Origin of the sequence: Pseudomonas sp. WS 5010, assembly GCF_012985565.1 — a bacterium.
Classification (GTDB): Bacteria; Pseudomonadota; Gammaproteobacteria; order Pseudomonadales; family Pseudomonadaceae; genus Aquipseudomonas.
In genome coordinates this window covers 56,210-169,694 of record NZ_JAAQWQ010000004.1, presented here as the reverse complement: position 1 = coordinate 169,694, position 113,485 = coordinate 56,210, and the positions used below count along the sequence as shown (strand labels likewise).

At 60.1% G+C, this 113,485-nt stretch carries 112 protein-coding genes (1 of these 112 only partly in view); 53 read left to right on the top strand and 59 right to left on the bottom strand.

Features of this window, described 5'->3' with window-relative positions; genetic code table 11:
- Nucleotides 1–34: 34 nt before the first annotated feature.
- From HBO11_RS13910 to dksA, 3 genes are read right to left on the bottom strand one after another with little or no spacing between them, the layout of a single operon-like run.
- The gene (locus tag HBO11_RS13910) at nt 35–679 is read right to left on the bottom strand and encodes a DUF1826 domain-containing protein (protein ID WP_169954032.1); all 645 of its coding nucleotides are present in this window, start codon (nt 677–679) and stop codon (nt 35–37) included.
- Nucleotides 679–1,887, bottom strand: coding sequence for a zinc metallochaperone GTPase ZigA (zigA, locus tag HBO11_RS13905; protein WP_169954033.1), 1,209 nt, complete (start codon nt 1,885–1,887; stop codon nt 679–681). Before zigA ends, HBO11_RS13910 begins: the two co-directional genes overlap by 1 nt.
- A 26-nt stretch (nt 1,888–1,913) precedes the next feature.
- On the bottom strand, nt 1,914–2,318 hold the full coding sequence (gene dksA / locus HBO11_RS13900; RefSeq protein WP_169954034.1) for an RNA polymerase-binding protein DksA: 405 nt from the start codon (nt 2,316–2,318) through the stop codon (nt 1,914–1,916).
- 126 nt (nt 2,319–2,444) lie between these two features.
- On the opposite strand from dksA, the gene HBO11_RS13895 reads away from it, so the two are divergent.
- The 5 genes from HBO11_RS13895 (at nt 2,445) to HBO11_RS13875 (ending at nt 6,116) form a co-directional block, all read left to right on the top strand.
- Entirely contained in the window at nt 2,445–2,813 is a 369-nt protein-coding gene (locus HBO11_RS13895; protein ID WP_169954035.1) for a glutamine synthetase, read from the top strand.
- Nucleotides 2,814–2,891: 78 nt separating this feature from the next.
- Entirely contained in the window at nt 2,892–3,797 is a 906-nt protein-coding gene (gene folE2, locus HBO11_RS13890) for a GTP cyclohydrolase FolE2 (RefSeq protein ID WP_169954036.1), read from the top strand.
- Nucleotides 3,794–4,219 (top strand): phosphoribosyl-AMP cyclohydrolase, encoded by a 426-nt coding sequence (hisI, locus tag HBO11_RS13885; protein ID WP_169954037.1) that lies wholly within the window; start codon nt 3,794–3,796, stop codon nt 4,217–4,219. The genes folE2 and hisI overlap by 4 nt, the downstream gene beginning before the upstream one ends.
- Nucleotides 4,216–4,776, top strand: a complete 561-nt coding sequence (locus HBO11_RS13880; RefSeq protein ID WP_169954038.1) for a DapH/DapD/GlmU-related protein — start codon at nt 4,216–4,218, stop codon at nt 4,774–4,776. Before hisI ends, HBO11_RS13880 begins: the two co-directional genes overlap by 4 nt.
- 2 nt (nt 4,777–4,778) lie before the next feature.
- Nucleotides 4,779–6,116: a dihydroorotase gene (locus HBO11_RS13875; RefSeq protein ID WP_169954039.1), complete on the top strand. Its 1,338-nt coding sequence runs from the start codon at nt 4,779–4,781 to the stop codon at nt 6,114–6,116.
- 39 nt (nt 6,117–6,155) lie between these two features.
- On the opposite strand, the gene HBO11_RS13870 is transcribed toward HBO11_RS13875, so the two are convergent.
- Entirely contained in the window at nt 6,156–6,677 is a 522-nt protein-coding gene (locus HBO11_RS13870; protein WP_169954040.1) for a DUF3617 domain-containing protein, read from the bottom strand.
- A 130-nt stretch (nt 6,678–6,807) separates the two neighbouring features.
- Here HBO11_RS13870 and cls point away from each other — a divergent pair, with 130 nt between their 5' ends.
- Nucleotides 6,808–8,247, top strand: a complete 1,440-nt coding sequence (gene cls / locus HBO11_RS13865; RefSeq protein WP_169954041.1) for a cardiolipin synthase — start codon at nt 6,808–6,810, stop codon at nt 8,245–8,247.
- A 147-nt stretch (nt 8,248–8,394) separates the two neighbouring features.
- Here the strand turns inward: cls and cfaB are convergent, their stop codons facing one another.
- The 4 genes from cfaB to HBO11_RS13845 form a co-directional block, all read right to left on the bottom strand.
- Complete coding sequence (cfaB, locus tag HBO11_RS13860) at nt 8,395–9,579, bottom strand: C17 cyclopropane fatty acid synthase CfaB (protein ID WP_169954042.1); 1,185 nt, start codon at nt 9,577–9,579, stop codon at nt 8,395–8,397.
- 85 nt (nt 9,580–9,664) lie between these two features.
- Nucleotides 9,665–10,447: a DNA-binding domain-containing protein gene (locus HBO11_RS13855; protein ID WP_169954043.1), complete on the bottom strand. Its 783-nt coding sequence runs from the start codon at nt 10,445–10,447 to the stop codon at nt 9,665–9,667.
- Nucleotides 10,438–11,283 carry a DUF692 domain-containing protein gene (locus HBO11_RS13850; RefSeq protein WP_169954044.1) on the bottom strand — a complete coding sequence of 282 codons (846 nt, stop codon included), beginning with the start codon at nt 11,281–11,283 and terminating at the stop codon, nt 10,438–10,440. The genes HBO11_RS13855 and HBO11_RS13850 overlap by 10 nt, the downstream gene beginning before the upstream one ends.
- A gap of 62 nt (nt 11,284–11,345) precedes the next feature.
- Entirely contained in the window at nt 11,346–11,600 is a 255-nt protein-coding gene (locus HBO11_RS13845) for a hypothetical protein (RefSeq protein WP_169954045.1), read from the bottom strand.
- 214 nt (nt 11,601–11,814) lie between these two features.
- Here HBO11_RS13845 and HBO11_RS13840 point away from each other — a divergent pair, with 214 nt between their 5' ends.
- Genes HBO11_RS13840 through HBO11_RS13815 form a run of 6 tightly spaced genes read left to right on the top strand, consistent with a single transcriptional unit; the run spans nt 11,815 to nt 17,501 of the window.
- Nucleotides 11,815–12,438, top strand: coding sequence for a CDP-alcohol phosphatidyltransferase family protein (locus tag HBO11_RS13840; protein WP_169954046.1), 624 nt, complete (start codon nt 11,815–11,817; stop codon nt 12,436–12,438).
- A 10-nt stretch (nt 12,439–12,448) separates the two neighbouring features.
- Nucleotides 12,449–14,203 (top strand): bifunctional alpha/beta hydrolase/class I SAM-dependent methyltransferase, encoded by a 1,755-nt coding sequence (locus HBO11_RS13835; protein ID WP_169954047.1) that lies wholly within the window; start codon nt 12,449–12,451, stop codon nt 14,201–14,203.
- A gap of 2 nt (nt 14,204–14,205) precedes the next feature.
- A complete protein-coding gene (locus HBO11_RS13830) occupies nt 14,206–15,504 on the top strand; it encodes a phosphatase PAP2/dual specificity phosphatase family protein (RefSeq protein ID WP_169954048.1) in 1,299 nt (432 codons plus the stop codon).
- Complete coding sequence (locus HBO11_RS13825) at nt 15,494–15,937, top strand: hypothetical protein (RefSeq protein ID WP_169954049.1); 444 nt, start codon at nt 15,494–15,496, stop codon at nt 15,935–15,937. Before HBO11_RS13830 ends, HBO11_RS13825 begins: the two co-directional genes overlap by 11 nt.
- 9 nt (nt 15,938–15,946) lie before the next feature.
- Nucleotides 15,947–16,567, top strand: coding sequence for a lysophospholipid acyltransferase family protein (locus tag HBO11_RS13820; protein ID WP_169954050.1), 621 nt, complete (start codon nt 15,947–15,949; stop codon nt 16,565–16,567).
- Nucleotide 16,568: 1 nt separating this feature from the next.
- Nucleotides 16,569–17,501 (top strand): phosphatidate cytidylyltransferase, encoded by a 933-nt coding sequence (locus HBO11_RS13815; RefSeq protein ID WP_169954051.1) that lies wholly within the window; start codon nt 16,569–16,571, stop codon nt 17,499–17,501.
- Between the two features lie 78 nt (nt 17,502–17,579).
- Here the strand turns inward: HBO11_RS13815 and HBO11_RS13810 are convergent, their stop codons facing one another.
- Genes HBO11_RS13810 through HBO11_RS13780 form a run of 7 tightly spaced genes read right to left on the bottom strand, consistent with a single transcriptional unit; the run spans nt 17,580 to nt 25,760 of the window.
- Nucleotides 17,580–20,753 (bottom strand): hypothetical protein, encoded by a 3,174-nt coding sequence (locus HBO11_RS13810; protein WP_169954052.1) that lies wholly within the window; start codon nt 20,751–20,753, stop codon nt 17,580–17,582.
- Nucleotides 20,754–20,768: 15 nt separating this feature from the next.
- Complete coding sequence (locus HBO11_RS13805; protein ID WP_169954053.1) at nt 20,769–21,575, bottom strand: glycosyltransferase family 2 protein; 807 nt, start codon at nt 21,573–21,575, stop codon at nt 20,769–20,771.
- A gap of 11 nt (nt 21,576–21,586) precedes the next feature.
- Nucleotides 21,587–21,943, bottom strand: a complete 357-nt coding sequence (locus HBO11_RS13800) for an SMR family transporter (protein ID WP_057440644.1) — start codon at nt 21,941–21,943, stop codon at nt 21,587–21,589.
- A 2-nt stretch (nt 21,944–21,945) separates the two neighbouring features.
- Nucleotides 21,946–22,779, bottom strand: a complete 834-nt coding sequence (locus HBO11_RS13795; RefSeq protein ID WP_169954054.1) for a TIM barrel protein — start codon at nt 22,777–22,779, stop codon at nt 21,946–21,948.
- Nucleotides 22,776–23,561 carry an NAD(P)-dependent oxidoreductase gene (locus HBO11_RS13790; RefSeq protein WP_169954055.1) on the bottom strand — a complete coding sequence of 262 codons (786 nt, stop codon included), beginning with the start codon at nt 23,559–23,561 and terminating at the stop codon, nt 22,776–22,778. Before HBO11_RS13790 ends, HBO11_RS13795 begins: the two co-directional genes overlap by 4 nt.
- Nucleotides 23,562–23,586: 25 nt before the next feature.
- A complete protein-coding gene (locus HBO11_RS13785) occupies nt 23,587–24,735 on the bottom strand; it encodes an FAD-dependent oxidoreductase (protein ID WP_169954056.1) in 1,149 nt (382 codons plus the stop codon).
- Nucleotides 24,735–25,760 (bottom strand): glycosyltransferase, encoded by a 1,026-nt coding sequence (locus HBO11_RS13780; protein ID WP_169954057.1) that lies wholly within the window; start codon nt 25,758–25,760, stop codon nt 24,735–24,737. The genes HBO11_RS13785 and HBO11_RS13780 overlap by 1 nt, the downstream gene beginning before the upstream one ends.
- Nucleotides 25,761–26,256: 496 nt before the next feature.
- Between HBO11_RS13780 and HBO11_RS13775 the strand changes: the two genes are divergently transcribed.
- Nucleotides 26,257–26,454 carry a hypothetical protein gene (locus tag HBO11_RS13775; RefSeq protein ID WP_170058891.1) on the top strand — a complete coding sequence of 66 codons (198 nt, stop codon included), beginning with the start codon at nt 26,257–26,259 and terminating at the stop codon, nt 26,452–26,454.
- Nucleotides 26,455–26,480: 26 nt separating this feature from the next.
- The gene (locus HBO11_RS13770; RefSeq protein ID WP_169954058.1) at nt 26,481–27,443 is read left to right on the top strand and encodes a bifunctional GNAT family N-acetyltransferase/nucleoside diphosphate kinase regulator; all 963 of its coding nucleotides are present in this window, start codon (nt 26,481–26,483) and stop codon (nt 27,441–27,443) included.
- A gap of 281 nt (nt 27,444–27,724) precedes the next feature.
- On the opposite strand, the gene HBO11_RS13765 is transcribed toward HBO11_RS13770, so the two are convergent.
- Nucleotides 27,725–28,627 carry a LysR family transcriptional regulator gene (locus HBO11_RS13765; RefSeq protein WP_169954059.1) on the bottom strand — a complete coding sequence of 301 codons (903 nt, stop codon included), beginning with the start codon at nt 28,625–28,627 and terminating at the stop codon, nt 27,725–27,727.
- Between the two features lie 119 nt (nt 28,628–28,746).
- On the opposite strand from HBO11_RS13765, the gene HBO11_RS13760 reads away from it, so the two are divergent.
- Both HBO11_RS13760 and HBO11_RS13755 read left to right on the top strand, forming a co-directional pair.
- Entirely contained in the window at nt 28,747–29,955 is a 1,209-nt protein-coding gene (locus HBO11_RS13760) for a tetratricopeptide repeat protein (RefSeq protein ID WP_169954060.1), read from the top strand.
- The gene (locus tag HBO11_RS13755) at nt 29,952–30,917 is read left to right on the top strand and encodes a DMT family transporter (protein ID WP_262376956.1); all 966 of its coding nucleotides are present in this window, start codon (nt 29,952–29,954) and stop codon (nt 30,915–30,917) included. Before HBO11_RS13760 ends, HBO11_RS13755 begins: the two co-directional genes overlap by 4 nt.
- A 383-nt stretch (nt 30,918–31,300) precedes the next feature.
- On the opposite strand, the gene glmS is transcribed toward HBO11_RS13755, so the two are convergent.
- From glmS to rpmH, 21 genes are all read right to left on the bottom strand, one after another.
- Nucleotides 31,301–33,133, bottom strand: coding sequence for a glutamine--fructose-6-phosphate transaminase (isomerizing) (glmS, locus tag HBO11_RS13750; protein WP_057439302.1), 1,833 nt, complete (start codon nt 33,131–33,133; stop codon nt 31,301–31,303).
- A 10-nt stretch (nt 33,134–33,143) separates the two neighbouring features.
- Nucleotides 33,144–33,911 carry a DeoR family transcriptional regulator gene (locus HBO11_RS13745; protein WP_029290123.1) on the bottom strand — a complete coding sequence of 256 codons (768 nt, stop codon included), beginning with the start codon at nt 33,909–33,911 and terminating at the stop codon, nt 33,144–33,146.
- Nucleotides 33,912–34,137: 226 nt separating this feature from the next.
- On the bottom strand, nt 34,138–35,505 hold the full coding sequence (gene glmU, locus HBO11_RS13740) for a bifunctional UDP-N-acetylglucosamine diphosphorylase/glucosamine-1-phosphate N-acetyltransferase GlmU (protein WP_169954061.1): 1,368 nt from the start codon (nt 35,503–35,505) through the stop codon (nt 34,138–34,140).
- Nucleotides 35,506–35,628: 123 nt separating this feature from the next.
- Complete coding sequence (locus HBO11_RS13735; RefSeq protein ID WP_057439300.1) at nt 35,629–36,045, bottom strand: F0F1 ATP synthase subunit epsilon; 417 nt, start codon at nt 36,043–36,045, stop codon at nt 35,629–35,631.
- 44 nt (nt 36,046–36,089) lie between these two features.
- Nucleotides 36,090–37,466 carry a F0F1 ATP synthase subunit beta gene (gene atpD / locus HBO11_RS13730; protein WP_015886645.1) on the bottom strand — a complete coding sequence of 459 codons (1,377 nt, stop codon included), beginning with the start codon at nt 37,464–37,466 and terminating at the stop codon, nt 36,090–36,092.
- A gap of 27 nt (nt 37,467–37,493) precedes the next feature.
- Nucleotides 37,494–38,354, bottom strand: a complete 861-nt coding sequence (atpG, locus tag HBO11_RS13725; RefSeq protein ID WP_057439299.1) for a F0F1 ATP synthase subunit gamma — start codon at nt 38,352–38,354, stop codon at nt 37,494–37,496.
- 50 nt (nt 38,355–38,404) lie between these two features.
- Nucleotides 38,405–39,949 carry a F0F1 ATP synthase subunit alpha gene (atpA, locus tag HBO11_RS13720; protein WP_029290137.1) on the bottom strand — a complete coding sequence of 515 codons (1,545 nt, stop codon included), beginning with the start codon at nt 39,947–39,949 and terminating at the stop codon, nt 38,405–38,407.
- A gap of 21 nt (nt 39,950–39,970) precedes the next feature.
- Nucleotides 39,971–40,507, bottom strand: a complete 537-nt coding sequence (locus HBO11_RS13715; protein WP_057439298.1) for a F0F1 ATP synthase subunit delta — start codon at nt 40,505–40,507, stop codon at nt 39,971–39,973.
- A gap of 12 nt (nt 40,508–40,519) precedes the next feature.
- Nucleotides 40,520–40,990 carry a F0F1 ATP synthase subunit B gene (locus HBO11_RS13710; RefSeq protein ID WP_008439543.1) on the bottom strand — a complete coding sequence of 157 codons (471 nt, stop codon included), beginning with the start codon at nt 40,988–40,990 and terminating at the stop codon, nt 40,520–40,522.
- A gap of 56 nt (nt 40,991–41,046) precedes the next feature.
- Nucleotides 41,047–41,304 (bottom strand): F0F1 ATP synthase subunit C, encoded by a 258-nt coding sequence (atpE, locus tag HBO11_RS13705; protein ID WP_002555987.1) that lies wholly within the window; start codon nt 41,302–41,304, stop codon nt 41,047–41,049.
- Between the two features lie 133 nt (nt 41,305–41,437).
- Nucleotides 41,438–42,307, bottom strand: a complete 870-nt coding sequence (atpB, locus tag HBO11_RS13700) for a F0F1 ATP synthase subunit A (RefSeq protein ID WP_029290172.1) — start codon at nt 42,305–42,307, stop codon at nt 41,438–41,440.
- A gap of 16 nt (nt 42,308–42,323) precedes the next feature.
- Nucleotides 42,324–42,731, bottom strand: a complete 408-nt coding sequence (locus HBO11_RS13695) for a F0F1 ATP synthase subunit I (RefSeq protein WP_010565865.1) — start codon at nt 42,729–42,731, stop codon at nt 42,324–42,326.
- Nucleotides 42,732–42,879: 148 nt separating this feature from the next.
- Nucleotides 42,880–43,752: a ParB/RepB/Spo0J family partition protein gene (locus tag HBO11_RS13690; RefSeq protein WP_032857179.1), complete on the bottom strand. Its 873-nt coding sequence runs from the start codon at nt 43,750–43,752 to the stop codon at nt 42,880–42,882.
- Between the two features lie 9 nt (nt 43,753–43,761).
- Nucleotides 43,762–44,559 (bottom strand): ParA family protein, encoded by a 798-nt coding sequence (locus tag HBO11_RS13685; RefSeq protein WP_005792605.1) that lies wholly within the window; start codon nt 44,557–44,559, stop codon nt 43,762–43,764.
- An 18-nt stretch (nt 44,560–44,577) separates the two neighbouring features.
- A complete protein-coding gene (gene rsmG / locus HBO11_RS13680) occupies nt 44,578–45,222 on the bottom strand; it encodes a 16S rRNA (guanine(527)-N(7))-methyltransferase RsmG (protein WP_169902059.1) in 645 nt (214 codons plus the stop codon).
- Entirely contained in the window at nt 45,219–47,111 is a 1,893-nt protein-coding gene (gene mnmG, locus HBO11_RS13675) for a tRNA uridine-5-carboxymethylaminomethyl(34) synthesis enzyme MnmG (RefSeq protein WP_169954062.1), read from the bottom strand. Before mnmG ends, rsmG begins: the two co-directional genes overlap by 4 nt.
- Nucleotides 47,112–47,662: 551 nt before the next feature.
- The gene (gene mnmE, locus HBO11_RS13670) at nt 47,663–49,033 is read right to left on the bottom strand and encodes a tRNA uridine-5-carboxymethylaminomethyl(34) synthesis GTPase MnmE (RefSeq protein ID WP_169954063.1); all 1,371 of its coding nucleotides are present in this window, start codon (nt 49,031–49,033) and stop codon (nt 47,663–47,665) included.
- 79 nt (nt 49,034–49,112) lie between these two features.
- On the bottom strand, nt 49,113–50,795 hold the full coding sequence (gene yidC / locus HBO11_RS13665; RefSeq protein ID WP_032857171.1) for a membrane protein insertase YidC: 1,683 nt from the start codon (nt 50,793–50,795) through the stop codon (nt 49,113–49,115).
- A gap of 2 nt (nt 50,796–50,797) precedes the next feature.
- Entirely contained in the window at nt 50,798–51,043 is a 246-nt protein-coding gene (gene yidD, locus HBO11_RS13660; RefSeq protein WP_010465488.1) for a membrane protein insertion efficiency factor YidD, read from the bottom strand.
- A complete protein-coding gene (rnpA, locus tag HBO11_RS13655) occupies nt 51,036–51,440 on the bottom strand; it encodes a ribonuclease P protein component (RefSeq protein WP_308936377.1) in 405 nt (134 codons plus the stop codon). Before rnpA ends, yidD begins: the two co-directional genes overlap by 8 nt.
- Nucleotides 51,441–51,456: 16 nt before the next feature.
- A complete protein-coding gene (gene rpmH, locus HBO11_RS13650) occupies nt 51,457–51,591 on the bottom strand; it encodes a 50S ribosomal protein L34 (RefSeq protein ID WP_003213577.1) in 135 nt (44 codons plus the stop codon).
- A gap of 585 nt (nt 51,592–52,176) precedes the next feature.
- Between rpmH and dnaA the strand changes: the two genes are divergently transcribed.
- The 4 genes from dnaA to gyrB are packed head-to-tail and all read left to right on the top strand — an operon-like array spanning nt 52,177 to nt 58,386.
- Nucleotides 52,177–53,697, top strand: coding sequence for a chromosomal replication initiator protein DnaA (gene dnaA / locus HBO11_RS13645; protein ID WP_169954065.1), 1,521 nt, complete (start codon nt 52,177–52,179; stop codon nt 53,695–53,697).
- A 39-nt stretch (nt 53,698–53,736) separates the two neighbouring features.
- Nucleotides 53,737–54,840 carry a DNA polymerase III subunit beta gene (gene dnaN, locus HBO11_RS13640; RefSeq protein WP_057439291.1) on the top strand — a complete coding sequence of 368 codons (1,104 nt, stop codon included), beginning with the start codon at nt 53,737–53,739 and terminating at the stop codon, nt 54,838–54,840.
- A gap of 20 nt (nt 54,841–54,860) precedes the next feature.
- Nucleotides 54,861–55,964, top strand: coding sequence for a DNA replication/repair protein RecF (gene recF / locus HBO11_RS13635; protein ID WP_169954066.1), 1,104 nt, complete (start codon nt 54,861–54,863; stop codon nt 55,962–55,964).
- Nucleotides 55,965–55,968: 4 nt separating this feature from the next.
- On the top strand, nt 55,969–58,386 hold the full coding sequence (gene gyrB / locus HBO11_RS13630) for a DNA topoisomerase (ATP-hydrolyzing) subunit B (RefSeq protein ID WP_032857164.1): 2,418 nt from the start codon (nt 55,969–55,971) through the stop codon (nt 58,384–58,386).
- Between the two features lie 100 nt (nt 58,387–58,486).
- Here the strand turns inward: gyrB and HBO11_RS13625 are convergent, their stop codons facing one another.
- Entirely contained in the window at nt 58,487–59,206 is a 720-nt protein-coding gene (locus tag HBO11_RS13625) for a response regulator transcription factor (protein ID WP_032857163.1), read from the bottom strand.
- A gap of 199 nt (nt 59,207–59,405) precedes the next feature.
- Between HBO11_RS13625 and HBO11_RS13620 the strand changes: the two genes are divergently transcribed.
- The 3 genes from HBO11_RS13620 (at nt 59,406) to HBO11_RS13610 (ending at nt 63,359) form a co-directional block, all read left to right on the top strand.
- The gene (locus tag HBO11_RS13620) at nt 59,406–59,678 is read left to right on the top strand and encodes a hypothetical protein (protein ID WP_169954067.1); all 273 of its coding nucleotides are present in this window, start codon (nt 59,406–59,408) and stop codon (nt 59,676–59,678) included.
- 369 nt (nt 59,679–60,047) lie between these two features.
- On the top strand, nt 60,048–61,037 hold the full coding sequence (locus tag HBO11_RS13615; RefSeq protein WP_169954068.1) for a FecR domain-containing protein: 990 nt from the start codon (nt 60,048–60,050) through the stop codon (nt 61,035–61,037).
- A gap of 18 nt (nt 61,038–61,055) precedes the next feature.
- Nucleotides 61,056–63,359 (top strand): CHASE2 domain-containing protein, encoded by a 2,304-nt coding sequence (locus HBO11_RS13610; protein ID WP_169954069.1) that lies wholly within the window; start codon nt 61,056–61,058, stop codon nt 63,357–63,359.
- Nucleotides 63,360–63,528: 169 nt separating this feature from the next.
- Here the strand turns inward: HBO11_RS13610 and HBO11_RS13605 are convergent, their stop codons facing one another.
- From HBO11_RS13605 to glyQ, 4 genes are all read right to left on the bottom strand, one after another.
- Nucleotides 63,529–64,299 (bottom strand): lysophospholipid acyltransferase family protein, encoded by a 771-nt coding sequence (locus HBO11_RS13605; protein ID WP_169954070.1) that lies wholly within the window; start codon nt 64,297–64,299, stop codon nt 63,529–63,531.
- Between the two features lie 82 nt (nt 64,300–64,381).
- Nucleotides 64,382–64,921 carry a D-glycero-beta-D-manno-heptose 1,7-bisphosphate 7-phosphatase gene (gene gmhB / locus HBO11_RS13600; RefSeq protein WP_169954151.1) on the bottom strand — a complete coding sequence of 180 codons (540 nt, stop codon included), beginning with the start codon at nt 64,919–64,921 and terminating at the stop codon, nt 64,382–64,384.
- Complete coding sequence (gene glyS, locus HBO11_RS13595; RefSeq protein WP_169954071.1) at nt 64,921–66,975, bottom strand: glycine--tRNA ligase subunit beta; 2,055 nt, start codon at nt 66,973–66,975, stop codon at nt 64,921–64,923. Before glyS ends, gmhB begins: the two co-directional genes overlap by 1 nt.
- Entirely contained in the window at nt 66,972–67,925 is a 954-nt protein-coding gene (gene glyQ / locus HBO11_RS13590; protein ID WP_003213601.1) for a glycine--tRNA ligase subunit alpha, read from the bottom strand. Before glyQ ends, glyS begins: the two co-directional genes overlap by 4 nt.
- An 81-nt stretch (nt 67,926–68,006) precedes the next feature.
- On the opposite strand from glyQ, the gene tag reads away from it, so the two are divergent.
- Nucleotides 68,007–68,564 carry a DNA-3-methyladenine glycosylase I gene (gene tag / locus HBO11_RS13585; protein ID WP_169954072.1) on the top strand — a complete coding sequence of 186 codons (558 nt, stop codon included), beginning with the start codon at nt 68,007–68,009 and terminating at the stop codon, nt 68,562–68,564.
- Between the two features lie 40 nt (nt 68,565–68,604).
- Nucleotides 68,605–69,492 carry a lysophospholipid acyltransferase gene (locus HBO11_RS13580; protein WP_169954073.1) on the top strand — a complete coding sequence of 296 codons (888 nt, stop codon included), beginning with the start codon at nt 68,605–68,607 and terminating at the stop codon, nt 69,490–69,492.
- Nucleotides 69,493–69,620: 128 nt separating this feature from the next.
- On the opposite strand, the gene HBO11_RS13575 is transcribed toward HBO11_RS13580, so the two are convergent.
- The 5 genes from HBO11_RS13575 to def are packed head-to-tail and all read right to left on the bottom strand — an operon-like array spanning nt 69,621 to nt 74,172.
- The gene (locus tag HBO11_RS13575) at nt 69,621–69,932 is read right to left on the bottom strand and encodes a tetratricopeptide repeat protein (protein WP_169954074.1); all 312 of its coding nucleotides are present in this window, start codon (nt 69,930–69,932) and stop codon (nt 69,621–69,623) included.
- An 18-nt stretch (nt 69,933–69,950) separates the two neighbouring features.
- Nucleotides 69,951–71,324: a Trk system potassium transporter TrkA gene (gene trkA, locus HBO11_RS13570; protein WP_057957876.1), complete on the bottom strand. Its 1,374-nt coding sequence runs from the start codon at nt 71,322–71,324 to the stop codon at nt 69,951–69,953.
- Between the two features lie 23 nt (nt 71,325–71,347).
- Nucleotides 71,348–72,658 (bottom strand): 16S rRNA (cytosine(967)-C(5))-methyltransferase RsmB, encoded by a 1,311-nt coding sequence (gene rsmB, locus HBO11_RS13565; RefSeq protein WP_169954075.1) that lies wholly within the window; start codon nt 72,656–72,658, stop codon nt 71,348–71,350.
- The gene (gene fmt, locus HBO11_RS13560) at nt 72,658–73,608 is read right to left on the bottom strand and encodes a methionyl-tRNA formyltransferase (RefSeq protein ID WP_169954076.1); all 951 of its coding nucleotides are present in this window, start codon (nt 73,606–73,608) and stop codon (nt 72,658–72,660) included. Before fmt ends, rsmB begins: the two co-directional genes overlap by 1 nt.
- A gap of 57 nt (nt 73,609–73,665) precedes the next feature.
- Complete coding sequence (def, locus tag HBO11_RS13555; protein WP_029290229.1) at nt 73,666–74,172, bottom strand: peptide deformylase; 507 nt, start codon at nt 74,170–74,172, stop codon at nt 73,666–73,668.
- Nucleotides 74,173–74,437: 265 nt separating this feature from the next.
- Between def and dprA the strand changes: the two genes are divergently transcribed.
- Entirely contained in the window at nt 74,438–75,532 is a 1,095-nt protein-coding gene (dprA, locus tag HBO11_RS13550) for a DNA-processing protein DprA (protein ID WP_169954077.1), read from the top strand.
- Nucleotides 75,533–75,586: 54 nt separating this feature from the next.
- The gene (locus tag HBO11_RS13545) at nt 75,587–76,144 is read left to right on the top strand and encodes an L-threonylcarbamoyladenylate synthase (RefSeq protein ID WP_169954078.1); all 558 of its coding nucleotides are present in this window, start codon (nt 75,587–75,589) and stop codon (nt 76,142–76,144) included.
- Between the two features lie 122 nt (nt 76,145–76,266).
- Here HBO11_RS13545 and HBO11_RS13540 read toward each other — a convergent pair whose 3' ends face one another.
- Nucleotides 76,267–77,244 (bottom strand): NADPH:quinone reductase, encoded by a 978-nt coding sequence (locus tag HBO11_RS13540; protein ID WP_169954079.1) that lies wholly within the window; start codon nt 77,242–77,244, stop codon nt 76,267–76,269.
- Between the two features lie 160 nt (nt 77,245–77,404).
- Here HBO11_RS13540 and hemF point away from each other — a divergent pair, with 160 nt between their 5' ends.
- Nucleotides 77,405–78,337: an oxygen-dependent coproporphyrinogen oxidase gene (gene hemF, locus HBO11_RS13535; RefSeq protein WP_169954080.1), complete on the top strand. Its 933-nt coding sequence runs from the start codon at nt 77,405–77,407 to the stop codon at nt 78,335–78,337.
- Nucleotides 78,337–79,161, top strand: coding sequence for a shikimate dehydrogenase (gene aroE, locus HBO11_RS13530; protein WP_169954081.1), 825 nt, complete (start codon nt 78,337–78,339; stop codon nt 79,159–79,161). Before hemF ends, aroE begins: the two co-directional genes overlap by 1 nt.
- 109 nt (nt 79,162–79,270) lie before the next feature.
- Here the strand turns inward: aroE and HBO11_RS13525 are convergent, their stop codons facing one another.
- The 3 genes from HBO11_RS13525 to betC all read right to left on the bottom strand — a co-directional run bounded on the left by HBO11_RS13525 (nt 79,271) and on the right by betC (nt 83,436).
- Nucleotides 79,271–80,833: a SulP family inorganic anion transporter gene (locus HBO11_RS13525; RefSeq protein ID WP_169954082.1), complete on the bottom strand. Its 1,563-nt coding sequence runs from the start codon at nt 80,831–80,833 to the stop codon at nt 79,271–79,273.
- Between the two features lie 152 nt (nt 80,834–80,985).
- On the bottom strand, nt 80,986–81,903 hold the full coding sequence (choX, locus tag HBO11_RS13520; protein ID WP_169954083.1) for a choline ABC transporter substrate-binding protein: 918 nt from the start codon (nt 81,901–81,903) through the stop codon (nt 80,986–80,988).
- Nucleotides 81,904–81,921: 18 nt separating this feature from the next.
- Nucleotides 81,922–83,436 (bottom strand): choline-sulfatase, encoded by a 1,515-nt coding sequence (gene betC, locus HBO11_RS13515; protein ID WP_169954084.1) that lies wholly within the window; start codon nt 83,434–83,436, stop codon nt 81,922–81,924.
- A 103-nt stretch (nt 83,437–83,539) separates the two neighbouring features.
- Here betC and HBO11_RS13510 point away from each other — a divergent pair, with 103 nt between their 5' ends.
- From HBO11_RS13510 to HBO11_RS13485, 6 genes are all read left to right on the top strand, one after another.
- Entirely contained in the window at nt 83,540–84,487 is a 948-nt protein-coding gene (locus HBO11_RS13510; protein WP_169954085.1) for a LysR family transcriptional regulator, read from the top strand.
- A gap of 31 nt (nt 84,488–84,518) precedes the next feature.
- On the top strand, nt 84,519–84,845 hold the full coding sequence (locus HBO11_RS13505) for a DOPA 4,5-dioxygenase family protein (protein ID WP_169954086.1): 327 nt from the start codon (nt 84,519–84,521) through the stop codon (nt 84,843–84,845).
- Between the two features lie 163 nt (nt 84,846–85,008).
- A complete protein-coding gene (locus tag HBO11_RS13500; protein ID WP_169954087.1) occupies nt 85,009–85,974 on the top strand; it encodes a 2-dehydro-3-deoxygalactonokinase in 966 nt (321 codons plus the stop codon).
- A 1-nt stretch (nt 85,975) separates the two neighbouring features.
- On the top strand, nt 85,976–86,596 hold the full coding sequence (locus HBO11_RS13495; RefSeq protein WP_169954088.1) for a 2-dehydro-3-deoxy-6-phosphogalactonate aldolase: 621 nt from the start codon (nt 85,976–85,978) through the stop codon (nt 86,594–86,596).
- A 47-nt stretch (nt 86,597–86,643) separates the two neighbouring features.
- Nucleotides 86,644–87,792, top strand: coding sequence for a galactonate dehydratase (gene dgoD / locus HBO11_RS13490; protein WP_032857121.1), 1,149 nt, complete (start codon nt 86,644–86,646; stop codon nt 87,790–87,792).
- 151 nt (nt 87,793–87,943) lie between these two features.
- Entirely contained in the window at nt 87,944–89,260 is a 1,317-nt protein-coding gene (locus HBO11_RS13485; RefSeq protein ID WP_029290257.1) for an MFS transporter, read from the top strand.
- A 45-nt stretch (nt 89,261–89,305) separates the two neighbouring features.
- Here the strand turns inward: HBO11_RS13485 and trpA are convergent, their stop codons facing one another.
- Nucleotides 89,306–90,115 (bottom strand): tryptophan synthase subunit alpha, encoded by an 810-nt coding sequence (trpA, locus tag HBO11_RS13480; RefSeq protein ID WP_169954089.1) that lies wholly within the window; start codon nt 90,113–90,115, stop codon nt 89,306–89,308.
- Nucleotides 90,116–91,342, bottom strand: coding sequence for a tryptophan synthase subunit beta (gene trpB / locus HBO11_RS13475; RefSeq protein ID WP_169954090.1), 1,227 nt, complete (start codon nt 91,340–91,342; stop codon nt 90,116–90,118).
- A gap of 108 nt (nt 91,343–91,450) precedes the next feature.
- Between trpB and HBO11_RS13470 the strand changes: the two genes are divergently transcribed.
- Nucleotides 91,451–92,347 carry a LysR family transcriptional regulator gene (locus tag HBO11_RS13470; protein ID WP_169954091.1) on the top strand — a complete coding sequence of 299 codons (897 nt, stop codon included), beginning with the start codon at nt 91,451–91,453 and terminating at the stop codon, nt 92,345–92,347.
- Here HBO11_RS13470 and HBO11_RS13465 read toward each other — a convergent pair.
- The gene (locus HBO11_RS13465) at nt 92,344–92,670 is read right to left on the bottom strand and encodes a DUF883 family protein (RefSeq protein WP_016969656.1); all 327 of its coding nucleotides are present in this window, start codon (nt 92,668–92,670) and stop codon (nt 92,344–92,346) included. The two genes, HBO11_RS13470 and HBO11_RS13465, sit on opposite strands and share 4 nt — an antisense overlap.
- Nucleotides 92,671–92,825: 155 nt before the next feature.
- On the opposite strand from HBO11_RS13465, the gene HBO11_RS13460 reads away from it, so the two are divergent.
- Nucleotides 92,826–93,041 (top strand): dodecin, encoded by a 216-nt coding sequence (locus HBO11_RS13460; RefSeq protein ID WP_029290270.1) that lies wholly within the window; start codon nt 92,826–92,828, stop codon nt 93,039–93,041.
- A gap of 115 nt (nt 93,042–93,156) precedes the next feature.
- The gene (locus tag HBO11_RS13455) at nt 93,157–93,381 is read left to right on the top strand and encodes a DUF1161 domain-containing protein (protein WP_169954092.1); all 225 of its coding nucleotides are present in this window, start codon (nt 93,157–93,159) and stop codon (nt 93,379–93,381) included.
- Nucleotides 93,382–93,439: 58 nt separating this feature from the next.
- Here the strand turns inward: HBO11_RS13455 and HBO11_RS13450 are convergent, their stop codons facing one another.
- Nucleotides 93,440–94,441, bottom strand: a complete 1,002-nt coding sequence (locus HBO11_RS13450; RefSeq protein ID WP_029290274.1) for an LLM class flavin-dependent oxidoreductase — start codon at nt 94,439–94,441, stop codon at nt 93,440–93,442.
- A gap of 212 nt (nt 94,442–94,653) precedes the next feature.
- Between HBO11_RS13450 and HBO11_RS13445 the strand changes: the two genes are divergently transcribed.
- Nucleotides 94,654–95,085 (top strand): OsmC family protein, encoded by a 432-nt coding sequence (locus tag HBO11_RS13445; protein WP_169954093.1) that lies wholly within the window; start codon nt 94,654–94,656, stop codon nt 95,083–95,085.
- A gap of 147 nt (nt 95,086–95,232) precedes the next feature.
- Nucleotides 95,233–95,472, top strand: coding sequence for a DUF1161 domain-containing protein (locus HBO11_RS13440; RefSeq protein WP_057439267.1), 240 nt, complete (start codon nt 95,233–95,235; stop codon nt 95,470–95,472).
- Here the strand turns inward: HBO11_RS13440 and HBO11_RS13435 are convergent, their stop codons facing one another.
- The gene (locus HBO11_RS13435; RefSeq protein WP_169954094.1) at nt 95,473–95,901 is read right to left on the bottom strand and encodes a hypothetical protein; all 429 of its coding nucleotides are present in this window, start codon (nt 95,899–95,901) and stop codon (nt 95,473–95,475) included.
- Nucleotides 95,902–95,988: 87 nt separating this feature from the next.
- Between HBO11_RS13435 and HBO11_RS13430 the strand changes: the two genes are divergently transcribed.
- Nucleotides 95,989–97,032 (top strand): aminopeptidase, encoded by a 1,044-nt coding sequence (locus tag HBO11_RS13430; protein WP_169954095.1) that lies wholly within the window; start codon nt 95,989–95,991, stop codon nt 97,030–97,032.
- 85 nt (nt 97,033–97,117) lie between these two features.
- On the opposite strand, the gene HBO11_RS13425 is transcribed toward HBO11_RS13430, so the two are convergent.
- Together HBO11_RS13425 and HBO11_RS13420 are read right to left on the bottom strand one after the other, a co-directional pair.
- Nucleotides 97,118–97,777 (bottom strand): HAD family hydrolase, encoded by a 660-nt coding sequence (locus HBO11_RS13425; protein ID WP_169954096.1) that lies wholly within the window; start codon nt 97,775–97,777, stop codon nt 97,118–97,120.
- Entirely contained in the window at nt 97,774–98,316 is a 543-nt protein-coding gene (locus HBO11_RS13420; RefSeq protein WP_169954097.1) for a gamma carbonic anhydrase family protein, read from the bottom strand. The genes HBO11_RS13425 and HBO11_RS13420 overlap by 4 nt, the downstream gene beginning before the upstream one ends.
- Nucleotides 98,317–98,417: 101 nt before the next feature.
- Here HBO11_RS13420 and prlC point away from each other — a divergent pair, with 101 nt between their 5' ends.
- The 8 genes from prlC (at nt 98,418) to HBO11_RS13380 (ending at nt 108,616) form a co-directional block, all read left to right on the top strand.
- Nucleotides 98,418–100,469, top strand: coding sequence for an oligopeptidase A (gene prlC / locus HBO11_RS13415; protein WP_169954098.1), 2,052 nt, complete (start codon nt 98,418–98,420; stop codon nt 100,467–100,469).
- On the top strand, nt 100,466–100,741 hold the full coding sequence (locus HBO11_RS13410) for a YheV family putative zinc ribbon protein (protein ID WP_029290288.1): 276 nt from the start codon (nt 100,466–100,468) through the stop codon (nt 100,739–100,741). The genes prlC and HBO11_RS13410 overlap by 4 nt, the downstream gene beginning before the upstream one ends.
- Before the next feature lie 291 nt (nt 100,742–101,032).
- Nucleotides 101,033–101,785 (top strand): gluconate 2-dehydrogenase subunit 3 family protein, encoded by a 753-nt coding sequence (locus tag HBO11_RS13405; protein ID WP_169954099.1) that lies wholly within the window; start codon nt 101,033–101,035, stop codon nt 101,783–101,785.
- Nucleotides 101,786–101,787: 2 nt separating this feature from the next.
- Nucleotides 101,788–103,572, top strand: coding sequence for a GMC family oxidoreductase (locus HBO11_RS13400; protein WP_169954100.1), 1,785 nt, complete (start codon nt 101,788–101,790; stop codon nt 103,570–103,572).
- A gap of 12 nt (nt 103,573–103,584) precedes the next feature.
- Nucleotides 103,585–104,880, top strand: coding sequence for a cytochrome c (locus tag HBO11_RS13395; RefSeq protein ID WP_169954101.1), 1,296 nt, complete (start codon nt 103,585–103,587; stop codon nt 104,878–104,880).
- Between the two features lie 81 nt (nt 104,881–104,961).
- Complete coding sequence (locus tag HBO11_RS13390) at nt 104,962–106,020, top strand: PA0069 family radical SAM protein (RefSeq protein ID WP_169954102.1); 1,059 nt, start codon at nt 104,962–104,964, stop codon at nt 106,018–106,020.
- 231 nt (nt 106,021–106,251) lie between these two features.
- The gene (locus tag HBO11_RS13385) at nt 106,252–106,983 is read left to right on the top strand and encodes a carbonic anhydrase (RefSeq protein WP_057957895.1); all 732 of its coding nucleotides are present in this window, start codon (nt 106,252–106,254) and stop codon (nt 106,981–106,983) included.
- Nucleotides 106,984–107,068: 85 nt separating this feature from the next.
- On the top strand, nt 107,069–108,616 hold the full coding sequence (locus tag HBO11_RS13380; protein WP_169954103.1) for a SulP family inorganic anion transporter: 1,548 nt from the start codon (nt 107,069–107,071) through the stop codon (nt 108,614–108,616).
- 86 nt (nt 108,617–108,702) lie between these two features.
- Here HBO11_RS13380 and HBO11_RS13375 read toward each other — a convergent pair whose 3' ends face one another.
- Nucleotides 108,703–109,350 carry a hypothetical protein gene (locus HBO11_RS13375; protein WP_169954104.1) on the bottom strand — a complete coding sequence of 216 codons (648 nt, stop codon included), beginning with the start codon at nt 109,348–109,350 and terminating at the stop codon, nt 108,703–108,705.
- A gap of 367 nt (nt 109,351–109,717) precedes the next feature.
- Between HBO11_RS13375 and coxB the strand changes: the two genes are divergently transcribed.
- The 4 genes from coxB to HBO11_RS13355 form a co-directional block, all read left to right on the top strand.
- The gene (gene coxB / locus HBO11_RS13370; RefSeq protein WP_169954105.1) at nt 109,718–110,845 is read left to right on the top strand and encodes a cytochrome c oxidase subunit II; all 1,128 of its coding nucleotides are present in this window, start codon (nt 109,718–109,720) and stop codon (nt 110,843–110,845) included.
- 58 nt (nt 110,846–110,903) lie between these two features.
- Nucleotides 110,904–112,493: a cytochrome c oxidase subunit I gene (gene ctaD, locus HBO11_RS13365; protein ID WP_038444815.1), complete on the top strand. Its 1,590-nt coding sequence runs from the start codon at nt 110,904–110,906 to the stop codon at nt 112,491–112,493.
- Between the two features lie 120 nt (nt 112,494–112,613).
- Nucleotides 112,614–113,165 carry a cytochrome c oxidase assembly protein gene (locus tag HBO11_RS13360; protein ID WP_057439257.1) on the top strand — a complete coding sequence of 184 codons (552 nt, stop codon included), beginning with the start codon at nt 112,614–112,616 and terminating at the stop codon, nt 113,163–113,165.
- A 34-nt stretch (nt 113,166–113,199) separates the two neighbouring features.
- A protein-coding gene (locus HBO11_RS13355; protein ID WP_169954106.1) for a cytochrome c oxidase subunit 3 crosses the window boundary here: on the top strand, nt 113,200–113,485 show its 5' portion. Its footprint extends 602 nt past the window's final position; only the first 286 of its 888 coding nucleotides appear in the window; the start codon lies at nt 113,200–113,202; the stop codon falls past the right edge of the window.

The following is a 113,485-nucleotide window of genomic DNA, read 5'->3' as shown; positions in this document are numbered from 1 at the left end:
ATTCAGGCCGTGTAGAGACGCTGATCCTACCCGGTTATGCCAGCCAATCCAGCGTCAGAATCAGCCGCCGTTCATTGGCGGCCAGGGCCGGCGAGCGGTGAATCAGGCCATGGCCCTCGTTGCCGCGCCACTTTTCGCCCTTGAGTAGGGCGACTTCGCCACAGTGGATCTGTTCGATGCGCTCGGTGGGTTCCGCGTCCGCCTGACTCAATTGACGTCGGTCCATCACCCCTTCGCGCAGCCATTGGCTGCCGATGCCGGCATAGGTGGTAATCAAACGCACAGGCACGTGATCGACGTGAAAGCGCGGGCACATGGCCTTGTCCAGTAGCCTCAGCCGCACGCCAATGCGCTTGGCGCCCAACAGGCAGGCAAAAGCGCTGATCAGCCAGGCAACATCGGCGATAAAGCCTTCGTAGCCCTCAAGGTCACGACAGCCTGCGGCCAGCCCCTGCAAGTCGGGTTCGGCGTCTTCGCTGTCCAGCTCCACCACCAGCGACTCCGCCAGCGGCTCGCCCAGCGAGACCAGCAACGCGCCAAACTCGGCGATGTGCAGCGGCAACTGGCGCTGCCACAGCGCCAGGTTGACGCCGTTATCCAGGATGTCGGCGAGGGCCAACGGGGTTTCCCCACGGGTCTGGCGAATCACCGGGCGCAGTTGAATCACAGGTGCCAGCATCAGGCGGCTGCCTCCTCGTACCAAGGGCCAAAAGGATCGACCAGCAGGTGCCAACCTTCAGCGCCCAAGGCCATTTCATCGTCGGTCAGCAGGCATGCGTCCAACTCGGCGCGCAGGCGCACGAAGTCGATGTTCTGCCCGATAAACACCAGTTCCTGGCGGCAATCCCCGGTGCTCGGCTGCCAGTTGCCCATGATCGCCGCGACACTTTCCTGATCCTCGGGCCATTGACTCTTGGGCACAAAGCGCCACCAGCGGCCGGCAAAACCATGGCGCATCAGGCCGCCGGCCTGGGACCAACTACCGGCATCGCGGTGCTTGCTGGCCAGCCAGAAAAACCCCTTGGAGCGCAGTAGCTTGCCGTTGCTCCACGGGCGGTCGATAAAGTCGAAAAAGCGTTGGGGATGGAATGGCCGGCGCGCCCGGTAGGCCGTGGAGGCGATGCCATATTCCTCAGTCTCCGGCACATGCTCGCCGCGTAGTTCCTGCAACCAGCCCGGTGCCTGGGCCGCGCGCTCAAAGTCAAAACGCCCGGTGTTGAGGATCTCGGCCAGCGGCACCTCGCCCATGACCATGGGAATGATGCGCGCCTGGGCATTCAGGCGCTCCAGGATCGCCACCAGCTCTTCACGTTCGTGGCGACTGATCAGGTCGATCTTGCTGACCAGGATGACGTCGGCGAACTCGATCTGTTCGATCAACAGGTCAGTGATGGAGCGCTCATCGTCCTCGCCCAGGGTTTCGCCGCGGGACGCGAGGCTTTCGGCGGCCTGGTAGTCGAGCAGGAAGTTCATGCCATCGACCACGGTGACCATGGTGTCCAAACGCGCAATGTCGGCCAGGCTCTGGCCGTTTTCATCGCGGAAGGTGAACGTTTCCGCCACCGGCAGCGGCTCGGAAATGCCGGTGGATTCGATCAGCAGGTAATCGAACCGGCCCTCCCTGGCGAGCTTTCCTACCTCGACCAGCAAGTCTTCACGCAGGGTGCAGCAGATACAGCCGTTGCTCATCTCCACCAGTTTTTCTTCGGCGCGATTGAGGCTGACGTCGCGCTGGACTGCGGCGCCATCAATGTTGATTTCGCTCATGTCGTTGACGATCACCGCCACCCGCAGGTTTTCGCGGTTGCGCAGGACGTAATTGAGCAGCGTGCTTTTACCGGCGCCGAGAAATCCGGACAGCACGGTAACGGGTAGACGGTCGGTCATCGGGTGTTCCTCATCAGGGTGGCCGGTCAAATCGCCCGTTGATGGCGTTCGCGCAGCTCTTCACGTTCTTTGGCTTCAATACACAGGGTGGCCGTGGGCCGCAGCAACAGGCGCTTGAGGCCAATCGGCTCGCCCGTCTCGCGGCACCAGCCGTATTCACCACGGGCGAGGTGCTCCAAGGCTTCGTCGATCTTGTCCAGCAGCTTCTTTTCTCGCTCCAGCAGGCGCAGTTGCCACTGGCGCTGTTCTTCGGCGCTGCCCACATCGGCGGGGTCGCTGTTGGGCTCCTGCTCGCGCAGCACGATGAATTCGGCTTCGATGCGCGCTTGCAGGTCATAGCGCTGGGCCAACAACAGCTCGCGGAAAAAGGCTTGCTGGGCCTCATTCATGTAATCAGCGGGCGGCTGGGCAAGCAGGTCTTGTTCAGTCATCGGGACGATTCACGGGTCAGGCTGTGCATTGATGTTATATTATAACAATACAAATAAGCCAACGCCCTCTTGCTCGACACGACGAAGGGCGTAATCCTTGATTCTCTCCAGGCCCCGAGAAGCGCGATGAAATACCTGATATGCAGCGTGTTGCTACTGGTGGCGACCCAGGCCAGCGCCCAAATGCCCGGCACGCTGGCCACCTGCACCCGCAGCGCCACCCTGCTGGCCTGCGTCGATGCCCAAGGCAATGCCTACAGTGTCGCGACCGCAGGCAACACCACGTATCTGCGCGGGTTCGAGGTGATCGGCAAGCGCTATTGGGCGCAGACCAACAGCCGCTATGGCCAATTGACGTTCTTTACCGGCCTGGCTTCCGACGGCGAGGCGTGGGTGGGCTACACCCGGCGTGTGGGCTGGACCACGATCAACCGGTTCTCCAGTTCCGGAGGCTCCAGCGCCAAGTTCACCTGCAGCCGTATCAGCGGGTGCTAGGGCGGTCGTAGAAAAATCATCGTAGATCTAATTGTTATACTATAACATGTCAGATTATTTCCAACGATGGACCTGCTCATGAATGCGCTGACTCTGCCGGATATCGCCGCGCAGGCTTCTCGCCAAGCCTTGCCTCTCGACTGGGTGGGCATGTGCGGTATTGCCCTTCCTATCCTGATCGACGGCCAGCGCTTGAGTGCCAAGGCCGATGCCGGCGTGAGCCTGGATGACGGCGAGGCGCGAGGCATTCACATGTCGCGCCTGTACCTGGCGCTGGAGATGCTCGAGCAACAAGACCTGCAACCCGTGTTGCTGCGCCAGGTTTTACAGAGATTCCTTGATAGCCATGAAGGGTTATCGAGCAGCGCCTACCTGCGGATTCACACCGACTTGCTGCTTAAACGCCCGGCATTGGTCAGCCCGCTATCGGGCTGGAAGACTTATCCGGTGACCATCGAAGCGCGTCTGGAAAAGCAGATGTTCCACGTGGAACTAAAAATTGACGTGACCTACTCGTCCACCTGCCCTTGCTCTGCGGCCCTCGCCAGGCAGTTGATTCAACAGCAATTTGTCGATGACTTCGGCAATAAGTCGTTGCAGCACGAAGATGTACTGGCCTGGCTCGGCAGTGCCAATGGCATCGTCGCCACGCCCCACAGCCAACGCAGCAGTGCGCTGTTGCAGGTCCAACTGCAACCCGGCGTACAAGCCTTGCCCCTGACCGACTTGATCGACCAGGCCGAAGCCGCCCTCGGCACCGCCGTCCAAACCGCCGTAAAGCGCGCCGATGAACAGGCGTTCGCCCTGGCCAACGGCCAGAACCTGATGTTCTGCGAAGACGCCGCGCGCCGTCTGAACCTGGCGCTAAAACGCTCGGATGCAGTGCAAGCCATTCACCTCAAAGTCATCCACGCCGAAAGCCTGCACGCCCATGACGCCGTAGCCGAAAGCCATTGGATGAGAACCGTCTCGGGCACCCCATGACGCTGACAATGCTCGACCTCGAAGCCGCCAGCGTGGGCAGTCGCTTTGCCCTGGCCCCGGTACTGAATGCCTTGCCGTGGAACCGCGACGGCCTGATCGCCGCCATCGCCCAGCAACACGGCAGCGGCGAGGTATTGATGCTGGCCTGGATGAATCGCCAGGCCCTCGAAGAAACCCTCGCCAGCGGCCAGGTCTGCTACTGGTCACGTTCACGCCAGCAGTTGTGGCGCAAAGGTGAAAGCTCCGGCCACCGCCAGCAGTTGGTCGAAGCACGCCTGGATTGCGACGGCGATGCTGTATTGCTGATCGTCGACCAACAGGGCCCGGCCTGTCACACCGGCCGCCCGAACTGTTTTTACAACGCTATCGAAGACGACCACGTGCATATCCTCACCGCGCCCCTCAAGGAACCTGCAGCATGATCCGCAAGAACCCTTCCGGCGATCTGCCGGTCATTGCCGAATCGGCCTACGTCGATAAAACCGCGATCATCTGCGGCAAGGTGATCATCGGCGAGAACGTCTTTGTCGGCCCCTATGCGGTGATCCGCGCTGATGAAGTGGACGCCACCGGCGACATGGACCCGATCACCATCGGCGCCAATTCCAATATCCAGGACGGCGTGGTGATCCACTCCAAATCCGGTGCGGCGGTGACTATCGGCGAGTTCAGTTCCATCGCCCATCGCTCGATTGTCCACGGCCCCTGCACCGTCGGCGACCGGGTGTTCATCGGTTTCAACAGCGTGCTGTTCAACTGCGCGGTTGGCGACGGCTGCGTGGTGCGGCACAACTCGGTGGTGGATGGCCGCGACTTGCCCGCCGCCTTCTATGTGCCGTCCACCACGCGCATCGGTCCCAACACCGACCTGTCGCAGTTCCCGCCGGTGAGCGTCAGCGCCTCGGAGTTTTCTGAAGATGTGGCGCGTACCAATGTCGATCTGGTGCTTGGCTACAAAGCCCTGCAAAACGAGTTCTGAGCATGAGCCGCCTGCTGATCCGCAACGCCCGCCTGGTGAATGAGGGCCAGGAATTCGACGCCGACTTGCTGGTCGCCAACGGCCGTATCGAGAAAATCGCCAGCAGCATCCACGGGCAAACAGCCGCTATCGAGATTGACGCCCAAGGCCAATGGTTGCTGCCAGGCATGATCGACGACCAGGTGCACTTTCGCGAACCCGGCGCGCCGGACAAAGGCAGCTTCTACAGCGAGTCCCGCGCGGCGGTGGCCGGTGGCATCACCAGCTTCATGGACATGCCCAACACCCAACCGGCGACCCTGACCCTGGAAGCACTGGCCGACAAGAAACGCCGCGCGGCGCTGCACTCGGTGGCCAACTATGGCTTTCACTTTGGCGTCAGCAACGACAACCTCGACACCGTGGCGGCCCTTGATCCGCGGCAGGTCGCCGGGGTCAAAGTGTTTATGGGCGCCTCCACCGGCAATATGCTGGTGGATGATCCACGCGTCCTGGAGCGTTTATTTGCTGAGGTGCCGACCATTCTCCTCGCCCATTGCGAGCACACGCCGAGCATCCACGCCAATGAACAACGCTTGCGAAACCGGTTTGGCGAGGCGATCCCCGCTGTAGCCCACCCGCTGATTCGCGACGCCGAAGCCTGCTATCGCTCGTCATCCCTGGCGGTGGAGCTGGCGCGCCGCCATGGCACGCGCCTGCATGTGCTGCACCTGACCAGCGCGCGGGAATTGCCGCTGTTCGAAGACAAACCGCTGGCAGAAAAACGCATCACGGCAGAAGTGTGCGTGCATCACTTGCTGTTCGATGACCGCGACTATGCCCGCCTCGGCCACCAGATCAAATGCAACCCGGCGATCAAGACCCGGGCCGACCGCAATGCCCTGCGCCTGGCACTGCTGAGCAACCGGTTGGATGTGATTGGCACCGACCACGCCCCGCATACCTGGGCGCAAAAACAGCAGGCGTACCGTGAGGCACCGGCAGGATTGCCCCTGGTGCAACACGCGTTGCCTGCATTGCTGGAATTGGTGGCCGACGGCTTGTTGCCACTGACTACGCTGGTGGCAAAAACCAGTCATCGCGTCGCCGACCTGTTCGCCATTCCCCAACGGGGTTATCTGCGCGAGGGTTACTGGGCCGACCTGGTGCTGATCAAACCCGAGCCCGAAGGCAAGCCCGTGAGCAGCCAACCGATCCTCGCCCGCTGCGGCTGGACGCCGTTTGCCGAACGCAGCTTTCGCCATAGCGTCAGCACTACCCTGGTGTCAGGCCATGTGGCCTGGCACCAGGGGCACGTGATCGACAGTTGCCAGGGGCTGCCCCTGCATTTTCTGCGCTAAACGCAGGGGCCGGCTTGCCGGCTCCTGCAGGGCGTGTGATCAGGCGCGGGGCTTGACCGTGCCGCAGTCGTTGCCCAGCCACTGCGCCTGGGTGTCGAGGCTGCCGTTCTGCTGCACGCCGGTGGCATTGAAGGTGCCGTTGACCGTGGTGGTAAATGCCTTCTGGCTCTGGAACGTGGCCACGCCAGTGCCCTGGGCTTTCGGGCAGCTGAAGCGGAATTTCCACTGGTTGCCGGTCTTGTCTGTCACCTCTTGCTTGCAACCCGATTGCGGGTCGGTCAGCGGGATGGAGTCGGAGGCCACCTGGGCCGGTGTCAGGCACACCTGCACGCCCTTGCCGGCCATGGTAATGCCTTGTTTTTCCAGCATGGCGCGCTGTTCCGGGGTCATCTGTTGTTTCAGCTGACCGAGGATCAACGACAAGTCCGGCAGGTTCTGGTTATCGACTTTCATGTTGCTGGTGGTCAATTCCCACAAGCCCGGCGCCAACATCTGCGCCTGCGCTGCCACCGGCAGCGTCAAACCAACAACCATGGCCAAACCAAGCAGACGAGCATTCATCGGGTAACTCCTGGGTAATTGTCGGCGTTAGACGTCGTAAAGTGGTCGGCGTTGCATGCTCAATAAAATAGCGACAATCGCCGCCGGACATGGTCTGTTACGCATTGGATTGTCAGGAGTAATGTTGTCCATGGATTTCTTCGGCCCGCACTTGCTTGGTTACTTCATCGCCACCCTGCATTTTCTCGGCTCGCTGGCCGCCCTGCACGCGGTGCTGACCGTGCGTACCGCCCAAGGCTCGATTGCCTGGGCGCTGTCGCTGATGTTCATGCCGTACCTGACCCTGATCCCCTACCTGATCTTTGGCCGCAGCAGCTTCGATGCCTATATCCAGGCGCGCCGCCAGGCCAACCAGGAAATGCACAAGGCCATCACCGAATTGAACTGGCGCCCCTGGGTCGAAGAAGCCCTGGCCGCGCGCAACTCCCACGCCTACGCCTCCCTGCGCGCCATGCCCAAGCTGGGGCGCATGCCGTGCCTGGCCAATAACCAGGTGCGTTTGCTGGTCAATGGCGACGCCACCTTCAGCGCCATCTTCGACGCCATCCGCGCCGCCAAGACGGCTGTGCTGGTGCAGTTTTTCATCATTCATGACGACGAACTCGGCCGCCAGTTGCACAACCTGCTCAAGGCCAAGGCCGCCGAGGGCGTGGCCATCTACGTGCTGTATGACCGCATCGGCAGCCACTCCCTGCCCCACCGCTATGTGCATTCGCTGCGCGACGCCGGGGTGCAGATCAAGGCGTTTGCCACCCGCAGCGGCTGGCTCAATCGTTTCCAGGTAAATTTCCGCAACCACCGCAAGATCGTCGTGGTCGATGGCCTGAGCGGGTTTGTCGGTGGGCATAACGTCGGCGACGAATACATGGGCAAGAAACCGCCGCTGGCGCCCTGGCGCGATACCCATGTGCAAGTCAGCGGCCCGGTGGTGGCCTGCCTGCAGGAGTCGTTTGCCGAAGACTGGTTCTGGGCCGCGCGCGAACTGCCGCCGCTGATCCTGCCCGACACCTACGCCGACGACGGTGTGCTCTGCCAATTGCTGGCCAGCGGTCCGGCGGACCCCTATGAGACCTGCTCGCTGTTTTTCGTCGAAGCCATTCATGCGGCAATTGAGCGAGTGTGGATCACCAGCCCTTACTTCATCCCCGATGAGGCAGTATTCGCCGCGTTGCGCCTGGCGGTGTTGCGTGGCGTGGACGTACGCCTGCTGCTGCCGTCACGCCCCGACCATCGCATTGTCTACGCCGCATCCAGCCTGTACGCGATTGAAGCGGTGCGCGCCGGGGTTCGGGTATTCCGCTACAAGCCGGGTTTCCTGCATCAGAAAGTGGTGTTGGTAGACCGCGAAATCAGCGCCATCGGCAGTGCGAACCTGGACAACCGTTCGTTCCGCCTCAACTTTGAAGTGATGTTGCTGACGGTCGATAAAACCTTCGCCAGCGAAGTGGAACACATGCTGCTGGACGACTTCGCCCAGGCCCACGAAACCAGCCAGGAAGAAAGCCAACAGACCCGCCGCCTGCAGCAACTGGGCATGCGGGTGGCGCGGTTGATTTCCCCGATCCTATAAATTGCACCGGACAAAATGTGGGAGCTGGCTTGCCTGCGATGCAGACTCCGCGTTCTTGCAGTTACAGCGCGGTGATGCAATCGCAGGCAAGCCAGCTCCCACACAAGCTCAGCTCCCACATTTAGTATTGCAGCGTAGCCAAAGATCTCAGCGGTAGAGATCTTCCCGCGTCCACGGCAACTCATGGCTCCCATCGGCATGGGGCTTGACCGCCAGGATCTGATGCAGGTTGATCCACCCGCGGGCAAACGCATACGCACATCCTGCCAGGTACAGGCGCCAGATACGCAGTGCCTGGGGCGGGACCATTTTCGCCGCCGCTTCCAGGTTGTCTTCCAGGCGTTCGCTCCAATGGTCCAGGGTGCGTGCGTAATGCAGGCGCAGGCTTTCCACGTCGACCACTTCCAGACCGACTTCGCTGATCTCGGCGCTGATCATCACCAGGTGCGGCAGCTCGCCATTGGGGAATACGTAGCGCTCGATAAAGTCCCCCGCGCCACGTCCCACCGGGCGGCCATCGGTATGTTTGGCGGTGATGCCATGGTTGAGCACCAGGCCTCCTTCGCGCACGGCGCCGAACAGGGTCTGGCAGTACTGCGCCAGGTTGGCGTGGCCAACATGTTCGAACATGCCGACGCTGACCACTTTATCGAACCGCCCGTCCTGGGGCAGGTCGCGGTAGTCGAGCAACGCCAGTTCCACTTGGTCTTCCAGGCCCTCGGCGAGCACGCGTTCCCTGGCCAATGCCAGTTGTTCCTTGCTCAGGGTGATGCCGAACACCTTGACCCCGAATTCGCGCGCCGCATAACGCGCCAGCCCGCCCCAGCCGCAACCGACGTCCAACAGATATTCCCCAGGCTGCAGGCGCAACTTGCGGCACAGGTGGCGGAATTTATCTTGCTGGGCCTGGTCGAGGGATTCGCTGCCGGTCTCGAAGTAACCGCAGGAGTAGGCCATGTCACGGTCCAGCCAGAGCTGGTAGAACTCGTTCGACAGGTCGTAGTGGTAGGAAATCGCGGCGGCATCCGTAGCCTTGTCGTGGATCGAGCGCACCGGTCCGGCGTGCTCATCTTCATCCACCAGGGCGTGGCTCAGCTCATCACACACCCGGATCACATCGCTGATGGAGCCTTCCAGCTCCAGTTTGCCTTCGACGAAGGCAGCGCCCAGGGAATCGAGCGTGGGATGGGTCAGTTGCGTCACCATCACCGGGTCCTTGACCACGATCGTGACGCTGGGCTCCGGGCCCAGGTTGAACTCATGGCCATCCCAGAGTCGCAGACGCAGCGGTAGCTGAAGATTCTGTAAGGCCGGTGGAAGTTGCGCGAGCATGAGTAGTCCCCCCTGTTTCAGACGTCTGGAATGAGGGTAGACCATCCACGAAAAAGTAGCTGGCTATCGATTCAATAGCCGCCTTCTATGGTGCCCGACGTTGCAGCAAACCGTCCTCAACCCACTGTTTCAACCACGTGACAGCTTGTAGCGGCGCGCCCTCTTGATAAGTGACTGCCAATTCGGCGCACAGTTCTGAAAAACTCCAACCGCCGTCGGCCATCCCGGCCAGGGCATAAGCCTCGGCGGGCTCCAGGCTACGGAAGCGGCACACCTGCTGGTCCCGCCAGATCAGGCACACCTGGGCCAACGACAACGGCTGGCTGCCGGGAAACGTCGCCTGTGCCTTGACCCCGCGCCAGATCTCCAGGCTGTTGAAGCGACACAACACTTGCTGCACCGCCGGCACCCACTCGACCTGCAACACCGGCCAATCTTCAGGCGCCAGTTGCGCCATGTCGTGCAGGCTCAGGGGTTGGCCGGGGGACGCATCAAACGCCAGGGTAAAGGCCCATTCCAGGCACGCCAGCTCTGCCAGCGGCGCGCTTTGTTCGGCGACCAGATGCTCGCCGATAAAGCCTGCAAACCGTTGCCCCAACCAGCGCAAGCTGAAATGCGCCGATGGATATCGCTGCACATAGGCCGCTACCAGCCCGGCAAACTCCTCATCCCCCAGCCAGTGCCACACAGCCGGGAAATCCCCCTGCATCACTTCCAGTAAACGGGCCCGATAGGCGTGGTGATAGATCGCCAGGCCCGTGTCGACATCCAGGGTCGGGCCACCGATCAAGGTGCTGGCAAAGCCGCTGGCGTCGGTGTCTGCCAATAGATGCCGTTCAAATGCCAGTTGCCAATCGATCAAGCGCATAGCGACCTCCGGGCCAGGGCGCCAGCCCCCAACTCACGGGCCTTGCCCAGTTCGTCGAGCAACTCGGCAAACGGCGGGAAATGGTCATCGCGCTCCAGCAACGTCGCCACCGGCCCCAGGTGCTCCAGGGTCTGTTGAAACAGCTGCCACACCGGATCGCATACCGGGTGGTCATGGGTATCGACCACGTAGTCGCCGTAGTCCATATGCCCGGCCAAATGCAGTTGGCGGATGCTGTGCGGCGGCAGGTTGCGGATAAAGGTCCAGGCATCGAAGCCATGATTGCGCGAGCTGACATACACGTTATTCACGTCCAACAGCAGCTCGCAACCACTGAGGTGGCTCAAGGCGCTGAGAAACTCCCACTCGGTAAACTCATCGGCCTTTGAGCGCACATAGCTGGAGACATTTTCCAGCACCAGCGGCCGCTGCAGCACCTCCTGCACCTGCCGCACCCGGGTAGCAACGTGGTAGAGGCTTTCTTCGGTGTAGGGCAGCGGCAACAAGTCATGCAACTGATGGGCGTTGCCCCGGCTCCAACACAGGTGATCGGACACCCACGCCGGCTTGACCCGGTCGGCCAATTGCTTGAGTTGCGTGAGGTAGTCCCTATCGAGGGCATGGGGCCCGCCGATGGACAGGGACACGCCATGCAGCACCAGCGGATAGCGCTCGGCGATGGCGTCCAGGTAGTACAGGGCTTTGCCGCCCTGGACCAGATAATTCTCGGAGACGATTTCGAACCAGTCCACCGCCGGCGACTGCTCGAGAATCTGCTGATAGTAAGTGCTGCGTAGTCCCAGGCCGTAGCCCAGGCAAGGAACCGATGCCGACATGACGAACTCCTGGAAAGTGTCCGCAGCGACGTGCACACCGCTGCGGGATCACGTATTCGCGGTTATTCGCCGACTTTGCCGCCAGCTGCATCACAAGCAGCCTTGGTCATGGCCTTGAAACCATGGCCCTTGCAGACAGCCTGGCCTTTACAGGCGTTTTCAGCGGTCTTGCAATCGTTCATGCCTTTGCAGGAGGTCACGCCATAGCAGTGCACATTCGCTTCATCGGCGGCTTGTGCCTGGGTCGCGACACCGGCAAACAGCGTGGCGGCAGCGATGGCCAGGGCAGCACCGGAAACAGCGTTCTTGAAGTTCATTGTGGTATTCCTCATGGGTCTAGGGGGTCGGCTAAACGGTTTGTTCAGTCCCGACACAGCACTAGAGTGAGATGCCGGAGGGGCGTTACAGCGCTGTGAAAATTTTCCTGGTTTCCTGAATCCTTGTAGGAGCCATCACTAGTGCGCACCGCGATTTATCGTCACACTCGCAGCAGCTTTTTCGCGGGATCACGGACAAGGAAGCGTCACTCTCATGATTTCGATCTATCAGCTCAAACCGCGCTTTCAGAACCTGCTGCGGCCCCTGGTGCAGCGCCTGTATGACAACGGCACCACCGCCAACCAGATCACCGTGCTGGCGGGCATCGTGTCGCTGCTGGTGGGCCTGCTGATCGCCGGTTTCGCCCAGCACGCCTGGGTGTTCGTATTGATCCCGCTGTGGATGATCCTGCGCATGGCCCTCAATGCCATCGACGGCATGCTCGCCCGGGAATTCGGCCAACAGTCACGCCTGGGCGCCTACCTCAATGAACTGTGCGATGTGATCGCCGACAGCGCGCTGATCCTGCCGTTTGCGCTGATCCCCGGGGTCGGCCTGGCGCCGGTGTTGCTGGTGACGCTACTGGCGGTGTTCAGCGAGTACGCCGGTGTGCTCGGGCCGATGGTCGGCGCATCGCGACGCTATGACGGGCCCATGGGCAAGAGTGATCGGGCGTTCGTCCTCGGCGTACTGGCCACTGGCGTGGCCCTGGGCTGGCTCGGTGCCGGCTGGGTCGACGGGGTGATGTGGCTGGTGGCGGCCTTGCTCGCCTACACCCTGGTCAACCGTGTACGCCAGGGCCTCAAAGAACAACCCGACACCCCTCCGACGGCATAAGGATCTTGCGATGCGCGAACAGCAACAGCACACCTTCAGCACCCACGACGGCGTAGCGCTTTTTTATCGGCATTGGCCCGCGACCAGTGCCACCGGGCCTGAGCCACGCCAGGCGATCCTGCTGTTCCATCGAGGCCACGAGCATTCGGGGCGCATTGCGCACCTGGTGGATGAACTGGACCTGCCGCATTTCGATTTCTTCGCCTGGGACGCCCGTGGCCACGGCCAGTCCCCCGGCGAGCGTGGCGACAGCCCGAGCTTTGCCACCAGCGCGCGGGATGTGCAGACGTTCTGCGACCATATCGGCGCCACCTATGGCATCGAGGCAGAAAACCTCGCGGTCATCGCCCAGAGCGTCGGCGCGGTGATTGCCGCCACCTGGGTCCACGACTACGCGCCGAACATCCGCGCCCTGGTGCTCGCCTCCCCGGCGTTCAAGGTCAAGCTCTACGTGCCCTTCGCCCGCCCGGGCCTGGGGTTGATGCGGCGCTTTCGCGGCAACTTTTTCGTCAACAGCTACGTCAAGGCCAAGTTCCTCAGCCATGACCCAGAGCGCGTTGCGTCCTACGACACTGACCCACTGATCACCAAGGCGATCTCGGTGAATGTGCTGCTGGGCCTGTACGAAGCGGCCGACCGCGTGGTCGCCGATGCCCAGGCGATCCAGGTGCCGACCCAGCTGTTGATCTCCGGCTCGGACTTCGTGGTGCATCGCAAACCCCAGCAACAGTTCTTCGACCGCCTTGGCAGCCTGAAAAAGGAACTGCACATCCTGCCCGGCTTTTTCCACGACACCCTCGGCGAACGGGATCGCGCCGTGGCGTTGGCCAGCGCCAGGCGTTTTATCCTGCAAAACTTTGCCCACCCGCTGGACCGCGCCAGCCTGCTGGATGCCGACAAGATCGGCGCGACGTGCGCCGAATCCGAATCCCTCGCCGCGCCGCTGCCGCGCAACTCCCTGCGTGACCTGTACTGGCGCATGACCCGCGCCAGCATGGGCCTGGGCCGCAAGTTGTCCGAGGGGGTGAAGCTGGGCTTCGACACCGGTTTCGACTCGGGCAGTACCCTGGACTACGTGTACCGCAACACCCCCACCGGCAAAGGCGCGCTGGGGCGGATGATCGACACCAACTACCTGAACTCCATCGGCTGGCGCGGGATCCGCCAGCGCAAACTGCACGTTGAAGAGTTGCTGCGCCTGGCCATGGCCAAGCTGCGCGACGACGGGCGCGAAGTGCGCATCGTCGACATCGCCGCTGGGCACGGTCGGTACATTCTGGAAGCCTTGCAGGGCGTTTCTCCACTGCCGGAATCGATCCTGTTGCGCGACTACAGCGATATCAACGTGCGCGACGGTGGCGCGCTGATTCGCGAGAAAGGCCTGGGGGATATTGCGCAATTCGTCAAAGGCGATGCCTTCGACCGGGCCGACCTCGCAGCGCTGGCGCCCAAGCCGACGCTGGCGGTGGTGTCCGGGCTGTATGAGCTTTTTGCCGATAACGCCATGGTCGGGGGTTCCCTCGCCGGCCTGGCCGAAGCCGTGGAGCCCGGGGGCTACCTGGTGTACACCGGCCAACCGTGGCACCCGCAACTGGAACTGATCGCCCGTGCCCTGACCAGCCATCGCCAGGGCCAGGCCTGGGTGATGCGCCGTCGCAGCCAGGCAGAGATGGATCAACTGGTGGCAGCGGCAGGCTTTCGCAAGATCATCCAGCGTGTGGATGAATGGGGCATCTTCAGCGTGTCGCTGGCGCAGAAGATCTGACCATGCGCGAACCGGGCCTCTTCAAACCAGCGTTGCTGTGGCTGCTGCTTCTGGCGCCGCTGTTTTTCAGCACCTACGGCTTTGCCACCTGGGTCACCAGCCAGCGCAGCGATGTCGGCACCCTGGTGTTCGGCTGGGAAACCCATATGCCGTTCTGGGCCTGGACCATCGTGCCCTACTGGTCGATCGACCTGCTCTATGGCTTCTCCCTGTTGCTGCCCAACAGTCGCCATGAGCTCAAGCAACATGCCCTGCGCCTGCTCAGTGCCCAAGTGATTGCCGTGAGCTGCTTCCTGCTCTGGCCGTTGCGGTTCACCTTTGAGCGCCCGGAAATGGACGGCGTGTTCGGCTGGCTGTTCGCAGTGCTGGCGGGGTTCGACAAACCGTTCAACCAGGCGCCGTCGCTGCATATCGCTTTGCTGGTGATCCTGTGGGTCATGTACCAGCGGCATAGCCAAGGCCTGTGGCGCTGGCTGGTGCATGGCTGGTTCGCTTTGATTGGTGTTTCGGTGCTGACCACGTACCAACATCACTTTATCGACTTACCCACAGGCGCCCTGGCCGGCTGGCTGTGCGTGTGGCTCTGGCCGGTGGATCATCCAAGCCCGCTGTTGCATGCGCGCCTGGCCAAAGACCCGAAACGCTGGCGCCTGGGTTTACGTTACGCCACGGGCGCCATGGTGCTGGCGATAGCGGCCTTTACCGGGGGCGGCGCCTGGTTATGGCTGCTGTGGCCTGCCGTCGCGGTGTTGCTGGTGGCGCTCAATTACTGGCTGCTGGGCGCCGCAGGCTTTCAGAAACGCGCCGATGGCCGCCTCAGCCCGGCAGCACGCTGGCTGTATGCGCCTTATCTCGCGGCGGCGTGGCTCAACTCGCGGCTGTGGACGCGCAAACATCCACAGCCTGACCGGGTTGTGGATAACGTGTGGTTGGGGCGAATTCCGACGCCAGCGCAGCTGAGTTCATTCAATGCGGTGGTCGATCTGTGTGCCGAGTTGCCTGTTTATCCACAAGGCCGCGCTTACCATGCCCTGCCCGTCCTCGACCTGACCGCACCCACACCGGCACAGTGCCTGGAGGCGGCCCAAGCCATCGAGCGCTTGCGCGAACACGGGCCGTTGCTGGTGTGCTGCGCCCTCGGCTACTCGCGCAGTGCCAGCGCCGTGGCGGCATGGCTGCTGCACAGCGGGCGGGCGAGCACGGTAGACGAGGCACTGGCTATTATTCGTACAGCACGACCGGATGTGGTCCTGCACACCAATCACCGTCAAGCCTTGGGAGCACTGCCTTATGCCCGCTGACATGCACCTTCAGGTAGTCGCCAGCCTGCTGCGCCGCGGCCGTTCGCTGGATCAGTTATCCACAGGCCTGACCTTGCTCGGGGTGCTGTTTGGCCTGGCGCAATTGTTGATGGTCAGTATCACGCCGATCTGCCTGCTGCTCAGCCTGTGGATGATTATCCTCGGGCTGCTGCAAAAGTACTGGGCGCTGCGGGTGGCCTTCGACGCCGACCTGTTTGCGCTGATGGCCAAGGACATAGAACGTACCGCCGAACTGGACCAGACCCTGCAGGCCCTGAGTCTGCAACCTGCCAATCGCCCCAGCCGCCCCTGGACCGAACGTCGGCGTGGTGCCCTCAAATTGCTGCGCAAACAGGCCTACCTGCTGGGCGCGCAAGTGTTACTGACATTGGCCGTCATCCTGGCCAGCCCGTGGCTGCCCTTCGCCGGATAAGGAATCCTCATGTTCGAACCCGTGGTCGCGACCCTGATTACCTCCATGGCCCGCACAGTGACCGGTGCCCGCAGCCTGTGGCTGGGCTGCGCCCCGGAACCGGTGCAGCGCATCTATTTTGCCAACCACAGCAGCCACGGCGACTTCGTGCTGCTGTGGGCGTCGTTGCCGCAGAACCTGCGCAAAGCCACACGCCCGGTGGCCGGCACCGACTACTGGAACAAGAGCGCCTTGCGCCGCTACATCATCAACCGGGTGTTCAACGGCGTGCTGATCGACCGCGAGCGCAAAGACCCTGTGGATAACCCCTTGCAACCGATGCTCGAGGCCCTGGAACAGGGCGATTCGCTGATCATTTTCCCTGAAGGCACACGCAACCTCGAAGATGGCCTGTTGCCCTTCAAGAGCGGCCTGTATCACCTGGCAAAAAGTTATCCACAGGCGCAATTGATCCCAGTGTGGATCGCCAACCTCAACCGTGTGATGCCCAAGGGCCGGGTGCTACCGCTGCCACTGCTGTGCACCACCAGCTTCGGCGCACCGCTGCAATTGCAGGACGGTGAAGACAAGGCCCTGTTTCTCGCCCGCAGCCGCGACGCCCTGCTCGCCCTCGCCCCGGAGCATTCCTGACATGGATAGCCAAACCCTGTTGTTGTTCGGCGGCATCGGCATGATCCTGGTGCTCGCCTCGCTGATCGGCCTGATCCTCAAGCTGCGCACCCGTGGCACAGCCAACGCGGTGATCGACAACCTCAACGCCCGCATCAATGCCTGGTGGGTGATGGTGGTGGTGATCGGCATCGCTTTCTGGCTCGGCACCGGCGCGGTGATCCTGCTGTTCTACGCCGTATCGTTCTACGCCCTGCGCGAATTCCTCACCCTCACGCCCACCCGCCGCAGCGACTACCCGGCACTGGTCGCCGCGTTCTACCTGGCGCTGCCCCTGCAATACCTGCTGATCTACTTTGACTGGTACGGCCTGTTCTCGATCTTTATCCCGGTCTACGTGTTCCTGCTGCTGCCCATCCTGGCGTCGCTGGGCGGCGACAGCACGCACTTCCTGGAGCGCGCATCGAAAGTGCAGTGGGGGCTGATGATCGCGGTGTTCTGCGTGTCCTTCGTGCCTGCGCTGCTGACCCTCGATATCGTCGGCTACGAGGGCCGCAACCTGCTGCTGATCGCCTACCTGGTGATCGTGGTGCAGCTCTCGGATGTATTGCAGTACGTGTGCGGCAAACTGTTCGGCAAACACAAGATCGCGCCCAACCTGTCACCGTCGAAAACCGTCGAAGGCTTTGTCGGCGGGATCCTGCTGTCCTCCCTGATCGGCGCAGCGCTGTGGTGGACCACCCCGTTCAACCCCTGGCAGTCCTTCCTGATTGCACTGCTGATCAACCTGCTGGGCTTTGCCGGCGGGATTGTGATGTCGGCGATCAAGCGCGACCGAGGCGTGAAGGATTGGGGACATATGATCGAAGGACACGGCGGGATGCTGGATCGGTTGGATTCAGTGTGTTTTGCGGCGCCGATTTTCTTTCATCTGGTGCGGTATTGGTGGACCTGAAGCACCCCACAGTACTGAGACGACAAGACCCGATGTCCGCCAGGGACATCGGGTCTTGTGGGTTGCGAGCACCTTACTTCAGTGCTGTCGCTGGTAGAGCCCCAGGTTATCGACCTTGAAACTGCTGCAAGCGCCGGCATTGTCCAGATCAATCCGGATGCCCTTCACATGCTGCAACGTCAACCAGCGCGGTGATGCATCCAGTGGCACGATCAACGTCCCATCCTCTGCATTGAAACGAACGCTGGAGGCCTCGAACGGCCCCTGCTGCCCATCCCCCCACCAGAACACCTGCATACGCGGCTCGGCGGCGCGGCCGGAGCAGCGGAACTCGAACTTGAGCAGGCCAGCGTCGTGACCAGACAGATTCAGCGCCGCAAGATCGAAACTCATCGACGGATCACCGCCATCCACTCGGTAGCTGCTTTCTTGTGCCACCAATTGATTGAGGCTCGGCTTTACGTCATCCAGACTGTTGATCAGTGCCATCTTGTTGTTCAGGGAGACTTGGGAACGGCCCCAGGCAACCGGGATTTTCTTCAGGTCCGGTGATGCAAAAGCGCGCTGCAGCAAGGCTGCCTGGTACTCGGCAATCGCTTCGGGGCGAGGTTCGATCAAGCGTGGGTGGCTGATCGGGTCAGCGTCGGAAACCTGCAACGCCGGGCCCTCCAGCCATATGCTTTGACCCGCGGCACGTATCTCGCGAATCCGGCGAATCTCGCTCTGGTTGACCTGAATCTGATCACCCACCTTCAACGCCGCCAACATACCCGGATCGGACACATAGAGCGCTGCGACAGTGCGATTGATGCCGTGGCTCCAGTTCGCATCGGTGAAGTCCATCAGGGGTATTTCGATACTGGTGACTGGCGCCGAGGCGCTGCCCTTTTTACGCCCGAGAATGAAGCCATCCACATAGGCCGGGTCGTAGTGATCGACAACGAACCGATACAGGTACGGATTACGCAGCGCCAGGCCGCCGCCGTCGTGGATGATGTTCATCCCTTCCAGCAAGGCGATGGTCGGCAGGTCTTGTTTGAGGGTCTCGATAGCCCGCAACTGCTGGGTTGGCGACACCATGTTGTACGCCGCAGTGACCGGCAGCAGGGGCCGATAACCCAGGTAGAAGTACTGGGCGTTGCGGGAAGTAAGGTCCAGATAGGTTTCGCCAGCCGGAACATTGTCCGTCAATACTCGCGACAAACGGGTCAGCCTGTCCCAGTGAAAAGGCTGTACAAAGGAGCGGCCGATATTCGGCAGGCCTGCAGCGGCGCCATCACTGATTCCCAACCCTTGAGTGCTGATAACAGCCGTAGTGGATTTGACCAGGTTATTGATCGATACCGGCGAGAACCCCAGGGATGCGCTCATGCTCGCAGCCAGGACAACCATGACCACTTTATTGCGCGCACTGAGCATGCCCCAACACGCGACAGGCAACAGGATCGCCCAGCCGAAACTCGCCGCCAACCCCGGACGAGACATACCACCTGGGTCGACGCGTCCCATCGAATAAGGGATCAACAACAGCGCAAAGAGGAACACCACCAGCAATGGCAGCAAGGTGTCGAGACGACGCTCGGGTGTCTGGAACCAGCGATGTACCAACATCAGGCACGCCAGAGGAATAGCGATCCAGGACATGCGCAAGGCTTCAAACACAAAGCCTTTGCGCGCGCCCTCCCAGCTCAACGCCCATGGCACGCCGTAGGCAACCTGGTTGATAGGGCCATTTTCCAGGACATAACGGATAGCCCCCAACAGCATGATCCCTGCGGGCGTAACCACCGCCAACACCAGTAGCACTACGCCTGTAATCAGAATGCCCTTCAGCTTGCGGGGGCGTGGAGCTTTCCAGAGGTGCCAGGCGTAATAAGCAGCCATCACCCCAGACGCCGCCGCAAGCAGCAGCCCTTGTGGCGGGATTCCGAGGACTACCAGCGGCGCCGTGATCATCCAGACCAGCAGCCAGCGCTCGGGACGCTGGCGCAACGACGGGCTCAACCACAGGCAGAGAAACGGGATCAGAAACAGCCAGATAATATTGGCCGTCAGGAAGAAGATGGCGGCAAACGCCAACCCGATACTGCGCGAAAAATAGTAGAGCGACAGGAAGGCGGCAAAAGACAACAGCGCGATGCTGAGATTACCGACATGAATAATGCTACCGGCAGAACCGTCATAAAACACAAATGATAAGAACTGGGTCAGGTCATCGCCGATGATGCCGTGGGCAGGAACGTAGTCAATATAGGGAATAGCCCCCTGCATATAGGACCACCAGCCCAACAAGCTTTCACCGAAGTGATAATCGTCGGCGCTGATGTTGGGGAAAATGGTCGTGCCCATTTTCAAGCCCACCAGCAAGCCGAAAAACGCGATAGGCGAAAGCAGCGTGGCAATGTCGCTGGTTGATGTATACCGACGCAAACGCCGCAGTACATCCACCACGCCCCAAACCAGCATTCCGATAACCAGTATCTTCAACCAGACCGTGGTCTCGTATTTGGAAATACTGCCATCTGGCTCTTGTATGCGAGCGGGATACAGCGCCAGGTAAAAGGTCGACAGACCCAATTGACCAGCCATCAACAGCCATGGGGCAATTCGCGCAAAACCCTTGGGGCTCCACACGATGTATGCCATACCCAGGATCCATCCGACGATGGCTATCCCATAGGTGGGCTTGGCGTATCTGGACAACTCAACCCCATCGCTCCAGGCAGCTGGCGCGCGGCCCAGCGCCAACACCACCTCCAGCTGTACCAGCGCCAGCAACAGGATACCGAGCGCCCCCAGGCCGAATATCCGAGGGTCCACATTGATTTTTTTGACCGCGCCAACCGTGGCTGCCAAAGCGATAAACGAGACACCAAACACCGAGCAGTAGAGGACTTTCGGCTCGAAATCCGTGCCAAGCACCATGCATGCAATAGCGGTAATCGCAGGGAGCGACCACCACAACCATTGGTTGGATAAAACCAGTGCGCTGTCGCTACCGAATTGTTTCTTCTGGCGCCCCATCAAGGAGGTAAAAAACAGCAACGCACAGAAAAGAACGGCGATGAATACTGGAGCAACCACCTGGTCCTGAAACTTGGTATCTGCGGTCCAACTGATGTAGCCCACGATGAAGTCGGCATACTTGGGTGCGGTCGAGATACCCAGACATAACAACAGTGCAAACGCCGTGATAACCACGCACGCCAGCACTGAAGAAACCCTTTCATTCATTTCCAGATGCTTGAACATTTCACTACCAGATCTTTAGTTGTACTTGCCAAAACAGGCACGGAACAATACCGCCAGCACCGAAAGATTGCCTTTTACGCTACTGATCTTGGTAGGTACTTCACCTTGGGGGTAGCGGCGCACGGTCGCCAGTTCTACGCAGCGATAGCCCAGTTTCGGCGCGCGATACGACAGGTAGGCAAGCAGCTCGTAGGTATCGAACACATCACGGAAGATCGCCATCTTCGGATCGATCAGCATCTTGCGGCTGTAGGCACGAAAGCCCTGGGTGGTATCTGTCCACTTGAAGCCGGAAAACAGGCTCAGCATCGGCGCATGGATAAAACGGATAGCAAAATCGCGGGACTTGGGGGTGTTCTCGGCAACACCGCCCTGGACAAAACGCGAGGCCTGGACAAAATCCACACCCTGCTGCAGCGCTTCGATAAAGCGCGGGATGGCCTCTGGGTCATCCTTGTCGTTGCCATCGATGGTCACGATACCTTCGTAGCCCTGGTCCAGGGCGAAGGCGTAGGCGCAGCGCAACTGCGCGCTCAACTTGCCCGGGGCAGTCTTGACCAGCAGGCCGCGCACACCCACCTGTTGCAGTGATTGCAACTCGAGCGAGCCATCAGAACTGCCACCATCGACGATGATGATGTCGGCCATGTCTGCGATGTTGAACGCCGCCATACGGGCGAGCAGGTTCTTGATCCGGTCACCTTCGTTGATGACCGGAATGACCACGCACCAGGGGTGCTGGCGACCTAGCCAGAGTGGCGTGTCATAGGACGGTACCTGCCAGCCGGCACGTACATCGGGAGCAATATCAGAAGAAGTCATTTTAATTTCCATCAAACGACGCGAGCTGTGATCAGCCCTACGCCAGCAATAACCAGGGCGATGCCGACTCCCGTGGTCCAGTGGAAGGACTCACGGAAAAACAGCAGGGAAAACAGGGCGACCGTCGCGATAGCCCCGGCCGTAAGGACCGGGTGTGCCACGTTCAGCGGCAAACGGGCCAATGCTGCGGCATAAAGCAGGAACGCAGCACCATACAGGACCAGCCCGACCCAGAACGGCCAGTTGCTGAGTGCCGCCATCGGGTCGCTCAAGGAAGGGAATTTGCGCGGGGGCATCATCGCCATCTTCACCAGGACGCTGGCGGAGGCGTTCGACAAGATACCTAGGATCAAGATGATCCATTTGATGCTCATGCCGTCACCTCGTCGCAGGCGCGGTAATGCTGGCGGGCAACCTGCAGCGCACGCTCGATCGATTGCGCATGGGCTTCGGTCTTGGTCGCCACCATCTCAATGGTGACCACATGCCCGGGCAAGTAGTGGGCTACGGCACGTGCCATTTTTTCATGGTCAGTACCGCCGTCACCCAGCGGGAGCAAGTCTGGTTCACTGGCGTGGATATGCCCGATCAACTCGGCACAGTCCTCAAGCACGGTGAATGGGTCTTCACCGTTGATCGCAAGCGCCCCGGTATCCAGTTGCATGCGGATCGCCGGGTGGTCGATTGCCCGCACCACCACTGCGGTTTGTGCACTGGTGGTCATGAAGTTCGCCCCGTAGCAGGTGGGGTTGGGCTCCAGGCAGATCGTCACACCGCTCGCCTGGGCGATATCGCCCAATTGCCGGAAGAACGCCACAGCGCCATCCTGCGCCTGCTGGTCGGTCAAACCACTGCGATCACGGTTCTTTGGCGAGCCAAATACAATCCGTGTCGCACCCAGGCCTGCGCCAATGCGGCACACGCCCGCCAGGTGTTGCAGCAAGGCCGCCTGGCTTTGTACGGAGCCGAAGACATTCAGGCCCGTCGTGCCAAACAACAGTGCCTGCATGCCGGTCAATGCAATACCACGTTGCGCCCACCAGTCCTTGACCCGCGCAATCTCTGCGTCCGTGGCCTTGGCAGGCTCGGGGAAGTATTTGCCCGGTGCAATATCAATCGCATCCACGGCAAAGCGCGCAAGCAGTTCAGCGATGACTTCGTCCTCGGTGGTTTCCCACGCGATATTGGAAATCGCCAGCCTCATGCCTGTGCTCCCGATGCGGCCTTGAGCGGCTCCGACTGCGCATAGGCCCGTACGGCCTGCACGGTTTCGCGAGCGCTGTACTGATAGCGCCCAGTGCCGCCAAACAGCTGCGCATGCTTGGTCTGCATGTCATAGGTAGCAGCCGCATTGGCCAGGGTATTGGTGAAAGGCTTGCCGAAGCCCTTCTGCGAAATGTCGGCGACACTCACTGCCTGGGCAGTCAGGTGGACCAGCTTGAGCCCCGCCTCGAGTGCGGTCTGGATGTCGTACCACAAGTTGATCATCGGGTAGAACTGGAACACGCCCCGGCTATCGATCGCCTGCAGGTTGTTGTCGTTGAGGAAGTCAAAAATCACGTTTTTACGCAATCCAGGCCCGACGAGCCCCGGCAGGCGAACGATCAAGTGATTCGGAAAATGACTTTCAACGAAGGTTTCCAGCAGCCGACGGTGCAGGCCATAGGCATGCAGGCCGGACTCATCGACCGGGGTGTCTTCATCAACGCCGATAGGGCTTTTGAACACATCCACTGTGCTGATCAGCACGAAGGTCTTGCACTGGATGGTTTTCAGATGGGCGATCAGTGCTTCGATCTTCTGGCGGTCCGCCTCAGGCTCGCGGTTGGCAATCCATTTTTGCGCCGGGGCGCCGGCACAGACCACGAGGTCGAAGGATTTGCCTTCTATCTCACCGATGTTGGTGGACCGGTACAAGTCCTCGAAGCAAGCCTGCTTAAGAAGCGTGCCCCCGACAAACCCGGAGAAACCAATAAGCGAATTCATCTTTTTCCGCTCCAAACCTGAAGTTTTATTGACCTTGATGGGAAAAACTCTCGGTATCCAGTTTTTCAAGCACATCGTAAATGTTGTCTATCTTGCCACCCAGCACGGAAAAGCAACCTGGCAACTCGGCGTGCTTTTCGAAAAGAATCGGGCGTCCATCATCCCCTTCGTTCTTCACCAGGATGGTCTTGACCTCGAACAGCGAATCCTTGTGTTGGGCCTTGAGCACTTCGGGGATATACCGCCCGACGTCCCTGACCATGCGATCGACCCGTGTATCGCGCTCATAAAGCCGTAGCTTTTCGTAGGGGTCGAGGCCTTTTTCATCGTTCCAGTGCAAGTGCGGCGTATAGCGTACATGGGACAAGGTATGCAGCCCACGGGCCGGGAATGGCATCAGTGAAAAGAACGGGCCGTCCATCACCGTGACGCCCAAACCCTCGAGGGATTCGGGCATCTGCATCAAGGCCATTTCCGTGATCTCTTGCTTGAGGCCGGTACTGACCCCCGCGAAATCACCCGCAAACTGATTGAGGCCACTGTACGTACAGTTGAAGACGTAGCGACAAGTCGTCAGCGCTTCCTCGCCCTGGGAGGTTTGGGTGACCACCTGCAAAGGCGCCTCGGCGCCCCTGGAAATTGAAGTGACCCGTGTCTGGTAACGGATCTGCACAGCGCTTTCTGCCAGCTCGCGAGCCGCCCAGGCTGCCAGGCGAGTGGTGTCGAACGCATATTCTTCGACCAGGAATACTTCTTCGATCAAACGTGGTTCGAACAAGTCGCGCAGCGCTGGATCGGCGGGTTTGAGGTCCGCACCGATGTCCCGGCAAAAACGCTCGAACTGCTTGGCCGTGACCTTGGAGTTGCGCCGGGCAATGGCGTACAGCTTGGTAAAGTCCTGCTTGACCACCTGCGGCCAGTCCTGCACAAACTTGGGCAGGTTGACCCGGCTGCGATAGGCCGTGGTGAAGCTGCGCGGATAGTGATAGCCGTTATGCACACGTGCCTGGTTGTTGTAACTGGCGCGCATCATCAGTGCCGGCTCGCGCTCTACCAACAGGATCCGTTTCAAGCCCCGTTGCTTGGCCAGGTAGACCGCAATGGCTGCTCCGTAAAACCCCCCACCGATGATGACGGCATCCTGCTCAGGCTGGCTGGCTTGGGCGCTCGACATCAGGAAACTCGTTCGCTGGGCTGAGCCTTGGGCGCGACCGAAGCTGGTGCTACCTCTTCAATGTTCAGCTTCTCGCGCCGGGTCATGCGCGCGCTGGTGAACTCCTGGCCTACATGGTAAAGCGGCCCTTCATTCGACAGGCTGGCCATGTTGAGGATGTATTCACCCAGCACCAGCAGCACCAGTGAGATCAGGAAAAACATGCCCGACTGCTGGAGCGAGAAACTGATCCAGCCAGGCGCTACATCAGCCTTGAAGATACCCACAGAAATCACATAGGCGCAGTACACCAGGTTGGCAACCGCGCCAAACAGCGAAAGGTAGGTCACCAGGCGCATAGGCGCGCGCGTGGTGGAAACCAGCAAGCGCACGCCACGATCAATACTGTCGCCCAGCCGCTTGGGGCTGGAGGCCTGGGGCACGGCGCTGTACTTGAGGTAGGCCCGGGCAAAACCACCGGTGGCCGGCAGATGCCGATACGTCATCGAAGGCTGGGGGTGTTGCAGGATGAAATTGATCACGCGCTTGCTGAGAATGCGGTACTGAGGCGCTTCCTTGGCAAGATGAACCCCGTTGAAGCGGTTGTACATGCTGTGGAACACCGCGTTGGCCCAACGATAGGCCAGGCTCTGGGTGCTCTTTTGTTCGTTGTGGGCAAAGACCACATCGGCACCGCTGACGGCTTGATCAAGCATCTGGGGGACGAAGTTGATGTCGTCCACCAGCGGATCGATGACCGCGACATAGTCACCCAAGGCGTTTTCCAGGCCGACCCAGGACGCTGTGTCGGTGTCCACTTCCTTGGTCAGCGCATAGACCTGCAAGTTGGCCAGGCCCTTCTCACTTGTCAGGCCCTTCAAGACCATGACACTGTCATCATCGGACGCGTTATCAACAACGATCAGCTCATAGTCGCTGACTGTTTTCGCAATGACTTCGGCAGCTTCGGACAGTATTTTTTCTATTTTATCGCCCTGATTACGAACGACAAAAACGACAGATAAAAAACAGGGAAAATAAGCCATCACCAACTCTCGCAAAAATTAATTAAAAGACTGGATGAGTCGTTTATCCGAGATCGCCATAGATAGCCGGAATACCTCACACCACTGACCGAGAGTTTCAGAGCCGCAGGATCATCACTGCCGGGAAGGGGTAGCCATTGCCAAACGTTCAAATCGCTCTTCCTTGAAGCAGTTGGCTCAAAGCACGCCCGAAACAGCGGCCAAGCCAGGAAAACCTGGGGCGCGGCAAAATAGACAATCGCTATCGAACCTGGTGCCAGCCCAAAGTTGCGCAGGATCATAACACAAAAAAAGGCGCCTCAACGACGCCGAACTGGCGTTATGCCAGCCTTGAAACCGGGATAATGAACATCTTGAGCCGTCCACTAAACCATCGTTTCAAAACAGTTAATTAATTAAAAAGTTTATTCATTTCTATTGTTCAAGTCGGTCGGCGGTATTCCGTCAGGATAGCTGTAAGTAGTTAATCTCAGATCAAGCACCAGGACTTATCGGGATGACCAGCGCAAATAAAACATCCCGCAAAGATATGGCACTCTCAGGGTATGGGGAAGATCAACTCACCGAGACTTCTGGAAGACTTGATGGAGCCGCTTACGGCGAGCCTCAGGGTAGGACCAAGGGACAGGGTTCGGCAAAAGATGATTTGCTCGACCTCTCCAGGCTGTTCGGCATTGCTCGCGTTATGTCTTAACATGGTCGGTTGCCCAAAGAGCCGTCATGGCCAAAGCCATGACGGGCTTCCATCCTTTACAAGTAAGTGTGATGAAGATGAACAAGCCTTTCATTTCGCTGTGCCCTGAAATTACTCGGGCCCACGCGCTGACGCTGATGGATTGGTTGGAGGATGAGCGCGTCACCTGCTATCTGAGCGATTCGCGTCATGTCTCCCGCTCCATCGAGCAAGCCATCGACCGGACTCAATCGCCGATCCTGACCCATCTATTCAACCGGGGCGGGCGATTCTTCATGGCCTATGACCGGCATGACGCCCCGGTGGGCTTTGTGCGTCTGATCAAGACCGGCTCAGATTGCGAGATAGTCCTGGTCATCGGAGACAGCGACAAGTGGGGGCAAAACCTTGGTGCCCGCACGATCCGCGAAGGCATGAAACTGGCCTTCCTCGACATGCGGGCCAAGAAGCTCATCGCCAAGATCCACCCGGACAACGCGCGCTCGCTGAAAGCCTTTCTGCGCAGCGGCTTTGTGCTTGAGAGCGAAGCGCCGGCATTGAAGTCATTTTCCATGACGGCGGGGCGCTATCTCCAGCTCTTGCGCGAAGGTGCCGCTGGCGACTCCACCAGGATCTACATTACTGAAATCGACAAGGCCAGGCTCGAGAGCCTGATCGCGCTCGAGCAAGGCCCGACCGTTGTTGAACTCGAACATGAGCTTGAGCGAGCCATTGTCGTCAAACCGCAGCAGGTGGCGTGCAATGTCGTCACGATGAACTCCAGGGCCTTGCTGCAACTGGACGAAGAAGAGATCGAAGTGGCCCTGGTTTACCCTGAAGACGCGGACAGCACCGCAGGGAAGCATTCCGTGTATTCCGACATCGGCGCCGCCATCCTGGGCTATCAGGAGGGGGACGCCATCGACTGGCGAATTTCTGATCGGACCCGCCGCATTGAGATCAGGAAAGTGCTTTACCAGCCGGAGGCGGCGGGCGATTTCCACCTGTAATTGCGTGTTTTGCTAGGAGGGATAAGCACAGAAGGACGTCGTTTGGAGCCCCGAGGGGCCCCAAACGGGACCGTTTTTAATCCTGAAGACCGTGCCCTTGGTCTGGACGTCGATCAACGAAGATGGTTGGAAGCAAGCCTTCAGCCGGGCGCTCCAGGATGCTGGATACGAAATTGATTGGAATAAGGTAATGCGCAACTAGGCAGGCTGGCCTACAGCACGGCATCGCGCAGCGAATCAACCCGCTCGACAGCATTGAAATGACCGGAGGGGCTCCCTCTTTATAAGCCATTTCCCTTCAAATCACTCTTACGACTCCGGTAAATCTTCTCTGCCAACTCAATGAATGCTTGAGCTGCAGCAGTAGTCTCGCTGCAATCCAGCACCGCGATTCCGACTTGGCGCCTGACTGCCGGATCGAGTGTCCTGACCACATAAAGCTTCTCGCTATCGTCGGGCAACGAAGACTCAGCCACAATCGTTACCCCATCTCCGCGAGCCACCGCGGCCAAGGTACTCATCAACTGAGAGGTCTTGTAGCGAATACGCGGCTTCAATTTGACAGCAGCAAAGAGCTGCGAGACCAGTTCGGCCGAACCAGCCTCGGTTAGTACAAACGGATCAGAACATAAGTCCTCCAATGTCACTCTTTCGTTTGAAGCGAGAGGGTGCGCAATCGGTAGCAAGGCAACCATTTGGTCCTCAAGTAAAGGCCAGGTATCAAACTGAGCTTCAGGTAAGGTGACAAACCCTACGTCCACCTCTCTGTCTAACAACCATTCCGTCACTTGGCGATCAGGCCCCTCACTCACATGAACTTCAATATTGGGGTAAAGGCGGCGGTAGTCTTTAAGAATCCGCGGCAACAAAAGCTGGGATGAGGTTGGGCCAAATGAACCAATTCGCAGGGTGCCAAGTTTCATGCCGCGGGCATCGCTGGCATCCTGCCTAATTGCATCCGCCAGACCAAGCATAGGTTGCACACGTAGAAGGATTCGCGCACCTATGTCTGTCAGTTCAATCTGGCCTTGATGCCGAAGTAGCAGTTCAACACCCCACTCCTGCTCCAGAGCCCTTATTGCATGAGAAACCGCAGATTGGGATATTTTCAGTTGGGCGGCTGCGAGCGTGAAGCCACGCCGCTCTGCGACAGCGACAAAAATTTCCAATTGGGTCAGCGTCATTTTTCATCCATGAGTAATCGCTCATTTTCATATGACCATGATTTTGCGTAAGCATAGATGAAACAGGCATAACGAGATAGGCCAGCCCTTTTCGCCAACTTATATCCAAGGATTGTTTTATGGTCGCCCAATGGAAGACTGATGGGATTTCGGCACTGTGGCCTGAAATCAACGGCCCATTCCTGTCCCTGCGAGGAATACCCGAGCATCTGATGCCGGTCACCCAGACTCAGGAACTATACAAAGACCTTCTATTAGGGTTCGATGCAATCACGAGTTGCGAGATGAAAGAACTTTACAAGTTCAAACTGTTTCTCAATCGGATGCATCAACGATCGAACTTACCCCCGGAGTTGTTACTGATCCATAAGGCATTTATAGCTTGGGTAAACTTTGAATATGAGCGAGCACGTACACTCTTTACGCAACACCTGAAAGCGTACCCCTCCGACATCATCACAATTTTTTTTGTGCACATGCTCGACTTCTGTACTGGTAAGACGCCTAGATTAACGGCAGAATTTTCGTTTTGCGAACCACACATACCGCACACTCATGCCTTGTACTCCTACTACCTGGCAATAAAATCTTTTGTTTTGTGTGAAGACCAGCGCTTCCAAGAAGCCCTTGAACTGGGCCTTGAGGCGGTTAGGCTGATTCCCCATAACATCTACGGCATCCATGCTACTGCCCACGCATTGCATGAGATGGGCCGCTGGCAGGAACTTTCGAGTTTCCTGATCGACTGCAAGCCTGACTGGATCGAAAATAGCGGCATGCGCATGCACGTCTATTGGCACATGGCTATAGCCCACGAGCGATGCAACGAGGTCGATCAGGCACTCCAAGCGTTCGAGGAACTGTATGAATTAAAGGACAGCCCCTTCGCGAAGCAGGATCTGGATGCGGTGGGTTTTCTCTGGCGCCTGCGTTTGAAAGCCACAGACAGCAAGTTCGCCGCTATCTGGGAACGTCTCGCTCTTTTGTGGACCGGCAGCGTCTCTGGATCAACCTCTTACTTTCACAACATCCATGCTGCGCTTGCCTTTTCTGCGACCAATCAGACTCTCCTCATCGAGAAGCAAATCGCCGAAAGCGACGGCTTTGGCATCGAGCCCGAAGCGCACCGAGCAGGCTTAGACGTGCTCAAAGGCATTCTACTGTTCACCTTGAAGCGTTATCACGAAAGCCTGGCGCTCTTGCGTACCAGCCGAGACCAGTGGCCGTTGTTAGGAGGGAGCCGTGCCCAACGCGAAGTCCTTGATCTGACTCTCGAATACATAGAACTCAAGACCCGACCGATCGTTGAGGAGAGGGCACCTGCATGACCAGCCATTCTCATCCACTGGTCCTTACTTCAGACAGCCTTACCTATCTTAAGCTTTCTCTGGTAGCAATGATCTGGGGAGGTACCTTTGTCGCTGGTCGGTATCTATCCGCAGACACACCCGCGCTATTAGCCGCCAGTGTCAGATTTATATTCGCCGGAATCACACTCGGACTGTTCCTAGGTTTCTTTTTAAAAAAGAGCTTTGTCCGGCTTGATCGGTCGCAACTAGTCAAGATCGTAGGATTGGGATTTTGCGGAATTTATACTTATAACCTCTGTTTTTTTTATGGCCTACATTACACAGCAGCCTCCCGCGCGTCATTGATCGTAGCCCTGAATCCCGCCGTCATGGCTCTTTTCTCTTATGTGTTTTTCCGAGAAAAAATGTCTGCAATGAAAACCGCAGGCATTTTTCTTTGCCTGATAGGGGCGGCTGTCGTGATTCTCAATAAGTCGTCAGGCACATTAATCGTGGATAAAAGCGACTGGCGCGGAGACCTTTTGATCTTTGGTTGCGTACTCAGTTGGGTCGCCTTCAGCGTATTCGGTAAGTCGGTAGTCAAAGAAATCGGCGCCCTACATACGGTGACCTACTCCATCTTCGCGGGGGCCGCGATGCTGACGGCGACCGCTATCGTCACTGGTCAATTCAATCAGGCATCACTGCGAGCTCTAACGCTTGCCGACTTTTCCAGCTTGCTGTACTTGGGTGCCATAGGCTCAGCGCTGGCATACATCTGGTATTACAAGGGAATCGAGCAGATCGGCGCAACACGTGCCGGAGTGTTCATCGCGCTCAATCCGCTGACCGCGGTGTTACTGGGTGCTATTTTGTTGGATGAGCAGCTCAGCGCTCCCACATTTATGGGGGGCGCACTGATTATAGTGGGCATCATGATCTGCAATAGACCAGCCCGCCCTCAATATAACTGCGAGATGAAGAACGTGCGTACGCCATAATAAACTGAGTAAGTTATTTACCGTTTTAATTATCGAAACAGCCAGAGGCTCATAAACTAAACAACGTTTTAGATCATCTGTTTTTCGGACCAATCCACCTTTTCTACGCAGGCTATCTAGCAAACCTGCGAAGCTCCCATGCGCAGTTGCTATGACGCCTATAATATCCAGGCTGTACATGAAGATATTCACGATCAACCGCAATTTACGACTTGCCAATCTCCGCGAATTTTTTTGTAAATCTGAATCTGGAAGGTGAGCCGCAACTTGGAGCACTCGGCACAAAAGGAGCGGGAGAGAAGATCGTCGCTTGGAGCCCACGGAGGCTCCAAGCGAGACAGACTTTAATGTTTACGATCACCCTTTCTCGTTACCGCTAAACATTACTCAACCGTCACCGACTTGGCCAAGTTACGCGGCTGGTCAACGTCCGTGCCCTTGAGCACCGCCACGTAGTACGACAGCAATTGCAGCGGGATGGTGTAGAGAATCGGCGACAGGGTGTCGTGGATGTGCGGCATGTTGATCACGTGGGTGCCTTCGCCGTTGGTCATGCCGGCCTTTTCGTCGGCGAACACGATCAGTTGGCCGCCACGGGCGCGAACTTCCTGCAAGTTGGACTTGAGCTTCTCCAGCAGTTCATTGTTTGGCGCCACGGTGACCACCGGCATGTCATCGTCCACCAGGGCCAATGGGCCGTGCTTGAGTTCACCGGCCGGGTAGGCTTCGGCGTGGATATAGGAGATTTCCTTGAGTTTCAGGGAGCCTTCCATCGCCACTGGGTACTGCGCGCCACGGCCGAGGAACAGGGTGTGGTTCTTGTCGGCAAACAGCTCGGCGACTTTCTCTACGGTGCTGTCCATGGCCAGGGCTTCGCCCAGGCGGGTCGGCAGGCGGCGCAGTTCTTCTACCAGGGTGGCTTCCACGCCCGCAGCCAATGTGCCGCGCACCTGGCCCAGGGACAGGGTCAGCAGCAGCAAGCCCACCAACTGGGTGGTGAAGGCCTTGGTGGAGGCTACGCCGATTTCGCGACCGGCCTGGGTCAGCAGGGTCAGGTCCGACTCACGTACCAGGGAGCTGATGCTGACGTTGCAGATCGCCAGGCTCGCCAGGTAGCCCAGCTCTTTGGCATTGCGCAGGGCGGCCAGGGTGTCAGCGGTCTCGCCGGACTGGGAGATGGTCACGAACAGGGTGTCGGGCTGCACCACCACCTTGCGGTAGCGGAACTCGCTGGCCACTTCGACCTGGCACGGGATGCCGGCCAGTTCTTCAAGCCAGTAACGCGCGACCATGCCGGCGTGATAACTGGTGCCACAGGCGACGATCTGCACATTGCGCACTTTGGCGAACAGCTCGGCGGCTTGCGGGCCGAACGCGTTTACCAGTACTTGCTTGTCGCCAAGGCGACCTTCCAGGGTGCGTTGCACCACGGCCGGTTGCTCGTGGATTTCCTTGAGCATGAAGTGGCGGAACTCGCCCTTGTCGGCAGCTTCGGCGCCGTCGCGGTACTGCACCGCTTCGCGCTCGACGGAGTTGCCGTCGACATCCCAGATCGCCACGCTTTCACGGCGGATGTCGGCGATATCGCCTTCTTCCAGGTACATGAAGCGGTCGGTGACCTGACGCAGGGCCAACTGATCGGAAGCGAGGAAGTTCTCCCCCAGGCCCAGGCCAATCACCAGTGGGCTGCCACTGCGGGCGGCAACCACACGGTCCGGTTGGCTGGCGCTGATCACCGCCAGGCCGTAGGCGCCATGCAGTTCCTTGACCGTGGCCTTGAGGGCGGTGGTCAGGTCGCTGTGGTCCTTGAGCTTGTGGTTGAGCAGGTGGGCGATGACTTCGGTGTCGGTGTCCGAGGTAAAGACGTAGCCCAGGCCCTTGAGTTGTTCACGCAGCACTTCGTGGTTTTCGATGATGCCGTTGTGCACCACCGCGATATCACCGGAGAAGTGCGGGTGCGCATTGCGCTCGCACGGTGCCCCGTGGGTCGCCCAGCGGGTGTGGGCGATGCCCAGGCGGCCCGCCAAGGGCTCACCGGCCAGGGCCTGTTCCAATTCGCTGACTTTGCCTGGGCGACGCATGCGCTCGAGCTTGCCCGCGTTGCTGAAGACCGCCACGCCGGCACTGTCATAGCCGCGGTATTCCAGGCGCTTGAGGCCTTCGAGCAAAATGGCGGTAACGTTTCGTTCAGCGACTGCGCCTACAATTCCACACATGGTTTCTCTCCTAGATGACTGCCGCGCAAATCAGCGTAATGCCGCGGGCTTGAATCTGGTCGCGGGCCTCAAGCGGCAGGCGATCATCGGTAATAAGGGTATGGACGCTGCTCCAGGGCAGTTCCAGGTTGGGAATCTTGCGGCCGATCTTGTCGGATTCGACCATCACCACCACTTCGCGGGCGACTTCGGCCATCACTCGGCTCAAGCCCAACAATTCATTGAAGGTGGTGGTGCCACGCTGCAGGTCGATGCCGTCAGCGCCTATAAACAGTTGGTCGAAGTCATAGGAACGCAGCACCTGTTCGGCGACCTGTCCCTGGAACGAGTCCGAGTGCGGGTCCCAGGTACCGCCGGTCATCAGCAGCACCGGTTCATGCTCAAGCTCACTCAGGGCACTGGCCACATGCAGGGAGTTGGTCATCACCACAAGGCCTGGCTGATGGCCCAGTTCGGGGATCATCGCGGCGGTGGTGCTGCCGCTGTCGATGATGATCCGCGCATGTTCACGCAGGCGCTTGACCGCCGCCCGGGCGATGGCGCGCTTATGCACAGAAATCGGTTGGGCAGGATCGCCCACCAGTTCCTGGGGCATGGTGATGGCGCCACCGTAGCGACGCAGCAGCAAGCCGTTGCTTTCCAGCGCGGCGAGGTCCTTGCGGATGGTCACTTCGGAGGTTTCGAAACGCTTGGCCAATTCATCCACGCTCACTTCGCCCTGCTCGTTGAGCAAGGTGAGGATGTTGTGGCGTCGTTGTGGTGTATTTCGTTTCGACATGGTGATGATAAGTTTCGTTTCGAAAGAAAACGAAGGCAATCAAAACCTATTGACGAAGGATCGTCAAGCAGAAGAATGAAATTTTATTGAAGCCCAGATCAAAAATGTAGGAGCTGGCTTGCCTGCGATAGCGGTGTATCAGTCGATGAAAACGTGACTGAAATATCGCTATCGCAGGCAAGCCAGCTCCCACATTGATGGGTGGTGCCTGAAGGTTGTGGATAACTCAGGTCTTTTTGATTTTGACCGGGCGTTTCCAGCCGTCGATGTTGCGTTGGCGGGCGCGGGCCACAGCCAATTGCGACTTATCCACATCCTGGTTGATGGTTGAGCCTGCCGCTGTGTTTGAACCATCGCCAATGGTGACGGGCGCAATCAGTGAATTGTTGGAGCCAATAAAGACGTCTTCACCGATCGTCGTCTGATACTTGTTGGCACCATCGTAATTGCAAGTAATGGCGCCGGCGCCAATGTTGCTGCGGGCCCCAATCACTGCATCGCCGAGGTAGGCCAGGTGCCCCGCCTTCGCATCGTCGCCCATCCGTGCGTTTTTCAGCTCAACGAAGTTACCCACATGGGCCCTGGCGCCCAGCACGCTGCCCGGGCGCAACCGCGCAAACGGCCCCGCATCGCTGCCCTCACCCATCACGGCACCGTCGATGTGGCTGTTGGCCTTGACCACCACGCCTTTGCGCAGGGTGCTGTCCTTGATCACGCAATTGGGGCCAATTACCACATCGTCTTCGATGATCACGCGGCCTTCGAGGATCACATTGATATCGATCAGCACGTCGCGGCCCACGGTCACCTCACCGCGTACATCGAAACGCGCCGGGTCACGCAGTGTCACGCCCTGCGCCATCAGGCGGCGGCCTTCGCGCAGTTGGTAGTGACGCTCCAGTTCCGCCAGTTGCTTGCGGTCGTTGGCGCCCTGCACTTCCATTGGGTCGTGGGGCTGCTCGGTGGCGACCAGCAGGCCGTCGCTGACGGCCATCTCGATGACGTCGGTGAGGTAGTACTCGCCCTGGACATTGTTATTCGACAAACGACTCATCCAGTCTGCCAGGTGAGCCGCCGGCACCGCGAGAATCCCGGTATTGCCTTCGGTTATCGCCCGTTGTGCCTCGCTGGCATCTTTATGCTCGACGATGGCGGCGACGTTGCCGTCTGCATCACGCACGATGCGGCCATAACCGGTAGGGTCGTCCAGTTCGACGGTGAGCAGGCCCATCTGGCCCGGCACTACGTGCTTGAGCAGGCGCTGCAGGGTTTCCACTTCGATCAGCGGCACATCACCGTAGAGGATCAGCACGGTGTCGGCCTTGATGAACGGTACGGCTTGCGCGGTGGCATGACCGGTACCCAGTTGCTTGTCCTGCAATACGAAATTCAAGTCATCGGCTGCCAGACGCTCACGTACCGCATCGGCACCGTGGCCAATCACTACGTGGATACGTTGTGGGTCCAGTTGCCGGGCGCTGTGGATAACATGGCCAAGCATGGAGTTACCCGCAACCGGGTGCAGTACCTTGGGCAGGGCTGAACGCATGCGGGTGCCCTGGCCAGCGGCGAGAATGACGATTTCAAGAGACATGAATGGCTACCAATCCTGGGCGGTCCGGCTTCAGACCAAAGAAGTGTTTTGCAAAAAAAGAAAAAGGGTAGCCGAGGCTACCCTTTTTAATCAATCGCGCATGAAGCATGACGGCTTGGCCGCTTACTTCTTGCGGATCTGCTGGAGCGTGCGCAGCTGGGCTGCAGCCTCGGCCAGACGTACAGCAGCAGCGCTGTAGTCGAAGTCTGCACCTTTTTCGTGCAGAGCCTTCTCGGCAGCCTTGACGGCTTCCTGAGCGGAGGCTTCATCCAGGTCGCCAGCACGTTGCACGGTGTCGGCAAGAACCTTGACCATGTTCGGCTGAACTTCGAGGAAACCGCCAGAGATGTAGAACACCTCCTTTTCCCCGCCCTGCTTGGTCAGAGTAATCGGACCGGGCTTCAAGCTGGTGATCAGCGGTGCGTGGCCCAAGGCAATACCCAGGTCACCCAACTCGCCGTGTGCAATTACCATCTCTACCAGACCGGAGAAGATTTCCCCTTCCGCGCTGACGATATCGCAATGGACTGTCATAGCCATCTGATTGCCTCAACCTGATGAGCGCCCGTTGCCGGGCGCCTGGATTACAGTTTCTTGGCTTTCTCGATCGCTTCTTCGATGCCGCCGACCATGTAGAACGCTTGTTCTGGCAGGTGGTCGTAGTCACCGTTGAGGATGCCTTTGAAGCCAGCAATGGTGTCTTTCAGGGAAACATATTTACCCGAGGCACCGGTGAAGACTTCAGCCACGAAGAACGGCTGCGACAAGAAGCGCTGGATCTTACGAGCGCGGGATACCAACTGCTTGTCGGTTTCCGACAGCTCGTCCATACCCAGGATCGCAATGATGTCCTTCAGCTCTTTGTAGCGCTGCAGCACGTACTGAACGCCGCGAGCGGTGTCGTAGTGCTCCTGGCCGATCACGTTCGGGTCCAGCTGGCGCGAAGTCGAGTCCAGTGGATCGACCGCTGGGTAGATACCCAGGGAAGCGATGTCACGGGACAGTACGACGGTGGCGTCCAAGTGGGCGAAGGTGGTCGCAGGCGACGGGTCGGTCAAGTCATCCGCAGGTACGTATACCGCTTGGATCGAAGTGATCGAACCTTCCTTGGTCGAAGTGATACGTTCTTGCAGAACGCCCATCTCTTCAGCCAGGGTCGGCTGGTAGCCTACTGCCGAAGGCATACGGCCCAGCAGTGCGGATACTTCAGTACCGGCCAGGGTGTAACGGTAGATGTTGTCGACGAACAGCAGAACGTCGTTACCTTCGTCACGGAACTTCTCGGCCATGGTCAGGCCAGTCAGTGCTACGCGCAGACGGTTACCCGGCGGCTCGTTCATCTGACCGTAGACCAATGCCACTTTGTCCAGAACGTTGGAGTCCTTCATCTCGTGGTAGAAGTCGTTACCCTCACGAGTACGCTCACCCACACCGGCGAACACGGAATAACCGCTGTGCTCGATGGCGATGTTACGGATCAGTTCCATCATGTTTACGGTCTTGCCTACACCGGCACCACCGAACAGACCCACTTTACCGCCTTTGGCGAACGGGCAGACCAGGTCGATAACCTTGATGCCGGTTTCCAGCAGGTCGTTGCCGCCAGCTTGCTCGGCGAACGAAGGTGCTGGACGGTGAATGCCCCAACGCTCTTCGGTATCGATCGGGCCAGCTTCGTCAATCGGGTTGCCCAGTACGTCCATGATCCGGCCCAGGGTCGCTTTACCGACCGGTACGGAGATGGCAGCGCCAGTGTCGACAACGTCCAGACCGCGCTTCAAGCCTTCGGTGGAACCCATCGCAATGGTACGAACTACGCCGTCGCCCAGCTGCTGCTGAACTTCCAGAGTAGTTTCCGCGCCTTGTACTTTCAGCGCGTTGTAGATGCTCGGTACGCTGTCGCGTGGGAATTCCACGTCGATAACGGCGCCGATGATTTGAACGATACGTCCGCTACTCATAGCTGGATCCTCTGAATATTTGAACCGTTAAACCGCGGCAGCGCCGCCGACGATTTCCGAGATCTCTTGGGTGATCGCAGCCTGACGCGCCTTGTTGTAGATCAGCTGCAAATCGCTGATCAGATCACCGGCGTTGTCGGTAGCGTTTTTCATCGCGATCATCCGCGCCGCTTGTTCAGCTGCGTTGTTCTCGACCACCGCCTGGTACACCTGCGACTCCACGTAGCGCACCATCAAGCCGTCAAGCAGCTCTTTGGCGTCTGGTTCGTAGAGGTAGTCCCAGTGGTGCTTGAGTTCCTGATCCGGGGTCGCCACCAGTGGAATCAATTGCTCCACGGTTGGCTGCTGGGTCATGGTGTTGATGAACTTGTTGGATACCACGGACAGGCGGTCAATCCGGCCTTCCAGGTACGCATCCAGCATCACCTTCACACTGCCGATCAAGTCATTGATCGACGGCTCTTCACCCAGGTGGCTGATAGCTGCAACGACGTTACCGCCGAAGTTGCGGAAAAAGGCCGCACCCTTGCTACCAACAACACACAGATCAATCTCGACGCCGTTTTCGCGGTTTACCGCCATGTCCTTGACCAGGGCCTTGAACAGGTTGGTATTCAAACCACCGCACAAACCACGGTCACTGCTCACTACCACATAACCTGCACGCTTGACGGCGCGCTCGATCATGAACGGGTGGCGGTATTCCGGGTTGGCGTTGGCCAGATGCCCAATTACCTGGCGGATACGCTCCGCATAAGGACGGCTAGCCGACATGCGCATTTGTGCCTTGCGCATTTTGCTGACCGCCACTTTCTCCATGGCGCTGGTAATTTTTTGCGTGCTTTTGATGCTCGCAATCTTACTGCGAATCTCTTTTGCGCCTGCCATGTAACACCTATCAGGTTAGCAAGCGGGAGCCTTGCGGCTCCCGCTGCGGCTTACCAGGTTTGGGTGGCCTTGAACTTCTCGATACCAGCCTTCAGGCCAGCGTCGATTTCGTCATTGAAGTCACCCTTCACGTTGATCTTGGCCATCAAATCGGCATGATCTCGGTTGAAGTAAGCAATCAGCGCTTGTTCAAAGCTGCCGACCTTGGCGATTTCGACGTCAGTCAGGAACCCACGCTCAGCGGCATACAGCGACAGCGACATGTCAGCGATCGACATTGGCGCGTATTGCTTCTGCTTCATCAGCTCGGTAACGCGCTGACCATGCTCAAGTTGCTTACGGGTCGCTTCGTCCAGGTCAGAAGCGAACTGGGCGAATGCCGCCAGTTCACGGTACTGAGCCAGAGCGGTACGGATACCACCGGAGAGCTTCTTGATGATCTTGGTCTGAGCGGCACCACCCACACGGGATACCGAAACACCGGCGTTCACAGCAGGACGGATCCCGGAGTTGAACATGGCCGATTCCAGGAAGATCTGACCGTCGGTGATGGAAATCACGTTGGTCGGAACGAACGCGGAAACGTCGCCAGCCTGGGTTTCGATGATCGGCAGTGCGGTCAGGGAACCGGTTTTGCCGGTCACTGCGCCGTTGGTGAACTTCTCTACGTACTCTTCGGAAACGCGGGATGCGCGCTCCAGCAGACGGGAGTGGAGATAGAACACGTCGCCTGGGTAGGCTTCACGGCCTGGTGGACGGCGCAGCAGCAGGGAAATCTGGCGGTAAGCCACTGCTTGCTTGGACAGATCGTCATAAACGATCAGCGCGTCTTCACCGCGGTCGCGGAAGAATTCACCCATGGTGCAACCGGAGTACGGTGCCAGGAATTGCAGCGCAGGAGATTCCGAAGCACTGGCAGCCACGATGATCGTGTTGGCCAGGGCGCCGTTTTCTTCCAGCTTGCGAACCACGTTGGCGATGGTCGATTGTTTCTGACCGATCGCTACGTAGACGCAGAAAATGCCGCTGTCTTTCTGGTTGATGATCGCGTCGATCGCCAGAGCGGTCTTACCGATCTGACGGTCACCGATGATCAGCTCACGCTGGCCACGGCCGACTGGGATCATGGCATCGACAGCCTTGTAGCCAGTCTGTACAGGCTGGTCTACCGACTTACGCCAGATCACGCCTGGAGCAACTTTCTCGACCGCGTCGGTCTCGGTGTTGCCCAGTGGACCTTTACCGTCAACAGGGTTACCCAGTGCGTCGACAACGCGACCCAGCAGTTCCTTACCAACCGGAACTTCCAGGATGCGGCCTGTGCACTTGGCGCTCATGCCTTCAGCCAGACTGGTGTACGCGCCCAATACAACGGCACCTACGGAGTCTTGCTCCAGGTTGAGGGCCATACCGTAGACGCCGCCCGGAAACTCGATCATCTCGCCGTACATTACGTCGGCCAGACCGTGAATCCGCACGATGCCGTCAGATACGCTGACGACAGTGCCTTCGTTACGGGCTTGGGAGGTCACATCGAGCTTGTCGATGCGGCCCTTGATAATTTCACTTATTTCGGAAGGATTGAGTTGCTGCATTGCTCTGCTGCCCCTTCAAACTCAAGATTTCAATGCTTCGGCAAGATTCGCGAGTTTGCCGCGAATCGAGCCATCGATAACCAGGTCGCCGGCGCGAATGACAACACCCCCAATAAGGGATGGGTCTTCCGCAACTTGCAGGCGCACTTCCCGGTCGAGTCGTGCACTGAGAACCTTGGCGAGTTTGTCTTGCTGTTCTTGGTTCAATGCAAAAGCACTGGTCACTTCAACGTCTACCGACTTCTCTTGCTCGGCCTTGTACAGGTCGAACAGAGCGGCAATCTCCGGCAAAAGCGGGAGACGGTCGTTTTCGGCAACGACGTGGATGAAGTTCTGCACTTTCACATCAAACTTGTCGCCGCACACGTCAATAAACGTGGCGGCCTTGTCTGCGCTCGTCAGTCGCGGGGCCTTGAGCACGCGCTGCATGGTGTCGTCTTGCGACACTGCTGCAGCCAGGCCGAGCATGGCTGACCAAGAGGCCAGCTGCTGGTGGGCCTGGGCGTGCTCGAAGGCTGCCTTAGCGTAAGGTCGGGCCAACGTGGTCAATTCTGCCATGATCGCCCTCGCTTAAATTTCAGCAGCCAGTTTGTTTACCAGCTCCGCGTGCGCGTTTTGATCGATTGTGGCACCCAGGATCTTCTCAGCACCGCCGACGGCCAGAGCACCCAGTTGGGCACGCAGCGCATCTTTGACACCATTCAGTTCCTGTTCGATCTCGGCCTGAGCCTGAACCTTCACACGGTCAGCGTCGATACGGGCTTTTTCAACAGCCTCTTCAACAATCTGGTTACCGCGTTTCTTGGCTTGCTCAATGATTTCAGCTGCCTGAGCCTTCGCTTCGCGCAGTTGCTGACCCGCTTTATCTTGGGCCAACTCCAGGTCGCGAGCTGCTCGTGCGGCAGCGTCCAGTCCATCCGCGATCTTCTTCTGACGTTCGTGCAAAGCCGCGATGACCGGAGGCCATACGAACTTCATGCAGAAAACAACAAAAATCAAGAACGCTAAGGACTGACCAATAATGGTTGCATTAATGTTCACGCCAATACCTCGCTCGTTCGTTGCACAACACACCAATCACTCGAAAAAACGAGTGATTAACCGGCGAGTTGACCAACGAAGGGGTTCGCGAAGGTGAAGAACAGAGCGATACCAACACCGATCATGGTCACGGCGTCGAGCAGGCCGGCAACGATGAACATTTTAACTTGCAGCATTGGAACCATTTCTGGCTGACGCGCTGCGCCTTCCAGGAACTTGCCGCCCAACAGGCCGAAACCAATGGCAGTACCCAGGGCGCCCAGGCCGATCAACAGTGCAACAGCGATAGCGGTTAGACCAACTACAGTTTCCATCTTTCCTCCCGACTTTTACGTCGTATGGTTTAGGTTTTTTAGATTTTAAAGCGGTAAAACAAATCGTTTCATAGCCCTTTGGGGCCACCTTCCCGTTTCACCGGGAAGGACATCAGACTAGTCGAGACTGGTCTTAATGGTTCTCTTCGTGCGCCATCGACAGGTAGACGATGGTCAGCATCATGAAGATAAACGCCTGCAGGGTGATGATCAGGATGTGGAACACAGCCCACGCCCACTGCAGAACAATGCCCAGGCCGCTAAGCCAGAGCAGGCCGCTGCCGAACATCACAGCGATCAGGATGAACACCAGCTCGCCGGCATACATGTTGCCGAACAGTCGCAGGGCCAGGGAAATCGGCTTGGCGATCAGGGTGACGAATTCCAGCAGGAAGTTCACCGGGATCAGCAGGGCTTGAACGAAGATGTTCTTGCTGCCGAACGGGTGCAGGGTCAGTTCGCCGATGAAGCCGCCGATGCCCTTGATCTTGATGCTGTAGAAAATGATCAACGCGAACACCGACAGGGCCATGCCCAAGGTAGCGTTCGGGTCAGTGGTCGATACAGCGCGGAATGGGATGTGCGGGTCGCCGCTGATCCACATGGCCACTTGCGGGATCCAGTCCACCGGGATCAGGTCGACGGCGTTCATCAGGAACACCCAGACGAAGATGGTCAGTGCCAGCGGTGCAATCACCGGGCTACGGCCATGGAAGCTGTCTTTCACGCTGCCATCGACGAATTCGACCAATACTTCAACGAAATTCTGCAAAGCACCTGGCTGACCGGAAGTCGCCTTCTTTGCCGCCATGCGGAAAATCAGGACGAAGATCAGACCCAATGCGACCGACCAGCCCAGAGTATCCAGGTGGAAAGCCCAGAAGCCCATTTCTTTGGCTTCTGCTGCGGAGTGGGCAAAGCCCCAGCCGCCGTTGGGAAGCTGACCGAAGGTCAGGTTCTGCAAGTGGTGCTGGATATAGCCCGAAGCGGTTGTTTCTGCCATGGTTGCCTCAAACGCCCTAAGGTTTCGAAAGTCTTGTTTTCATTAGCAGGGGAGCGAACCAGCTGACCAGTTGGGTCAACACGAAGACGCCGAATACAGCTAGCGGCGCCAATGGCTTCACACCTGCAAAGGTCAGTGCAAACAGCACTGCCGTCAAAATCAGTTTCCCTGCCTCGCCGGCATAAAAGGACCGGACGATAGCCTGGGCTGCCCGGGCGCCGGAAAACCGAAAGGCCCTGTGAGCAAAATACATATTGGGCAGCAAGGCTATCAGGCCTCCGCAGAGTCCTGAGTATCCGGCTACGACCCCATGCCAATACCAAAGCGCCAATGCGGCGATCAGCAAAATGACAAATTGGGCCAATAAAACCGGAAAAACGGCCAAGCGATGGAACGGCAACGTGTTTGGCGTGCGGGTTTCCATCACTCTTGCTCCTCAATGGTCGGCTGCCGGAAATCAATAACTTGGCATAATTTGTGCCGACAAAATGCGCGCAGAGTATAGGGGCGGTTCTGCCCCTATTCAACTGCCGGGTAGTGATTTCCGACTGCACGCTACATAAGCAAATGTTTCAACGGATGTGGGAAAGAACGCCCTGAAGCTCATCAAGGGAGTTATATCCGATAACCAATTGCCCTTTGCCCTTCTTACCGTGGCGAATTTGCACCGCAGAGCCCAGCCGCTCGGCCAGGCGCTGCTCAAGGCGCGCAATATCCGGATCAGTTTTGACCGTCTCGACCGGTGCAGGTTTACCACTGAGCCACTGGCGAACCAAGGCCTCGGTCTGACGAACGGTGAGACCTCGTGCGACAACGTGTCGCGCCCCTTCAACCTGTTGATTTTCCGGCAAACCGAGCAAAGCACGGGCATGACCCATTTCCAGGTCGCCGTGGGACAGCATGGTCTTGATCACTTCCGGAAGCGCAATCAGGCGCAACAGGTTGGAAACCGTGACACGGGATTTGCCCACCGCATCGGCCACTTCCTGCTGGGTCAGCTTGAATTCCTGCTGCAGACGCTGCAGGGCAATGGCTTCCTCGATGGGATTGAGGTCTTCACGCTGGATATTCTCGATCAGCGCCATGGCAATGGCCGTTTCATCCGGCACATCACGCACCATCGCCGGGATGGTTTCCTGGCCGGCCTGCTGGCTGGCGCGCCAGCGGCGTTCACCGGCGATGATTTCAAACCGACCGCCGCCAATGGGGCGCACGACAATCGGCTGCATCACGCCCTGGGCCTTGATCGAGTTCGCCAACTCCTCCAGCGCCTGCGGGTCCATGTCCCGACGCGGCTGGTACTTGCCACGCTGGATCAGGTCCAGGGGCAGGTGTTGCAGTTCACGGGAGTCGGCCTGCACCGCTTGCTCTTCCAGCGAAGTAACAGTCGGACCACTCAGCAGTGCATCCAGTCCACGTCCGAGACCTCGTTTCTTGACGGCCATGGGGATTCCTTAAGTTGGCTGGGCTGCAGCGGTGCGTGAGTTGCGACGTTGGCGACGAACCATCTCGCCGGCCAGCGCCAGGTAGGCAATGGCACCACGCGATGACTTGTCGTACGCCAGCGCGGGCATGCCATAGCTTGGCGCTTCGGCCAGGCGGATGTTACGCGGGATCACTGTGTCGTAGAGCTGGTCGCCAAAGTGTTCCTTGAGCTGCGCCGACACATCGTTCATCAGGCTCAGGCGCGGGTCATACATGGTCCGCAGCAGGCCTTCGACCTTCAGGTTCGGGTTGAGCAACTCGGCGATACGCTTGATGTTATCCACAAGGTCGCTCAAACCCTCGAGGGCGAAGTACTCGCACTGCATGGGGATGATCACCCCATCGGCGGCGACCAACGCGTTGAGCGTCAGCATCGACAGCGACGGCGGGCAGTCGATCAAAATGTAGTCGTAATTCTCGCGGATCGGCGCCAGGGCGCTGCGCAGACGGCTTTCTTTCATCTGCATTTCCAGCAGCACCACTTCCGCCGCGGTCAGGTCGCGGTTGGCCGGCAGCAGTTGATAACCGCCGTGTTCGGAGTAGTGCATAGCCTGGGCCAGGTCGCACTCGCCTATCAGCAAGTCGTAGACCGAGTTTTCCAGGCCGTGTTTATCCACACCGCTACCCATGGTGGCGTTGCCCTGTGGATCGAGATCGATCAACAGCACCCGACGCTTGGTAGCGACCAGGGATGCTGCGAGGTTGATGCAGGTGGTGGTTTTGCCCACGCCACCTTTCTGGTTCGCTATCGCGAATACCTTAGCCATTCTTGCTTGTGTTCCCAATCATGCCGTGCGGCGCAGTATCAGCAGATGGCGTTGGCCTTGGCAACCGGGTACGGCCAAGGCGTGTTCGCTATCGAGGTGGAAGTCTGCCGGCAATGCTAACAGCTCGTCGCTTGGATGAACGCCCTTCATTGCCAGCCAACGGGTGTTCAGGTCGCCCAGGTGGCGGGTCCAGTTGCTGAAGTTCTCCATGCTGCTGAAGGCCCTGGAAACAATTCCATTGAAAGGCAGTTCAGGCGTGAAGGCTTCGACGCGGCTGTGGATAACTTGCAGGTTGTCCAGCTTGAGTTCGAGTTTGACCTGGGTCAGGAAGCGGGTTTTCTTGCCGTTGCTGTCCAGGCAAGTCACTTGCGACTCGGGAAACAGGATCGCCAACGGGATGCCAGGCATGCCACCGCCACTGCCAACGTCCAGCCAGCGGCCGTTTTCGATGAAGGGCATCACGCTCAAGCTGTCGAGCAGATGCCGCGAAACCATTTCGTCCGGATCGCGCACCGCAGTGAGGTTGTAGGCCTTGTTCCACTTGATCAACAGGGCCAGGTAGCCCAACAGCAACTCGTGCTGGGCTGCGGTCAGGTCCACACCCAACTGGCGTGCACCTGTGGATAACTCTTCGGCGTGTTGCGAGGTGACCAACGAACTCAAGCGCTTTGCTCCAACTGACGGCCCGCGCCGCGTTTTTTCAAATGAATCATCAACAGCGAAATGGCTGCCGGGGTGACGCCCGGGATACGGGAAGCCTGGCCCAACGTCTCGGGACGAGTTATCCCCAGCTTGCTTTGAATCTCTTTGGACAACCCGGAAATCCCGGTGTAATCGATATCCACAGGCAGCTTGGTGTCTTCACTGGCGCGCAGCCGGGCGATCTCATCCTGCTGGCGGTCAATGTAACCGGCGTATTTGGTCTTGATTTCGACCTGCTCGGCCACCTGTGGATCTTCTGCGCCACCGCCGGTTACCGAGACCAGACCAGCGTAGTCGATTTCCGGGCGGGACAGCAGGTTCAACAGGTTGTACTCGTGGGTCAGCGGCGTGCCGAATTTTTCGGCAATGGCATCGCCCTGCTCGGTGCCCGGGCGGACCCAAGTACTTTTCAGGCGCTGCTCTTCCAGTTCGATGCTTTCGCGTTTTTTGCAGAACGCTGCCCAACGCGCGTCATCGACCAGGCCCAGCTCGCGACCTTTTTCGGTCAGGCGCAGGTCGGCGTTGTCTTCGCGCAGGATCAGGCGATATTCGGCCCGGGAAGTGAACATCCGGTACGGTTCCTGGGTACCCAGGGTAATCAGGTCGTCGACCAACACCCCGATGTACGCTTCATCGCGACGCGGGCACCAGCTGTCTTTGCCCTGGGCGCGCAATGCAGCGTTGGTCCCGGCCAGCAAACCCTGGGCGCCGGCCTCTTCGTAACCGGTGGTGCCGTTGATTTGCCCAGCGAAGAACAGGCCGCCGATCACTTTGGTTTCCAGGCTGTATTTCAAGTCCCGCGGATCGAAGTAGTCGTACTCGATGGCGTAGCCGGGGCGCACGATGTGGGCGTTTTCCATGCCGCGAATCGACTGCACGATCTGGATTTGCACGTCGAACGGCAGGGAAGTGGAAATTCCGTTCGGGTACAGCTCGTGGGTAGTCAAACCTTCCGGCTCGATGAAGACCTGGTGGCTTTCCTTGTCGGCAAAGCGGTGGATCTTGTCCTCGATCGATGGGCAATAACGCGGGCCGATGCCTTCGATCACGCCCGAGTACATCGGCGAACGATCAAGGTTGGCAGCGATGATTTCGTGAGTGCGCGCGTTGGTGTGGGTAATCCAGCAGCTCACCTGCTTGGGGTGCTGCTCCTTGGAACCCATGAACGACATCACCGGAATCGGCGTATCCCCGGCCTGTTCGGTCATCACCGAGAAATCCACAGAACGCCCGTCGATACGCGGCGGGGTCCCGGTTTTCAGGCGACCGACACGCAGTGGCAGTTCGCGCAGGCGATGAGCCAGGGCGATGGACGGCGGATCGCCGGCGCGGCCGCCGGAATAGTTCTGCATCCCGATGTGGATAAGTCCACCGAGGAAGGTACCAGTGGTCAACACCACGGATTCTGCGAAGAAACGCAGGCCCATTTGCGTAACAACACCGCGCACCTGGTCCTGTTCGACGATCACGTCATCTGCGGCCTGTTGAAATATCCACAGGTTGGCCTGGTTTTCCAGGGTTTCGCGCACCGCGGCCTTGTACAGGATGCGGTCGGCTTGTGCCCGAGTAGCACGCACCGCCGGGCCTTTGCGGCTGTTGAGCACGCGAAATTGAATACCACCCTTGTCGGTAGCCATGGCCATCACACCGCCAAGGGCGTCGATTTCCTTGACCAGATGGCTTTTGCCGATCCCACCAATGGCGGGGTTGCAACTCATGGCACCGAGGGTTTCCACGTTGTGCGTCAGCAACAGGGTTTTGACCCCCATGCGGGCTGACGCCAGTGCTGCCTCGGTACCGGCATGACCGCCGCCGATGACGATCACTTCAAAACGGGAAGGGAAATCCACCACGCACCTCGTGCCTGCTTATGTAGGTAATCAGGAATTGTTTGTTGAAAGAGTTTTAGAGCTATGGCGGCAAGTATAGGGACTTAGCCGTTCCTAAAGAACCCTTTGCACAAAATTTAACCAGCTGTGGATGAATCACAGACAATAGAAATTAAAAGAGAGAAATTTATTAAATCTTTGTTTTTATGTTTATTTCTACTGAGCCTACTTTCTGTGGATAGATCTCTATAGCCCTTTATTTACGTACTGTACAGAGATTCAAAAGTCTGTGGTTAGGTGCCAATGAGGCCCTTGGATAAGTGCTTTAAGCCTGTGGATTAAACAGGTGGTTATCCACAGAGGGGTTTTTACTCAGGTTTCAAGCCCTGTTATCAACTGGGCACAGGGGCGGTTATTCACAGGGCTTAATCCACAGAAAAGCATCAGCCGCGGCAAATTCCGTCCACGGCAAGGCCACCTCGGGGCGAGGTTATTGTCAGAAAATACTCAGGGGTGTCCTGAAACGGACAAAACAGACAGGCACCAATGGCCTGTCTGTGAACTACGAAGGGTTATTTACCGATGCAGAAACTGGAAAAGATCCTGCCGAGCAGGTCATCGGAACTGAATGCCCCGGTAATCTCCCCCAGAAGCTGCTGTGCCTGGCGCAAATCCTCAGCCAGAAGCTCCCCAGCACCTGCCAGGGTCAACTGCGCCCGGCCATGCTCAAGGGCGGCACTGGCATGGCGCAACGCCTCAAGGTGGCGGCGACGCGCACTGAAGCTGCTTTCCGAAGTCTGTTCATAGCCCATGCAGGCCTTGAGATGATCGCGCAGCAGTTCCAGGCCATCGCCGGCAGACTTGGCGCTGAGGCTGATGGTGACATGGCCATCGTCGCTGACCTCCAGGGCAATCGCCTCACCCGTGAGGTCTGCCTTGTTGCGAATCAGCGTGACCTTGGCCGGGTCCGGCCGTTGCTCAAGGAACTCCGGCCACAGGGCAAAAGGATCCACGGCCTCTGGCGCGGTGGCATCCACCACCAGCAACACCCGATCGGCTTCCCCGATGGCCTTGAGCGCCCGTTGCACGCCGATTTTTTCCACCTGGTCATCGGTGTCACGCAAACCGGCGGTATCGACCACGTGCAGCGGCATGCCATCAATGTGGATATGTTCGCGCAGGATATCCCGGGTGGTGCCGGCAATTTCGGTGACAATCGCCGCTTCACGCCCCGCCAGGGCGTTGAGCAAGCTGGACTTGCCGGCGTTGGGCCGGCCGGCAATCACCACGGTCATGCCATCGCGCAGCAATGCGCCCTGCCCGGCTTCCTTCAAAACTGTGGATAACTCGTCTCGCACCTTATCGAGCATGGCCAGGACATGGCCATCGGCAAGAAAGTCGATTTCTTCTTCCGGAAAATCGATTGCCGCCTCGACATAGATGCGCAAACTGATCAATTGCTCGGTGAGGTTATGCACACGCAGGGAAAATGCCCCCTGCAACGAGCGCAAGGCATTGCGCGCCGCCTGTGCAGAACTGGCCTCGATCAGGTCGGCAATCGCCTCGGCCTGGGCCAGGTCGAGCTTGTCGTTGAGAAACGCGCGCTCGCTGAACTCACCAGGCCGCGCCAGACGGCAGCCCAACTGCAGGCAGCGCTGTAGCAGCATGTCGAGGACGATAGGCCCGCCATGGCCTTGCAGTTCCAGCACATCCTCACCGGTGAAAGAGTTTGGGCCCGGGAAATACAGGGCCAGGCCCTCATCCAGTACCTCAAGATCCTCGCCGAAAAAAGGCCCGTAATGCGCATACCGGGGCTTGAGCTCGCGGCCGCTGATCGCTTGGGCGGCAATGCCCGCAAGTGGCCCGGAAATACGAACGATGCCGACACCGCCCCGGCCTTGAGCGGTGGCGACGGCAGCGATGGTTTCACGAGGAGCGCTCATCAGCGGTTTCCCAGACAAAAGTGACAGAATGCAAAACGCCCCACGAGGGGGCGTCTTGAGTGGTTATCCACAGAGTAAGTTACGCCTCGGCTTTTTTGGCAGCCGCTTCGATCTTACGTGTGATGTACCACTGTTGAGAGATCGACAACACGTTGTTGACCACCCAGTACAGAACCAGACCAGCCGGGAACCACAGGAAGAAGAAGGTGAAGATGATTGGCATCATTTTCATTACCTTGGCCTGCATCGGATCCGGAGGCGTCGGGTTCAGACGCTGCTGGATGAACATGGTTGCGCCCATGATGATCGGCAGGATAAAGAACGGGTCTTTGATCGACAGGTCAGTTATCCACAGCATGAACGGCGCCTGGCGCATTTCCACGCTTTCCAGGAGTACCCAGTACAGCGACAGGAACACCGGCATCTGTACCAGAATCGGCAAGCATCCACCCAGCGGGTTGATCTTCTCTTTCTTGTACAGCTCCATCATGGCTTGCGACATTTTCTGCCGGTCATCGCCATGTTGCTCTTTGAGTGCAGCCAGTTTCGGCGCAACGGCGCGCATACGGGCCATCGACTTGTAGCTGGCGGCGGATAGAGGGAAGAAAATCCCTTTGATCAGCATAGTCAGGAAGATGATCGACCAGCCCCAGTTACCGACGATGCTGTGGATATGTTGCAGCAACCAGAAGATTGGCTGGGCAATGAACCACAGGATGCCGTAATCCACAGTCAGTTCCAGACCTGGGGATAACTCCTTGAGTACCGCCTGGCTTTTCGGGCCGGCATACAGGGTGGCGCTGGTTTCAGCCTTGGCACCTGGTGCAACGGTCAACGCCGGGCCAGTGAAACCAATGATGTAGTTACCCTGGTTGTCCTTGCGGGTCTGGACCAGGTTGGCTTCGCCCTTATTCGGGATCCACGCGGTTACAAAGTAGTGTTGCAGCCAGGCTACCCAACCACCTTGGACCGTTTCTTTCAGCGCGCCCTTGTCGATGTCTTTCATCGACACTTTCTTGTACGGCTCGTTACTTGTCCACAGGGCGGCGCCCAGGTAAGTCGCGGTGCCGGTGGCAGTGCTGGAAGATGGATCGGAACTGCCATCACGCTTGAGCTGGGCAAACAGGTTGCCAGTCCAGGCCTTTTCGCTGGTGTTATCGATCAGGTAGGTAACTTTCAGATCGTACAAACCGCGCGTGAAGCTGAAGCGCTTGATGTAATTGACGCCGTCGTGACTGAATTTCAGGTCGACGTTCAACTGGTTTTGGCCATCAGCCAGTTGATAAGTCTTCTGTTCGGTCGAATAAACCGGACGACCGGTAGCACGAGCATCAGGGCCATCAGTGCCAGTCAGGCCGCTTTGTGCCAGATAAACACGCTCGCCACCGTTATCGAACAACTGGAATGGAACATCCGGATGGTCTTGGCGACGTGGGTACAGTGGCAATTTCAGCTGGGCGATATCGCCGCCCTGTGGATCGATCGCCAGGTCCAACACATCCGTCTTGACGTGGATGAGGTCTTTATTGGTGATGACCGCGTTATCTACAGGGGTGCTGGTATCGGCATTCGCGCTGGGTACATCGGCACTGGCGGAAGCATTGTTACCCAACGGTGCATCTGCAATAGCAGGAGCAGACTGATTGGTAGCAACATTCTGAGTCGGCAGGGCAGCCTGGCCATAGTCCTGGTTCCATTTCAGAACCATAACGTAGGACACGATTGCCAGGGCGACGATCAGGATCGTGCGTTTAATATCCATGATTACTCGGCCATCGAAGAAGAACGGGAGGTAGGGATAGGCGGAACCGGGTCATAACCACCGGGATTCCACGGATGACAGCGACCTAAACGACGAAAGGTCAGCCAGCCACCGCGCAGAAGGCCATGATTTTCTATGGCTTCATACGCGTAGCAGGAACAACTGGGGTAGAAACGACAGTGGCTGGCCATCAGCGGACTAATGGCATAACGGTAAAACTGGATCGGAACGAGGGCCAGTTTACGCATCAGTGCTGTCTACCCCTACAGTTTCGGGGCTGACTGCTGGGGTCGGCTTGCTGGTGCGAGCCAAACGTTTCCAGAGCTTGCCGAAATGCTGAATCAATTCGGGGTTTTCTACGTCCCCCAAGCCTTTGCGCGCGACGATAACAATATCCCAACCAACCAGAGTCTCCTGGTGGAGGCGAAACGATTCGCGCATCAGACGCTTGAGGCGATTGCGCTCAACGGAGAGCTTTACGCTCTTCTTGCCGATCACCAACCCGAGACGGGGGTGATCCAGATCGTTGTTACGCGCAAGGAGCAGGAGATTTTTCCCCGGAACCTTGCCGGTGGGGGAGTCAAAGACTGCCTTGAAGTGCCGGGGGGTTAGCAGACGCTTTTCCCGACTGAAGTCCTGACTCACCACCAGTACCGGATTATCAAACTGCCAGACGCGCACGACCTTTGGCGCGGCGACGCGACAGGACAGCACGGCCGTTCTTGGTAGCCATGCGAGCACGGAAACCGTGGGTACGGGCGCGTTTGATGGTGCTTGGTTGGAAAGTACGTTTCATGGCGTGTTACCTGGTTCGTCCACAACGGGCCGGAATGGCCCCCGTTTTAAGAGACCGGGGATTCTAGAGAAAGCAAGCCTCTAGGTCAATTTCCAACCAGCTATTCCTTCAATTAGATATCTGAGGGCATCGAGACCGATTCCGGGCGGTTCGACTTTGACGAGCAATGCCATAGATATAAAAATAAAGAAGGAAGTTATTTAAAGCTTTTCTGTAAAGCTTATAAAAGCTAGGCACGCGATCTTCTGTGGATAACTACCTTGAGGCCATATTCCACGTGCTGTACAGAGAATGACAACACGGGGGAGAAACGGTGCTCTGCCTGTGCTGCGCTATCGGATAAGCTGTGTGTGGAATGGCTACTTATCCACAGGCCAGTTACCCACAGACTTTCGACCCCACTTGTACAACGAGCTTAGGGGCGCTTATCCACAGAGCTTATGCACAGACCATTTGTCGCCTTTTTTACGGTTAAGGCATTGATTCTTGGCGGCCTGTGAGCAACCTACATGTGGATAAGTGGGCCGCTCGCCGCTACAATGGCGGCTGTTTTTGCCTCACCGGCTTTCAACTTAGGGGATATCCGTGTCAGTGGAACTTTGGCAGCAGTGCGTGGAGCTTTTGCGCGATGAGCTGCCTGCCCAGCAATTCAACACCTGGATCCGTCCACTACAGGTCGAAGCCGAAGGCGACGAGTTGCGTGTCTACGCACCCAATCGTTTTGTTCTCGACTGGGTCAACGAGAAGTACCTAAGCCGCGTTCTCGAATTGTTCGACGAACATGGCAATGGGATGGCTCCAGCGCTCTCCTTATTAATAGGCAGCAAACGCAGCTCCGCGCCGCGTGCCGCGCCGAATGCGCCGCTGGCCGCGGCTGCCTCGCACGCCCAGGCTGCGGCAGCCCCGGTTAACCACGCACCAGCCACCGCTGCGCCAGCCCCGAGCAAATCCGTGGCGCAAAAAAATGCGCCAGTGAGCGAAGAGCCGTCCCGCGACAGCTTCGACCCCATGGCAGGAGCCAGTTCGCAGCAGGCCCCGGTGCGCGCCGAGCAGCGCACGGTCCAGGTCGAAGGTGCGCTCAAGCACACCAGTTACCTGAACCGCACCTTTACCTTTGAAAACTTCGTCGAAGGTAAATCCAACCAGTTGGCCCGCGCCGCCGCCTGGCAGGTGGCCGACAATCCCAAGCACGGTTACAACCCGCTCTTCCTTTACGGCGGCGTCGGCTTGGGTAAGACGCACTTGATGCATGCTGTGGGTAACCACCTATTAAAGAAGAATCCGAATGCCAAGGTCGTGTACCTGCACTCGGAGCGCTTCGTAGCCGACATGGTCAAGGCGTTGCAACTCAATGCGATCAACGAATTCAAGCGCTTCTATCGCTCCGTCGATGCGCTGCTGATCGATGACATTCAATTCTTCGCGCGCAAGGAACGTTCCCAGGAAGAGTTTTTCCACACGTTCAACGCCCTGCTTGAAGGCGGCCAGCAGGTCATCCTCACCAGCGACCGTTACCCGAAGGAAATCGAAGGCCTGGAAGAGCGCCTCAAATCGCGCTTCGGCTGGGGCCTGACCGTTGCGGTAGAGCCGCCGGAACTGGAAACCCGGGTCGCGATCCTGATGAAGAAAGCCGACCAGGCGAAAGTCGATCTGCCTCACGATGCGGCATTCTTCATTGCCCAGCGTATTCGCTCCAACGTGCGTGAGCTCGAAGGTGCGCTCAAGCGCGTTATCGCTCACTCGCACTTCATGGGCCGCGATATCACTATCGAGCTGATTCGCGAATCCCTGAAGGACCTGTTGGCGCTGCAAGACAAGCTGGTCAGTGTGGATAACATTCAACGCACCGTGGCCGAGTACTACAAGATCAAGATTTCCGACCTGCTGTCCAAGCGCCGCTCGCGCTCGGTAGCGCGTCCCCGTCAGGTGGCCATGGCGCTCTCCAAGGAGCTGACCAACCACAGCCTGCCGGAAATTGGCGATGTGTTTGGTGGTCGCGACCACACCACGGTCTTGCACGCGTGCCGCAAGATCAATGAACTTAAGGAATCCGACGCGGATATTCGCGAGGACTACAAGAACCTGCTGCGTACACTGACAACTTGATGAACACCAGCGCAGCTTATTAAGGCAAGGGACTAGACCATGCATTTCACCATTCAACGCGAAGCCCTGTTGAAACCCCTGCAACTGGTCGCAGGCGTCGTCGAGCGCCGACAGACCTTGCCGGTACTTTCCAACGTATTGTTGGTTGTCGAAGGCCAGCAGTTGTCGTTGACCGGTACCGACCTGGAAGTCGAACTGGTTGGTCGCGTACAGCTGGAAGAACCCGCCGAGCCCGGTGAGATCACCGTGCCTGCGCGCAAGCTGATGGATATCTGCAAAAGCCTGCCCAACGATGCGCTGATCGACATCAAGGTTGATGAGCAGAAGTTGGTGGTCAAGGCCGGGCGCAGTCGTTTCACCTTGTCGACCCTGCCGGCCAACGATTTCCCGACGGTAGAAGAAGGCCCCGGTTCGCTGACTTGCAGCCTGGAGCAAAGCCGCCTGCGCCGTTTGATCGAACGCACCAGCTTCGCCATGGCCCAGCAGGACGTGCGTTACTACCTCAACGGCATGCTGCTGGAAGTCTCCGAAGGCATCATCCGTGCCGTGGCCACCGACGGTCACCGTCTGGCAATGTGCTCGATGAAGGCCGATATCGGTCAGCCGGACCGCCACCAGGTCATCGTGCCGCGCAAAGGTATCCTTGAACTGGCGCGCCTGCTCACCGAGCCGGACGGTAACGTCAGCATCGTCCTGGGCCAGCACCATATCCGTGCCACCACGGGCGAGTTCACCTTCACCTCCAAACTGGTAGACGGCAAGTTCCCGGACTACGAGCGCGTGCTGCCCAAAGGCGGCGACAAGCTGGTGATCGGTGATCGCCAGGCGCTACGTGAAGCGTTCAGCCGTACCGCGATCCTGTCCAACGAGAAGTACCGTGGTATTCGCCTGCAATTGGCCAATGGCCAGTTGAAAATCCAGGCCAACAACCCGGAACAGGAAGAAGCGGAAGAAGAAGTAGGCGTCGACTACAACGGTGGATCCCTGGAAATCGGCTTCAACGTGAGCTACCTGCTGGACGTGCTGGGTGTGATGACCACCGAGCAGGTGCGTCTGATCCTGTCGGACTCCAACAGCAGCGCCCTGGTGCAAGAATCCGATAACGACGACTCGGCTTATGTTGTTATGCCGATGCGCCTGTAATCATGCTCAGCAGAAGCTAGATGTCCCTCAGTCGCGTCTCGGTCACCGCGGTGCGCAATCTGCACCCGGTGACCTTCTCCCCCTCCCCCCGCATCAATATCCTCCATGGCGCCAACGGCAGTGGCAAAACCAGCGTGCTGGAAGCCATTCACTTGCTGGGCCTGGCTCGTTCCTTTCGCAGCGCCCGCCTGTTACCGGTGATTCAATACGAGCAATTGGCGTGCACCGTTTTTGGCCAGGTCGAACTGGCGCAAGGCGGGCACAGCAGCCTGGGGATATCTCGTGATCGGCAGGGAGAGTTCCAGATCCGTATCGATGGGCAGAATGCGCGCAGTGCAGCGCAGTTGGCGGAAATCCTACCCTTGCAATTGATCAACCCTGACAGCTTCCGTTTACTGGAGGGTGCACCAAAAATTCGCCGGCAGTTCCTCGATTGGGGAGTGTTCCACGTGGAACCGAGGTTCATGGCCACGTGGCAGCGCCTGCAGAAGGCCCTGCGGCAGCGGAACTCATGGCTGCGGCATGGTACACTTGACGCCGCTTCGCAAGCGGCCTGGGACCGTGAACTGTGCCTGGCCAGCGACGAAATAGATGAATACCGCCGCACCTACATCAAAGCCTTGAAACCAGTCTTTGAACAGACCTTGAGTGAGTTGCTGGAACTCGAGGGACTGACGCTGAGCTACTACCGTGGTTGGGACAAAGAGCGTGACTTGAGTGCAGTACTCGCCACCTCTTTGCAACGGGATCAGCAAATTGGCCACACCCAGGCAGGGCCGCAACGCGCTGATTTGCGCCTTAGATTAGGCGCACATAACGCCGCGGATATCTTGTCCCGTGGCCAGCAGAAGTTGGTGGTCTGCGCGTTGCGTATCGCCCAGGGGCACTTGGTTAGCCAGGCCCGGCGCGGGCAGTGTATTTATCTGGTGGATGACTTGCCGTCCGAATTGGACGAGCTACACCGCCGCGCGCTATGCCGCTTGTTGGAAGACTTACGCTGCCAGGTATTTATTACTTGTGTAGACCACGAATTATTGAGGGAAGGCTGGCAGACGGAAACGCCAGTCGCTTTGTTCCACGTGGAACAAGGCCGTATCACCCAGACCCACGACCATCGGGAGTGAAGGCATGAGCGAAGAAAACACGTACGACTCGACCAGCATTAAAGTGCTGAAAGGTTTGGATGCCGTACGCAAACGTCCCGGTATGTACATTGGCGACACCGATGATGGTAGCGGTCTGCACCACATGGTGTTCGAGGTGGTCGACAACTCCATCGACGAAGCGCTCGCCGGCCATTGCGACGACATCAGCATCATCATCCACCCGGATGAATCCATCACCGTACGCGACAACGGTCGCGGCATTCCGGTAGATGTGCATAAAGAAGAAGGCGTATCGGCAGCAGAGGTCATCATGACCGTGCTCCACGCCGGCGGTAAGTTCGACGACAACTCCTATAAAGTATCCGGCGGTTTGCACGGTGTAGGTGTGTCGGTGGTAAACGCCCTGTCGGAAGAACTGATTCTGACTGTGCGCCGCAGCGGCAAGATCTGGGAACAGACCTACGTCCACGGCGTGCCTCAAGCACCTATGGCGATCGTTGGCGACAGCGAAACCACAGGCACCCAGATTCACTTCAAGCCTTCGGCTGACACCTTCAAGAATATCCACTTCAGCTGGGACATCCTGGCCAAGCGGATTCGTGAGCTGTCCTTCCTCAACTCCGGTGTGGGTATCGTCCTCAAGGACGAGCGCAGCGGCAAGGAAGAGCTGTTCAAGTACGAAGGCGGCCTGCGTGCATTCGTTGAATACCTGAACACCAACAAGACTGCGGTCAACCAGGTGTTCCACTTCAACATCCAGCGTGAAGACGGCATCGGCGTGGAAATCGCCTTGCAGTGGAACGACAGCTTCAACGAGAACCTGTTGTGCTTCACCAACAACATTCCACAGCGCGATGGCGGTACTCACCTGGTGGGTTTCCGTTCCGCACTGACGCGTAACCTGAACACCTACATCGAAGCCGAAGGCCTGGCGAAGAAGCATAAAGTTGCCACTACTGGTGACGATGCCCGCGAAGGCCTGACCGCGATTATTTCGGTCAAGGTCCCGGATCCGAAGTTCAGTTCCCAGACCAAAGACAAGCTGGTTTCTTCTGAAGTGAAGACGGCTGTCGAACAGGAAATGGGCAAGTACTTCTCCGACTTCCTGCTGGAAAACCCCAACGAAGCCAAGCTGGTCGTCGGCAAGATGATCGACGCGGCACGGGCCCGTGAAGCGGCGCGTAAAGCCCGTGAAATGACCCGTCGTAAAGGCGCGCTGGATATCGCTGGCCTGCCGGGCAAACTGGCGGACTGCCAGGAGAAGGACCCTGCCCTCTCCGAACTGTACCTGGTGGAAGGTGACTCTGCTGGCGGTTCCGCCAAGCAGGGTCGTAACCGTCGCACCCAGGCGATCCTGCCGTTGAAGGGTAAGATCCTCAACGTCGAGAAGGCCCGTTTCGACAAGATGATTTCCTCCCAGGAAGTCGGCACCTTGATCACCGCCCTGGGCTGTGGCATTGGTCGCGACGAGTACAACATCGACAAGTTGCGCTACCACAACATCATCATCATGACCGATGCTGACGTCGACGGTTCGCACATCCGTACCCTGCTGCTGACCTTCTTCTTCCGTCAGTTGCCGGAGCTGATCGAGCGTGGCTACATCTACATCGCCCAGCCGCCGTTGTACAAAGTGAAAAAGGGCAAGCAAGAGCAATACATCAAAGACGACGACGCCATGGAAGAGTACATGACGCAGTCGGCCCTGGAAGATGCCAGCCTGCACCTGAACGACGAAGCCCCGGGCATCTCCGGTGAGGCGCTGGAGCGTCTGGTAAACGACTTCCGCATGGTGATGAAGACCCTCAAGCGTTTGTCGCGCCTGTACCCTCAGGAGCTGACCGAGCACTTCATCTACCTGCCGGCTGTCAGCCTGGAGCAGTTGGGCGATCACGCAGCGATGCAGGATTGGCTGGCCCAGTACGAAGTGCGCCTGCGCACCGTCGAGAAGTCTGGCCTGGTGTACAAAGCCAGCCTGCGTGAAGACCGTGAACGTAACGTCTGGCTGCCAGAGGTCGAACTGATCTCCCACGGCCTGTCGAACTACGTCACCTTCAACCGCGACTTCTTCGGCAGTAACGACTACAAGACCGTAGTAACCCTGGGCGCGCAACTGAGCACCCTGCTGGACGACGGCGCGTACATTCAGCGCGGCGAACGCAAGAAGCAGGTCAAGGAGTTCAAGGAAGCCCTGGACTGGTTGATGGCAGAAAGCACCAAGCGTCACACCATCCAGCGATACAAAGGTCTGGGCGAAATGAACCCTGACCAGCTGTGGGAAACCACCATGGACCCAGCCCAGCGCCGTATGCTGCGTGTGACCATCGAAGACGCCATTGGCGCGGACCAGATCTTCAACACCCTGATGGGTGATGCGGTCGAGCCACGTCGTGACTTCATCGAGAGCAATGCCTTGGCAGTGTCCAACCTGGACTTCTGATAACGCTATTGCCAAACAAAAAAGGCCAACGTTTAACGTTGGCCTTTTTTTATTGCCCAGATTTTGGAGCCCTTTTTAAATGCTCCACGTGGAACATCGGCTATGCCGTCGCTGCGGTCACGCTCTCCAACCGATAGCCATACCCATAGATCGTCAGCAGCTGCCAACCCCGCTCCGGCGTCAGCCCAAGCTTGTTTCGGAGCCGATAAATGTGGGTATCCAGTGGTCGCGAAGACACCATTTCTTCATGGGTCCAGAACCGTTCATAGAGATATTCCCGTGACAGCGGCCGGGCCAGGTTGGCGAAGAGGCAGCGTGCCAGGCGGTATTCCCTTTCGGTCAGGTTGATTGGGTCACCGGCGCGGCTGACGGTCAGTTCGGCATCGTCGAAGGTCAGGTCGTTGAAAACCAGCACTTCGGTGGCAGCAGATTTCTGCAGGCCGTGACGACGCAGGACGGCACTCACCCGTGCCTTCAGTTCGTTGGGGCGAAACGGTTTGCTGACGTAGTCATCGGCACCGCTGTTCAGGGCCTGGACGATATCGCTCTCGGCATCGCGGCTGGTCAGCATAATCACGGGCGGTGGCGCCTCCATGTGCTCACGGGTCCAGCGCAGGATCGCGATGCCGCTCAGGTCCGGCAACTGCCAATCGAGCACCAGCAAGTCGAAGGTTTCTCGGCGCAGTTGGCGCAGCAAGTCTTCGCCACGTTCGAAGCAATGCAGCGTCCATGGCTGCTCCGAAGCACTTGGGATTTGTCGCAGTGTCTGTTCCACCCGCCGCAATTCGGCAGGTTCGTCATCCAGTATCGCGACACGCATGGCAGGGTCCTTTCTTCTTGAAGAATGTTGCAGCGGTTGAAGAGAGCGTAATGGTTCACCGTTGAATCTGAACAATTGTGGCCAGTTTCTCAAGCTCCCTGAATCTCTCGGTACGCTGATATCAGATAGCCCTAAGGCCGTTAAACATCGCGTACCCAGCTGGAAAGATACCGGCTCAAGCCCCTCAGGAAAAGGATCAATGCCAATCAGGTTTTATGCGCTGTCGGGACAGGTGTGTCTCGTGCAGAAGGTCAGAGTGTGGGGAAAGATGTTCATGCTGGTGATGGCAACAGGTTTTGGCACAGAAATGGTGGATGCCTGCAGCCCGGCACAGTCTGCCCCACTTGACGAAATGACGGTGTACGCCGAATCCGTAGACGGCCTCGGTTACGCAGGACTCAGGGAAATCGATGCCCCGCAGGCGTTTCAACACGGAAGCTTGCTGGAACAGGATCAACGATGGATCTTCTAAATCTGAACAAATGTTGCACTACTCCCCTATGCACCACTCTTGTAGGTAAATTCTCTTTCGCTGAATGACACATGGAGGGCGTGCGCGGGAAGCGCTCTCGATACACGGACGTATCATCTGTAGTCCGCGGTTCGCCATGGGCTGCTGTCGGAGGGATGTGAGGGACAGTATTTCTTCGATGTACATCCGGTTCGACGTCGTCGATCCGGCAGACACAGGGATGTGTCACCTTTCTTGGCGCCTCATCCCTACCACTACGGCTATCGAGTTCGATGCGTCATCGGGTATCGTAGGCGAGATTCAAGGTCCTGCCGCCGCAAGACGCTTTCTGAATGTGCAGTCTGACGGACCTTTAGAACTAGAACCTTGATGAGCGCCATGACCCTCTTTCCTCGTCGCTATTCCCTTTCCTCTTTGTTTGGCTCAAGCCTGGCCCTGGCCCTGGTGGTCACCAGCCCACAAGTCCTCGCCAAGCCTGCACCTGTGCGCGCGCCCTACATTGATGACAACCTGATGTGCCGGGCACAGCCGCTGCCGGCAGTCGTGCAGAACCTTACCGGTGAAGCCTGGAAGCTGGACGCCAAGGGGCGCCCCAGTGTGTTGGAAGAAGGCATGCTGATCGATGAGCAGGAAAGCGTTAAAACCTCGCCATCGGCGTTTGTCAGCCTGTTGCTGGGCGATGGCTCACGCATCGTCCTGCCTTCCAGCTCCGAGGTGCGTTTGCATTTGGTGGAAGAACAGGCGATCCCCCAGGTCATCCTGCAACAAGGCCAGGTCGAGGCCTACGTACTCAAGCGCACCAGTGACTATGACCGTTTTCAAATCGTGACCCCGGTGGGCGTACTGGGCGTGCGCGGTACGCACTTTCGTGTGCGTAACGACGATCAGCAATCGGTGGTCGAAGTGCTCAACGGCCAGGTAGCCGCCAGCCGTACCGAACCGCAGCCGGTAGGCAAACAGCTGAAGAACAAGCCGCAGACGGGCCCGGTGGAAGGTGAACTGAAGGTCGGCGCTCGACAAGGGGTGCTGCTCAAGCCCCAGGGCGAGTTGAAGACAGTCGACCTTTTGCCCGCGCCGCGCCTGATGGGCCAGGACGGCCAGAAAGGCGATGCGCCGGTATGGACATTGATCCTGCACCCGCAACCGGGGGCCCAGCGCTACCGTGCGCAAGTAGCTACCGATAAAACCTTCATGAACATCAAGCAGGAAAACTTCTCCAGTGAGCCGCGCTTGAGCTTCACTGGACTCAAGGCCTCGTTCTATCACGTGCGCGTGTCGGCCTTTGATGACCAGGGACTGGAAGGAGAAGCAGGCGTTTATGACATCTTCTATTACCCACCTGCCACCCGTGTGCAGTAGCAGCGCGGCGCTCGCACGGTGAAGTGGTGGCGCCGGGCTGAACAGCGCCAGCCGACCCAGGCCCAACGCCTGTTCAATGGGCTGGTCAGGGAGTGGCTGTGGATCGGTCTGCTTCTGCTGCCGATGACAGCTTTTCTGTCGCTAAGCCCCGGCCTTGCCCTGAATAACCTGCTGTACGACAGCCTGCGGCGCATGGCGCCGTTGCCGGTGGATCCGCGCATCCTGCTGGTGAACATTGACGACATGAGCCTCAAGGAACTCGGTCAATGGCCGTGGTCGCGGCGCCTGCATGCCGACCTGATTGACCAGTTGAGTGCGGCCAAACCCGCCGGGATCCTGCTCGATGTGATCTTCAGCGAACCGGCGCGCGAGCCGGCCAATGATCAACGCCTGGCCCAGGCGATGTGCAATGCCGGCAATGTCCTGCTGCCGTTGATTCGCGAAGGCACGCCGCGCCTGGGGCAACCCATCGCGCAGATCCTCCCTGTGCTGCCACTGCGCGATTGTGCGAGGGGGGTGGGACATATCAATGTGGAAGCGGACAGCGACGGTATTGTGCGCAGCCTGTACCTGCGTGAGGGGCCGCCGGGGCAACTGGTCCCGCAACTGGCCTGGTTGGCCTTCGAGCTGACCGGCCAGCACACCGATATGCCAGGGCTGTCAGCGTCTTCTGAAGTAACCGACTGGCAGCGTGACAATGCCATCCGCATCCCATTTATCGCCACCGACCACGGCTTTCCCAGCGTGCCGTATGTCAGTGTCTTGCGCGGTGAGGTCCCTGCCCAACTGTTGCGTGATCGGATCATTCTGGTGGGGGCCACTGCACCGGGCATGGGCGATCGCTATGTGACACCGCTTTCGGCCAGCGTCGGTACCACCCCGGGCGTCGAGATCCAGGCCAATATCCTCAACGGCCTGCTGCAAGGGCGCAGCATTACCGTGTTGCCTGGCTGGCTGGCCACCCTGCTGTCTACCGCGATGGTGGCCTTGTTGCTGGGCCTGCTGCTGTTGCGCCCGCGTTATGCGCTGTGGCTGACCCTGGGCTGCATGGCGGGCGCCCTCCTCGCTTCCTGGGGCTTGTTGCGCCTGGGGCTCTGGTGGTCGCCAGCGGCCACGCTGATCGGCATGCTGCTGGGCTACCTGATCTGGAACTGGCGCCGCCTGAGCGTAATCCTCGCTTACTTCGGCTGGGAATTGGCGCGCCTGGACAGCGAGCCCAAGGTACTGCCGGAACGCCGTCGCGCGGCCGTCAGCAACGGTGATGTGTTGCAGGGCCGTATCGTGGCCCTGGAGCAAGCGGTCAGCCGCACCCGCGACACCCGGCGCTTTATGGCCGATGGCCTGGAGTGCCTGCCGGTCGCTACGCTGATTACCGATCCCACAGGCGAGATCCTGTTGGCCAATCGGATCGCCCGCGATGTGTTTGGCAACGAACTGATTGCCCAGAACCTGCTGCAGCAATTAGCGGCACTGGGTTACCCGCCCTTGCAAGGCCAGGTACATACGCCGCTGTCGGCCCTGGAAATCATCGAGTTCCGCGATACCCAGCAACGCAGCCTGCGCCTGGAACTGGCGCCTCTGTTACCGGCCGACGGTGATGTGGCGTTGGGGTGGCTGTTGAGCCTGACTGACCTGAGTATCGAACGCGACGCCCAGCAGCAACGTGAAACCCTGCTGCGGTTTCTCTCCCATGATCTACGGGCGCCCCACTCGGCGATCCTCGCGTTGCTGGATGTGCAACGGCATGAAGCCTCAGACGTTTCGCAGGTCTTTACCCAGATCGAACAGCAAGTGCGACGCGCATTGAATTTGACCGAATCGTTCGTTCAACTGGCCAAGGCCGAGTCCGACGGTTATCAGTTTGAGCCCAGCCTGTTTGCCATGCTGGTGCTCGATGCGTTTGACCAGGTCGCGCTGCTGGCCCAATTGAAACATATCCAGTTGGTCCACGACCTGGAGGAGGCCGGTGAGCAAATGGTCCTCGCGGATCAGTCGCTGCTCACCCGAGCCTTGTTCAACCTGATGGAGAATGCGATCAAGTACAGTCCAGCCGGCACCACGGTGACGGTGCGCCTGGAACGCAACGGCCAATGGCTGGCTTGTCATATCCAGGACCAGGGCCCCGGCATCGCGGCCCAGGAGCTGCCTGAACTGTTCAGCCAATACCGACGTTTTGCTTCGGCTCAGGGCAGCGAAGGCCTGGGGCTGGGCCTGACCATGGTCAAGGCGGTGATGGACCGCCATGGGGGGCGGATCGACTGTGTGAGTGTGGTGGGGCAAGGTACGGTTTTCAGCCTGCAGATGCCGTTGTGGGAGGAGTAAACGGCTGTGCATAAAAAACCGGCCGCAAGGGCCGGTCTTCAACGCTCTAAAAAACTTATGCACGTTTTCCGGTGTTTTATTAGCTTAAGAAATATGTAATAGAATCATAAGCCTACAAGCGAAAAACTGCATTTCGCCAACAAACCGTGCACAGGTTATCCACAGAACGTCAGATCACCGCCTGGTCCGCTGCAACCGGCAGTGGCGGCAGCGAACCCATGGCCCGTTGCTGCGCCTCATTCCACGCTGCAGCGCGGTCATTGAGCGCGGCAATTGCACGCGGTCCTTCCCCTTGCGCATACATCGGCTCGCCGATCACCACGGTGATGGTGCCTTTACGCTTGGCCCAGCCTTCCTTGGGCCAGAACTTGCCGGCATTGTGGGCAATCGGCAGTACTGGAAGATTGGCGTTGACCGCCAATGCCGTACCGCCCCGGGAGAACTTGCCTACAGTGCCAAAGGGTACGCGAGTGCCCTCCGGGAAGATCAGTACCCACACCCCATCCTTGAGCAACTCGTCACCCTTCTTCGCCACATGCTTGAGCGCGGCCTTGGGGTTGTCGCGGTCGATGGCAATCGGGCGCAGCATGGCCATCGCCCAGCCAAAGAACGGCACGAACAGCAACTCACGCTTGAGCACCTGGCTCAGGGGCGAGAAATACGCGGAAAGAAAGAAGGTCTCCCAGGTGCTCTGGTGGTTCGACAGGATCACGCACGGCTGGTCCGGCACATTCTCGGCACCCTTGACCTCGAAACGAATGCCCAGGAACACCTTGGTCAGCCACAACGCGCAGCGGCACCAATAGACGTTGATAAAGCGATAGCGCGCCTTGAATGGCAAAAAGGGCGCGATAAAAAAGCTCAGGGTGCACCAGAGAAACGAACTGGTGCCCAGCAGCAGGTAAAAGAAGAAGGTTCTGATGGCCTGCAAAATCGACATGGCAGCATTTACCGTTGCGGGACAACGCCCGCCTGTTAAAAGTGCACTCCCGAACAATCCTTGGTCAGGAAGTCGAGGGCGACTAGTTGTTGATAAGTTCTGCGGCAACCGCCGCCAGATCGTCAAAAATCAAGGTGCCGACCGGCAGGTTTTTCGCCTGGGTCTTTTCGCCTTTCCCGGTCTTTACCAAAACTGGCTGAGAGTCGACGGCTTTGGCCGCCTCCAGGTCACCGAGACTGTCCCCGACGAACCATATCCCAGCCAGGGGCACCTTGTAATGTTCTGAAATGATTTTCAACATGCCAGGCTTGGGTTTGCGGCAATCGCAACCCTCATCCGGCCCGTGGGGGCAGTACACCACCAGCCCCACCTCACCGCCCTGCTCGGCCACCAATGCGCGCAGGCGCGCGTGCATGGCGTCCAGGGTGGCGATGTCGTAGTAGCCGCGGGCGATGCCGGACTGGTTGGTAGCGATGGCTACCGTCCAGCCGGCCTTGCTCAACTGCGCGATGGCCTCGACCGAGCCGGGCAGCGGGATCCACTCCTCCACCGACTTGATGTAAGCGTCGGAGTCGTAATTGATCACCCCGTCCCGATCGAGAATCAGCAGTTTCAACATGATCAGCTCAGCGTCGAAATGTCAGCGATGTTGACGAACAAGCCGCGCAGGCGCGCCAGCATGGCGTAGCGGTTTTTCCGCACGCCAGCATCTTCGGCATTGATCATCACCGCTTCGAAGAACGCATCCACCGGCTCACGCAAGGTGGCCAGGCGCGCCAGGGCTTCGGCGTAGTTGCGCTCGGCGATCAGCGGCTTCACTGCGTTTTCTGCCTTGGCGATGGCCGAGTTCAGCGAGAACTCCTTGGCATCGGCAAACAGGCCAGGGTCGACATCGGCATTGCCCAGGCCTTCGGCCTTGCTCAGCAGGTTCGACACGCGCTTGTTCACGGCGGCCAGGGCGTCCGCTTCCGGCAGCTTGCGGAACGCTTGTACGGCTTGCACACGCTGGTCGAAGTCCAGTGCCGAACCCGGTTGCAGGGCACGTACCGACAGGTAGACGGAAACGTCCACGCCTTCGTCTTCGTAGCGCGCACGCAGGCGGTCGAACACGAACTCCAGCACTTGCTCGGCCAGGCCGGCTTGCTTGACCTTGCCACCAAACTGGCCGACGGCAAATACCACGGCCTGGGTCAGGTCGAGGTCGAGCTTTTTGTCGATCAGGATGCGCAGCACGCCCAGGGCGGCACGGCGCAGGGCATATGGGTCTTTGCTGCCGGTCGGCAACATGCCGATGCCGAAGATACCGACCAGGGTATCCAGCTTGTCGGCGATGGCCACGGCCGCACCGGTCAGGGTGGTTGGCAGCTCGGCGCCAGCACCGCGCGGCATGTACTGCTCGTTCAAGGCCAGGGCGACGTCTTCAGGCTCGCCGTCATTGAGCGCGTAGTAGTAACCGGCCACGCCTTGCATTTCCGGGAACTCGCCGACCATCTCGGTGGCCAGGTCGCATTTGCACAGCAGGCCCGCGCGTGCGGCCAAGGCAGAGTCGCCGCCAATGCGTGGCGCGATGTAGGCCGCCAGCTTGGAAACCCGCACAGCCTTGTCGTAGACGCTGCCCAGCTTCTCCTGAAACACCACGTTCTGCAGGCGCAGGTTGAAGTCTTCGAGCTTCTGCTTCTTGTCTTGCTTGAAGAAGAACTCGGCGTCGGTCAGGCGCGGGCGCACGACTTTCTCGTTACCGGCGATGATCTGCTGCGGGTCCTTGCTTTCGATGTTGGCCACGGTGATAAAGCGCGGCAGCAACTTGCCGTCCACATCCAGCAGGCAGAAATACTTCTGGTTGTCCTGCATGGTGGTGATCAGGGCTTCTTGCGGCACATCGAGGAAGCGCTCTTCGAACGAGCACACCAGTGGCACCGGCCATTCAACCAGCGCGGTCACTTCGTCGAGCAGGCTTGGCGGCACGATGGCGGTGCCTTCCTGCAAACGGGCCAGCTCTTCGGTGCGCTTGCTGATCAGCTCGCGACGCTCGTTGGCGTCGGCCAGCACGTAGGCGGCACGCAGGTCAGTGGCGTAGTTGGCCGGCGAGGTGATGCGCACGGCTTCAGGATGATGGAAGCGGTGACCACGGGACTCACGACCGGCCTTCTGGGCGAGGATGGTGCAATCGATGACTTCGTCACCGAGCAGCATCACCAACCATTGGGTCGGACGTACGAATTCTTCCTTGCGTGCACCCCAGCGCATGCGCTTGGGGATCGGCAGGTCATTGAGAGAATCTTCAACGATAGTCGGCAACAGGCTGGCGGTCGGCTTGCCCTTGATGACTTGGCTGAAACGCAGTTTCGGGCCGCTCTGGTCGATCTCGCTCAGCTCGACGCCGCACTTCTTGGCAAAACCAAGGGCAGCCTGGGTCGGGTTGCCTTCAGCATCAAAGGCGGCCTGGCGTGGCGGGCCGTCGAGGTTGATGTTGCGGTCCGGCTGCTGGGTTTCCAGCGCGGTCAGCAATACTGCCAGGCGACGTGGCGCGGCGTAGACCTTCTTGGCTTCAAACTTCAGGCCGGCAGTCTGCAGGCCTTTCTCGATGCCGGCCAAAAATGCATCGGCCAGGGTGTTGAGGGCCTTGGGTGGCAGCTCTTCGGTACCCAGTTCAACCAGGAAATCTTGAGCACTCATTGTGCAGCCTCCAGCTTAGCCAACACTTCATCACGCAGATCCGGGGTCGCCATCGGGAAGCCCAGCTTGGCGCGAGCCAGCAGGTAGGCTTGCGCAACGGAACGCGCCAGGGTGCGGACACGCAGGATGTATTGCTGGCGCGCGGTTACCGAGATGGCACGGCGGGCGTCCAGCAGGTTGAAGGTGTGGGATGCCTTCAGGACCATTTCATAGCTTGGCAACGGCAGCGGCTGATCCAGTTCGATCAGGCGCTTGGCTTCGCTTTCGTAGAAGTCGAACAGTTCGAACAGCTTCTCGACGTTGGCGTGTTCGAAGTTGTAGGTCGACTGCTCCACTTCGTTCTGGTGGAACACATCGCCATACGTCACTTTGCCGAACGGGCCGTCAGCCCACACCAGGTCGTAGACCGAGTCCACACCCTGCAGGTACATGGCCAGGCGTTCCAGGCCGTAGGTGATTTCGCCGGTCACCGGGTAGCACTCGATGCCACCCGCCTGCTGGAAGTAGGTGAACTGCGTGACTTCCATGCCGTTGAGCCAGACTTCCCAGCCCAGGCCCCAGGCGCCGAGGGTTGGCGATTCCCAGTTGTCTTCGACGAAACGGATGTCGTGGACCAGTGGGTCCAGGCCGACATGTTTCAGCGAACCCAGGTACAGCTCCTGGAAGTTGTCCGGGTTGGGCTTGAGGACCACCTGGAACTGATAGTAGTGCTGCAGGCGGTTGGGGTTTTCGCCGTAGCGGCCGTCAGTCGGGCGACGACTGGGCTGCACATAAGCGGCGTTCCAGGTTTCCGGGCCGATGGCCCGCAGGAATGTTGCGGTGTGGAAAGTGCCGGCGCCTACTTCCATATCGTAGGGCTGAAGTACCACACAACCTTGCTCGGCCCAGTATTGCTGGAGGGCGAGGATCAAGTCTTGGAAGGTACGCACGGCTGGCGTAGGCTGGCTCACAAAATTCACCTGTTACTTGGGCTGCGATTTAAAGGGCGGGAGTATACCCGATTCGGCCCCGCCACCACTCCCTGGAGCCTTATGCCACGCTGCTTTTGGTGTTCTGAAGATCCGCTGTACATGGCTTATCACGATCAAGAGTGGGGAACGCCGCTGCGCGATGCGCAGGGTTTGTTCGAGTTGCTTTTGCTCGAAGGGTTCCAGGCGGGCCTGTCCTGGATCACCGTTTTACGCAAACGCGAGCATTATCGAAAGGTCTTGTTCGGTTTTGATCCAAAGCGCCTGGCGCAGTTGAGCGATGCCCAGATCGAGCAGTTGATGCTCGACCCAGGCATTGTGCGCAACCGCTTGAAACTCAATGCCACCCGGCGCAATGCCGCGGCCTGGCTGGCGCTGGAGGATCCGGTGGGGTTGCTCTGGTCGTTTGTCGGCGGCGTGCCCAAGGTCAATCACTTCAAGGATCGCAGCCAGGTCCCGGCGATTACGCCAGAGGCCGAAGCCATGAGCAAAGCCCTCAAGAAAGCCGGCTTCACGTTCGTCGGGCCGACCATCTGCTACGCGTTCATGCAGGCCTCAGGGATGGTCATGGACCACACCCAGGACTGCGACCGTTACGCGGACTTGGTCAACGCCGGGTAGAATGGCCGCTTTGCGCACCACACACGATCAGGAGTGACCTGTGGAAAAGTTAAAAGGCGTCTTGCTGGTAGGCGCTCTGCGATTGTTTGCCCTGCTGCCCTGGCGCGCCGTGCAAGCCGTGGGTTCGGCGATTGGCTGGATCATGTGGAAGACCCCCAACCGCTCCCGCGACACGGTGCGGATCAACCTCTCCAAGTGTTTCCCGGACATGGACCCGGCCGAGCGCGAGCGCCTGGTCGGCCAGAGCCTGATGGACATCGGCAAGTCCCTGACCGAGAGCGCGTGCGCCTGGATCTGGCCGGCCCAGCGTTCTATCGACCTGGTACGTGAAGTCGAAGGCCTGGAAGTGCTGCAGCAAGCCCTGGCCTCGGGCAAAGGCGTGGTCGGCATCACCAGCCACCTGGGCAACTGGGAAGTGTTGAACCACTTCTATTGCAGCCAGTGCAAACCGATCATTTTCTATCGCCCGCCCAAGCTCAAGGCGGTGGATGACCTGCTGCGCAAGCAACGCGTGCAGTTGGGCAACCGGGTGGCGGCGTCGACCAAAGAGGGCATCCTCAGCGTCATCAAGGAAGTGCGCAAGGGCGGCCAGGTGGGGATTCCCGCTGACCCGGAGCCGGCAGAATCGGCCGGGATCTTCGTACCGTTCTTCGCCACCCAGGCGCTGACCAGCAAGTTCGTGCCGAATATGCTCGCCGGCCATAAGGCGGTGGGCGTGTTCCTGCATGCCCTGCGGCTGCCGGACGGCTCGGGTTACAAAGTGATCCTGGAAGCGGCGCCAGAAGACATGTACAGCACCGACACGGCCACGTCCTGCGCGGCGATGAGCAAGGTGGTGGAGCGTTATGTCGGCGCCTACCCGAGCCAGTACATGTGGAGCATGAAGCGCTTCAAGAAACGCCCGCCGGGCGAGGCGCGTTGGTACTGATACACCCGGCTCTGCAAGCAACAAAGATCAAATGTAGGAGCTGGCTTGCCTGCGATAGCATCGCCTCGGTGTCACTGAGAGACCGAGTCGCCCGCATCGCAGGCAAGCCAGCTCCCACAGGGGGTGCCTCAGGCTTGGCGATCGAGTTTTTTCAGGAATACGGCCATCTCTTTCTCGGCCTGCTTGTCGCCATGGGCCTGGGCCGCTGCAATCCCCTGCTCCCATGCCTGGCGTGCCGCGCTTTTATCGCCCAGCGCAGTATGCGCCTTGCCCAACAGCTTCCACGCCGCCGAATACTTCGGATCAAACCCGACGCACTTGCCTAAATGCTCGGCTGCCTTGGCGTTGTCCTTCAAATCCAGGTAACCCTTGCCCAAGCCAAAGCGCAGCAGCGAGTTATCCACACCCTTGGCGAGCATTTTTTCCAGGGATTCGAGCATGTCGGTCTCTCCGTCAGATCAGAAAAAGCTCAACCCCACGTGGAACAGCTTCTCCACATCGCGGATATGTTTTTTATCCACCAGGAACAGGATCACATGGTCGCCCGTGGCGATCACCGTATCGTCATGGGCGATGATCACTTCTTCATCGCGGATGATCGCGCCAATGGTGGTGCCCGGTGGCAAGCCGATATCGCGGATCGCCCGGCCGATCACCTTGCTCGACTTGGAGTCACCGTGGGCGATCGCCTCGATGGCTTCCGCCGCCCCCCGGCGCAATGAGTGCACGCTGACGATATCGCCGCGCCGCACGTGGGCCAGCAGGGTACCGATGGTGGCCAATTGCGGGCTGATGGCAATGTCGATGTCGCCACCCTGGATCAGGTCCACATAGGCCGGGTTGTTGATGATGGTCATCACCTTCTTCGCCCCCAGCCGCTTGGCCAGCAGCGACGACATGATATTGGCCTCGTCGTCGTTGGTCAGGGCCAGGAAGATATCGGCGTCAGCGATGTTCTCTTCCATCAGCAGGTCGCGATCCGAAGCGCTGCCTTGCAGCACCACGGTGCTGTCGAGGGTATCGGACAAGTAGCGGCAGCGCGCGGCGTTCATCTCGATGATCTTCACCTGGTAGCGGCTTTCGATGGCCTCGGCCAGGCGCTCGCCGATCTGCCCGCCGCCGGCGATGACGATGCGCTTGTAGCTCTCGTCGAGCCGGCGCATTTCGCTCATCACGGCACGAATATTGGCCTTGGCGGCGATGAAGAAGACTTCGTCGTCGGCTTCGATCACCGTGTCGCCCTGGGGCAGGATCGGCCGGTCGCGACGGAAAATCGCGGCCACGCGGGTTTCCACATTCGGCATATGTTCGCGCAATTGGCGCAGTTGCTGGCCCACCAGAGGCCCGCCGTAGTAGGCCTTGACCGCCACCAGTTGCGCCTTGCCTTCGGCAAAGTCGATCACCTGTAGCGCGCCGGGGATTTCGATCAGGCGCTTGATGTAGTGGGTAACCACTTGCTCGGGGCTGATCAGCACGTCCACCGGAATCGCGTCGTTGTCGAACAGGCCGGCGCGGGTCAGGTAGGCCGCTTCACGCACCCGGGCGATCTTGGTCGGGGTGTGGAACAGGGTGTGGGCGACCTGGCAGGCGACCATATTGGTCTCGTCACTGTTGGTCACCGCCACCAGCATGTCGGCATCGTCGGCGCCGGCCTGGCGCAGCACGGTGGGGAACGAGGCACGGCCCTGGACCGTACGGATATCCAGGCGATCGCCCAGGCCGCGCAGGCGTTCGGCGTCGGTGTCGACCACGGTAATGTCGTTGGCTTCACTGGCCAAATGCTCAGCCAGCGTACCGCCGACCTGCCCTGCGCCAAGGATGATGATCTTCATCCGGTCACTCCCTTAAAAACCATTCAACCGCGTGCAGCGGCAATCTTGATCAGCTTGGCGTAATAGAAGCCATCGTGCCCGCCTTCCTGCGCCAGCAACTGGCGGCCGTGGGGCTGCTTGATGCCGGCGGTAGTGGCAATGTCCAACTCCCGCGCGCCGCTGGTGCGGGCGAGGAAGGCTTCGATCACGTCGGTGTTTTCGGTCGGCAAGGTCGAGCAGGTGGCGTAGAGCAGGATGCCACCGACCTCCAGCGTCGGCCACAGCGCGTCCAGCAACTCGCCTTGCAGCACAGCCAGGGCGGCGATGTCGTCGGGTTGGCGGGTGAGCTTGATATCCGGGTGACGGCGGATCACACCGGTGGCGGAACACGGCGCGTCCAGCAGGATGCGCTGGAACGGCTTGCCATCCCACCAGGCGGCGGTGTCGCGCCCATCGGCGGCAATCAGCTCGGCGTCCAGGCCCAGGCGCGCGAGATTTTCGCGCACGCGCACCAGGCGCTTGGCTTCCAGGTCGACGGCGACGACGCCGGCCAGGCCCGGCTGCACTTCCATGATGTGGCAGGTCTTGCCGCCTGGGGCGCAGCAGGCGTCCAGCACCCGCTGGCCCGGTGCCAGGTCGAGCAGGTCGGCGGCCAGTTGCGCGGCTTCGTCCTGCACGCTGATCCAGCCTTCGGCAAAGCCTGGCAGGCTGCGCACATCACCTGCGGTCTCCAGCACGATGCCGTCCTGACTGTACACGCAGGCGCTGGCATTGATGCCGGCCTCTGCCAGTAATTGGAGATAGGCATCGCGGCTGTGATGGCGGCGATTGACCCGCAGAATCATCGGCGGGTGGGCATTGTTGGCGGCACAGATGGCTTCCCACTGCTCTGGCCAGAATGCCTTGAGGGATTTTTGCAGCCAGCGCGGGTGCGCGGTGCGCACTACCGGGTCGTGTTCGAGCTCGGCCAGCAACCCCTCGCTTTCGCGCTGGGCACGGCGCAGCACGGCGTTGAGCAAGGCCTTGGCCCAGGGCTTTTTCAGCTTGTCGGCGCACCCCACGGTTTCGCCGATGGCGGCGTGGGCCGGCACGCGGCTGTAGAGCAACTGGTAGAGGCCCACCAGCAGCAGCGCCTCGACGTCGGCATCGGCGGCCTTGAACGGCTTTTGCAGCAACTTGGCCGCCAGCGCCGACAGACGCGGCTGCCAGCGGGCGGTGCCAAAGGCCAGGTCCTGAGTGAAGCCGCGATCGCGGTCTTCGACTTTATCCAGTTGCACCGGCAACGAGCTGTTCAGGGAAGCCTTGCCATTGAGCACGGCGGCCAGGGCCTTGGCGGCGGCCAAACGCGGGTTCATCAAGCGTCCACTCCAAGGATGATGCCGGGGGCAAATTTCTCACGACGGCTGTTGAACAAGTCGCTGAAGTTCAGCGCCTTGCCGCCGGGCAATTGCAGACGAGTCAGACACAGTGCCTGTTCGCCGCAGGCCACCAGCAGGCCTTCCTTGCTGGCGCCGATGATTTCACCGGGGGCGCCGCTGCCGTCGGCCAGGGTGGCGGCGAGGACTTTCAAGGCTTCGCCATTGAGTGTGCTGTGGCAGATCGGCCACGGGTTGAAGGCACGTATCAGGCGCTCCAGTTCCACGGCCGGGCGGCTCCAGTCGATGCGCGCTTCGTCCTTGTTCAGCTTGTGGGCGTAGGTGGCGAGGCTGTCGTCCTGCGCTTCACCGTGCAAGGTGCCAGCCGCGAGGCCGGCAATCGCCTCGACCACCGCTGGCGGGCCCATCTCGGCCAGGCGGTCGTGCAGGCTGCCGCCGGTGTCTTGGGCGGTGATGGGCGTGGTGACCTTGAGCAGCATCGGCCCGGTGTCCAGGCCAGCTTCCATGCGCATCACGGTCACGCCGCTTTGTGCGTCACCGGCTTGCACCGCGCGCTGGATCGGCGCCGCACCGCGCCAGCGCGGCAGCAGCGAGGCGTGGCTGTTGATGCAACCCAGGCGCGGGATATCCAGCACTGCTTGGGGGAGGATCAGGCCGTAGGCCACCACCACCAGCAGGTCCGGCTGCAGTGCTGCCAGTTCAGCCTGGGCCTCGGCATTGCGCAGGGTCGGCGGTTGCAGCACGACGATGCCGTTTTCCAGCGCCAGTTGCTTGACCGGGCTGGGCATCAGTTTTTGCCCACGGCCGGCCGGGCGATCCGGCTGGGTGTACACCGCGACGATTTCATAAGGGCTGGCAAGCAGGGCCTTGAGGTGTTCGGCGGCAAATTCAGGGGTGCCGGCAAAAACGATGCGCAGTGGCTCGGTCATGGGAAACGTCTCACAAAAGAAAAAGGCTTGCCGGAGCAAGCCTTTGAAAGAAGGGAATCAAGCTTGCTGGCGATGCTTCTTTTCCAGTTTCTTCTTGATCCGGTCGCGTTTGAGCGTGGACAGGTAATCGACAAACAGCTTGCCGTTGAGGTGGTCGCACTCGTGCTGGATGCACACCGCCAGCAGGCCTTCGGCAATCAGCTCGAATGGCTTTCCGTCGCGGTCCAGGGCCTTGATCTTGACGCGCAGTGGGCGTTCGACGTTCTCGTAGAACTCCGGCACCGACAGGCAGCCTTCCTGGTATTCGCCCATCTCGTCGGTCAGCGGCTCGAATTCCGGGTTGATGTACACCATCGGTTCGCTGCGGTCTTCGGACAGGTCCATGACCACCACGCGCAGGTGCACGTTGACCTGGGTGGCGGCGAGGCCGATGCCCGGGGCTTCATACATTGTTTCAAACATGTCATCGACCAGCTGACGAACCTTGTCGTCCACTACGGCCACCGGTTTGGCGATAGTGCGCAGGCGCGAGTCCGGGAATTCGAGGATGTTCAAAATAGCCATAAGCGTAATTGCTGCACATGTGAGGTAAAGGCAAATCGGCCTCGGGACACCCCGCACGGCCGGTGTGAAACGCTCGCAGGCCGCGAAGGCCAAGGCATTTCACGCGAACCGACATAATAAAGGAGATTGCCCCCATGAGGAAATCGCTACTCGTCTTCAAAACGGGGCGCCAGGTTGGGCGGCAATAACCAGTTGCAATAATTAGCCTGCTAAATAAGTTACCAACAGAGTTATCCACAGCTTGTTCCTGATCAAGGATGATCATATGTCAGCAATCCCTACTGCAGATATTTCCCCTGCCGAGCTCGAAGCCCGCCTGCGTTTGCACCGCATGCCGGAGCTGGGGCCCAGGCGTTTCAAGACGTTGATCGAGGCCTTTGGTTGCGCCTCGAAAGCCATCGGCGCACCGGCCAGTGCCTGGCGCTCCCTGGGGTTGCCGGCCGCCTGCGCCGAAGCCCGGCGCAGCGTGCAAGTGCGTGATGGCGCCAGCGTCGCATTGGCTTGGCTTGAGCATCCGGCCCAACATTTGCTGATGTGGGACCAGCCCGACTACCCGGCCCTGCTGGCCGAGTTGGGCGATGCGCCACCCTTGTTATTCGTCGCCGGCAATCCCGCCATCCTGGAAAAACCGCAGCTGGCCATGGTCGGCAGCCGCCGTGCTTCCCGACCCGGAATGGATACGGCGGCGGCCTTTTCCCGCAGCCTGGCGGGCGCCGGTTTTGTGATCACCAGCGGCCTGGCCCTGGGCATCGATGGGGCGGCGCACCAGGCGGCATTAGATGTCGGGGGGCAGACAATCGGGGTGTTGGGCACCGGCCTGGAAAATTTTTATCCACAGCGCCACCGCCGGCTCGCCGAGGCGATGATTGCCCAGGGCAGCGCGGTGGTTTCCGAGTTCCCGCTGGACGCCGGGCCCCAGGCCGGCAACTTCCCGCGACGCAACCGCATCATCAGTGGCCTGTCCCTGGGCGTGCTGGTGGTGGAAGCCAGCGTGGCCAGCGGTTCGCTGATCACCGCGCGGCTGGCGGCCGAGCAGGGCCGCGAGGTGTACGCCATACCGGGGTCGATTCATCACCCGGGGGCCAGGGGTTGTCACCAACTGATCCGTGAGGGGGCGGTGCTGGTGGAGACCATCGAGCACATCCTGGAGGGGCTGCGCGGCTGGCAGGCGTTGTCGCGGCCCGCGCCGGTGCCGGTGACCCATCCGCTGCTGGCGTTGCTGCACGCCGCGCCCCACACCAGCGAAGGCCTGGCCATCGCCAGCGGGCAGAGCCTGTCCCAGGTGTTGGCGAGCCTCACCGAACTGGAGCTGGAAGGCCGGGTGATCTGCGAAAGTGGCCGCTGGCTCGCGCGCAGTTAGGTTTTGTAACGAAGATCGGTAAACTGCGCAGAGCTTTAGTCCGGAGAGTGAGTAATGGTCAACAGGTGGCGTGTGCAAGAAGCCGCACGAGAAATTCGCGCAGGCGCGGTGATTGCCTATCCGACCGAGGCGGTGTGGGGCCTGGGCTGCGACCCGTGGAACGAAGAGGCGGTGGAGCGCTTGCTGGCGATCAAGGGCCGCTCGGTGGACAAGGGCTTGATCCTGGTCGCCGACAATATCCGGCAGTTCGATTTTCTGTTCGAAGACTTCCCGGACACCTGGATCGACCGCATGGCCAGTACCTGGCCGGGACCCAATACCTGGCTGGTGCCCCATCAGGACCTGCTGCCTGAGTGGATTACCGGCAAGCACGACACCGTGGCATTGCGGGTCAGTGATCATCCGCTGGTGCGGGATTTGTGTGCATTGGTGGGCCCGTTGATTTCCACCTCGGCCAACCCGCAAGGCCGGCCGGCAGCGCGCACGCGGATCCGGGTGGAGCAGTATTTCCGTGGGCAGGTGGATTTGGTGCTGGGCGGTAGCCTGGGTGGGCGCAAGAACCCGAGTTTGATTCGGGACCTGGCGACGGGCGAGGTTCGGCGCCCGTCCTGAGACCCAGGCGTGGCCATCGCGAGCAAGCCCGCTCCCACATTCGAGCGCATTCCCATGCTGGAAATCGGTCGAATGTGGGAGCGGGCTTGCCCGCGATAGCGGTCTGCCAAACCACCGAGATCTCAAGGCAACAGAATGGTCGACCCCGTCGTCCGCCGCCCCGACAACTCCACCTGCGCCTTCGCCGCATCCGCCAACGAAAAGCGCTGGTTGATATCAATGCGCACCTTGCCGCTTGCGATCATGCCAAACAGGTCATCGGCCATGGCCTGCAGGTTCTGCGGATTGTTGGCGTAGGTCGCCAGCGTCGGCCGGGTCACGTACAGCGAGCCTTTCGCCGCCAGAATCCCCAGGTTCACCCCGTCCACCGCGCCCGAGGCATTGCCAAAACTCACCAGCAGGCCACGGGGCGCCACGCTGTCCAGCGAGGCGAGCCAGGTGTCCTTGCCGACACCGTCGTACACCACCGGGCATTTTTTGCCGTCGGTCAGTTCCAGCACCCGCTGTGGGACATTTTCCTGGCTGTAGTCGATGGTTTCCCAGGCGCCGAGGGATTTGGCCAGGGCGGCTTTTTCCGGCGAACTGACCGTACCGATCAGCTTCACGCCCAGGGCCTTGGCCCATTGGCAGGCCAGGGAACCGACGCCACCTGCAGCGGCGTGGAACAGGATGGTTTCACCGCCTTGCAACTCATAGGTCTGGCGCAGCAGGTACTGCACGGTCAGGCCCTTGAGCATGGCGCCAGCCGCTTGTTCGAAGCTGATCGCGTCCGGCAGGTGCACCAGGTTGGCCGCTGGCAACACATGCAGTTCGCTGTAGGCACCCAGCGGGCCGCTGCCGTAGGCCACGCGGTCGCCGACCTTGAATTGAGTGACTGCGCTGCCCACCGCATCCACCACGCCAGCGCCCTCCGCGCCCAGGCCCGAGGGCAAGGCTGGCGGTGCATACAGACCGCTGCGGTAATAGGTGTCGATGAAGTTCAGGCCAATGGCCTTGTTCCGCACCCGAACCTGCTGTGGGCCGGGCTCCACGGGTGTGTAGTCCACATACTCAAGTACTTCGGGGCCGCCATGGGCGCTGAACTGGATACGTTTGGCCATCTGTTCTGTCCTCAAGTCTGTTTCGCGAAAGGCTCCTATCGGACTCCTATGCTTGACCTTCGTCAACTGTGGCAGTGCCCGGCGCGGTGGTATCCTGTGCGCCCCTTTGCCGCCGACGCCCAATGGCCTCGCGTAGCTTTGCCCGATTCAAGGTGATGCCATGACTACCCGCACCGAGGCTGTAAAAGCCTACCTGCTCGACCTGCAAGACCGCATTTGCAGTGCCCTGGAAACCTTCGAGGCGTATACACGCTTTATCGAAGACGCCTGGACCCGCCCAGCTGGTGGCGGTGGCCGCACGCGGGTGATCGAGAACGGGACCGTGATCGAGAAAGGCGGCGTCAACTTTTCCCACGTCTTTGGCAGCGGCCTCCCACCGTCCGCCAGTGCCCACCGCCCGGAGCTCGCCGGTCGTGGTTTTGAAGCCCTCGGCGTGTCGCTGGTGATCCACCCGCATAACCCCCATGTGCCAACGTCCCACGCCAACGTGCGATTTTTCATCGCCGAGAAAGACGGTGAAGAGCCGGTGTGGTGGTTCGGGGGCGGCTTCGACCTGACGCCCTACTACGCCAACGAAGAAGACTGCATCCACTGGCACCGCGTGGCCGAGCAGGCCTGCGCGCCCTTTGGCGCGGACGTTTACCCGCGCTACAAGGCTTGGTGCGACAGCTACTTCCATATCAAGCATCGCAACGAGCCCCGGGGTATTGGCGGCCTGTTCTTCGATGATTTGAACGAGTGGGACTTCGACACCTGCTTCGCCTTTATCCGAGCGATTGGCGACGCCTACATCGACGCTTACCTGCCGATCGTCCAGCGCCGCCAGGCAATGGCTTATACCGAGCAGCAACGCCAGTTCCAGGAGTTTCGCCGTGGGCGCTACGTGGAATTCAACCTGGTTTATGACCGTGGCACGCTGTTTGGCCTGCAATCGGGCGGGCGTACCGAGTCGATCCTGATGTCGTTGCCCCCGCAAGTGCGCTGGAGCTATGACTGGAAGGCCGCTGCCGGCAGCGAAGAAGCGCGCCTGACCGACTACTTCCTGCAAGACCGTGACTGGCTCGGCCTTGCTGCGCCCCAGGTGGCCAGCTGATGGATCGTTATGTGGTGTTCGGCAACCCTATCGGCCACAGCAAATCGCCGCTGATCCATCGCCTGTTTGCCGAGCAGACCGGCCAGGCGCTGGACTACAGCACCCTGCTGGCGCCGCTCGAGGATTTCACCGGCTGTGCTCAGGAATTTTTCCTGCATGGGCGCGGTGCCAACGTCACCGTTCCCTTCAAGGAAGAGGCCTACCGCCTGGCCGATGCCCTGACCGAGCGCGCGCAACGCGCAGGCGCGGTGAACACCCTGAGCAAGCTGGCCGATGGCAGCCTGCTGGGTGATAACACCGATGGCGCCGGCCTGGTGCGCGACTTGACCGTCAACGCCGGCCTGAGCCTGGCCGGCAAGCGCATCCTGCTGCTCGGTGCCGGCGGCGCAGTGCGCGGTGCACTGGAGCCACTGCTGGCGCAACAGCCCGCCTCGCTGATCATCGCCAACCGCACCGTGGAAAAGGCCGAGCGGCTGGCCGAACTGTTCGATGACCTGGGGCCGGTCTCCGCCAGCGGTTTCGACTGGCTGAGTGAACCGGTGGACCTGATCATCAACGCCACCTCCGCGAGCCTGTCAGGCGATGTACCGCCGATTGCCAGCAGCCTGATTGAACCGGGCAAGACCTTTTGCTACGACATGATGTACGCCAAGGAGCCGACCGCCTTCTGCCGCTGGGCCACTGAACACGCTGCGGCGGTGGCGATGGATGGCTTGGGCATGCTGGTGGAGCAGGCGGCGGAAGCCTTCTACCTGTGGCGCGGTGTACGGCCGGATTCGGCGCCGGTGCTGGCCGAGTTACGTCGGCAGTTGGCAGGCCACTGAAGGTCAAATGTAGGAGCTGGCTTGCCTGCGATAGCGCTGGGTCAGCGCCGGATGCGCCACTGATACACCGCTATCGCAGGCAAGCCAGCTCCTACAGGTTTTGACCGTGTCAGTCTTCGAAAAGGATCGGGCATTTGTCCGCCCCTTCCAGCTTCCTCAACTCCTCCACCACTTGCGGCCGCGCCCGGCGCAGCGTCAGGCTGCGTCCCAACCCCTGCAACCGTCGCGCTTCCTGGTGCAGCATCTCCACCCCGGAATAGTCGATAAAGTTGATCTGCTGCGCCTCGATCACCACCCGCTGGCCTTGCAGGCGCTGCAAGCGCATTTGCAGGTAATGGCTGGCGCCAAAGAAGATCGAGCCACCGACCCGCAGCACATCGTCGTCCCCATCGCGCCATTGCTGCACCCGTGGCTGCGAGGTGCGCTTGAGGTAGAAGAACAGCGATGCCAGCACCCCGGCATAGATCGCCGTTTGCAGCTCCAGCAGCAAGGTGGCCAGGCACGTCAGGCCCATCACCACACACTCTGCACGGCTGACCCGCCACAGCGCGCGGATGCCCCGATGATCCACCAGGCCCCAGCAGATCAGCAGGATGCTGGCGGCCATGCTCGGGATCGGGATGTGCGCAATCACCGCCGCACCAAACAGCGCAAACAGTGCGACCCACAACGCCGAAAACACCCCCGCCAGCGGCGAACAGGCGCCCGCCTCGTAACTCAGGCCCGAGCGGGTGAAGGATCCGGCCGACAGGTAGCCGGAGAAAAATCCGCCGACGATATTGGATAAACCCTGGGCGCGTACTTCCTGGTTGGCGTCGAGCAACTGTTGCGAGCGCGCCGACAGCGAGCGGGCAATCGACAGGCTGGTCACCAGCCCCAGCATGCCCACCGCCACGGCGCTGGGTAGCAGGCGCAGGACCATGTCCAGGTCCAGCGGCAACGGGCTGAACGGCGGCAGTTGGCCAACAAATGAGCTGACCCGCGCCACATGCCCGAACATCGCCGGCCACGCCCACGCCGCCAGGCTGCCTACTGCCAGGGCAATCAACAGGCTTGGCCAGCGCGGCACGCAGTATTTAAGCAGCGCGCCCACCAGCAAGGTGCCCAGGCCAAGGGCCAGTGACGGACGATCCCACTCGCCACCATGGTCGATCAGCGCCAGCAGGCTGTTGATGGCCGTGGCCTGGCTGGGCAGGTCGAGCCCCAGCAGGTTGGGCAACTGGCCCAGGGCGATGACCACCGCCGCGCCGAGGGTGAAGCCGAGGACGACGGAATGGGAGACGAAATTGACCAGCGCGCCAAAGCGCAACATGCCCAACAGCCATTGGAATACGCCGGCGAGCAAGGTCAGCAGCAGGATCAGGGTGATGTAGTCCTGGGAGCCAGGCACCGCCAGCGGGCTGATGCTGGCGTAGAGCACGATGGAAATTGCCGCCGTCGGGCCGCAGATCAAATGCCAGGACGAACCCCACAGGCAGGCAATCAGCACCGGGATGATCGCCGCATACAGGCCGTATTCGGGGGGCAGGCCGGCGATCAGGGCGTAGGCGATCGATTGCGGCAAGGCCAGCACCGCGCCGCTGAGGCCGACCAGCGCATCCCGGCCGACGCTGGCGCGGGTCTGGCGTGGCAGCCAGCGCAGGAATGGGAGCAGAGTGTGGGGCCGGGACATGGATCGCTCGAAATACTGTAGGAGCGAGCTTGCTCGCGAAGATGGATAACGATAACGCGGGTTGCCTGAAAAAACGCGGCGTTTTCGAATTCTTCGCCGGCAAGCCGGCTCCTACAGGGTGATAGGAAGACCTGTAGGAATCAGGGCAATATTTAGAGTTTGGCTTTGACCGCCGCCAATGCATCCTGGCCATTGAGGGTTTCAACCCCCTCCAGCCACTTGTCCAAAACCGCCGGATTGGCCTTGATCCATGCCTTCGCCGCGTCAGCATTGCTGACCTTGTTGTTCACCACCTCGGCCATGATGCTGTTTTCCATATCCTGGGTAAACGTAAGGTTGGTCAGCAGTCTGGCCACATTCGGGCAGGCCTGTGCATAACCTTTGCGGGTCAGGGTGTACACATTGCCGGTGTCGCCGAAGTATTTTTCGCCGCCCTTGAGGTAACGCATCTTCAACTGCACGTTCATCGGGTGCGGTGTCCAGCCCAGGAAGGTGACGAAACGCTCGCGCTTCACCGCCCTGGACACTTCGGCGAGCATCGCCTGTTCGCTGGATTCGATCAGCTTCCACTGGCCGAGGTCGAAGTCGTTTTTCTTGATGATCTCCTGCAGCGACAGGTTGGCCGGCGCGCCGGAGCCGATGCCGTAGATCTTTTTGTCGAACTTGTCGGCAAATTTGTTCAGGTCGGCAAAGTCACGCACACCGGCCTCCCACACATAGTCCGGCACCGCGAGGGTGAACTGGGTGCCCTCGAGGTTTTTCGCCAGTTGCACCACATCGCCATTGGCCACGAACTTGTCATAGAAGCCCTGCTGCGCCGGCATCCAGTTGCCCAGAAACACATCCACCTGGCCGTCCTTGAGCCCGCCAAACGTGATCGGCACCGCCAGGGTATCGATCTTGGCCTTGTAGCCCATGCCGCTGAGCAAAACACCGGCGATGGCATTGGTGGCGGCAATGTCGCTCCAGCCGGGGTCGGCCATCTTTACCGTCTCGCAACGGGTGTCGGCATACGCATGGGTGGCACTGAGCAACAACACTGCACTCACGATTGTGGATAACTTTTGCATGGCCTTCCCCTCACTGATTTATTGGTTTTGGCAGGGTTGTGGATAACGGGCCTTGCGCTCCAGATCGTCGAGGTCGATATGGTTGCGCATGTACTGCTGGCTGGCGTCTACCAGCGGCTGGTGATCCCAGCTCTTGAGTTTGCCCACCGCCAGCGCCTCGCATACCAGGCGCCGACGGCGTTGGCTGGCGAGCACTTGCTGGTGGATCGCCGGCATGTCCCACTTGGCCCGCGCTTCGGCCAGGAACGCCTCGAACAACGCACGATGGGCCGGCGACTGACTGAGTTCTTCTTGCTCACGTGGGTCGTGGTGCACATCAAACAGTAGGCAAGGATCGTCCTCGCTGTAGATGAATTTGTAGGCCTCCCGGCGAATCATCATCAATGGGCCGATAGTGCCTTCGGCCATGTACTCGCCGAACACCTCGTCATGCCCGCCCTGCCCTTGCAAGTGCGGGACCAGTGAGCGGCCGTCCAGCGGTAGGTTGGGGTCCAGCTCGCCGCCGGCCAGCTCCACCAGGGTCGGCAGAAGGTCGGCGGTGGACACCGCCGCACTCACCCGCCCGGCCTTGAATTGCCCCGGTGCACTGACCAGCAGCGGCACCCGCGCGGCCATTTCAAACCAGTGCATTTTGTACCAGAGCCCCCGCTCGCCGAGCATGTCGCCGTGGTCGCCGGAGAACACGATGATGGTGTCCTCGGCCAGGCCTGTGTCCTGCAGGGTTTGCAGGAGTTTGCCGACGTTGCTGTCAATGTAGCTGCACGCTCCGAAGTAAGCGCGCCGCGCATCGCGGATCTTATCCACAGGCAGCGGCTTGTCCCACAGGTCGTAGACCTTGAGCAGGCGCTGGGAATGCGGGTCCAGGTCGGCCTGGGCCGGCGTTGTAGGCATTGGGATGTCATTGTCGTCGTACAGATCCCAGAACGGTTTGGGAATGGTGTACGGGTCGTGGGGGTGAGTCATGGAAACCGTGAGGCAGAATGGCTGGTCGCCGTCCTCGCGAATATGGTCGAACAGGTACTGCTGGGCCTTGAACACCACCTCTTCGTCGAAATCCAGCTGGTTGGTGCGCACACACGGGCCGGCTTGCAGCACCGACGACATGTTGTGATACCAGGTGGGGCGCACGTCGGGCTCATCCCAGTTCACCGCCCAGCCGTAGTCGGCGGGGTAGATATCGCTGGTGAGGCGCTCTTCATAGCCGTGCAACTGGTCCGGCCCGCAAAAGTGCATCTTGCCCGACAGCGCCGTGCGGTAGCCGAGGCGGCGCAGGTAGTGGGCATAGGTCGGTACATCGGCGGGGAAATCCGCCGCGTTGTCGTAGGCGCCGATCTTGCTCGGCAACTGGCCGCTGACCAGGGTAAAACGCGACGGCGCACACAGCGGGCTGTTGCAGTACGCGGCGTCGAACACCACACCTTGTGCGGCCAGGCGGCTGAGGTTGGGCAGTTTGAGCGGCGAAGGGCCGTAGAACGGAAGCAACGGCGCGGCCATTTGATCGGCCATGATGAAAAGAATGTTCTTGCGCTTCATGGTCTCTCGGCATTCCATAGTCAGTGTTTATGCGATTGAGCATGCAGGCCATGGAAACCGTGGTAAAGCCCATGAAAAGCAATGTCTAGGATAAGCACCGCTTATGTATAAAGCCCTGGGAAACCTGTCGCTGGATCTGTTGCGCGCCTTTGAAGCCGCCGCCCGTCATCGCAGCTTTACAGCGGCTGCGATGGAGCTGGGCACCACCCAGCCGGCCGTCAGCCAGCAGATCAAGCGCCTGGAAGAACAGCTGGCAGTACGCCTGTTCGACCGTATCTACCGCGGCATCGAATTGACTGACGCGGGCCTGCTGTTGTTCGTGCACGTCCAGGCCGGATTGCAGAGCATTGATGCGGGCCTGGGGCTAATCACGGAGCAGGACCAGCACGAAGTGTTGCAAGTGGCGACCGACTTCGCCTTTGCCGCCTACTGGCTGATGCCGCGACTGCATCGTTTTCATGAGGCCAACCCGCAAGTGGATGTGAGCCTGGTCACCAGCGAGCGCAACCACGCGGCCTTGCGCAGTGACATCGATGTGGCGGTGTTGTTTGGCGATGGGCGTTTTCGCCAGGGCCACAGCCAGTGGTTGTTCAACGAGGAAGTGTTCCCGGTGTGCAGCCCGCAACTGCTCAAGGGCCGCGCCGCGCCGCTGTCGCTAGAAAGCCTGCAGGAGCTGCCGCTATTGCACCTGCGCCAGGAAAACAGCCAGTGGTTCGACTGGAACGGGGTGTTTCGCGAACTGGGCATCACCGCCGCACCGACCCCCGGCCTGCTGCGTTTCGACAATTACACCCTGTTGATCCAGGCGGCGATTGCCGGCCAGGGCGTGGCCATCGGCTGGCGCCATCTGGTGGATAACCTGCTGGAGCAGAAATGGCTGTGCCGGCCGATTGGCGACACGGTGATCTCGCGCTTTGGTTATTACGTGGTGTTGCCCCAGCGCAAACGGCGCGGGCAGTTGATCGAACGGTTTGTCGACTGGCTGGCGGCCGAGCAGGCCAGCAGCGCGCAGTCCCTGGCCGGGCTGGCCCTGCCGTCGATTGCGGTCTAGGATCGGCCGATCAACGAGTCCGGAGCCAGTCATGCAACGTATCAAGGGCTACCACGCCCATATCTACTTCGACGCCAGCACCCTCGACCAGGCGCGCAAGCTCTGCGAAGACGCGGCGGCCATCTTCCCGGTGCGCATGGGGCGCATGCACGAGCGCCCGGTGGGCCCGCATCCGGACTGGAGCTGCCAGCTGGCGTTCGACCCCGAGTACATCGGCGTGGCGCTGCCGTGGCTGGCGCTCAACCGCAACGGGTTGGTGGTGTTTCTGCACCCGGATACCGGCGATGACCTGAAGGATCACACCGACTATGCGATCTGGATGGGCGCCATGCGGCCGTTGGATTTGTCGATTTTTTAACCAGTTGCTGTCAGTTAAGTCCTCACGTTCTGGTGCGAAGAACAGCACAGGGACGTGGGGATTTTTTCTGGGTTGTTCCACTATATGGGATTGATATTTATATATTGAGATATTTTCAGCCTTAGGTTTATAGTCGGCCATCTGCCACATTCCAGGTGAAGCGATGCCGGCGCAATTGATCGCGCTCGATTGGGGAACCAGTTCCCTTCGTGCCTATAAGCTCGGCCCAGGTGGCCAGGTCCTCGAACAGCGCTCGCTGGCGTCGGGGATCATGCATTTGCCCAGTGCACCGCGATTGATCGGTGGTGTTCATTGCAGCGATGGGTTTGAGCTGGCCTTTGATACCGCGTGCGGCGACTGGCTCGACGCCCAGCCCGAGCTGCCGGTGATAGCCTGCGGCATGGTCGGCAGCGCCCAGGGGTGGGGTGAGGCGGCCTATCGCAAGACGCCGGTTGACGTCGCCAGCCTGGGCTTGGCGCTGCACAAGGTGCGCAGTTTGCGCGGTGTGGATGTGCATATCGTGCCCGGTGTGATCGAGCAGGTCGGTTTACCCAACGTGATGCGCGGTGAAGAAACCCAGGTGCTCGGCGTGCTGCAAAGCCTGCCAGCCAGCGCTGAATTATTGATCGGCCTGCCCGGCAGCCATTCCAAATGGGTCGAGGTGGTCGCAGGCCGCATCACCCACTTCGACACCTTCATGACCGGCGAACTGTTCGCGGTGCTGAGCACGCACAGCATTCTGGGGCGTACGCAAAAGATCGCCGGGCAGTTTCAGGCCGACGCCTTTGACCGGGGTGTGCGCGTGGCACTTTCAGAGGATGGCCGGCGCGGTGTGCTGTCGACCCTGTTCAGCGCGCGCACCCTGGGGTTGACCGCAGAACTGACTCCTGAGCAGCAGCCCGACTACCTGTCCGGCCTGCTGATCGGCCATGAACTGGCCGGCTTGCCCGACCGTGCGCGCCACACGCCGATCATCCTGGTGGGCGCCGCCGCCCTCTGCGCCCGCTACCAACGTGCCCTCGCCCTGTGTGGTTTGCACCACGTCAGCCTCGCGCAAGCAGCGACCGAGCGCGGCCTGTGGCAACTGGCGCTGGCCGCCGGGCTCATTCAACCTGCAATCGAGGCCTGACATGCTCAAGCAAGCACTCACACACAACGGTTTGATCGCGATCCTGCGGGGCCTGCGCCCGGATGAGGCTGGCGCTGTCGGCCAGGTGCTGTACCAGGCCGGGTTCCGGGTGATCGAAGTGCCGCTCAATTCGCCAGATCCCTACACCAGCATCCGCACCCTGCGTGAGACGTTGCCCGCCGACTGCCTGATCGGCGCTGGCACCGTGCTGACGCCCGAGCAGGTGGAGCGGGTGAAGGCGGCGGGTGGCCAGGTGATCGTCATGCCCCACAGCGATGCCAAGGTGCTGCGTGCCGCAAAAGCTGCGGGCCTGTACCTGTCGCCCGGGGTCGCGACGCCCACCGAAGCCTTCGCCGCCCTGGCCGAAGGGGCCGATGTGCTCAAGCTGTTCCCGGCCGAGCAAATGGGCCCGGCGGTGGTCAAGGCCTGGCTGGCGGTGTTGCCGGCCGGCACGGTCCTGCTGCCGGTGGGCGGGATTACCCCGGACAACATGCAAGTGTTCGTCGACGCCGGGGTCAAGGGCTTTGGCCTGGGCTCCGGGCTGTTCAAGCCCGGCATGACGGTCGAGCAGGTGGCGAGCCGTGCCCAGGCGTATGTCGCTGCCTGGAATGCCTTGAACTGAGTGTGCCTGGCGCCTCAGGCGCCGCATCCGACAAGAGAGATAAGAAGATGAAAATCACCAAACTGACCACCTTTATCGTGCCGCCGCGCTGGTGCTTCCTCAAAGTGGAAACCGACCAGGGTGTAACCGGTTGGGGCGAGCCCGTGGTTGAAGGCCGCGCCCACACCGTGGCGGCGGCGGTCGAGGAATTGTCCGACTACTTGATCGGCAAAGACCCACGCAATATCGAAGATATCTGGACCGTGCTGTATCGCGGCGGCTTCTACCGGGGCGGCGCGATTCATATGAGCGCCCTGGCCGGGATCGACCAGGCGTTGTGGGACATCAAGGGCAAGGCCCTCGGCGTGTCGGTCAGCGACCTGCTGGGCGGCCAGGTGCGGGACAAGATCCGCGTCTACTCGTGGATCGGCGGCGACCGCCCGGCCGACACCGCCCGTGCGGCCAAGGAAGCCGTGGCCCGGGGGTTTACGGCGGTGAAGATGAATGGCACCGAGGAGCTGCAATTTCTCGACACCTTCGACAAGGTCGACCAGGCCCTGGCCAACGTGGCCGCCGTGCGCGACGCGGTCGGCCCGAATGTCGGCATTGGCGTGGACTTCCATGGCCGCGTACACAAGCCCATGGCCAAGGTGCTGATGAAAGAGCTGGACCCGTACAAGCTGATGTTTATCGAAGAACCGGTGCTCAGCGAAAACTACGAAGCGCTCAAGGAACTGGCGCCTTTGACCAGCACCCCGATTGCCCTGGGCGAGCGGCTGTTCTCACGCTGGGATTTCAAGCGTGTGCTCAGTGAAGGTTACGTCGACATCATCCAGCCGGATGCGTCCCACGCCGGCGGCATCACCGAAACCCGCAAGATCGCCAACATGGCCGAAGCCTACGACGTGGCCCTGGCCCTGCACTGCCCGCTGGGCCCGATTGCCCTGGCGGCGTGCCTGCAACTGGATGCGGTTTGCTACAACGCGTTTATCCAGGAACAAAGCCTGGGCATTCACTACAACGAGAGCAACGATTTGCTCGACTACGTGCGCGATCCGGGGGTTTTCGACTACGACCAGGGCTTTGTGAAAATCCCCAACGGGCCGGGGCTGGGGATTGAGATCAACGAGGAATACGTGATCGAGCGCGCGGCCATTGGTCACCGCTGGCGCAACCCGATCTGGCGGCATGCCGATGGCAGTTTTGCCGAGTGGTGATTGTCACCTGACGGAACGCGGTCAGTGTGGGAGCTGGCTTGCCTGCGATAGCAATGTTGAATGTTCCGCCGCCATCGCAGGCAAGCCAGCTCCCACTTTCAACCCGGTAGCCGTTAACCGACCTCAATAAACATAATAAGAGGCTCCCCCCATGCACCCTGAAACCCTCACCGGCCAGGCGTCCCTCGTCACGCCCAGCCGCAAGCGTTACTTCATCATGGTCCTGCTGTTTATCACGGTGGTGATCAACTACCTGGACCGCAGCAACCTGTCGATTGCCGCGCCGGCCCTGACCAGCGAGCTGGGGATCGACCCGGTGCATGTGGGGCTGATTTTCTCGGCGTTCGGCTGGACCTACGCCGCCATGCAAATCCCCGGCGGCTGGCTGGTGGACCGGGTGCCACCGCGCATTTTGTACACCGTGGCCTTGCTGTTGTGGTCGATTGCCACGGTGATGCTGGGGTTTGCCGCAAGCTTTATCGCGCTGTTTGTGTTGCGCATGGCGGTGGGTGCCCTGGAAGCGCCGGCTTATCCGATCAACAGTCGGGTCGTCACCAGCTGGTTTCCCGAGCGTGAGCGCGCCACGGCCATTGGTTTCTACACGTCCGGGCAGTTCGTCGGGCTGGCGTTCCTTACCCCGGTACTGGCGTGGTTGCAGCATCACTATGGCTGGCACATGGTGTTTATCAGCACCGGCGCGGTGGGCATCCTCTGGGCGCTGGTGTGGTACGCGGTGTACCGCGAGCCGCGGGATTTCAAAGGGGTCAACAGCGCAGAAATCGAGTTGATCCGCGCAGGCGGCGGCCTGGTGGACCTGGATGCACAAACCGCCAAGCGCAAGGCGCCTTTCAGTTGGGTCGACCTGGGCATCGTGCTGACCAAACGCAAGCTGTGGGGCATCTACCTGGGCCAGTTCTGCCTGAACTCGACCCTGTGGTTTTTCCTGACATGGTTCCCAACCTATCTGGTGAAATATCGCGGCATGGACTTCATCAAGTCCGGCCTGCTTGCCTCGCTGCCGTTTCTCGCGGCGTTTGTCGGGGTGTTGTGTTCCGGGCTGTTTTCCGACTGGCTGATCCGCCGTGGCGCCTCGGTGGGGTTTGCGCGCAAATTGCCGATCATCAGTGGCCTGCTGATCTCCACGGCAATCATCGGCGCCAACTTCGTGGATTCCACGCCACTGGTGATTGCATTCCTGGCGGTGGCGTTCTTCGGCAACGGCCTGGCGTCGATCACCTGGTCGCTGGTCTCGACACTGGCGCCGGCGCGGCTGTTGGGGTTGACGGGTGGGGTGTTCAACTTCATCGGCAACCTGGCGGCGATCACCACGCCTATCGTCATTGGCTTTCTGGCCACGGGCGACTCGTTTGCGCCGGCGATTACCTACATTGCGGTGCTGGCGCTGCTGGGGGCGCTGTCTTACATACTGCTGGTGGGTAAGGTCGAGCGGATCGAGCTGAAGGAATAAAGCTGTTGTAGGAGCGAGCTTGGCTCGCTCCTACAAGGGGGGCGTTTATTTACGGGCGTTACGCACACCTTCCGACAGCGCTGCACACAGGCTCAACACCCCATCAATCGCTTGCTGGTCGTTGCTGGCATTGGCGATGTGGTCGATCAGCGCCGACCCCACCACCACACCGTCCGCCAGGCGGGCGATGGCGGCGGCCTGTTCCGGGGTGCGGATGCCGAAGCCGATGCTGATCGGCAGGTCGGTGTGCCGGCGCAGGCGGTCGACGGCCTCTTCCACGTGTTCCAGGGTGGCGGCACCGGCACCGGTCACGCCGGCCACCGACACGTAGTACACAAACCCGGAGCTGCCGTTGAGCACGGTGGGCAGGCGCGCATCGTCGGTGGTGGGCGTGGTCAGGCGGATAAAGTCGATGCCTGCGGCCTGGGCCGGGTCGCACAGTTCGCTGTTATGTTCCGGCGGCATGTCGACCACGATCAGGCCGTCCACGCCGGCCTCTTTTGCGTCATGGATAAAGCGCGGCACGCCGTACATGTGGATCGGGTTGAAGTAGCCCATCAGCACCAGCGGCGTATCGCTGTTGCCCTGGCGGAACTCGCGCACCATCTGCAGGGTTTTCAGCAGGTTCTGCTTGGCGCCCAACGCGCGGATATTGGCCAGTTGGATCGCCGGACCGTCGGCCATTGGATCGGTAAAGGGCATGCCCAGTTCGATCACATCGGCGCCGGCTGCCGGCAAGCCCTTGAGGATCGCCAGGGAGGTGTCATACCCCGGGTCGCCGGCGGTGACGAAGGTCACCAGGGCGGCGCGGTTTTGTTCCTTGAGTTGCGCAAAGCGGGTTTGCAGGCGGCTCATTTAGTGTTTCTCCTGCTGAGACTGTTCCATATGGTGCATCACGGTCTGCATGTCCTTGTCGCCACGGCCCGACAGGTTGACCACCATCAGGTGATCCTTGGGCAGGCTCGGTGCGCGCTTGAACACTTCGGCCAGGGCGTGGGCGCTTTCCAGTGCAGGAATAATCCCTTCCAGGCGGCAGCATTTGTGAAAGGCGTCGAGGGCTTCGTCGTCAGTTACCGAGGTGTATTGGACGCGGCCGATATCGTGCAACCACGCATGCTCAGGACCGATGCCGGGGTAGTCGAGGCCCGCGGAAATCGAGTGGGCGTCGATGATCTGGCCGTCGTCGTCCTGCAACAGGAAGGTGCGGTTACCGTGCAGCACGCCTGGTACGCCGCCATTGAGGCTGGCCGCGTGCTTGCCGGTCTCGATGCCGTAGCCGGCGGCTTCAACGCCAATGATCTGGACACTGGTGTCATCGAGAAACGGGTGGAACAGGCCCATGGCATTCGAGCCACCGCCGATGCACGCCACCAGGCTGTCGGGCAGGCGGCCTTCCTGGGCTTGTAACTGGGTACGGGTTTCCTTGCCGATCACGGCCTGGAAGTCGCGGACCATGGCCGGGTACGGGTGCGGGCCGGCCACGGTGCCGATCAGGTAGAAGGTGCTGTCGACGTTGGTCACCCAGTCGCGCAGGGCTTCGTTCATCGCGTCCTTGAGGGTGCCGGTGCCGGCCACCACCGGGATCACTTCGGCGCCCAAAAGCTTCATGCGGAACACGTTGGCCTGCTGGCGCTCGATATCAGTGGTGCCCATGTAGATCACACATTGCAGGCCAAACCGCGCGGCGACGGTGGCGGTGGCCACGCCGTGCATGCCGGCGCCGGTCTCGGCGATGATGCGTTTCTTGCCCATGCGCCGCGCCAACAGGATCTGGCCGATGCAGTTGTTGATCTTGTGCGCGCCGGTGTGGTTGAGCTCTTCGCGCTTGAGGTAGATCTTGGCGCCGCCGCAGAACTCGGTCAGGCGTTCGGCAAAGTACAGCGGGCTTGGGCGTCCGACATAGTCGCGCTGGAAGTAGGCCAGTTCTTCGTTGAAGGCCGGATCTATCTTGGCCGCTTCGTATTCGCGGGCCAGGTCGAGGATCAACGGCATCAGGGTTTCCGCCACGTAGCGGCCGCCGAACGCGCCAAACAGGCCGTTGGCGTCAGGGCCGTTGCGTAAATCGGTCTGGGACTGAGTCATGGTGCGCTCCAGGAAGAAAGTTGGGAGAGGCAATGACGGCCACTCTACCCCTGACGCCGGACCGTGAAAACCGATAAGATCGCCGCAACCTGTCAGGAAAACTCACAGATGAGCCGAGATCTTCCGCCGCTTAATGCCCTGCGTGCATTTGAAGCCACCGCCCGCCTCAACAGCGTCAGCCAGGCAGCCGAGCAATTGCATGTGACCCACGGTGCGGTCAGCCGACAACTGAAAGTGTTGGAAGAACACCTTGGGGTGAGTCTTTTCGTCAAGGATGGACGCGGCATTAAACTCACAGATTCCGGCGTGCGGCTGCGCGATGCCAGCTTCGAGGCGTTCGAGCGTCTGCGGGATGTGTGCGGGGAGTTGACCCAAAGCAGCGCCGACGCGCCGTTTGTCCTTGGCTGCTCCGGCAGTCTGCTGGCGCGTTGGTTTATTCCGCGCCTGGGGCGCTTGAATGCCGACTTGCCGGATTTGCGCCTGCATCTATCGGCGGGCGAAGGCGACCTTGATCCAAGGCGCCCGGGCCTGGACGCCCTGCTGCTGTTTGCCGAGCCGCCGTGGCCTGCGGATATGCAGGTCTACGAGCTGGCGAGCGAGCGGATTGGCCCGGTGATGAGCCCGCACTTTGCCCACTACCAAGCCCTGCGCCAGGCACCCGCCCAAGCCCTGCTGGGCGAAGCCCTGTTGCACACCACTTCGCGCCCGCAAGCCTGGCCCAATTGGGCACAGCACCATGGCATCGAGCCCGGCGCATTGAAGTACGGCCAGGGGTTTGAGCATTTGTATTATTTGCTGGAGGCGGCCGTGGCTGGCCTTGGGGTGGCGATCGCACCGCAACCGCTGGTGGCGGAGGACGTGCGCGCCGGTCGCCTGGTTGCGCCATGGGGTTTTAGTCAAACCCCGGCGCAACTGGCGTTGTGGCTACCCAAGCGCGCCGCGGATGGGCGCGCCCGGCAGCTGGCGCAATGGCTCAAGGCTGAGCTTGCGCGCCAGCCGGTTTAGTCACCGCGTTTGCACAGCAGGTAAGCCGCCAGCAGGCCCAGTGCGCCAACGGCAACACCGGCGGTGGTCCAAGGGTGCTCCTGTGCGTAGTCACGGGTGGCAGCCCCGGTTTCGCGGATTTTCACTTTGCTTTCTTCGTAGGCGTCGCTGATCAAGTGGCGGGAGTGCTTGAGGGCATTCTCGGCATTGCTTTTGAGGGCCTTCAGGGTTTTGCGCGACTCGTCAGACGCATCGTCCTTGAGGCTCTCAAGGGATTTGAGCAGGCTCGAAATCTCGGCTTCCATGCTTTCCAATGACGCTTTGCGTAAAGAGGTGTTGGCCATGTGGGCTCTCCTGGAGTGAATGAGTAACGTGTGTTGATTCCGACTGCGGGGGTTTCAGAAAGTGCAGTAAATCTGAACTTTCAAGTGAGAAGAGTCGCCAGAAGCAGTAAGAAGAATCACTGCTAGGCTTCATTAATCGACCCAGGAGAACACTCATGACTGATCATCACACCTACAAGAAAGTCGAACTGGTGGGCTCGTCCCCAACCAGCATCGAGGACGCCATCAACAATGCGCTGGCCGAGGCCAGCAAGAGCATCAAGCACCTGGAGTGGTTTGAGGTCACCGAAACCCGTGGCCACATCAAGGACGGCAAGGCCGCGCACTTCCAGGTGACACTCAAGGTGGGCTTTCGTATTGCCAATAGTTGACGGGGTTGGTTGAACTTGCACGCTGGCCGATTGCCATAACCTGCGCTACACCCTTTGGGCGCCGATGCCCTATGCGTCGGCGTACATTTTTTGATCAGCGCAAGGAAAGTAACGGATGAAAAAGTTTCTGTTAGCGGTAGGTTTGTTGAGCCTGGCAGGTACAGCCCTGGCGGCTGGCAAGGATTGTGGTGAGCTGAAAAGCGAAATCGACGCCAAGATCCAGGCCAATGGTGCGTCCGGGTACACCCTGGAAATTGTCGAAAAAGGCAGCGCAACCAACGGCGAAGTGGTCGGCAGTTGCGAAGGTGGTACCAAGGAAATCGTCTACAACCGCAGGTGATCCCGTGCGGCAGACATAAAAACCGACGCCAGAGCGTCGGTTTTTTTATCCCCGCCGATCAGCCCTTCATCACCTGGGCCAGTAGCTCATAGGAATGAATCCGATCAGCATGTTCGTACAGGTCGCAGGTAAAGATCAGCTCATCGGCGCCCGTCTGCTCGATCAACACCTCCAGTTTGGCGCGAATCTTCGCCGGGCTGCCTACCATCGCCAGGCCTAGGAAACTGCCTACCGCGTCCTTCTCGTGGGGCAGCCACAGGCCGTCCATGCTGTCGACCGGCGGGCGTTGCACCAGGCTTTGCCCACGCATCAGCGCGAGAATTCGCTGGTAGACCGAGGTGGCCAGGTAATTGGCCTGCTCATCGGTATCAGCGGCCACCAGCGGCACACCGAGCATCACATACGGCTTGTCGAGCACTGCCGAAGGCTTGAAGTGATTGCGATAGACGCGAATCGCCTCATGCATCATGCGCGGTGCGAAATGGGAGGCGAAGGCGTAGGGCAAACCGCGCTCGCCGGCCAGTTGGGCGCTGAACAGGCTGGAACCGAGCAGCCACACCGGGACGTTGGTGCCGGTGCCCGGTACGGCGATCACCCGTTGGTCGGGGGTGCGCGGGCCCAGATAGGCCATCAACTCGGCCACATCTTCCGGGAAGTCATCGGCGCTGCCGGAGCGTTCGCGGCGCAGGGCGCGGGCGGTCATCTGGTCTGAGCCGGGTGCGCGGCCCAGGCCCAGGTCGATCCGGCCGGGGTACAGGCTTTCCAGGGTGCCGAACTGTTCAGCGATCACCAGTGGCGCATGGTTGGGCAGCATCACGCCGCCTGCGCCGACCCGGATAGTCGAAGTGCCACCGGCCAGGTAGCCGAGCAGCACCGAGGTCGCGGAGCTGGCGATGCCATCCATATTGTGGTGCTCGGCCACCCAGAAGCGGGTGTAGCCGAGCTTTTCCACGTGCTGGGCCAGGTCCAGGGAATTGCGCAACGACTGCGCCGGGCTGCCATTGGCGCGCACCGGTACCAGGTCGAGGGTCGAGAACTTCACATCGGACAGTGGTTTCATAAGCCTGCTTCTCCATAGGGGCGCAGGCTTGTGACGAACCAAAACCTGCCGCTTCATGTGCATGCCCTATGCAATGAGGGCATATACCCGAGATTCAATAGCGGACATGAAATTTCCTACTTGCCCGCTTGGTTTTTCCGACAGGGTGAACTTTGCCAGAGGTTCTATCCTCAGAACCTTACTGATGCACAACCACTGCTTGGGAGAACGCTATGAGTATCGTGAAAAAAGCCTCCGCACACTGGGAAGGCGACCTGAAAACCGGTCTGGGCTCGATCTCGACCGAAACCGGCGTATTGCGCGAAGCCCCCTACGGCTTCAAGGCACGTTTCGAAGGTGGCAAGGGTACCAACCCTGAAGAACTGATCGGCGCGGCCCATGCCGGCTGCTTCTCCATGGCCTTTTCCATGATTCTTGGCGATGCCGGCCTCAAGGCTGACAGTATCGACACCCAGGCCGAAGTGACCCTGGACCAGGTGGACGGTGGTTTTGCGATCACCGCAGTCCACCTGATCCTCAAGGCCAAGATCCCCGGCGCGAGCCAGGCGCAGTTCGATGAACTGAGCAAGAAGGCCAAGGAAGGATGCCCGGTATCCAAGGTGCTGAACGCCAACATCACCCTGGATGGCACCCTCGTCAACTGATCTGCGCAGGTCCAATGTGGGAGCGGGCTTGCTCGCCCCCACATTTTGTTCTGCGTTAAATCAGAACTCGCGTTTCGCAAATGTGGTCTCATACCCATGCAGCCTTTGGCGCACACCCGTGCGCAGCGCATTTAGGGAGCTTCACACATGAAACGTTTTGCCTTGGCGATTATCTGCGGTGTTTTGGCCACATCGGCAATGGCCGCGCCCAAAGACTGTGAAGAGCTCAGGAAAGAGATTGAAGTCGGCCTACAGGCCAAGGCAATCCCGTCCTACACCCTGGAAATCATCACCGCCGAAGAAGCCAAGAATCATGACGAAGCCATGATCGTCGGCTCCTGCGAAAACGGCACCAAGCGCATCATCTACCAGCGCAACGATGACTGATCAGGGAATGCAGTTGACGCTGCGTTCCTCGGCCAGCAACTGACGCTGGGCGTCATACAGCCGGATATTCGGGGTGAAGCCCAGCGAGCGCCCTTCCAGGCGGTAGCGCTGGCCGGCCTGGAACTGGTCGTATTGCAGGGTGATAAAACAGGTGCGCTCCTGGGGCTGGTTCAGCCCGCCACCCAGGCCTGCGCCGGCATACACTTCAAAATCAAAACGCACCATCAACTCGTGGCTGCCCGCTGGCACCTGGAAGTAGCGCCCATCGTCAAGGGCTTTGCCGTCCAGGCGTTGCGCCATGACCAGCTTGGCGCCTGGGGTCGGGGTGGCAAAATCGACCCAGGCCTGTTGCGGGTCGGCTGGCGGGATCGGGGTGGAGGCGCAGGCGCTGAGAAAAATCGCCGCCAAGGGAAGCAAGAGCTGACGCATAGTGGGCACTCAACCGTAGGAATGGTATGAGCATAACCCCTGCCAGCCAGTTAGTCTGGCGGGCCAAAGATTGTGGAGCGGTTTGAGATGGTGCGGCATTTATTGGCGGGGCTGACGTGCCTATTGCTCGGTGGCTGTTCCAGTGTCAGCTATTACAGCCAGTTGGCCAGCGGCCAATGGCAGCTGCTGCAGGCGCGGGAGCCGGTGGCCAAGGTGATCGCCGATCCGACGCGCCCGCAAGTGTTGCGTGAGCATTTGGCGCAATCCCAGAAGGCACGCACCTTTGCCAGCCAACAGTTGCATTTGCCCGACAACCAGAGCTACCGCCTTTACGCCGATATCGGCCGGCCGTACGTAGTCTGGAATGTCTTTGCTACATCAGAGTTTTCTTTGTTACCCCAGACCCATTGCTTCCCGATTGCCGGCTGCGTGGCCTATCGCGGTTATTACACTCAGGGCGCGGCCCGGGGCGAGGCTGCGTTGTTGCAACTGCGTGGCATGGATGTGTCGATTGGCGGCGTCGAGGCCTATTCCACCCTCGGCTGGTTCAATGACCCGATCATGAGTTCGATGATGCGTTGGGGTGATGAGCGCCTGGCCACGGTGATTTTTCACGAGCTGGCGCACCAGCGTTTTTATGTGAAGGACGACACGGAGTTCAATGAGTCGTTTGCCACCTTCGTCGAGCAGGAAGGCACCCGGCAATGGCGCGCGGCCCGTGGCCTGGCGCCTGCGAGCGAATCGACGTTGAAGCAGCGCGACCAGTTTATCCAACTGATCCTCGACACCCGCAGTCGCCTGGAGCGCCTGTATGCGCAGCCGTTGGCCGCAGTTGCGATGCGCCAGGCCAAGGCGGCCGAGTTCGAGCGCTTGCGCCGTGAGTATCGGCAGATGCGCGACAGCCAGTGGGGCGGCGACCCGCGTTATGACGCCTGGGTCAATCAGCCGATGAACAATGCGCGGTTGTTGCCGTTTGGGCTGTATGACCAGTGGGTACCGGCGTTTGCGGCGTTGTTTCGCCGGGAGGGCGGGGATTGGCTGAGGTTCTACGGCGCCGTGGAGCAGTTGGGGCGCTTGCCGGTGGAACAGCGCAAATTAGCGTTGCGGCAGTTGGTAAGCGGTGACGTTTAGGGCCTCATCGCAGGCAAGCCAGCTCCCACATGTTGATGTGTGAACACCGTCCAATGTGGGAGCGGGCCTGCCCGCGATAGCGGTCTCAAGCCCGCCGCAAAAACGCCTGATGCATCTCCTCCAGCGTCTCAAAATGCCAGCGCGGCGCTTCAGCATTCAACTCTGCAAAACTACCAAACCCATACCCCACCGCCGCTGCATCCAGCCCGTTGCTACGTGCGCCGATCAGGTCGTGCTTGCGGTCGCCGATCATCAAGGTACTGGCCGGATCCAGGCCTTCCTCGCGCATCAAATGGGCGATCAGCTCGACCTTGTTGGTGCGGGTACCGTCCAATTCACTGCCGTAAATCACCTTGAAGTGCTTGGCGAAATCGAAATGCCGGGCGATCTCCCGGGCAAATTCCCACGGTTTGGAGGTGGCCACATACAGTTGGCGACCCTGGGCATTGAGCTCCTCCAGCAACGGCATGACCCCATCGAACACCCGGTTTTCATAGAGCCCGGTGACTTTGAAGCGCTCGCGATAGAAATTCACCGCCTCCCAGGCCCGCGCCTCGTCGAAATCGTAGAACTGCATAAAGGCTTGCAGCAGCGGCGGGCCGATAAAGTGTTCGAGCTTGGTCAGGTCCGGCTCATCGATGCCCAGCTTGGCCAAGGCGTACTGGATCGAGCGGGTGATGCCTTCCCGTGGATCGGTCAGGGTGCCGTCCAGGTCAAACAGGACGGTTTGGTAATCCAGGGTCATCGGTCGAATCCTTCTGCCAGGTGCAGGTCCTTGAGCTTCACGTAGTTCGTTGCGCTGTAGGTGAAAAAGGCGCGTTCCTTGTCAGAAAGCGCGCGGACTTGTTTAACCGGGCTGCCCACATACAAAAAGCCGCTTTCAAGTTTTTTGCCCGGCGGCACCAGGCTGCCGGCGCCGATGATCACATCGTCTTCAACCACCGCGCCGTCCATCACAATGCTGCCCATGCCGATCAGGATACGACTGCCGACGGTGCAGCCATGGAGCATGACCTTGTGGGCGATGGTCACATCGTCGCCGATCAGCAGCGGGAAACCGTCAGGATTGAAGGGCCCGGCGTGGGTAATGTGCAGCACGCAGCCGTCCTGCACGCTGGTGCGCGCGCCGATGCGGATGCGGTGCATGTCGCCGCGAATCACCGTCAGAGGCCAGACCGAGCTGTCGGCGCCGATTTGAACATCGCCGATCACCACCGCCGAAGCATCGACGAAAGCCCCGGCGCCGAGGGTTGGCGTGTGATTCTGATAGGTGCGAAGGGTCACGATAGCCTCTCTCTGTTTGGTTGATAGCTGCGGTGGACGTTGATTGTAATTAAGATGGCCCCATCTTTGTCTTACCTGTTTCTTCAGCCAAGGTGCCAACCGTGAGCGCGAACAACCCTCTTTTGCAGTCCTACGACCTGCCGCCGTTCTCGGCGATCCGTGCCGAGCACGTCCAACCGGCCATCGAACAGATCCTGGCCGACAACCGCGTCGCCATCGAAGGCATCCTGCAAAGCCAGGGGAAAAATCCGACCTGGGCCGGCCTGGTCCTGGCCATGGATGAACTCAACGACCGCCTGGGCGCCGCCTGGAGCCCGGTCAGCCATCTCAATGCCGTGTGCAACAGCGCTGAACTGCGTGAGGCCTATGAGGCCTGCCTGCCGGCATTGAGCGCCTATTCCACCGAGATGGGCCAGAACCGCGAACTGTTCCAGGCCTTCGAAGCCCTGGCCAACAGCCCGCAAGCGGCCGGTTTCGATGTGGCGCAAAAAACCATTCTGGAGCACGCACTGCGCGACTTCCGCCTGTCGGGTATCGACCTGCCGTCTGAGCAGCAGAAGCGCTACGCCGAGGTGCAAAGCAAACTCTCCGAGTTGGGCAGCAAGTTCTCCAACCAGTTGCTTGACGCCACCCAGGCCTGGACCAAGCACGTCACCGACGAAGCCACCCTGGCCGGCCTGACCGACTCGGCCAAGGCGCAAATGGCGGCTGCGGCCCAGGCCAAAGGCCTCGACGGCTGGCTGATCAGCCTGGAGTTCCCCAGCTACTACGCGGTGATGACCTACGCCCACGACCGCGCCCTGCGCGAAGAAATCTACGCGGCCTACTGCACCCGTGCGTCGGACCAAGGCCCGAATGCCGGTCAGAACGATAACGGCCCGGTGATGGAACAGATCCTCGACTTGCGTCAGGAACTGGCCCAACTGCTCGGTTTCGCCTCTTTCTCCGAACTGAGCCTGGCCACCAAAATGGCCGAATCCAGCGACCAGGTACTGAGTTTCCTACGCGACCTGGCCAAACGCAGCAAGCCATTCGCCACCCAGGACCTGCAACAGCTCAAGGCCTACGCCGCCGAACAAGGCTGCAACGACCTGCAAAGCTGGGACAGCGGTTTCTACGGCGAAAAGCTGCGTGAACAGCGCTACAGCGTGTCCCAGGAAGCCCTGCGTGCCTACTTCCCGATCGACAAAGTGCTGGGCGGGCTGTTTGCCATCGTCCAGCGCCTGTATGGCATCGAGATCGCCGAGCAGAAAGGCTTCGACACCTGGCACCCGGATGTTCGCCTGTTCGAAATCAAGGAAAACGGCCAGCACGTCGGCCGCTTCTTCTTCGACCTGTATGCCCGCGCCAACAAGCGTGGCGGTGCCTGGATGGACGGCGCGCGGGATCGTCGGCGCACCGCCGAGGGTGTGCTGCAAAGCCCGGTGGCTAACCTTGTGTGCAACTTCACCCCGGCCGACAGCGGCAAGCCTGCCCTGCTGACCCACGATGAAGTCACCACCCTGTTCCACGAATTCGGTCACGGCCTGCACCACCTGCTGACCCGCGTCGAACACGCGGGCGTGTCCGGCATCAACGGCGTGGCCTGGGATGCGGTGGAGTTGCCGAGCCAGTTCATGGAGAACTGGTGCTGGGAGCCGGAAGGCCTGGCGCTTATTTCCGGTCATTACGAAAGCGGCGAAGCCCTGCCCCAGGACCTGCTGCAAAAAATGCTCGCGGCGAAGAACTTCCAGTCTGGCCTGATGATGGTGCGCCAGCTGGAATTCTCGCTGTTCGACTTTGAACTGCATGCCACCCACGGTGATGGCCGCAGCGTGGCGCAGGTGCTCGAAGGCGTGCGCGACGAGGTGTCGGTGATGCGTCCGCCGGCCTATAACCGCTTCCCCAACAGCTTCGCGCATATCTTCGCCGGCGGTTACGCGGCGGGGTACTACAGCTACAAGTGGGCCGAAGTATTGTCGGCGGACGCGTTCTCCAAGTTCGAAGAAGACGGCGTGCTCAATGCCGAAACTGGCCGGGCGTTCCGCGAGGCGATCCTGGCCCGTGGCGGTTCCCAGGCGCCGATGGTGCTGTTCGTCGACTTCCGCGGACGCGCACCGTCGATTGACGCACTCTTGCGCCACAGCGGCCTGAGTGAGGACGCGGCAGCATGAGTGACGGGCCTGTGATCACCAAAAAGCAATTTATCGCCGGCGCCGTGTGCCCGGCGTGCAGCGAGCCGGACAAGTTGAAGATGTGGACCGAAGACAGCGTGCCCCATCGCGAATGCGTGGCCTGTGGCTATACCGACACGCTCAACGACCAGGGTTTGTCGGTGCCCAAGGAATTGGGCACGCGGGTCAACACCTCGGCGTTGAAAGCGCCGGCGGACCCCAAGGTGCAGGCGGTGCAGTTCTTCCCTAATCCCAAGCTGAAAAAAGACTGACGGACCTCACTCCGTCCAACCTGTGGGAACAGGCTCATGTAGGAGCTGGCTTGCCAGCGATAGCATCACCTCGGTGTCACTGATACACCGAGGTGTCTGCATCGCAGGCAAGCCAGCTCCTACACAAGCCTGCTCCCACTTTTTTTTGCGCGCATTTCTCGATTTTCCTGGCTGAAACGGTTCTCTCATTCCTTAGCCTGCTATCATTTGTAACCATTGATTACATCCACAACGACAAGCCGCTCCATGAAGCGACTGCTCAAACCCGTGACCACATGATGAGGTGCCACCATGTCTGATCAAGATCGAGACAACCCCCGGCGTGACTTTTTGCGCAAATCCTTGACCTTGATCCCGGTGGTCACGGTTGCCAGCACCGGCCTTGGCGGCTCGATGCTGATGGCCACGCCCGAGCCTGTCCAGGCCAGCCCGGCCAAGGCACCTACCAGCGAAAAGGCCTACGAGCCCAGTTACTTCACCGCTGAGGAATGGGCCTTCATCAACGCGGCCGTCGCGCGCCTGATCCCCGCAGATGCCCAAGGCCCAGGTGCCCTGGAAGCCGGTGCACCGGAATACATCGACCGGCAGATGAACACGCCCTACGCCAGCGGCGCCCTGTGGTTCATGCAAGGTCCGTTCAACGCCGACGCACCGCCCGAGATGGGCTGGCAGAGCAAACTGGTGCCCAAGGAGATCTATCGCCTGGGTATTGCTGCCACGGATGCCTGGTCGAAAGCGTTCAACGGTAAAACATTTGCTGGGCAAGACAGCGCTACCCAGGATGATTTGCTGCGCCGCCTGGAGGCGGGAGGTGCCGAAACCGGCGAGCATTTCGCTGCGGTCCCGCCGAAGATTTTCTTCAACTTGTTGCTGCAAAACACCAAGGAAGGGTTCTTCTGCGACCCGATCCACGGCGGCAACAAAGGCATGGTCGGCTGGACCATGATCGGCTTCCCCGGCGCCCGCGCCGATTTCATGGATTGGGTTGAACGCAACGAGCAATACCCCTTCCCGGCTGTTTCCATCCGTGGCGAGAGGGCATAAACGTGGCGACCATCATGAAGAAAGTGGATGCAGTCATCGTCGGCTTTGGCTGGACTGGCGCGATCATGGCCAAGGAGCTGACGGAAGCCGGCTTGCACGTGGTAGCGCTGGAGCGCGGCCCGATGCAGGACACCTACCCGGACGGCAATTACCCACAAGTGATCGACGAACTGACCTACAGCGTGCGCAAAAAGCTGTTCCAGGACATTTCCAAGGAAACCGTGACCATTCGCCATAGCGTGAATGACATCGCCCTGCCCAACCGTCAGTTGGGCGCCTTCCTGCCGGGCAACGGCGTAGGCGGCGCGGGCCTGCACTGGTCGGGCGTGCATTTTCGGGTGGACCCTATCGAACTGCGCATGCGCAGCCACTACGAAGAACGCTACGGCAAAAACTTCATTCCCAAGGACATGACCATCCAGGACTTCGGCGTCAGCTACGAAGAACTGGAACCGTTCTTTGACTACGCCGAAAAGGTCTTCGGCACCTCCGGCCAGGCCTGGACCGTGAAGGGCCAACTGGTGGGTGAAGGCAAGGGCGGCAACCCTTACGCGCCGGATCGTTCCAGCCATTTCCCACTGGAATCGCAGAAAAATACCTACTCGGCACAGCTGTTTCAGCAGGCCGCCACTGCCGTGGGCTACAAGCCCTACAACCTGCCTTCGGCCAATACCTCGGGGCCTTACACCAACCCCTATGGCGCGCAGATGGGGCCGTGCAACTTCTGTGGTTTTTGCAGCGGGTATGTCTGCTACATGTACTCCAAGGCATCGCCCAACGTGAACATCCTGCCGGCCCTGCGCCAGGTGCCGAACTTTGAACTGCGGCCAAATTCCCACGTGCTCAAAGTCAATCTCGACAGCACCAAGCGCAAGGCCACTGGCGTGACCTATATCGACGCCCAGGGCCGGGAGATCGAGCAACCGGCGGACCTGGTGATTCTTGGCGCCTTCCAGTTCCACAACGTGCGCCTGATGCTGCTCTCGGGCATCGGCAAGCCCTACGACCCGATCACGGGCGAAGGGGTGGTGGGCAAGAACTTCGCCTACCAGAACATGGCCACCATCAAGGCCTACTTCGACAAAGACGTGCACACCAACAACTTCATCGGCGCTGGCGGCAATGGCGTGGCGGTGGACGACTTCAACGCCGATAACTTCGATCATGGCCCCCATGGTTTCGTCGGCGGTTCGCCGATGTGGGTCAACCAGGCGGGCAGCCGGCCGATTGCCGGTACCTCCAACCCACCGGGCACGCCGGCCTGGGGCAGTGCGTGGAAGCGCGCCACGGCCGATTACTACACCCACCAAGTGTCGATGGACGCCCATGGCGCTCATCAATCCTACCGGGGCAACTACCTCGATCTGGACCCGGTTTACCGTGATGCCTACGGCCTGCCGTTGCTGCGCATGACCTTCGACTGGCAGGAAAACGACATCAAGATGAACCGCTTCATGGTCGAGAAAATGGGCAAGATCGCCGAAGCGATGAACCCCAAGGCGATTGCCGTACTCGGCAAGAAGGTCGGCGAGCACTTCAACACCGCGTCTTACCAGACCACGCACCTCAACGGTGGCGCGATCATGGGTACCGACCCGAAGACCAGCGCGTTGAACCGCTACCTGCAGTGCTGGGATGTGCACAACGTGTTTGTCCCAGGCGCATCCGCTTTCCCACAAGGCTTGGGCTACAACCCTACGGGCCTGGTGGCGGCGCTGACCTATTGGTCCGCCCGGGCGATACGCGAGCAGTACCTGAAAAATCCCGGCCCGCTGGTTCAGGCATAAGGAGCGACGACTATGAAAGCATTTGTTATCGCAACCCTGGCCCTGTTCAGCAGTTGCTCGGTGAGCGCCGCTGAAACTGATCTGGTCAAACAGGGCGAATACCTGGCTCGCGCCGGTGACTGCGTGGCCTGCCATACCGCCAAGGGCGGCAAGCCGTTTGCCGGTGGCCTGGCGATGGAAACCCCGATCGGCGTGATCTACTCAACCAACATCACCCCGGACAAAACCGGCCTGGGGGACTACAGCTTTGAAGATTTCGACAAAGCCGTGCGCCATGGTGTCGCCAAAAGCGGTAGTACCCTTTACCCGGCGATGCCTTACCCGTCTTATGCACGTGTCAGCGAAACCGACATGCAGGCGCTGTATGCGTACTTTATGAAAGGCGTGGAACCGGTCGCCCAGGCGAACCAGGACAGTGATATTCCCTGGCCCTTGAGCATGCGCTGGCCCCTGGCGGCATGGCGTTGGATGTTTGCGCCCGAGGTGGCGGGCTATCAGGCTCCGGCCGATGCCGACCCGGTGATCAGCCGTGGCGCCTACCTGGTGGAAGGCCTCGGCCACTGTGGCGCCTGCCATACCCCGCGGGCCCTGACCATGCAGGAAAAGGCCCTAAGCGCGTCGCAAGGTGCGGCGTTCCTGTCCGGCAGTGCGCCCCTGGAAGGCTGGATCGCCAAAAGCCTGCGCGGCGACCACAAGGACGGCCTGGGCAGTTGGAGCGAAGAGCAACTGGTGCAGTTTCTCAAGACCGGTCGCAGTGATCGCAGCGCGGTGTTTGGCGGCATGAGCGACGTTGTAGTCCACAGCATGCAGTACATGTCTGAAGACGACCTGACCGCTATCGCCCGTTACCTCAAGAGCCTGCCGGCAGTCGATCCCAAGGATCAGCCGCACCAGTACGACAAGCAGGTGGCCGAGGCTTTATGGAAAGGCGATGACAGCCAGCCGGGCGCTGCGGTGTACATCGACAACTGCGCGGCCTGCCATCGCACCGATGGCCATGGCTACACCCGGGTGTTCCCGGCGCTGGCGGGCAACCCGGTGTTGCAGACGGCGGATGCCACATCGTTGATCAACATTGTGTTGAATGGTGGAACCCTGCCGGCCACACACGCAGCGCCTTCTACATTCACCATGCCGGCCTTTGCCTGGCGCTTGTCGGATCAGGAAGTGGCGGATGTGGTCAGTTTTATTCGGGGCAGCTGGGGTAACCAGGGCGCGCCGGTGAAGGCTGGTGACGTGGCCGACCTGCGCAAAAGCGATAAACACACCACCTCGGGCGACGATCTGGGGCAAGTGACGAGTCACTGATTTTGCCTTTGCCGCCCAACGGCACTGGTCAGATACGCTGCGTCTCGATACTGTATATAAAAACAGTATCGAGGCGTTTTCATGTCCACTCCTCTGCCGCCGCGCGGGCGAGGCACCGCCACCAACCTGCACAATCGCTTCGCGCCCACGGTGAGTGTGGCCGAGGATGACGGCTGGTATCAGGAAGTGCCGCCGACCCAGGGCACCGAAGTGCGCATCGAGACGGCAAAGACCATCATCACCCGCAACACCTCGCCGGACCTGCCGTTCGACCGCTCCATCAACCCTTACCGGGGGTGTGAGCACGGTTGCATTTATTGTTATGCGCGGCCCAGCCATGCCTATTGGGACATGTCCCCGGGCCTGGATTTTGAAACCAAGCTGATCGCCAAGAGCAACGCCGCTCAGGTGCTGGAGCAACAATTGTCCAAGCCCGGTTATGTGTGCGCGCCGATCAACCTGGGCTCCAACACGGACCCGTACCAGCCCATAGAGCGCGAGTACCAGATCACTCGGCAAACCCTGCAAGTGCTGCTGCGCTATCGCCACCCGGTGACTATCGTGACCAAGGGTTCGTTGATCCTGCGTGACCTTGACCTGCTCACCGAACTGGCCCGCCAGCGGCTGGTGGCGGTGATGATCAGCCTTACCAGCCTGGACGACGAACTCAAGCGCATCCTGGAACCTCGTGCAGCGGCGCCCAAGGCGCGGCTGCGGGCGATCCGGGTGATGCGCGAGGCAGGGATCCCGGTAGGCGTGCTGTGCTCGCCGATGATTCCGATGATCAACGACAGCGAACTGGAAAGCCTGCTCGCCGAGGCCCATGCCGCCGGGGCGCAGAGCGCCGCCTATATGATGCTGCGCCTGCCCCTTGAGGTGGCGCCGCTGTTCGAGGAGTGGTTGGCGGCCCATTACCCGCAACGGGCGGCCCATGTGATGAGCCTGGTACGCCAGGTGCGCGGTGGCGAAGTCTATGACAGCCGCTTCGGTGTGCGCATGCGCGGTGAAGGACCGTTTGCCGACCTGCTGGCACAACGATTTGCCAAGGCGATCAAGCGCTTGGGGCTTGACCGGCGGGAGGGCTTCAATCTCGATTGCAGTGCATTCTGTCCACCCGGCAGGCAGCTGGCTTTGTTGTAGACTGATACAAATGCGCGGGTTTCCCGGCCAGGGTGGTCGCGTTTTGATATCACTGAAACCCGCGAGATAGAGCGGTTGATTCAGTTTGAGTTAAGTTTCGGCAGGTACCTTGTTCATTGAGTGACTGATGGGTCGGCGGCGCTGGCTGGGTGGTTTGCATGTGTTGTTTCCCGGTGATCGCGCGTCGACCTCAACTGCAAGACTCTCCTGCCCCAACCACGAGGATGAATCATGAGTGACAAGGATAAACAGCCGTTGGCTGCGTCGGCTTCAGCCCCTCACGAGGCGGAGTCCGCCGATGCAGCGCTGCAGCACATCGTTGATGGCTTTTTGCATTTCCATAACGAGGTCTTTCCCCAGCAGGAAGAGCTCTTCAAGAAACTCGCCACGGCCCAGAGCCCACGGGCGATGTTTATCACCTGTGCCGACTCGCGCATTGTTCCGGAACTGATCACCCAGAGCTCCCCGGGCGATTTGTTCGTCACCCGTAACGTGGGTAACGTCGTGCCGCCTTACGGGCAGATGAACGGCGGTGTGTCCACGGCCATCGAGTACGCGGTGCTGGCGCTTGGTGTGCAGCACATCATCGTCTGCGGCCACTCCGATTGTGGCGCCATGCGGGCCGTGCTCAACCCCCAGAGCCTGGAAAAAATGCCCACGGTCAAAGCCTGGCTGCGCCACGCCGAGGTCGCCAAGACCATGGTCCAGGACAATTGTGATTGCGCCAATGAAGGCGAAAGCATGCAGGTGCTGACCGAAGAAAACGTCATCGCCCAGTTGCAACACTTGCGCACCCACCCCTCTGTGGCTTCGCGCATGGCCAACGGCCATTTGTTCATCCACGGCTGGATCTACAACATCGAGACCAGCGAGATCAAAGCCTACGATGCGGACCAGGCCACGTTCCGGCCGCTGAGCGGGTCCGGACCGATCCCTTCGGCGACGCCCAAAGCGCGCTTCTAAAACAATCCCCTGCCGGGTAATGCGATGGCTGCCATGGATGCAGCCAGGCCTTGCCACGCCCGGCGAATGCCTCGGGAGAGTCATCATGCGTGCAGCTCAATTAAAAACAGTGCTGCCACGGGAGCTGTTGGCTTCGGTGGTGGTGTTTCTGGTGGCCTTGCCCCTGTGCATGGGGATCGCCATTGCATCCGGGATGCCACCGGCCAAGGGCCTGATCACCGGGATTATCGGTGGCCTGGTGGTGGGCTGGCTGGCCGGTTCGCCCCTGCAAGTCAGCGGCCCGGCGGCGGGCCTGGCGGTGTTGGTGTTCGAACTGGTGCGCCAGCACGGCATGCTGATGCTCGGGCCGATCCTGCTGTTGGCGGGTTTCCTGCAACTGGTGGCCGGGCGCCTGCGCCTGGGCTGCTGGTTCCGGGTGACGGCGCCGGCGGTGGTCTACGGCATGCTGGCGGGGATCGGGGTGTTGATCGTCCTGTCGCAAGTGCATGTGATGCTCGATGGGGCGCCCAAGCCTTCGGGGCTGGATAACCTCGCGGGCTTCCCCGCCGCAGTGGCCCAGGCCATTCCCAGCCTGGGTGGCGGGCTCGGTTGGCAAGCCGGCCTGCTGGGCTTGGCGACCATGCTGGTGATGTGGTTGTGGGACCGGTTTCGCCCGCAAAAGCTGCGTTTTGTCCCCGGCGCATTGCTTGGCGTGGGCCTGGCGACTGTGACCAGCCTGGCGCTGGCCTTGCAGGTCAAGCGCGTGGAGGTGCCGGAAAACCTCGCCGATGCCATTGATTGGTTGCGCCCCAGCGACCTGCTGAACCTGGCCGACCCCAACCTGTTGATCGCGGCCTTCGCGGTAGCCTTTATCGCCAGTGCCGAAACATTACTCTCGGCGGCGGCTGTGGACCGTATGCACAACGGTCAGCGTTCGGACTTCGACAAGGAATTGTCCGCCCAGGGTGTAGGCAACATGCTATGCGGCCTGGTAGGCGCATTGCCCATGACCGGGGTGATCGTGCGCAGTTCGGCCAACGTCCAGGCGGGGGCAACCACGCGCTTGTCGGCGATGTTCCACGGCCTTTGGCTACTGGCCTTCGTATTGCTGTTGTCGAGCGTGCTGCAAAGTATTCCGGTGGCGAGCCTGGCGGGGGTGCTGGTGTACACCGGGATCAAGCTGGTGGACCTCAAGGCGTTCCGTGGCCTGGCGCGTTATGGCCGGATGCCGATGTTCACCTACGCCGCCACGGCCCTGGCGATCATCTTCACCGATTTGCTGACGGGAGTGCTGGTGGGCTTCGGCCTGACCCTGGTCAAACTGGCGTGGAAGGCTTCACGGTTGAAAGTCAGCCTGATCGACCTGCCCCAGGACGGTGAGATGGAGTTGCGATTGACCGGTGCGGCGACCTTTCTCAAGGTGCCCGCATTGACCCAGGTGCTGGCGACTGTGCCGGCGGGGACCACGGTGCATGTGCCGCTCAATAACCTGAGCTACGTGGATCACTCGTGCCTGGAGTTGCTGGAGGAATGGGGGCGGGCCAATGCGGCCAAGGGCTCGAAGTTGGTGATCGAGGCGCGCGGGTTGAAGCGCAGGTTGGAAGGGCGGATACGTACCACGACGCGGATTGGTTCGGCCCCGTCAGTGGGCTGACGAAACCGGATAAAAAAATGTGGGAGCGGCGGTGCGACGATTCGACTTGCCCGCTCCCACACTTTGTTCTACGCCAGGCCGGAAATTCAGGCTGGCTGATCCAGCTCCAACTCCACGCCCAACTGGCGCGACAGGCACGGCCAGCGCTTCCACGCCGCTTCCGTTGCCGGGCTCTTGAGCTGTTCGCGATAGGCCTCGACGGACTCCAGGGCGAAGCTCTCTTCATTGAGCATTTCATCCACCGCCAGGTGCACGGCTTCATCCAGCTGATTGGCGAAATCTTCGCCGATCAGTTGGTGGGCAATCACGTTGGCAACGGTGGTGTCTGCCGGAATCAACGGCTGGCCGAAATGCTTGATATACAGATCGTTTACTTCTTCCACCAGTCGGTGGGCCAGGTAGGCCTCGTCCAACAGGCCGTTGAGGCCTTCATGGGCCGTCAGGATCGCCGGCGGCTGTAGAAAGAAATGCTCGGCGATTTTCAGCACCGGCTTGATCTGGCTTTCAATCCCGGCTTCCCGGGCCACGTCGTTGGCGGCGTCCAGCAGGTCCGGGACCTGGTCGATGTAGGCGGTGACGAAACGCGTCATCACGGCATTGCGATCACCGTCGGCCAGGGAAATGGCCGAGTGCAGGTGTGGCAACTGTGCGTCCAGTTGTTTAGCCAATTGGCCGGTGGACGCTTCGTGTTGATGGGCACGGGAAATCTGCTCGCGCAATGCGGCGGTGTTCATGAAAGCTCCAGGAATACGGGCGTAGGAAAGGGGATTGCATAAGGTAGCTCGTTTATACGAGCCCCTAAGACGCATTTGTCATAATTATTTCATGGTTATGCGCCGCTGTTATATCGAAATGCCATCGTTCGTCGGATAGGCCCTGAATCTGCTGGCCGGCCAATGCCGTTCGTCTCTTTTTACTGATTTGTCCCCACACATTGCGGGGTCGCAGTCGCTGTCTATACTCGGGTTTGTACGCAATTAGCTGATGACGCCCGACTGCATTAGGCAGGCAAGGCTTGGCGGATGTAAGCAGTTTGGAAGCCGCCCCCTTGGCCGCAGGTGCAAACCGGCGGGATAACAAGAACGATAAGGGGAACCCGCAATGACGCGACATCCACATGTTTGGATGGGCTTACTCTTGTGGTCAGTATTCAGCCAGGCGCAAGCCGCCTGGACGGTGAATATGGCACCAGGGGCCACTGAAGTCAGTCACGCCGTGTTCGACCTGCACATGACCATTTTCTGGATCTGTGTGGTGATCGGCATCATCGTGTTTGGCGCCATGTTCTGGTCGATGATTGTGCATCGACGCTCCACGGGCCAGGTGGCGGCCAAGTTCCACGAAAGCACGACGGTCGAGATTCTCTGGACGGTGGTGCCCTTGCTGATCCTCGTCGCCATGGCCATTCCGGCGACCAAGACCCTGATCAACATCTACGACAGCAGTGAATCGGATATCGATATCCAGGTCACCGGCTACCAGTGGAAGTGGCACTACAAGTACCTGGGCCAGGACGTCGAGTTCTTCAGCAACCTGGCCACTCCCGCCGAGCAGATCCATAACCAGGCCACTAAGGGCGAACACTATCTGCTGGAAGTCGACCAACCGCTGGTGCTGCCGGTGGGCGCCAAGGTGCGCTTTTTGGTAACGGCCGCCGACGTGATCCATTCGTGGTGGGTGCCGGCGTTTGCGGTCAAGCGCGATGCGATCCCAGGCTTCGTCAACGAGGCCTGGACCCGGGTCGAGAAGCCCGGCATCTACCGTGGCCAGTGCGCGGAGCTGTGCGGCAAGGATCACGGCTTCATGCCCATCGTGGTCGAGGTCAAGTCCAAGGCCGACTACGAAACCTGGCTCGGCGAGCGCAAGGAGGAAGCCGCCAAGCTCAAGGAGCTGACCTCTAAAGAATGGACGCGCGAAGAGCTGGTGGCCCGTGGCGACAAGGTCTACCACACCACCTGCGTGGCCTGTCACCAGGCCGAAGGCCAGGGCCTACCGCCGATGTTCCCGGCGCTCAAAGGCTCGAAAATCGCCACTGGACCGGCGGCAGACCACCTGAGCATCGTCTACCACGGTAAGCCCGGTACGGCGATGGCGGCCTTTGGCAAACAACTGTCGGAAGTCGATATTGCGGCGGTCGTGACCTACGAGCGTAACGCCTGGGGCAACAACAAAGGCGACATGGTCACGCCCAAAGACGTGCTGGCCATCAAACAGGCGGAAAGCAAATGAACCTCTTCATTGCGTATGCCCTGAACCGCCCCGCCCATCCGCTTGCAGGAGAACGGCCATGAGCACTGTGATCGATGACCACGGTCATGCCGCTGACCACGCCCACGGTCCCGCCAAGGGCCTGATGCGCTGGGTGCTGACCACCAACCACAAAGACATCGGGACCATGTACCTGTGGTTCAGCTTCGCCATGTTCCTGCTCGGCGGCTCGTTCGCCATGGTGATCCGTGCCGAGTTGTTCCAGCCGGGCTTGCAGATCGTCGAGCCGGCGTTCTTCAACCAGATGACCACCATGCATGGCTTGATCATGGTGTTTGGCGCGGTGATGCCGGCGTTTGTCGGCCTGGCCAACTGGATGATCCCGCTGATGATCGGCGCGCCGGACATGGCCTTGCCGCGCATGAACAACTTCAGCTTCTGGCTGCTGCCGGCGGCGTTCCTGCTGCTGGTCTCGACCCTGTTCACCCCCGGTGGCGGGCCGAATTTTGGCTGGACCTTCTACGCCCCGCTTTCCACCACCTACGCCCCGGAAAGCGTGACGTTCTTTATCTTTGCCATCCACCTGATGGGTATCAGCTCGATCATGGGCGCGATCAACGTGGTCGCCACCATCCTCAACCTGCGCGCACCGGGCATGACCCTGATGAAGATGCCGCTGTTCGTCTGGACCTGGCTGATCACCGCCTTCCTGCTGATTGCGGTGATGCCGGTGCTGGCCGGTTGCGTGACCATGATGCTGATGGATATCCACTTCGGCACCAGCTTCTTCAGCGCCGCTGGCGGCGGTGACCCGGTGTTGTTCCAGCATGTGTTCTGGTTCTTCGGCCACCCCGAGGTGTACATCATGATCCTGCCGGCCTTCGGTGCCGTCAGCTCGATCATCCCGACCTTTTCGCGCAAGCCGCTGTTTGGCTACACCTCGATGGTCTACGCCACGGCGAGCATCGCGTTCCTGTCGTTTATCGTGTGGGCGCACCACATGTTCGTGGTGGGTATTCCGCTGGTGGGCGAGCTGTTCTTCATGTACGCCACCCTGCTGATCGCGGTGCCCACCGGGGTCAAGGTGTTCAACTGGGTCAGCACCATGTGGCAAGGCTCGCTGACGTTCGAGACGCCCATGCTGTTTGCCGTGGCCTTTGTGATCCTGTTCACCATCGGCGGCTTTTCCGGGTTGATGCTGGCGATTGCCCCGGCGGACTTCCAGTACCACGACACCTACTTTGTGGTGGCGCATTTCCATTACGTACTGGTGCCTGGAGCGATCTTCGGGATCTTCGCCTCGGCCTACTACTGGCTGCCGAAATGGACCGGCCATATGTACGACGAAACCCTGGGCAAGCTGCACTTCTGGCTGTCGTTCGTGGGGATGAACATGGCGTTCTTCCCGATGCACTTCGTGGGGCTGGCCGGCATGCCACGGCGGGTGCCGGACTACAACCTGCAGTTCGCCGACTTCAACATGGTGTCGTCGATTGGCGCCTTTATGTTCGGCGCCACGCAGATCTTCTTCCTGTTTATCGTGATCAAGTGCATCCGGGGCGGTAAGCCGGCGCCGGCCAAGCCGTGGGATGGCGCCGAAGGGCTGGAGTGGAGCATTCCTTCGCCGGCGCCGTATCACACCTTCACCACGCCGCCGGAGGTCAAATGAGCCCGGTCATGAAAACACTCCCGATCCCCTGTGGGAGCGGGCTTGCCCGCGATGGCGGCCTCAAGACCCCTGCAGAGCTTGAGGGCCTCATCGCGAAGCCAGCTCGCCCGGGTGGGCGCCATGGCTGACTCCGTCCCTCTCAACCGCCTGGTCACGCGCCTGCTGATCCTGGTGTTGGCGATGTTCGCCTTCGGTTTTGCCCTGGTGCCGATCTACGACGTGATGTGCAAGGCGTTCGGCATCAATGGCAAGACCGCCGGGCAGTACGAAGGCTCGCAGGTGGTCGATCCGTCACGTCAGATACGGGTGCAATTCCTGTCGACCAATGCCATCGATATGGTCTGGGAATTTCACTCCAGGGCCGACGAAATCGTGGTCCACCCCGGTGCGGTCAACGAGATGGTGTTCGTGGCCTTCAACCCCACCGACAAGCCGATGACCGCCCAGGCGATCCCGAGTATTTCCCCGGCCGAAGCGGCGATGTACTTCCACAAGACCGAGTGCTTTTGCTTCACCCAGCAAGTGCTGCAGCCGGGAGAGCGCATCGAGATGCCGGTGCGCTTCATTGTCGATCGCGACATGCCCAAGGATGTGAAGCATTTGACCCTGGCGTACACGCTGTTCGATATCACTGCGCGCCAACCGCCCGTGGCTGTCCATACCGGCGGCTAGGCGTGCCTGCGGGCTCGATTAGGAGAACGGATACATGTCGACTCATGATACGTACTACGTACCAGCGCAAAGCAAATGGCCAATAATTGCCACGTTTGGGCTGTTGATCACCGTGTATGGCCTGGGTGTGTGGTTCAACGACCTCAAGGCGGCCCGCCCGGAATCCCACGGCCCGCTGATCTTTTTCGTCGGCAGCCTGCTGCTGGCCTACATGATGTTTGGCTGGTTTGGCGCGGTGATCAAGGAAAGCCGCGCCGGGTTGTACAGCGCGCAGATGGACCGCTCATTCCGCTGGGGCATGACCTGGTTCATCTTTTCCG

Coding starts and splice junctions, on each gene's coding strand:
- HBO11_RS13850 (WP_169954044.1), bottom strand. CDS start 11,283: ATGTCGGCATCGGTTCCTTGCCTGGGCTACGGCCTGGGACTACGCAGC.
- atpD (WP_015886645.1), bottom strand. CDS start 37,466: ATGAGTAGCGGACGTATCGTTCAAATCATCGGCGCCGTTATCGACGTG.
- aroE (WP_169954081.1), top strand. CDS start 78,337: ATGGATCGTTATGTGGTGTTCGGCAACCCTATCGGCCACAGCAAATCG.
- HBO11_RS13815 (WP_169954051.1), top strand. CDS start 16,569: ATGGATAGCCAAACCCTGTTGTTGTTCGGCGGCATCGGCATGATCCTG.
- HBO11_RS13485 (WP_029290257.1), top strand. CDS start 87,944: ATGCACCCTGAAACCCTCACCGGCCAGGCGTCCCTCGTCACGCCCAGC.
- HBO11_RS13430 (WP_169954095.1), top strand. CDS start 95,989: ATGGTGCGGCATTTATTGGCGGGGCTGACGTGCCTATTGCTCGGTGGC.
- HBO11_RS13465 (WP_016969656.1), bottom strand. CDS start 92,670: ATGGCCAACACCTCTTTACGCAAAGCGTCATTGGAAAGCATGGAAGCC.
- HBO11_RS13505 (WP_169954086.1), top strand. CDS start 84,519: ATGCAACGTATCAAGGGCTACCACGCCCATATCTACTTCGACGCCAGC.
- dnaN (WP_057439291.1), top strand. CDS start 53,737: ATGCATTTCACCATTCAACGCGAAGCCCTGTTGAAACCCCTGCAACTG.
- HBO11_RS13575 (WP_169954074.1), bottom strand. CDS start 69,932: ATGCTCGAATCCCTGGAAAAAATGCTCGCCAAGGGTGTGGATAACTCG.
- HBO11_RS13870 (WP_169954040.1), bottom strand. CDS start 6,677: ATGAATGCTCGTCTGCTTGGTTTGGCCATGGTTGTTGGTTTGACGCTG.
- betC (WP_169954084.1), bottom strand. CDS start 83,436: ATGAAGCGCAAGAACATTCTTTTCATCATGGCCGATCAAATGGCCGCG.
- HBO11_RS13820 (WP_169954050.1), top strand. CDS start 15,947: ATGTTCGAACCCGTGGTCGCGACCCTGATTACCTCCATGGCCCGCACA.
- atpB (WP_029290172.1), bottom strand. CDS start 42,307: ATGGCAGAAACAACCGCTTCGGGCTATATCCAGCACCACTTGCAGAAC.
- atpA (WP_029290137.1), bottom strand. CDS start 39,949: ATGCAGCAACTCAATCCTTCCGAAATAAGTGAAATTATCAAGGGCCGC.
- glmU (WP_169954061.1), bottom strand. CDS start 35,505: ATGTCTCTTGAAATCGTCATTCTCGCCGCTGGCCAGGGCACCCGCATG.
- HBO11_RS13540 (WP_169954079.1), bottom strand. CDS start 77,244: ATGGCCAAACGTATCCAGTTCAGCGCCCATGGCGGCCCCGAAGTACTT.
- HBO11_RS13440 (WP_057439267.1), top strand. CDS start 95,233: ATGAAACGTTTTGCCTTGGCGATTATCTGCGGTGTTTTGGCCACATCG.
- HBO11_RS13455 (WP_169954092.1), top strand. CDS start 93,157: ATGAAAAAGTTTCTGTTAGCGGTAGGTTTGTTGAGCCTGGCAGGTACA.
- HBO11_RS13425 (WP_169954096.1), bottom strand. CDS start 97,777: ATGACCCTGGATTACCAAACCGTCCTGTTTGACCTGGACGGCACCCTG.
- HBO11_RS13605 (WP_169954070.1), bottom strand. CDS start 64,299: ATGTCGATTTTGCAGGCCATCAGAACCTTCTTCTTTTACCTGCTGCTG.
- dksA (WP_169954034.1), bottom strand. CDS start 2,318: ATGACTGAACAAGACCTGCTTGCCCAGCCGCCCGCTGATTACATGAAT.
- glyS (WP_169954071.1), bottom strand. CDS start 66,975: ATGAGTGCTCAAGATTTCCTGGTTGAACTGGGTACCGAAGAGCTGCCA.
- HBO11_RS13390 (WP_169954102.1), top strand. CDS start 104,962: ATGTCCACTCCTCTGCCGCCGCGCGGGCGAGGCACCGCCACCAACCTG.
- HBO11_RS13735 (WP_057439300.1), bottom strand. CDS start 36,045: ATGGCTATGACAGTCCATTGCGATATCGTCAGCGCGGAAGGGGAAATC.
- hemF (WP_169954080.1), top strand. CDS start 77,405: ATGACTACCCGCACCGAGGCTGTAAAAGCCTACCTGCTCGACCTGCAA.
- HBO11_RS13825 (WP_169954049.1), top strand. CDS start 15,494: ATGCCCGCTGACATGCACCTTCAGGTAGTCGCCAGCCTGCTGCGCCGC.
- HBO11_RS13755 (WP_262376956.1), top strand. CDS start 29,952: ATGACCAGCCATTCTCATCCACTGGTCCTTACTTCAGACAGCCTTACC.
- dgoD (WP_032857121.1), top strand. CDS start 86,644: ATGAAAATCACCAAACTGACCACCTTTATCGTGCCGCCGCGCTGGTGC.
- choX (WP_169954083.1), bottom strand. CDS start 81,903: ATGCAAAAGTTATCCACAATCGTGAGTGCAGTGTTGTTGCTCAGTGCC.
- ctaD (WP_038444815.1), top strand. CDS start 110,904: ATGAGCACTGTGATCGATGACCACGGTCATGCCGCTGACCACGCCCAC.
- HBO11_RS13410 (WP_029290288.1), top strand. CDS start 100,466: ATGAGTGACGGGCCTGTGATCACCAAAAAGCAATTTATCGCCGGCGCC.
- coxB (WP_169954105.1), top strand. CDS start 109,718: ATGACGCGACATCCACATGTTTGGATGGGCTTACTCTTGTGGTCAGTA.
- HBO11_RS13460 (WP_029290270.1), top strand. CDS start 92,826: ATGACTGATCATCACACCTACAAGAAAGTCGAACTGGTGGGCTCGTCC.
- atpG (WP_057439299.1), bottom strand. CDS start 38,354: ATGGCAGGCGCAAAAGAGATTCGCAGTAAGATTGCGAGCATCAAAAGC.
- HBO11_RS13690 (WP_032857179.1), bottom strand. CDS start 43,752: ATGGCCGTCAAGAAACGAGGTCTCGGACGTGGACTGGATGCACTGCTG.
- HBO11_RS13770 (WP_169954058.1), top strand. CDS start 26,481: ATGGCCAAAGCCATGACGGGCTTCCATCCTTTACAAGTAAGTGTGATG.
- zigA (WP_169954033.1), bottom strand. CDS start 1,887: ATGACCGACCGTCTACCCGTTACCGTGCTGTCCGGATTTCTCGGCGCC.
- HBO11_RS13805 (WP_169954053.1), bottom strand. CDS start 21,575: ATGACTTCTTCTGATATTGCTCCCGATGTACGTGCCGGCTGGCAGGTA.
- HBO11_RS13775 (WP_170058891.1), top strand. CDS start 26,257: ATGACCAGCGCAAATAAAACATCCCGCAAAGATATGGCACTCTCAGGG.
- HBO11_RS13795 (WP_169954054.1), bottom strand. CDS start 22,779: ATGAGGCTGGCGATTTCCAATATCGCGTGGGAAACCACCGAGGACGAA.
- HBO11_RS13470 (WP_169954091.1), top strand. CDS start 91,451: ATGAGCCGAGATCTTCCGCCGCTTAATGCCCTGCGTGCATTTGAAGCC.
- gyrB (WP_032857164.1), top strand. CDS start 55,969: ATGAGCGAAGAAAACACGTACGACTCGACCAGCATTAAAGTGCTGAAA.
- HBO11_RS13685 (WP_005792605.1), bottom strand. CDS start 44,559: ATGGCTAAGGTATTCGCGATAGCGAACCAGAAAGGTGGCGTGGGCAAA.
- HBO11_RS13760 (WP_169954060.1), top strand. CDS start 28,747: ATGGTCGCCCAATGGAAGACTGATGGGATTTCGGCACTGTGGCCTGAA.
- HBO11_RS13790 (WP_169954055.1), bottom strand. CDS start 23,561: ATGAATTCGCTTATTGGTTTCTCCGGGTTTGTCGGGGGCACGCTTCTT.
- yidC (WP_032857171.1), bottom strand. CDS start 50,795: ATGGATATTAAACGCACGATCCTGATCGTCGCCCTGGCAATCGTGTCC.
- HBO11_RS13765 (WP_169954059.1), bottom strand. CDS start 28,627: ATGACGCTGACCCAATTGGAAATTTTTGTCGCTGTCGCAGAGCGGCGT.
- HBO11_RS13380 (WP_169954103.1), top strand. CDS start 107,069: ATGCGTGCAGCTCAATTAAAAACAGTGCTGCCACGGGAGCTGTTGGCT.
- HBO11_RS13745 (WP_029290123.1), bottom strand. CDS start 33,911: ATGTCGAAACGAAATACACCACAACGACGCCACAACATCCTCACCTTG.
- HBO11_RS13785 (WP_169954056.1), bottom strand. CDS start 24,735: ATGTCGAGCGCCCAAGCCAGCCAGCCTGAGCAGGATGCCGTCATCATC.
- HBO11_RS13875 (WP_169954039.1), top strand. CDS start 4,779: ATGAGCCGCCTGCTGATCCGCAACGCCCGCCTGGTGAATGAGGGCCAG.
- folE2 (WP_169954036.1), top strand. CDS start 2,892: ATGAATGCGCTGACTCTGCCGGATATCGCCGCGCAGGCTTCTCGCCAA.
- HBO11_RS13375 (WP_169954104.1), bottom strand. CDS start 109,350: ATGAACACCGCCGCATTGCGCGAGCAGATTTCCCGTGCCCATCAACAC.
- hisI (WP_169954037.1), top strand. CDS start 3,794: ATGACGCTGACAATGCTCGACCTCGAAGCCGCCAGCGTGGGCAGTCGC.
- HBO11_RS13880 (WP_169954038.1), top strand. CDS start 4,216: ATGATCCGCAAGAACCCTTCCGGCGATCTGCCGGTCATTGCCGAATCG.
- HBO11_RS13615 (WP_169954068.1), top strand. CDS start 60,048: ATGAGCGCCATGACCCTCTTTCCTCGTCGCTATTCCCTTTCCTCTTTG.
- trpA (WP_169954089.1), bottom strand. CDS start 90,115: ATGAGCCGCCTGCAAACCCGCTTTGCGCAACTCAAGGAACAAAACCGC.
- HBO11_RS13625 (WP_032857163.1), bottom strand. CDS start 59,206: ATGCGTGTCGCGATACTGGATGACGAACCTGCCGAATTGCGGCGGGTG.
- HBO11_RS13810 (WP_169954052.1), bottom strand. CDS start 20,753: ATGTTCAAGCATCTGGAAATGAATGAAAGGGTTTCTTCAGTGCTGGCG.
- HBO11_RS13545 (WP_169954078.1), top strand. CDS start 75,587: ATGGTCAACAGGTGGCGTGTGCAAGAAGCCGCACGAGAAATTCGCGCA.
- HBO11_RS13385 (WP_057957895.1), top strand. CDS start 106,252: ATGAGTGACAAGGATAAACAGCCGTTGGCTGCGTCGGCTTCAGCCCCT.
- trkA (WP_057957876.1), bottom strand. CDS start 71,324: ATGAAGATCATCATCCTTGGCGCAGGGCAGGTCGGCGGTACGCTGGCT.
- HBO11_RS13620 (WP_169954067.1), top strand. CDS start 59,406: ATGCCAATCAGGTTTTATGCGCTGTCGGGACAGGTGTGTCTCGTGCAG.
- atpE (WP_002555987.1), bottom strand. CDS start 41,304: ATGGAAACTGTAGTTGGTCTAACCGCTATCGCTGTTGCACTGTTGATC.
- HBO11_RS13845 (WP_169954045.1), bottom strand. CDS start 11,600: ATGAACTTCAAGAACGCTGTTTCCGGTGCTGCCCTGGCCATCGCTGCC.
- trpB (WP_169954090.1), bottom strand. CDS start 91,342: ATGACTCAGTCCCAGACCGATTTACGCAACGGCCCTGACGCCAACGGC.
- rpmH (WP_003213577.1), bottom strand. CDS start 51,591: ATGAAACGTACTTTCCAACCAAGCACCATCAAACGCGCCCGTACCCAC.
- HBO11_RS13500 (WP_169954087.1), top strand. CDS start 85,009: ATGCCGGCGCAATTGATCGCGCTCGATTGGGGAACCAGTTCCCTTCGT.
- HBO11_RS13780 (WP_169954057.1), bottom strand. CDS start 25,760: ATGGCTTATTTTCCCTGTTTTTTATCTGTCGTTTTTGTCGTTCGTAAT.
- fmt (WP_169954076.1), bottom strand. CDS start 73,608: ATGACCGAGCCACTGCGCATCGTTTTTGCCGGCACCCCTGAATTTGCC.
- HBO11_RS13840 (WP_169954046.1), top strand. CDS start 11,815: ATGATTTCGATCTATCAGCTCAAACCGCGCTTTCAGAACCTGCTGCGG.
- glmS (WP_057439302.1), bottom strand. CDS start 33,133: ATGTGTGGAATTGTAGGCGCAGTCGCTGAACGAAACGTTACCGCCATT.
- HBO11_RS13495 (WP_169954088.1), top strand. CDS start 85,976: ATGCTCAAGCAAGCACTCACACACAACGGTTTGATCGCGATCCTGCGG.
- dprA (WP_169954077.1), top strand. CDS start 74,438: ATGTCAGCAATCCCTACTGCAGATATTTCCCCTGCCGAGCTCGAAGCC.
- HBO11_RS13450 (WP_029290274.1), bottom strand. CDS start 94,441: ATGAAACCACTGTCCGATGTGAAGTTCTCGACCCTCGACCTGGTACCG.
- HBO11_RS13360 (WP_057439257.1), top strand. CDS start 112,614: ATGGCTGACTCCGTCCCTCTCAACCGCCTGGTCACGCGCCTGCTGATC.
- HBO11_RS13855 (WP_169954043.1), bottom strand. CDS start 10,447: ATGCGCTTGATCGATTGGCAACTGGCATTTGAACGGCATCTATTGGCA.
- HBO11_RS13510 (WP_169954085.1), top strand. CDS start 83,540: ATGTATAAAGCCCTGGGAAACCTGTCGCTGGATCTGTTGCGCGCCTTT.
- HBO11_RS13395 (WP_169954101.1), top strand. CDS start 103,585: ATGAAAGCATTTGTTATCGCAACCCTGGCCCTGTTCAGCAGTTGCTCG.
- yidD (WP_010465488.1), bottom strand. CDS start 51,043: ATGCGTAAACTGGCCCTCGTTCCGATCCAGTTTTACCGTTATGCCATT.
- HBO11_RS13715 (WP_057439298.1), bottom strand. CDS start 40,507: ATGGCAGAATTGACCACGTTGGCCCGACCTTACGCTAAGGCAGCCTTC.
- HBO11_RS13835 (WP_169954047.1), top strand. CDS start 12,449: ATGCGCGAACAGCAACAGCACACCTTCAGCACCCACGACGGCGTAGCG.
- HBO11_RS13895 (WP_169954035.1), top strand. CDS start 2,445: ATGAAATACCTGATATGCAGCGTGTTGCTACTGGTGGCGACCCAGGCC.
- HBO11_RS13695 (WP_010565865.1), bottom strand. CDS start 42,731: ATGGAAACCCGCACGCCAAACACGTTGCCGTTCCATCGCTTGGCCGTT.
- HBO11_RS13405 (WP_169954099.1), top strand. CDS start 101,033: ATGTCTGATCAAGATCGAGACAACCCCCGGCGTGACTTTTTGCGCAAA.
- HBO11_RS13435 (WP_169954094.1), bottom strand. CDS start 95,901: ATGCGTCAGCTCTTGCTTCCCTTGGCGGCGATTTTTCTCAGCGCCTGC.
- HBO11_RS13830 (WP_169954048.1), top strand. CDS start 14,206: ATGCGCGAACCGGGCCTCTTCAAACCAGCGTTGCTGTGGCTGCTGCTT.
- cfaB (WP_169954042.1), bottom strand. CDS start 9,579: ATGCTCGCGCAACTTCCACCGGCCTTACAGAATCTTCAGCTACCGCTG.
- cls (WP_169954041.1), top strand. CDS start 6,808: ATGGATTTCTTCGGCCCGCACTTGCTTGGTTACTTCATCGCCACCCTG.
- HBO11_RS13910 (WP_169954032.1), bottom strand. CDS start 679: ATGCTGGCACCTGTGATTCAACTGCGCCCGGTGATTCGCCAGACCCGT.
- tag (WP_169954072.1), top strand. CDS start 68,007: ATGCCACGCTGCTTTTGGTGTTCTGAAGATCCGCTGTACATGGCTTAT.
- rsmB (WP_169954075.1), bottom strand. CDS start 72,658: ATGAACCCGCGTTTGGCCGCCGCCAAGGCCCTGGCCGCCGTGCTCAAT.
- mnmE (WP_169954063.1), bottom strand. CDS start 49,033: ATGAGCGCTCCTCGTGAAACCATCGCTGCCGTCGCCACCGCTCAAGGC.
- HBO11_RS13445 (WP_169954093.1), top strand. CDS start 94,654: ATGAGTATCGTGAAAAAAGCCTCCGCACACTGGGAAGGCGACCTGAAA.
- recF (WP_169954066.1), top strand. CDS start 54,861: ATGTCCCTCAGTCGCGTCTCGGTCACCGCGGTGCGCAATCTGCACCCG.
- def (WP_029290229.1), bottom strand. CDS start 74,172: ATGGCTATTTTGAACATCCTCGAATTCCCGGACTCGCGCCTGCGCACT.
- HBO11_RS13525 (WP_169954082.1), bottom strand. CDS start 80,833: ATGTCCCGGCCCCACACTCTGCTCCCATTCCTGCGCTGGCTGCCACGC.